109 protein-coding genes and 2 tRNA genes (1 of these 111 running past the window's edge) are annotated in these 111,143 nt (G+C 63.0%); 55 read left to right on the top strand and 56 right to left on the bottom strand.

Going from position 1 to position 111,143, the window contains the following annotated elements; translation table 11 throughout:
* Positions 1–425 precede the first annotated feature (425 nt).
* Positions 426–2,393, top strand: a complete 1,968-nt coding sequence (locus tag AC0C6X_RS15045; protein ID WP_247960764.1) for a M23 family metallopeptidase — start codon at positions 426–428, stop codon at positions 2,391–2,393.
* Between the two features lie 179 nt (positions 2,394–2,572).
* On the opposite strand, the gene clpB is transcribed toward AC0C6X_RS15045, so the two are convergent.
* Positions 2,573–5,179: an ATP-dependent chaperone ClpB gene (gene clpB / locus AC0C6X_RS15050; RefSeq protein WP_173520592.1), complete on the bottom strand. Its 2,607-nt coding sequence runs from the start codon at positions 5,177–5,179 to the stop codon at positions 2,573–2,575.
* Between the two features lie 271 nt (positions 5,180–5,450).
* On the bottom strand, positions 5,451–6,473 hold the full coding sequence (locus AC0C6X_RS15055; RefSeq protein ID WP_472953808.1) for an NAD(P)-dependent oxidoreductase: 1,023 nt from the start codon (positions 6,471–6,473) through the stop codon (positions 5,451–5,453).
* A 129-nt stretch (positions 6,474–6,602) separates the two neighbouring features.
* On the opposite strand from AC0C6X_RS15055, the gene AC0C6X_RS15060 reads away from it, so the two are divergent.
* Positions 6,603–7,187 (top strand): TetR/AcrR family transcriptional regulator, encoded by a 585-nt coding sequence (locus AC0C6X_RS15060; RefSeq protein WP_173520590.1) that lies wholly within the window; start codon positions 6,603–6,605, stop codon positions 7,185–7,187.
* Between the two features lie 192 nt (positions 7,188–7,379).
* Here AC0C6X_RS15060 and AC0C6X_RS15065 read toward each other — a convergent pair whose 3' ends face one another.
* The 5 genes from AC0C6X_RS15065 to AC0C6X_RS15085 form a co-directional block, all read right to left on the bottom strand.
* Positions 7,380–8,039 (bottom strand): DUF4167 domain-containing protein, encoded by a 660-nt coding sequence (locus tag AC0C6X_RS15065; protein ID WP_173520589.1) that lies wholly within the window; start codon positions 8,037–8,039, stop codon positions 7,380–7,382.
* A 333-nt stretch (positions 8,040–8,372) separates the two neighbouring features.
* Complete coding sequence (prmC, locus tag AC0C6X_RS15070) at positions 8,373–9,242, bottom strand: peptide chain release factor N(5)-glutamine methyltransferase (RefSeq protein ID WP_472953812.1); 870 nt, start codon at positions 9,240–9,242, stop codon at positions 8,373–8,375.
* 3 nt (positions 9,243–9,245) lie between these two features.
* Positions 9,246–10,328, bottom strand: coding sequence for a peptide chain release factor 1 (gene prfA, locus AC0C6X_RS15075; RefSeq protein ID WP_173520587.1), 1,083 nt, complete (start codon positions 10,326–10,328; stop codon positions 9,246–9,248).
* 70 nt (positions 10,329–10,398) lie between these two features.
* Positions 10,399–12,666: a phosphoenolpyruvate--protein phosphotransferase gene (gene ptsP, locus AC0C6X_RS15080; protein ID WP_173520586.1), complete on the bottom strand. Its 2,268-nt coding sequence runs from the start codon at positions 12,664–12,666 to the stop codon at positions 10,399–10,401.
* Between the two features lie 86 nt (positions 12,667–12,752).
* Positions 12,753–14,027, bottom strand: coding sequence for an aspartate kinase (locus AC0C6X_RS15085; RefSeq protein WP_472953814.1), 1,275 nt, complete (start codon positions 14,025–14,027; stop codon positions 12,753–12,755).
* A 644-nt stretch (positions 14,028–14,671) separates the two neighbouring features.
* On the opposite strand from AC0C6X_RS15085, the gene AC0C6X_RS15090 reads away from it, so the two are divergent.
* On the top strand, positions 14,672–16,204 hold the full coding sequence (locus tag AC0C6X_RS15090; RefSeq protein WP_472953816.1) for an ABC-F family ATP-binding cassette domain-containing protein: 1,533 nt from the start codon (positions 14,672–14,674) through the stop codon (positions 16,202–16,204).
* Between the two features lie 76 nt (positions 16,205–16,280).
* Here AC0C6X_RS15090 and AC0C6X_RS15095 read toward each other — a convergent pair whose 3' ends face one another.
* On the bottom strand, positions 16,281–16,412 hold the full coding sequence (locus AC0C6X_RS15095) for a hypothetical protein (RefSeq protein ID WP_472953818.1): 132 nt from the start codon (positions 16,410–16,412) through the stop codon (positions 16,281–16,283).
* Positions 16,413–16,562: 150 nt separating this feature from the next.
* Here AC0C6X_RS15095 and AC0C6X_RS15100 point away from each other — a divergent pair, with 150 nt between their 5' ends.
* On the top strand, positions 16,563–17,114 hold the full coding sequence (locus AC0C6X_RS15100) for a dihydrofolate reductase family protein (protein ID WP_472953820.1): 552 nt from the start codon (positions 16,563–16,565) through the stop codon (positions 17,112–17,114).
* 111 nt (positions 17,115–17,225) lie between these two features.
* The gene (ubiG, locus tag AC0C6X_RS15105) at positions 17,226–17,972 is read left to right on the top strand and encodes a bifunctional 2-polyprenyl-6-hydroxyphenol methylase/3-demethylubiquinol 3-O-methyltransferase UbiG (protein WP_472953822.1); all 747 of its coding nucleotides are present in this window, start codon (positions 17,226–17,228) and stop codon (positions 17,970–17,972) included.
* Positions 17,973–17,987: 15 nt separating this feature from the next.
* Here the strand turns inward: ubiG and AC0C6X_RS15110 are convergent, their stop codons facing one another.
* The 5 genes from AC0C6X_RS15110 to AC0C6X_RS15130 all read right to left on the bottom strand — a co-directional run bounded on the left by AC0C6X_RS15110 (position 17,988) and on the right by AC0C6X_RS15130 (position 21,111).
* Positions 17,988–18,554, bottom strand: coding sequence for a GNAT family N-acetyltransferase (locus AC0C6X_RS15110; protein ID WP_472953824.1), 567 nt, complete (start codon positions 18,552–18,554; stop codon positions 17,988–17,990).
* 105 nt (positions 18,555–18,659) lie between these two features.
* Positions 18,660–19,088, bottom strand: coding sequence for a DUF1178 family protein (locus AC0C6X_RS15115; protein WP_173520579.1), 429 nt, complete (start codon positions 19,086–19,088; stop codon positions 18,660–18,662).
* Positions 19,085–19,942, bottom strand: a complete 858-nt coding sequence (locus AC0C6X_RS15120) for a carbon-nitrogen hydrolase family protein (RefSeq protein ID WP_173520578.1) — start codon at positions 19,940–19,942, stop codon at positions 19,085–19,087. The genes AC0C6X_RS15115 and AC0C6X_RS15120 overlap by 4 nt, the downstream gene beginning before the upstream one ends.
* 87 nt (positions 19,943–20,029) lie before the next feature.
* Positions 20,030–20,287: a glutaredoxin 3 gene (gene grxC / locus AC0C6X_RS15125; protein ID WP_173520577.1), complete on the bottom strand. Its 258-nt coding sequence runs from the start codon at positions 20,285–20,287 to the stop codon at positions 20,030–20,032.
* 47 nt (positions 20,288–20,334) lie between these two features.
* A complete protein-coding gene (locus AC0C6X_RS15130) occupies positions 20,335–21,111 on the bottom strand; it encodes a ComF family protein (RefSeq protein ID WP_173520576.1) in 777 nt (258 codons plus the stop codon).
* A 58-nt stretch (positions 21,112–21,169) separates the two neighbouring features.
* Here AC0C6X_RS15130 and AC0C6X_RS15135 point away from each other — a divergent pair, with 58 nt between their 5' ends.
* On the top strand, positions 21,170–22,048 hold the full coding sequence (locus tag AC0C6X_RS15135) for a class I SAM-dependent methyltransferase (protein ID WP_472953828.1): 879 nt from the start codon (positions 21,170–21,172) through the stop codon (positions 22,046–22,048).
* Positions 22,049–22,081: 33 nt separating this feature from the next.
* On the opposite strand, the gene AC0C6X_RS15140 is transcribed toward AC0C6X_RS15135, so the two are convergent.
* The 6 genes from AC0C6X_RS15140 to AC0C6X_RS15165 all read right to left on the bottom strand — a co-directional run bounded on the left by AC0C6X_RS15140 (position 22,082) and on the right by AC0C6X_RS15165 (position 26,506).
* Positions 22,082–22,255: a Flp family type IVb pilin gene (locus AC0C6X_RS15140; protein ID WP_173520574.1), complete on the bottom strand. Its 174-nt coding sequence runs from the start codon at positions 22,253–22,255 to the stop codon at positions 22,082–22,084.
* Between the two features lie 57 nt (positions 22,256–22,312).
* Positions 22,313–22,633, bottom strand: a complete 321-nt coding sequence (locus AC0C6X_RS15145) for a hypothetical protein (RefSeq protein WP_173520573.1) — start codon at positions 22,631–22,633, stop codon at positions 22,313–22,315.
* A 181-nt stretch (positions 22,634–22,814) separates the two neighbouring features.
* Positions 22,815–23,228, bottom strand: a complete 414-nt coding sequence (mutT, locus tag AC0C6X_RS15150) for an 8-oxo-dGTP diphosphatase MutT (RefSeq protein ID WP_173520572.1) — start codon at positions 23,226–23,228, stop codon at positions 22,815–22,817.
* A gap of 4 nt (positions 23,229–23,232) precedes the next feature.
* On the bottom strand, positions 23,233–24,048 hold the full coding sequence (locus AC0C6X_RS15155) for a GNAT family N-acetyltransferase (protein ID WP_472953831.1): 816 nt from the start codon (positions 24,046–24,048) through the stop codon (positions 23,233–23,235).
* Between the two features lie 131 nt (positions 24,049–24,179).
* The gene (gene argJ / locus AC0C6X_RS15160) at positions 24,180–25,421 is read right to left on the bottom strand and encodes a bifunctional glutamate N-acetyltransferase/amino-acid acetyltransferase ArgJ (protein ID WP_472953834.1); all 1,242 of its coding nucleotides are present in this window, start codon (positions 25,419–25,421) and stop codon (positions 24,180–24,182) included.
* Between the two features lie 218 nt (positions 25,422–25,639).
* A complete protein-coding gene (locus AC0C6X_RS15165; protein ID WP_472953836.1) occupies positions 25,640–26,506 on the bottom strand; it encodes a peptidylprolyl isomerase in 867 nt (288 codons plus the stop codon).
* Between the two features lie 243 nt (positions 26,507–26,749).
* On the opposite strand from AC0C6X_RS15165, the gene secA reads away from it, so the two are divergent.
* Positions 26,750–29,464, top strand: a complete 2,715-nt coding sequence (gene secA / locus AC0C6X_RS15170; RefSeq protein WP_173520568.1) for a preprotein translocase subunit SecA — start codon at positions 26,750–26,752, stop codon at positions 29,462–29,464.
* 153 nt (positions 29,465–29,617) lie between these two features.
* On the opposite strand, the gene AC0C6X_RS15175 is transcribed toward secA, so the two are convergent.
* On the bottom strand, positions 29,618–29,851 hold the full coding sequence (locus AC0C6X_RS15175) for a hypothetical protein (protein WP_173520567.1): 234 nt from the start codon (positions 29,849–29,851) through the stop codon (positions 29,618–29,620).
* 127 nt (positions 29,852–29,978) lie between these two features.
* Between AC0C6X_RS15175 and AC0C6X_RS15180 the strand changes: the two genes are divergently transcribed.
* Both AC0C6X_RS15180 and AC0C6X_RS15185 read left to right on the top strand, forming a co-directional pair.
* On the top strand, positions 29,979–31,370 hold the full coding sequence (locus AC0C6X_RS15180; protein WP_472954105.1) for a lipopolysaccharide biosynthesis protein: 1,392 nt from the start codon (positions 29,979–29,981) through the stop codon (positions 31,368–31,370).
* Positions 31,367–32,641 carry a GNAT family N-acetyltransferase gene (locus AC0C6X_RS15185; RefSeq protein WP_173520566.1) on the top strand — a complete coding sequence of 425 codons (1,275 nt, stop codon included), beginning with the start codon at positions 31,367–31,369 and terminating at the stop codon, positions 32,639–32,641. The genes AC0C6X_RS15180 and AC0C6X_RS15185 overlap by 4 nt, the downstream gene beginning before the upstream one ends.
* 42 nt (positions 32,642–32,683) lie before the next feature.
* Here AC0C6X_RS15185 and AC0C6X_RS15190 read toward each other — a convergent pair whose 3' ends face one another.
* Positions 32,684–34,324 (bottom strand): AMP-binding protein, encoded by a 1,641-nt coding sequence (locus AC0C6X_RS15190; protein ID WP_472953841.1) that lies wholly within the window; start codon positions 34,322–34,324, stop codon positions 32,684–32,686.
* A gap of 123 nt (positions 34,325–34,447) precedes the next feature.
* Positions 34,448–34,532, bottom strand: a tRNA-Leu gene (locus tag AC0C6X_RS15195).
* Positions 34,533–34,748: 216 nt separating this feature from the next.
* On the opposite strand from AC0C6X_RS15195, the gene AC0C6X_RS15200 reads away from it, so the two are divergent.
* Positions 34,749–35,261 (top strand): disulfide bond formation protein B, encoded by a 513-nt coding sequence (locus tag AC0C6X_RS15200; protein ID WP_173520564.1) that lies wholly within the window; start codon positions 34,749–34,751, stop codon positions 35,259–35,261.
* 121 nt (positions 35,262–35,382) lie between these two features.
* Here the strand turns inward: AC0C6X_RS15200 and AC0C6X_RS15205 are convergent, their stop codons facing one another.
* Positions 35,383–35,940 (bottom strand): HNH endonuclease, encoded by a 558-nt coding sequence (locus tag AC0C6X_RS15205; protein WP_043623031.1) that lies wholly within the window; start codon positions 35,938–35,940, stop codon positions 35,383–35,385.
* A gap of 107 nt (positions 35,941–36,047) precedes the next feature.
* The gene (locus AC0C6X_RS15210; RefSeq protein ID WP_173520563.1) at positions 36,048–36,695 is read right to left on the bottom strand and encodes a DNA-3-methyladenine glycosylase family protein; all 648 of its coding nucleotides are present in this window, start codon (positions 36,693–36,695) and stop codon (positions 36,048–36,050) included.
* Between the two features lie 54 nt (positions 36,696–36,749).
* On the opposite strand from AC0C6X_RS15210, the gene gluQRS reads away from it, so the two are divergent.
* Positions 36,750–37,631, top strand: coding sequence for a tRNA glutamyl-Q(34) synthetase GluQRS (gene gluQRS / locus AC0C6X_RS15215; protein ID WP_246304744.1), 882 nt, complete (start codon positions 36,750–36,752; stop codon positions 37,629–37,631).
* On the opposite strand, the gene AC0C6X_RS15220 is transcribed toward gluQRS, so the two are convergent.
* Positions 37,620–38,528 carry a YihY/virulence factor BrkB family protein gene (locus AC0C6X_RS15220; RefSeq protein ID WP_173520561.1) on the bottom strand — a complete coding sequence of 303 codons (909 nt, stop codon included), beginning with the start codon at positions 38,526–38,528 and terminating at the stop codon, positions 37,620–37,622. The two genes, gluQRS and AC0C6X_RS15220, sit on opposite strands and share 12 nt — an antisense overlap.
* 180 nt (positions 38,529–38,708) lie before the next feature.
* On the opposite strand from AC0C6X_RS15220, the gene AC0C6X_RS15225 reads away from it, so the two are divergent.
* The 7 genes from AC0C6X_RS15225 (at position 38,709) to AC0C6X_RS15255 (ending at position 44,344) form a co-directional block, all read left to right on the top strand.
* On the top strand, positions 38,709–39,542 hold the full coding sequence (locus tag AC0C6X_RS15225) for an SDR family oxidoreductase (RefSeq protein ID WP_173520560.1): 834 nt from the start codon (positions 38,709–38,711) through the stop codon (positions 39,540–39,542).
* 24 nt (positions 39,543–39,566) lie between these two features.
* A complete protein-coding gene (locus tag AC0C6X_RS15230; protein WP_173520559.1) occupies positions 39,567–39,770 on the top strand; it encodes a twin transmembrane helix small protein in 204 nt (67 codons plus the stop codon).
* A 124-nt stretch (positions 39,771–39,894) separates the two neighbouring features.
* A complete protein-coding gene (locus tag AC0C6X_RS15235; protein WP_472953845.1) occupies positions 39,895–40,473 on the top strand; it encodes a cob(I)yrinic acid a,c-diamide adenosyltransferase in 579 nt (192 codons plus the stop codon).
* 63 nt (positions 40,474–40,536) lie between these two features.
* The gene (locus AC0C6X_RS15240) at positions 40,537–41,328 is read left to right on the top strand and encodes a rhomboid family intramembrane serine protease (protein ID WP_472953848.1); all 792 of its coding nucleotides are present in this window, start codon (positions 40,537–40,539) and stop codon (positions 41,326–41,328) included.
* Between the two features lie 291 nt (positions 41,329–41,619).
* Positions 41,620–42,369 (top strand): electron transfer flavoprotein subunit beta/FixA family protein, encoded by a 750-nt coding sequence (locus tag AC0C6X_RS15245; protein ID WP_173520556.1) that lies wholly within the window; start codon positions 41,620–41,622, stop codon positions 42,367–42,369.
* 23 nt (positions 42,370–42,392) lie between these two features.
* Complete coding sequence (locus AC0C6X_RS15250; RefSeq protein WP_247960711.1) at positions 42,393–43,322, top strand: electron transfer flavoprotein subunit alpha/FixB family protein; 930 nt, start codon at positions 42,393–42,395, stop codon at positions 43,320–43,322.
* A 149-nt stretch (positions 43,323–43,471) separates the two neighbouring features.
* Positions 43,472–44,344, top strand: a complete 873-nt coding sequence (locus tag AC0C6X_RS15255) for a 3-hydroxybutyryl-CoA dehydrogenase (RefSeq protein WP_173520554.1) — start codon at positions 43,472–43,474, stop codon at positions 44,342–44,344.
* Between the two features lie 69 nt (positions 44,345–44,413).
* Here AC0C6X_RS15255 and tlpA read toward each other — a convergent pair whose 3' ends face one another.
* On the bottom strand, positions 44,414–45,085 hold the full coding sequence (gene tlpA / locus AC0C6X_RS15260; RefSeq protein WP_173520553.1) for a thiol:disulfide interchange protein TlpA: 672 nt from the start codon (positions 45,083–45,085) through the stop codon (positions 44,414–44,416).
* Between the two features lie 26 nt (positions 45,086–45,111).
* Here tlpA and argH point away from each other — a divergent pair, with 26 nt between their 5' ends.
* The 4 genes from argH to AC0C6X_RS15280 all read left to right on the top strand — a co-directional run bounded on the left by argH (position 45,112) and on the right by AC0C6X_RS15280 (position 51,018).
* Positions 45,112–46,515: an argininosuccinate lyase gene (argH, locus tag AC0C6X_RS15265; RefSeq protein ID WP_247960710.1), complete on the top strand. Its 1,404-nt coding sequence runs from the start codon at positions 45,112–45,114 to the stop codon at positions 46,513–46,515.
* A gap of 108 nt (positions 46,516–46,623) precedes the next feature.
* Complete coding sequence (lptM, locus tag AC0C6X_RS15270) at positions 46,624–46,818, top strand: LPS translocon maturation chaperone LptM (protein ID WP_173520551.1); 195 nt, start codon at positions 46,624–46,626, stop codon at positions 46,816–46,818.
* Between the two features lie 73 nt (positions 46,819–46,891).
* Positions 46,892–48,160 carry a diaminopimelate decarboxylase gene (gene lysA / locus AC0C6X_RS15275; RefSeq protein WP_247960709.1) on the top strand — a complete coding sequence of 423 codons (1,269 nt, stop codon included), beginning with the start codon at positions 46,892–46,894 and terminating at the stop codon, positions 48,158–48,160.
* A gap of 203 nt (positions 48,161–48,363) precedes the next feature.
* Positions 48,364–51,018, top strand: a complete 2,655-nt coding sequence (locus AC0C6X_RS15280; protein ID WP_472953852.1) for a TIGR02302 family protein — start codon at positions 48,364–48,366, stop codon at positions 51,016–51,018.
* A gap of 170 nt (positions 51,019–51,188) precedes the next feature.
* Here AC0C6X_RS15280 and AC0C6X_RS15285 read toward each other — a convergent pair whose 3' ends face one another.
* From AC0C6X_RS15285 to AC0C6X_RS15295, 3 genes are all read right to left on the bottom strand, one after another.
* Positions 51,189–51,548, bottom strand: coding sequence for a response regulator (locus tag AC0C6X_RS15285; protein ID WP_472953853.1), 360 nt, complete (start codon positions 51,546–51,548; stop codon positions 51,189–51,191).
* A 224-nt stretch (positions 51,549–51,772) separates the two neighbouring features.
* The gene (hpt, locus tag AC0C6X_RS15290) at positions 51,773–52,318 is read right to left on the bottom strand and encodes a hypoxanthine phosphoribosyltransferase (RefSeq protein WP_173520547.1); all 546 of its coding nucleotides are present in this window, start codon (positions 52,316–52,318) and stop codon (positions 51,773–51,775) included.
* A 63-nt stretch (positions 52,319–52,381) separates the two neighbouring features.
* Positions 52,382–53,044 (bottom strand): hypothetical protein, encoded by a 663-nt coding sequence (locus tag AC0C6X_RS15295; RefSeq protein ID WP_173520546.1) that lies wholly within the window; start codon positions 53,042–53,044, stop codon positions 52,382–52,384.
* Between the two features lie 348 nt (positions 53,045–53,392).
* Here AC0C6X_RS15295 and ftsE point away from each other — a divergent pair, with 348 nt between their 5' ends.
* The 4 genes from ftsE to AC0C6X_RS15315 all read left to right on the top strand — a co-directional run bounded on the left by ftsE (position 53,393) and on the right by AC0C6X_RS15315 (position 56,748).
* Complete coding sequence (gene ftsE, locus AC0C6X_RS15300; RefSeq protein ID WP_246304743.1) at positions 53,393–54,016, top strand: cell division ATP-binding protein FtsE; 624 nt, start codon at positions 53,393–53,395, stop codon at positions 54,014–54,016.
* 67 nt (positions 54,017–54,083) lie between these two features.
* Positions 54,084–55,031, top strand: coding sequence for a cell division protein FtsX (locus tag AC0C6X_RS15305; RefSeq protein WP_376741740.1), 948 nt, complete (start codon positions 54,084–54,086; stop codon positions 55,029–55,031).
* A 98-nt stretch (positions 55,032–55,129) separates the two neighbouring features.
* A complete protein-coding gene (locus tag AC0C6X_RS15310) occupies positions 55,130–55,828 on the top strand; it encodes a YdcF family protein (protein WP_173520543.1) in 699 nt (232 codons plus the stop codon).
* Between the two features lie 128 nt (positions 55,829–55,956).
* Positions 55,957–56,748 carry a lysophospholipid acyltransferase family protein gene (locus tag AC0C6X_RS15315; RefSeq protein WP_173520542.1) on the top strand — a complete coding sequence of 264 codons (792 nt, stop codon included), beginning with the start codon at positions 55,957–55,959 and terminating at the stop codon, positions 56,746–56,748.
* Positions 56,749–56,751: 3 nt separating this feature from the next.
* On the opposite strand, the gene AC0C6X_RS15320 is transcribed toward AC0C6X_RS15315, so the two are convergent.
* Positions 56,752–57,303, bottom strand: coding sequence for a gamma-glutamylcyclotransferase (locus tag AC0C6X_RS15320; protein WP_173520541.1), 552 nt, complete (start codon positions 57,301–57,303; stop codon positions 56,752–56,754).
* Between the two features lie 314 nt (positions 57,304–57,617).
* Between AC0C6X_RS15320 and AC0C6X_RS15325 the strand changes: the two genes are divergently transcribed.
* A complete protein-coding gene (locus tag AC0C6X_RS15325; protein ID WP_472953857.1) occupies positions 57,618–58,628 on the top strand; it encodes a DUF2125 domain-containing protein in 1,011 nt (336 codons plus the stop codon).
* Between the two features lie 62 nt (positions 58,629–58,690).
* Here AC0C6X_RS15325 and AC0C6X_RS15330 read toward each other — a convergent pair whose 3' ends face one another.
* The 3 genes from AC0C6X_RS15330 to AC0C6X_RS15340 all read right to left on the bottom strand — a co-directional run bounded on the left by AC0C6X_RS15330 (position 58,691) and on the right by AC0C6X_RS15340 (position 61,630).
* A complete protein-coding gene (locus AC0C6X_RS15330) occupies positions 58,691–59,614 on the bottom strand; it encodes a prephenate/arogenate dehydrogenase family protein (RefSeq protein WP_173520539.1) in 924 nt (307 codons plus the stop codon).
* Positions 59,614–60,720, bottom strand: a complete 1,107-nt coding sequence (gene hisC / locus AC0C6X_RS15335; protein WP_173520538.1) for a histidinol-phosphate transaminase — start codon at positions 60,718–60,720, stop codon at positions 59,614–59,616. Before hisC ends, AC0C6X_RS15330 begins: the two co-directional genes overlap by 1 nt.
* A gap of 145 nt (positions 60,721–60,865) precedes the next feature.
* Complete coding sequence (locus tag AC0C6X_RS15340; RefSeq protein WP_173520537.1) at positions 60,866–61,630, bottom strand: class I SAM-dependent methyltransferase; 765 nt, start codon at positions 61,628–61,630, stop codon at positions 60,866–60,868.
* A gap of 81 nt (positions 61,631–61,711) precedes the next feature.
* On the opposite strand from AC0C6X_RS15340, the gene gloB reads away from it, so the two are divergent.
* Positions 61,712–62,482, top strand: coding sequence for a hydroxyacylglutathione hydrolase (gene gloB / locus AC0C6X_RS15345; protein ID WP_173520536.1), 771 nt, complete (start codon positions 61,712–61,714; stop codon positions 62,480–62,482).
* Positions 62,482–62,919: a cupin domain-containing protein gene (locus tag AC0C6X_RS15350; RefSeq protein WP_173520535.1), complete on the top strand. Its 438-nt coding sequence runs from the start codon at positions 62,482–62,484 to the stop codon at positions 62,917–62,919. The genes gloB and AC0C6X_RS15350 overlap by 1 nt, the downstream gene beginning before the upstream one ends.
* Positions 62,920–62,928: 9 nt before the next feature.
* Here the strand turns inward: AC0C6X_RS15350 and yddG are convergent, their stop codons facing one another.
* Both yddG and AC0C6X_RS15360 read right to left on the bottom strand, forming a co-directional pair.
* Positions 62,929–63,819, bottom strand: coding sequence for an aromatic amino acid exporter YddG (gene yddG, locus AC0C6X_RS15355; RefSeq protein ID WP_173520534.1), 891 nt, complete (start codon positions 63,817–63,819; stop codon positions 62,929–62,931).
* A 96-nt stretch (positions 63,820–63,915) separates the two neighbouring features.
* Positions 63,916–64,692 carry a DUF3108 domain-containing protein gene (locus tag AC0C6X_RS15360; protein WP_247960701.1) on the bottom strand — a complete coding sequence of 259 codons (777 nt, stop codon included), beginning with the start codon at positions 64,690–64,692 and terminating at the stop codon, positions 63,916–63,918.
* 379 nt (positions 64,693–65,071) lie between these two features.
* Here AC0C6X_RS15360 and rpmB point away from each other — a divergent pair, with 379 nt between their 5' ends.
* A complete protein-coding gene (rpmB, locus tag AC0C6X_RS15365; RefSeq protein WP_034806568.1) occupies positions 65,072–65,362 on the top strand; it encodes a 50S ribosomal protein L28 in 291 nt (96 codons plus the stop codon).
* Positions 65,363–65,514: 152 nt separating this feature from the next.
* A complete protein-coding gene (locus AC0C6X_RS15370) occupies positions 65,515–66,156 on the top strand; it encodes a queuosine precursor transporter (protein WP_472953862.1) in 642 nt (213 codons plus the stop codon).
* Positions 66,157–66,443: 287 nt separating this feature from the next.
* Here the strand turns inward: AC0C6X_RS15370 and AC0C6X_RS15375 are convergent, their stop codons facing one another.
* The 4 genes from AC0C6X_RS15375 to AC0C6X_RS15390 form a co-directional block, all read right to left on the bottom strand.
* The gene (locus AC0C6X_RS15375) at positions 66,444–67,448 is read right to left on the bottom strand and encodes an esterase-like activity of phytase family protein (RefSeq protein WP_472953864.1); all 1,005 of its coding nucleotides are present in this window, start codon (positions 67,446–67,448) and stop codon (positions 66,444–66,446) included.
* A gap of 201 nt (positions 67,449–67,649) precedes the next feature.
* Positions 67,650–69,545, bottom strand: a complete 1,896-nt coding sequence (cobT, locus tag AC0C6X_RS15380; RefSeq protein ID WP_472953867.1) for a cobaltochelatase subunit CobT — start codon at positions 69,543–69,545, stop codon at positions 67,650–67,652.
* 206 nt (positions 69,546–69,751) lie between these two features.
* A complete protein-coding gene (cobS, locus tag AC0C6X_RS15385; protein WP_034806552.1) occupies positions 69,752–70,747 on the bottom strand; it encodes a cobaltochelatase subunit CobS in 996 nt (331 codons plus the stop codon).
* A 74-nt stretch (positions 70,748–70,821) separates the two neighbouring features.
* Complete coding sequence (locus AC0C6X_RS15390; protein WP_247960696.1) at positions 70,822–71,457, bottom strand: J domain-containing protein; 636 nt, start codon at positions 71,455–71,457, stop codon at positions 70,822–70,824.
* 149 nt (positions 71,458–71,606) lie between these two features.
* Here AC0C6X_RS15390 and AC0C6X_RS15395 point away from each other — a divergent pair, with 149 nt between their 5' ends.
* Positions 71,607–71,888, top strand: coding sequence for a BolA family protein (locus AC0C6X_RS15395; RefSeq protein WP_247960695.1), 282 nt, complete (start codon positions 71,607–71,609; stop codon positions 71,886–71,888).
* A gap of 14 nt (positions 71,889–71,902) precedes the next feature.
* On the opposite strand, the gene AC0C6X_RS15400 is transcribed toward AC0C6X_RS15395, so the two are convergent.
* Genes AC0C6X_RS15400 through AC0C6X_RS15410 form a run of 3 tightly spaced genes read right to left on the bottom strand, consistent with a single transcriptional unit; the run spans position 71,903 to position 74,926 of the window.
* On the bottom strand, positions 71,903–73,213 hold the full coding sequence (locus AC0C6X_RS15400) for an HlyC/CorC family transporter (RefSeq protein ID WP_247960694.1): 1,311 nt from the start codon (positions 73,211–73,213) through the stop codon (positions 71,903–71,905).
* Positions 73,210–74,343: a 3-dehydroquinate synthase gene (gene aroB / locus AC0C6X_RS15405; protein ID WP_247960693.1), complete on the bottom strand. Its 1,134-nt coding sequence runs from the start codon at positions 74,341–74,343 to the stop codon at positions 73,210–73,212. The genes AC0C6X_RS15400 and aroB overlap by 4 nt, the downstream gene beginning before the upstream one ends.
* The gene (locus tag AC0C6X_RS15410) at positions 74,336–74,926 is read right to left on the bottom strand and encodes a shikimate kinase (protein ID WP_247960692.1); all 591 of its coding nucleotides are present in this window, start codon (positions 74,924–74,926) and stop codon (positions 74,336–74,338) included. The genes aroB and AC0C6X_RS15410 overlap by 8 nt, the downstream gene beginning before the upstream one ends.
* 235 nt (positions 74,927–75,161) lie before the next feature.
* On the opposite strand from AC0C6X_RS15410, the gene AC0C6X_RS15415 reads away from it, so the two are divergent.
* The 5 genes from AC0C6X_RS15415 (at position 75,162) to AC0C6X_RS15435 (ending at position 79,255) form a co-directional block, all read left to right on the top strand.
* Positions 75,162–75,311: a hypothetical protein gene (locus AC0C6X_RS15415; RefSeq protein ID WP_173520524.1), complete on the top strand. Its 150-nt coding sequence runs from the start codon at positions 75,162–75,164 to the stop codon at positions 75,309–75,311.
* On the top strand, positions 75,308–76,264 hold the full coding sequence (gene xerD / locus AC0C6X_RS15420; protein WP_247960691.1) for a site-specific tyrosine recombinase XerD: 957 nt from the start codon (positions 75,308–75,310) through the stop codon (positions 76,262–76,264). Before AC0C6X_RS15415 ends, xerD begins: the two co-directional genes overlap by 4 nt.
* Positions 76,265–76,327: 63 nt before the next feature.
* Positions 76,328–77,281 (top strand): acetyl-CoA carboxylase carboxyltransferase subunit alpha, encoded by a 954-nt coding sequence (locus AC0C6X_RS15425; RefSeq protein WP_173520522.1) that lies wholly within the window; start codon positions 76,328–76,330, stop codon positions 77,279–77,281.
* A 301-nt stretch (positions 77,282–77,582) separates the two neighbouring features.
* Positions 77,583–79,019, top strand: coding sequence for a L,D-transpeptidase family protein (locus tag AC0C6X_RS15430; RefSeq protein WP_247960690.1), 1,437 nt, complete (start codon positions 77,583–77,585; stop codon positions 79,017–79,019).
* Positions 79,019–79,255 (top strand): sulfurtransferase TusA family protein, encoded by a 237-nt coding sequence (locus AC0C6X_RS15435; protein ID WP_247960689.1) that lies wholly within the window; start codon positions 79,019–79,021, stop codon positions 79,253–79,255. The genes AC0C6X_RS15430 and AC0C6X_RS15435 overlap by 1 nt, the downstream gene beginning before the upstream one ends.
* A 27-nt stretch (positions 79,256–79,282) precedes the next feature.
* On the opposite strand, the gene AC0C6X_RS15440 is transcribed toward AC0C6X_RS15435, so the two are convergent.
* Complete coding sequence (locus AC0C6X_RS15440) at positions 79,283–80,455, bottom strand: CobW family GTP-binding protein (protein ID WP_247960688.1); 1,173 nt, start codon at positions 80,453–80,455, stop codon at positions 79,283–79,285.
* Between the two features lie 12 nt (positions 80,456–80,467).
* Positions 80,468–81,538, bottom strand: coding sequence for a D-alanyl-D-alanine carboxypeptidase family protein (locus tag AC0C6X_RS15445; RefSeq protein ID WP_247960765.1), 1,071 nt, complete (start codon positions 81,536–81,538; stop codon positions 80,468–80,470).
* A gap of 202 nt (positions 81,539–81,740) precedes the next feature.
* Here AC0C6X_RS15445 and AC0C6X_RS15450 point away from each other — a divergent pair, with 202 nt between their 5' ends.
* Positions 81,741–82,904, top strand: a complete 1,164-nt coding sequence (locus tag AC0C6X_RS15450) for a M20 aminoacylase family protein (RefSeq protein ID WP_173520518.1) — start codon at positions 81,741–81,743, stop codon at positions 82,902–82,904.
* Between the two features lie 19 nt (positions 82,905–82,923).
* Entirely contained in the window at positions 82,924–83,388 is a 465-nt protein-coding gene (locus tag AC0C6X_RS15455) for an Lrp/AsnC ligand binding domain-containing protein (protein ID WP_173520517.1), read from the top strand.
* Between the two features lie 264 nt (positions 83,389–83,652).
* On the opposite strand, the gene AC0C6X_RS15460 is transcribed toward AC0C6X_RS15455, so the two are convergent.
* The gene (locus tag AC0C6X_RS15460; RefSeq protein WP_247960687.1) at positions 83,653–84,699 is read right to left on the bottom strand and encodes an NAD(P)-dependent alcohol dehydrogenase; all 1,047 of its coding nucleotides are present in this window, start codon (positions 84,697–84,699) and stop codon (positions 83,653–83,655) included.
* A gap of 217 nt (positions 84,700–84,916) precedes the next feature.
* Here AC0C6X_RS15460 and AC0C6X_RS15465 point away from each other — a divergent pair, with 217 nt between their 5' ends.
* On the top strand, positions 84,917–85,855 hold the full coding sequence (locus AC0C6X_RS15465; RefSeq protein WP_247960686.1) for an AraC family transcriptional regulator: 939 nt from the start codon (positions 84,917–84,919) through the stop codon (positions 85,853–85,855).
* A 108-nt stretch (positions 85,856–85,963) separates the two neighbouring features.
* On the opposite strand, the gene AC0C6X_RS15470 is transcribed toward AC0C6X_RS15465, so the two are convergent.
* Entirely contained in the window at positions 85,964–86,446 is a 483-nt protein-coding gene (locus tag AC0C6X_RS15470; protein WP_173520514.1) for an Lrp/AsnC family transcriptional regulator, read from the bottom strand.
* Between the two features lie 78 nt (positions 86,447–86,524).
* Between AC0C6X_RS15470 and AC0C6X_RS15475 the strand changes: the two genes are divergently transcribed.
* The 3 genes from AC0C6X_RS15475 (at position 86,525) to AC0C6X_RS15485 (ending at position 91,162) form a co-directional block, all read left to right on the top strand.
* The gene (locus AC0C6X_RS15475) at positions 86,525–89,581 is read left to right on the top strand and encodes an aminotransferase class III-fold pyridoxal phosphate-dependent enzyme (RefSeq protein ID WP_472953876.1); all 3,057 of its coding nucleotides are present in this window, start codon (positions 86,525–86,527) and stop codon (positions 89,579–89,581) included.
* A 104-nt stretch (positions 89,582–89,685) separates the two neighbouring features.
* Positions 89,686–90,696, top strand: a complete 1,011-nt coding sequence (locus AC0C6X_RS15480) for an amino acid ABC transporter substrate-binding protein (RefSeq protein WP_472953878.1) — start codon at positions 89,686–89,688, stop codon at positions 90,694–90,696.
* A 163-nt stretch (positions 90,697–90,859) separates the two neighbouring features.
* Positions 90,860–91,162, top strand: a complete 303-nt coding sequence (locus tag AC0C6X_RS15485) for a hypothetical protein (protein WP_472953880.1) — start codon at positions 90,860–90,862, stop codon at positions 91,160–91,162.
* A 30-nt stretch (positions 91,163–91,192) separates the two neighbouring features.
* Here the strand turns inward: AC0C6X_RS15485 and AC0C6X_RS15490 are convergent, their stop codons facing one another.
* Positions 91,193–94,117, bottom strand: a complete 2,925-nt coding sequence (locus AC0C6X_RS15490; protein ID WP_472953881.1) for an aminotransferase — start codon at positions 94,115–94,117, stop codon at positions 91,193–91,195.
* Between the two features lie 114 nt (positions 94,118–94,231).
* Positions 94,232–94,975 carry a histidine utilization repressor gene (hutC, locus tag AC0C6X_RS15495; protein WP_472953883.1) on the bottom strand — a complete coding sequence of 248 codons (744 nt, stop codon included), beginning with the start codon at positions 94,973–94,975 and terminating at the stop codon, positions 94,232–94,234.
* 136 nt (positions 94,976–95,111) lie between these two features.
* Between hutC and hutF the strand changes: the two genes are divergently transcribed.
* The 6 genes from hutF to AC0C6X_RS15525 all read left to right on the top strand — a co-directional run bounded on the left by hutF (position 95,112) and on the right by AC0C6X_RS15525 (position 101,442).
* A complete protein-coding gene (gene hutF / locus AC0C6X_RS15500; protein WP_472953885.1) occupies positions 95,112–96,488 on the top strand; it encodes a formimidoylglutamate deiminase in 1,377 nt (458 codons plus the stop codon).
* Positions 96,489–96,523: 35 nt separating this feature from the next.
* On the top strand, positions 96,524–97,558 hold the full coding sequence (locus AC0C6X_RS15505; protein WP_472953887.1) for an ABC transporter substrate-binding protein: 1,035 nt from the start codon (positions 96,524–96,526) through the stop codon (positions 97,556–97,558).
* Between the two features lie 139 nt (positions 97,559–97,697).
* Positions 97,698–98,555, top strand: coding sequence for an ABC transporter permease (locus tag AC0C6X_RS15510; protein WP_173520502.1), 858 nt, complete (start codon positions 97,698–97,700; stop codon positions 98,553–98,555).
* Entirely contained in the window at positions 98,548–99,375 is an 828-nt protein-coding gene (locus AC0C6X_RS15515; RefSeq protein WP_173520501.1) for a quaternary amine ABC transporter ATP-binding protein, read from the top strand. Before AC0C6X_RS15510 ends, AC0C6X_RS15515 begins: the two co-directional genes overlap by 8 nt.
* Positions 99,368–100,864 carry an HAL/PAL/TAL family ammonia-lyase gene (locus AC0C6X_RS15520; RefSeq protein WP_472953890.1) on the top strand — a complete coding sequence of 499 codons (1,497 nt, stop codon included), beginning with the start codon at positions 99,368–99,370 and terminating at the stop codon, positions 100,862–100,864. The genes AC0C6X_RS15515 and AC0C6X_RS15520 overlap by 8 nt, the downstream gene beginning before the upstream one ends.
* A complete protein-coding gene (locus tag AC0C6X_RS15525; RefSeq protein WP_472953891.1) occupies positions 100,861–101,442 on the top strand; it encodes a HutD/Ves family protein in 582 nt (193 codons plus the stop codon). The genes AC0C6X_RS15520 and AC0C6X_RS15525 overlap by 4 nt, the downstream gene beginning before the upstream one ends.
* Here the strand turns inward: AC0C6X_RS15525 and AC0C6X_RS15530 are convergent, their stop codons facing one another.
* Both AC0C6X_RS15530 and AC0C6X_RS15535 read right to left on the bottom strand, forming a co-directional pair.
* Positions 101,443–101,706, bottom strand: a complete 264-nt coding sequence (locus AC0C6X_RS15530) for a GNAT family N-acetyltransferase (RefSeq protein WP_246304739.1) — start codon at positions 101,704–101,706, stop codon at positions 101,443–101,445. It abuts the gene before it with no gap.
* Complete coding sequence (locus AC0C6X_RS15535; RefSeq protein WP_246304738.1) at positions 101,697–101,900, bottom strand: GNAT family protein; 204 nt, start codon at positions 101,898–101,900, stop codon at positions 101,697–101,699. Before AC0C6X_RS15535 ends, AC0C6X_RS15530 begins: the two co-directional genes overlap by 10 nt.
* A gap of 317 nt (positions 101,901–102,217) precedes the next feature.
* On the opposite strand from AC0C6X_RS15535, the gene AC0C6X_RS15540 reads away from it, so the two are divergent.
* Positions 102,218–102,376, top strand: a complete 159-nt coding sequence (locus AC0C6X_RS15540) for a hypothetical protein (protein WP_173520498.1) — start codon at positions 102,218–102,220, stop codon at positions 102,374–102,376.
* A 163-nt stretch (positions 102,377–102,539) separates the two neighbouring features.
* Positions 102,540–102,905: a hypothetical protein gene (locus AC0C6X_RS15545; RefSeq protein ID WP_173520497.1), complete on the top strand. Its 366-nt coding sequence runs from the start codon at positions 102,540–102,542 to the stop codon at positions 102,903–102,905.
* 182 nt (positions 102,906–103,087) lie between these two features.
* Here AC0C6X_RS15545 and AC0C6X_RS15550 read toward each other — a convergent pair.
* From AC0C6X_RS15550 to AC0C6X_RS15560, 3 genes are all read right to left on the bottom strand, one after another.
* Positions 103,088–103,164: transfer RNA gene (locus tag AC0C6X_RS15550), tRNA-Met, on the bottom strand.
* Between the two features lie 135 nt (positions 103,165–103,299).
* A complete protein-coding gene (gene mnmA, locus AC0C6X_RS15555) occupies positions 103,300–104,553 on the bottom strand; it encodes a tRNA 2-thiouridine(34) synthase MnmA (RefSeq protein WP_173520477.1) in 1,254 nt (417 codons plus the stop codon).
* A 293-nt stretch (positions 104,554–104,846) separates the two neighbouring features.
* Complete coding sequence (locus tag AC0C6X_RS15560; RefSeq protein WP_173520476.1) at positions 104,847–105,596, bottom strand: helix-turn-helix transcriptional regulator; 750 nt, start codon at positions 105,594–105,596, stop codon at positions 104,847–104,849.
* Between the two features lie 490 nt (positions 105,597–106,086).
* Here AC0C6X_RS15560 and sciP point away from each other — a divergent pair, with 490 nt between their 5' ends.
* Positions 106,087–106,362, top strand: a complete 276-nt coding sequence (sciP, locus tag AC0C6X_RS15565; protein WP_003527546.1) for a CtrA inhibitor SciP — start codon at positions 106,087–106,089, stop codon at positions 106,360–106,362.
* Between the two features lie 306 nt (positions 106,363–106,668).
* Entirely contained in the window at positions 106,669–106,950 is a 282-nt protein-coding gene (locus tag AC0C6X_RS15570; RefSeq protein WP_472953901.1) for a GNAT family N-acetyltransferase, read from the top strand.
* Between the two features lie 298 nt (positions 106,951–107,248).
* On the opposite strand, the gene AC0C6X_RS15575 is transcribed toward AC0C6X_RS15570, so the two are convergent.
* Positions 107,249–107,599 carry a flagellar export protein FliJ gene (locus tag AC0C6X_RS15575; protein WP_057254717.1) on the bottom strand — a complete coding sequence of 117 codons (351 nt, stop codon included), beginning with the start codon at positions 107,597–107,599 and terminating at the stop codon, positions 107,249–107,251.
* 440 nt (positions 107,600–108,039) lie between these two features.
* On the opposite strand from AC0C6X_RS15575, the gene ctrA reads away from it, so the two are divergent.
* Complete coding sequence (gene ctrA, locus AC0C6X_RS15580) at positions 108,040–108,741, top strand: response regulator transcription factor CtrA (RefSeq protein ID WP_025424706.1); 702 nt, start codon at positions 108,040–108,042, stop codon at positions 108,739–108,741.
* 316 nt (positions 108,742–109,057) lie between these two features.
* Here ctrA and AC0C6X_RS15585 read toward each other — a convergent pair whose 3' ends face one another.
* Both AC0C6X_RS15585 and chpT read right to left on the bottom strand, forming a co-directional pair.
* Positions 109,058–109,420 (bottom strand): response regulator, encoded by a 363-nt coding sequence (locus AC0C6X_RS15585; RefSeq protein ID WP_034806707.1) that lies wholly within the window; start codon positions 109,418–109,420, stop codon positions 109,058–109,060.
* A 261-nt stretch (positions 109,421–109,681) separates the two neighbouring features.
* Entirely contained in the window at positions 109,682–110,326 is a 645-nt protein-coding gene (gene chpT, locus AC0C6X_RS15590; protein ID WP_173520474.1) for a histidine phosphotransferase ChpT, read from the bottom strand.
* A gap of 274 nt (positions 110,327–110,600) precedes the next feature.
* On the opposite strand from chpT, the gene AC0C6X_RS15595 reads away from it, so the two are divergent.
* Positions 110,601–111,143 carry the 5' portion of a DUF1134 domain-containing protein gene (locus AC0C6X_RS15595; RefSeq protein WP_472953904.1) on the top strand. 48 nt of this gene lie beyond the right edge of the window, so 543 of the gene's 591 nt are visible here — the first part of the coding sequence; the start codon lies at positions 110,601–110,603; the stop codon falls past the right edge of the window.

Here is a 111,143-nt window from a genome sequence, read left to right on the forward strand (position 1 = left end):
TCAGCCTCAGCCAACCCAGGAAACTCTAGAGCGAAGGTCGTCGTCGCCAGCAGCGCCGCCGCCCTCGTCAGTGATCGGGCTTATAGACCCACCCCCTCTCACACGTCAACAGACATTTTCAAAAAAAATGACAGATTTCTGACAAAGCCCGGAAACGCAGGACTTTGAGCCCCCCAAAAAGTTTTCCCTCCCCTCTTCGGCCTGTGGAGACACATTTTGGCCCTCACTTTTTCACAATCCGCCGATCTAAGCGAAATCGACGATGCGTCGCGGATGTTCTCGCGCGGGCAGGCTTGGGATAACTGGGATATCGGCCCCCTCCCCTCCCCCGCGATTTGACTCCGTTACGCGAAAGATGCACATCTTCGCGCAACGTATCGCAGGCAAGAATACGGTTTAGAGAAATCGGGGACCCTCAGCTCGGCATGAACACCGACAAGAACATGGTCAGGTCGCTCGGCGACCAGCCGCCGATCCTTGCGCATGGCCGTCGCGCGCCCGACAGGCGCGAGATCTCCCTACGCTGGCTTTCCGGTACCTTTCTCACTGGCATCACCTCAAGTCTTCTCATGGGCGTTGCGCTTTTTGCCGCCCTCGACGGGCGGCAGCAGCTTGCGATCCCCGCCGAAGCCTATGCGGCGCTCGACGCCGCGCCGAATGGCGACGAACAGGCGCATGCCGTGCGCGGTGGCCGCATCCTTTCGCCGAAGCTCGTCGCCAAGCCGGCCGACAAGACGGTCATGGAAGTCTCCACCATGACTCATGACGGCGAGAAGGAAGTGGTGCGCAAGCAGCCCTTCGTTCACGTCAAGATGGCGCTCGCCGCCAACCATCAACCCTCGGAAAGCTACCCGGACTTCGATCCGCTGGCGATCTTCTCCACCGACGAGGCGGACGAGGAATCCCCGGTCGCCCGCACCGGTACGCTCTATGGCTCGAATGTCGATTCCGAAGTGGCGCTGAAGACCGTCGATTTCCCGCTGCATGGCGGCGTTGCCTTCGACAGCTCGATGTCGCTCGAGGAGGTCGAGGAAAATGTCCGCACCAATGGTTCTGTCCTGACCGAGGGCAGTACGCAGGTCGCTTCGCTCTATTATGTCGACCCGCAGCGCTTCGCTTCCGAAAGCGACGGGCTTGACCTGCTTCAGGGCCTGACCGCCCGCATCGTCGAGCAGAACAAGAGCGACGCCGCCTACGAGACCATCGACGAGGAAAGCACCGAATACGCCGACGACATCATTCCGGTCAGACGCCAGACCGATATTGCGACGGTCATGATCAATGCCGGCTATGCCAAGGCACAGGCCGAAGACGCCGCCGGCTATATCGGCGACGCGCTCGGGGCGACGGAACTCAACGAAGGCGACGTTCTGCGCATCGGCATCATTCAGAACGGCGAAGCGCAGAAGGGCGAAGAGGCTCGCATCGTGCGCGCCACCATCTATTCGCGCAATCGCCATGTGCTGACGATGGCGGTCGACGACAAGGGGCGCTTCGTTCCGGGTGCGGAACCGCCGAAACTCGACGCGGTCGCCACCGCCTTCGATGACAACGGCGCACCCGTCATGACCAGCGGCCACGATTTGCCGCGGGTCTATGACGGCATCTACCGCGCCGCCCTTTCCTATGGCATGAGCGCCGACATGGTCGGCCTCGTCGTCAAGCTGCTCGCCAGCAACGTCGATTTCCAGGCGCAGCTGAAGCCGACGGACTCGCTTGAAGCCTTCTTCTCCGTGACCGACGAACGCGGCATGGCGACGGAAGATTCCGAGCTTCTCTATGTCCGCGCCAAGTTCGGCGATGCGGTCACGGCCTTCTACCGATTCCAGGACCCGGAAGACAATTCGATCGACTACTTCGACACCGAAGGCAAAAGTATCCGCCAGTTCCTGCTGCGCAATCCTGTGCCGAACGGCCATTTCCGCTCCGGCTTCGGCATGCGCCGCCATCCGATCCTCGGCTTCTCGCGCATGCATACCGGCGTCGACTGGGCCGCTCCGCGCGGCACGCCGATCATCGCCGCCGGCAATGGTGTCGTGGAGAAGGCCGGCTGGGATTCGGGCGGCTATGGCAACCAGACGCTGATCCGCCACGCCAACGGCTACGTATCCTCCTACAACCACCAGAGCGCGATCGCCAAGAACGTCAAGGTAGGCAGCAAGGTCGTCCAGGGCCAGGTCATCGGCTGGGTCGGCACGACGGGTCTTTCGACCGGTCCGCACCTGCATTACGAGTTGATCGTCAACGGCAACAAGGTCGATCCGCTGCGCATCCGCCTCCCCGGCGGCAAGTCGCTTTCCGGCGACGCGCTGGCGAAGTTCGAGAAGGAACGCGACCGCATCGACGAGTTGCTGAACAAGGACGGCGCCGGCGCTGAAGTCGCAAGCAACTAAAGCGGGGTCGCGATCTTTCAGACTCGCTCTTGCGCCTTAGGTTCTTGATATTTCGCATGTCGTTCGCACAAACCGTTGCGCACTTTGCGCGACATGCTCGGGGCGTCCCTCCCCTCTTCAAAAATCTGGCACAAATGAGAAGGCCGCCCCGAAGGACGGCCCCTGTCTTTGATGTCTTGTCAGGCGGCTTCCTTGTCCGTCGTCGCACCGCGCTTGAAGTTGAGGCGGTCGGAACCGGCGAGCACCTTCACGGTCGAACCATCCGGGAACTCGCCCTGCAGCATCTTCTCGGCGAGCGGATCCTGCACGTATTTCTGGATCGCCCGCTTCAGCGGACGTGCGCCATAGGCCGGGTCGTAGCCCTTGTCGGCCAGGAACGCGCGAGCATCGTCCTCGAGTTCCAGCGTGATCTTGCGCTCGGCGAGCAGCTTGCGCAGCCTTTCGAGCTGGATATCGACGATCGCGCCCATTTCCGAGCGGCGCAACCGGTGGAACAGGATGATCTCGTCCACGCGGTTCAGGAATTCCGGACGGAAGGCGGCCTTCACCACCTCCATCACCTGGTCGCGAACCACATCGCTGTCTTCGTTCTCGCCGAGACCGGTCAGATATTCGGCCCCGAGGTTCGAGGTCATGATGATCATCGTGTTCTTGAAGTCGACCGTGCGACCCTGACCATCGGTCAGGCGGCCGTCGTCAAGCACCTGCAGCAGCACGTTGAAGACATCCGGATGCGCCTTCTCGATCTCGTCGAACAGCACGACCTGGTAGGGCCGGCGGCGAACGGATTCAGTCAGAGCTCCGCCTTCCTCGTAGCCGACATAGCCGGGAGGTGCGCCGATCAGGCGGGCCACGGAGTGCTTCTCCATGTATTCCGACATGTCGATACGCATCAGCGCGGTTTCATCGTCGAAGAGGAACCGGGCAAGCGCCTTGGTGAGCTCCGTCTTACCGACGCCGGTCGGGCCAAGGAAGATGAACGAGCCGATCGGCCGGTTCGGATCCTGAAGCCCGGCGCGCGAACGCCGGACGGCGCGGGAGACCGCCTGCACGGCGTCACCCTGGCCGACGACCCACTTCGCCAGTTCGTCTTCCATCCTGAGCAGCTTGTCGCGTTCGCCTTCCAGCATCTTGTCGACCGGAATACCGGTCCAGCGCGAGACCACATGCGCGATGTTGTCGGGGGTCACGACCTCCTGCACCATAGGATTGGCATTGGCGTTTTCCTGGCTTTCGGCATCCGCAAGCTCCTTCTCGAGCTTCGGGATGACACCGTAGGTCAGTTCGCCGGCACGCTGGAACTCACCCTTGCGCTGGACGATCGCCAGTTCGTTGCGGGCTTCGTCAAGCTGCTTCTTGAGGTCAGCGGCGCGACCGAGCTTCTGCTTCTCCGCCTGCCAGCGAGCCGTCAGCGCCGATGCCTGCTCTTCGAGCGAAGCGAGGTCGAGCTCGAGCTTCTCCAGCCGATCCTTCGATGACGCATCGGTTTCCTTCTTCAGGGCCTCACGCTCGATCTTCAGCTGAATGACGCGCCGGTCGAGCTCGTCGAGTTCTTCCGGCTTGGAGTCCACCTGCATGCGCAGGCGCGACGCCGCCTCGTCCATCAGGTCGATCGCCTTGTCCGGCAGGAACCGGTCGGTGATGTAGCGGTTGGAAAGCGTCGCGGCGGCAACCAGGGCCGAATCCGAGATCCGGACCTTGTGGTGCTGCTCGTACTTCTCCTTCAGGCCGCGCAGGATCGAGATCGTGTCCTCGACCGTCGGCTCCTCGATCATGACCGGCTGGAACCGGCGGGCAAGGGCAGCATCCTTCTCGACGTGCTTGCGGTATTCGTCGAGCGTGGTGGCGCCGACGCAATGCAGCTCGCCGCGCGCAAGCGCCGGCTTCAGGAGGTTGGAGGCATCCATCGCCCCGTCCGCCTTACCGGCACCGACCAGCGTATGCATCTCGTCGATGAACAGGATGATCTCGCCGTTTTCGGACTGCACCTCGTTGAGAACAGCCTTCAGCCGCTCCTCGAACTCGCCGCGGAACTTCGCGCCGGCAATCAGCGCACCCATGTCGAGCGCCATCAGCCGCTTGTCCTTGAGGCTTTCCGGCACATCACCATTGACGATGCGGAGCGCCAGCCCCTCGGCGATCGCAGTCTTGCCGACGCCGGGCTCGCCGATCAGCACAGGGTTGTTCTTGGTGCGGCGCGACAGCACCTGGATGGTACGACGGATCTCGTCGTCACGGCCGATGACGGGGTCAAGCTTGCCTTCGCGCGCGTCTGCCGTCAGGTCGCGCGCATATTTCTTGAGGCTGTCGAACCCCTGCTCGGCATTGGCGCTATCGGCGGTGCGGCCCTTGCGGATGTCGTTGATCACCTGATTGAGCTTGGTCGGGGTCACGCCGGCCTTGGCAAGAATGCCGGAGGTTGCGGCCGAGCTTTCGATCGCAAGCGCCAGCAGCAACCGCTCGACGGTGACGAAACTATCACCGGCCTTCTTCGCGGCCTCTTCGGCGCTCGAGAAAACCCGGGCGAGCGGCTGCGACAGGTAAACGGAACCATTGCCGCCGGAAACTTTGGGAAGCTTGGCAAGTGCCGCATCATTGCCGGCACGCGCCTCGCGGGCGTCGCCCCCGGCGCGCTCGATCAGCGAGGCGGCCATGCCCTGATCGTCGTCGAGCAGCACTTTCAGCACATGCTCGGGCGTGAACTGCTGATGTCCTTGCGCCAGCGCATAGGTCTGCGCCGATTGCAGAAAACCGCGCACGCGCTCTGAATATTTTTCAATGTTCATACTTTACCTCCATAGCCCGGCAGGCCCATCTCGTGGCACCCGTCGGTGTTTCAGGATCAAGCTCCCGCATTCGGCAAGCTTGTGAGTGTAGAGCGATCCCCGCCTTGCGCCGGATCAACGCATCCGAAGCGAATATGGGGCACCGATTTTGGAAATTAAAGAGCCGGCCATGGTCCGTGGACGGAAATCTGCAACCGAAAAATGCGGCCGTCTGACGATTTCCCCGCGGCCGCATTTGCCCATTGAGAAAGCGAGAAACTCCGCGGCTTCGCTAAGCCGCGCTCATCGACCGTTCGGTGAAGGACGCGCCGAACTCCTTCATGCGCCGCACATAGTAGGCCGGGTCGATCAGAACCTCCGGGAGATAGAGACCGGGGGCCGACGCGTCGCCCCCTTCAAGGCCGAGCAAGCGTTCCACGGCGAGCGCAATGCCGAGGGCGGTCAGCGGTGCCTGGCCCTCCGGCTGCACGATCTCATGGCGATGATCGAGTGGCTGACCGTCCCTCCCCCGCCCCGCCATCTCGATCACGATTTCGGTCGAAAACGGCTCGCCGCGACGCCTGCTTGCGGATTCGCTATAGGCGAGGTCCAGCCGGATGTTGGCGGCATTCGTCCGGGCCGCAAGCGCCATGACGTCGAAAGGCGAATAGGCAACCGCATCGAGTTCGACACCGTCGACACTGACATAGCGTGCCTTGGAATCCTCGCCACCGGCCCAGTGGAGCCTGCCATCCTTGACCGTCAAAGCCGCCGGCGCAAAGCCGGTAATGCGATTGTAGTCGGCGAGCGCGGCCGGACCGCCCATGTCCTGTTCGTCGAGCAGGACCCCGATGCGGATCCGGTCGATCGCCGCATAGGCTTTCGCAAATTCGAGGATCGGAAAGACCGCGGCCCCGGCGAGCCAATGGCTGGCGAGCAGGATCGGCGCCTTGTCCGGCGCGTGGATATATTGCGCCATCTCCGGCCCCACCTCGAACGTGCCGCTGGACAGGCTGATATAGGGGATCCCGTGGCGCTGGGCGTAGCGCATGGAGCTCAGTTTCTCGTCCTTGAGGAAGATGACGACGGCGCTAAAGCGCGGCTCGTCGCCAAGGCCGAGATCCGGCCGTTCCAGATCGATGCTTACACCGACGGCGTTTCCCACCTCCCGCGCGACGGCCTCTGCCTTGCCGAGATCGCGGCCGCCGACGGCGACCGGCAACGTGGGCTGTAGCCGACGGATGATCTTCGCAGCCTGCGATCCGACGACTCCTGAACCGCCGATCATCAAAACAGGCAGAAACTTGCTCGACATCTTCCTATCTCCTAAACGAAAAGTGCCCGGTTGGTTATCGAACTTACCTTTAGTAAGTTACTATTGGTAGATAAGTTGCCGAGCACGGCTTTCAAGAGACGTGGCGACGCGAAAAGAGGATTGCGATCGATGGCCCCGACGAAAAGTCGAAAGCTCGCCAAACCCGAACGGCGTGCGCAATTGATCGAGACCGCCAAGGCGATCCTGCGCGAATGCGGAGCCGATGCCCTGACGCTCGGCCACCTCGCCGAGCGTGCCGGCGTCAGCAAGCCGATCGCCTATGAACATTTCGGTACGCGCGAGGGATTGCTGATCGCGCTGTCCCAGGAAATCGAGGATCGCCACGCGACCAAGCTGCGGACCGCGCTCGCCGGGGCACCGAAACAGCTCGGTGCGGTCGCCGACATCATCAGTTCGGTCTACATCGACTGTGCCGTCGACAGTGGTGAGGAATGGCAGGCGATTTCCGCAGCGCTGCGCGGCAATGCGGACATGATCGCGACGCAGCAGCAACAGGCCGACGACTATGTCGCCATGATCGAGGCGGCACTCGGCCCCTTCGCGAAGATCTCCGCCGGTGATTTGCGTCTGCGCTGCACCGGTATCGCGGGGGCTGCGGAGGCGATCGGCCGCGAACTGATCCGAGGCCGGACCAACGAAACAGCCGCCAGTGCCAATCTTGCGGCATTGATCGTCGACAGCGTCGACCATTGATCGCCAACGGCTACTGCATGTCTCCTTTAATCGTAGCCGATTAAAGGACAAAAACATGCAGCACTTCAAAGTGCTACAGCGACCTTTGCGCGTCCGATAAGACGCGCGGCGCTGTAGGCAAAGAAAAACCCGGCCATGCAAAGCCGGGTTTTTGGCATGCCCCTGAATGGGCAAAGTCGTTGTCAGGCTCGCTTACTCGGAAGCGGCAAGCACCGGCGCTTCGGAGGCGGCATCGCCCGAAGGCTGGGCGTCGTCGGCAGCACCTTCCTGCGCGTTGCGGCGCGGACGGCGCGGACGCGGCGTATTGCGGCGGCGCGACGCAGCGCGGCCGGAGGCGGCCGGGGCTTCCTCTTCCATCGCCACTTCCGCCGGCGTACCCTCGATTACCGGCTGCGGACCCGTACCGTCGATAACGACGGGCTGCGGCTCGGCGGCAGGTGCTGCTGCAGGCACGGCAACCGGGGCCGGCATGTCGTCGATATAGACCTGATCCAGATCGTCCTGGTCCTGCTCGGATGCATCGTGGCCGCGGAAATCCTGACGGTCCTCGCGCTGGAACCGGTCCTGCATCTGCGCCTGTGCGGCAGCAATGATGCGGTTGTAGTGTTCGGCGTGCTGCAGGTAGTTTTCTGCCATCACCCGGTCGCCGGAACTCTGGACATCGCGCGCAAGCGCTGCGTACTTCTCGGCGATGTGCTGGGCAGTACCGCGAATCTTCACATCCGGGCCGGAGCTGTCGTAGGTCCGCGTCAGCGGGTTCGAGCCCTTGCGGTTGTGATTGTTGTTGTTTCCGTTGTTGTTATTGTTGTTATTCCGCCCGCGGCCGCGCTTGTTTTGCTGTCCTGGCCTCATAGTACATTCACCCGAATTCTCTTGATAATGATGATCATGTGGTTTCGTCTTCCGGCCGGATCCGTTCACGCCCGACAGAACACGCACCGCTGCGCTCGCACAACGGCGGCTTCGGCGCCGACTGACGTCAAATTAACAGGTACCCGCACAAGGCACTTGTTGAACCCTAGCAACTCTTTCTTGAGAGCAATCCCCGTGGCCAGGTCATACCGGAACGAATCTTAGGTCCATGACCTTCTGCCCAGTGCGCGGGCAAACTAGCCCGCTTCCTCTGGGATTCCAAGCCCTTTCTTTGCCTGAGCAAGAAAGAAGATGCGTCAGTGCAGCATTTTTTCAACGGTTGATGTCGCGTTCGAAGATCAGGACGCGGTCGTTACCGCCGAAATCCTTCGCCTCTTCACGCAGACGGAAATTTTCGGCGTTAAACAGCGCCGTCACCGCCTCTTTCTGGTCGAAACCGATTTCCAAGCCTATCACGCCGTTTGTCTCAAGATGATGACCGGCCTGAAAAGCGATGGCGCGATAGGCATCAAGCCCGTCTGCTCCGCCATCAAGCGCTGCGGCCGGGTCGTGAAGTCTCACCTCCGGCTCAAGCTCACGAACGACACTGGACCGGATATACGGCGGATTTGAGACGATCACGTCGTAGCGTCCGTCCACCTTTTCGTACCAGTTGCTGAGAAGCGGTCGGAACCGATCGGCAAGACCGAGAGCGGCTGCATTCGCCGTCGCCGTTGCCAGTGCGTCCTGCGATATATCGGTAGCCGTGCCCCTTGCTTCAAGAACCTGGGACAGCAGCGCGATACAAATCGCTCCGGTACCGGTGCCGAGATCAAGAAGGGCGCAACTCCCCTTTCGCGCCACCACCTCGCGCAGGTAGGGGATCATGCGATCGACGAGCGTCTCGGTATCCGGGCGCGGCTCCAGCGTTTCCTTCGAAAGCTTCAGCGGCAGGCCGAAAAATTCGCGTTCGCCAAGAATGCGGTAGACCGGTTCGCGTGCCAGTCGCCGCGCCACGGCCGCCCGGATCCTTGCGGCATCCGCCTCTGACACGGGTTCCCCGCCCCGCGACACGACCGCGCTCAGCGACAGGTCGAGCAGGCCGGAGATCAGATGCCGTGCATCGAGCGCCGCATGCTCGATGCCGCCCGCCTGCAGGCGATCGCGGCTTTCGGCGGCGAGGCTTGCAAGCGTTTCGGTCATGGCTCAGCCCCGCTGTTCGCCGAGCTGCGCCAACTGGCTCGCCTGATAATCGGCGAGCAGCGCATCGACGACCTCGTCGATCTCACCCATCATCATCCGGTCGAGCTTGTAGAGCGTCAGGTTGATGCGGTGATCGGTCAGCCGGCCCTGCGGGAAATTGTAGGTGCGGATGCGCTCGGAGCGGTCGCCCGAGCCCACCTGGCTCTTGCGGTCGGCCGAACGTTCGCTGTCGGCGCGCTGGCGCTCCAGGTCGTAGAGGCGCGAGCGCAGGACCTGCATAGCCTTTGCCCGGTTCTGGTGCTGCGACTTTTCCGAACTGGTGACGACGAGCCCGGTCGGAAGGTGGGTGATGCGCACGGCCGAGTCCGTCGTGTTGACGTGCTGACCGCCGGCGCCCGACGAGCGCATCGTGTCGATGCGGATATCCTCGGGGCGGATCTCGATGTCGATGTCTTCGGCCTCAGGCAGCACGGCGACAGTGGCGGCCGAGGTATGAATGCGGCCGCTCGCCTCGGTCTCCGGCACACGCTGCACCCGGTGCACGCCGGATTCGAATTTCAGCCGCGAGAACACGCCGCGCCCGGAAACCGTCGCAATGATTTCCTTGTAGCCGCCGGCTTCGCCGTCGCTCGCCGAAAGCACCTCGACGCGCCAGCCTTTGGCGGCCGCATAACGCTCGTACATGCGAAAGAGATCACCGGCAAAGAGCGCCGCTTCCGATCCGCCGGTGCCGGCGCGGATTTCGAGGATCGCACTCTTCTCGTCGGCCGCATCCTTCGGCAGAAGCAGGATCTGGATTTCCTGCTCCAGCGTCTCGATCGTCGCTTCGACCTCGGGCTTTTCCATTTCGGCGAGATCACGCATCTCCCGGTCGGTCGACTTGTCGGCGAGCATGGCGGTGATGTCGGCAAGCTCGGCCGTCGCCTTCTCATAGGCGCGGATCTTCGTCACGACCGGCTGCAGCTCGGAATACTCCGAGGCAAGCTTGACATAAACGTCCGCAGCCGGGCCGGCAGACATGCGGGCCTCGATCTCACCGAACCGCCGTTCCAGTTCGCGCATCTTTTCAACGGGAAGCTTTGCCAAGTCTCACTCCAAATGCGTCTCCCCTCGCCCGGATCGGGTCCGGACGAGGGTCACGACGCGTCATATCAGTCTAAACCGGAATGCCGTTTTCCGCGGCGAAATCCACCAGCATCTGGCGAATAGGCGTCTGGTCGTGCGTGTCGTCCAGCGCCGCGTTCAGCGCGGCAGCAAGCTTGCCGGCGTCGAGCGCCAGCAGCATCGCCTTGACCGGCCCTACCGCCGTCGGCGACATCGACACCGAACGGAAGCCTAAGCCCAGCAACGCCATGGCTGAGAGCGGCTTGCTCGCCATCTCGCCGCAGAGCGTCACCGGGGTATCGTGCCGGTCGCCGGCGCGCACGATGTCGCGCAGGATCCTGAGGAACGGCCGTCCCAACACGTCGAAACGATCGGATACGCGGGCGTTGCCGCGGTCGACCGCCATCGCGAACTGGAAGAGATCGTTGGAGCCGACCGAGACGAAATCCACTTCAGTCATCAGTTCGTCGAGCTGCCACAGCAGCGCCGGCACCTCCAGCATGGCGCCGAACTGCAGCTTGCGCGGCAATTGTTCACCAAGCTTCGACTGCCGCTCGATTTCCTTCTGCAAGAGGTCGCGCGCAATCCTGAGCTCGGAAACCTCGGTGACCATCGGCAACATCAGCTTGAGCTCGGCACCGGCCGCAGCGCGGAGCATCGCGCGAAGCTGGGTCCGCAGAAGACCCGGCCGGTCCAGCGACAGTCGGATCGCCCGCCAACCGAGCGCCGGGTTTTCCTCTTCCGCCGCGCGGAAATAGGGAACGACCTTGTCGCCGCCGATGTCGAGGGTGCGGAAGGTCACGGGCTTGCCGCCCGTCTGTTTCAGCACATTGCGATAAAATGCTTCCTGTTCTTCCGCCTTCGGCATCGTCGAGGCGATCATGAACTGGAGTTCGGTGCGGAACAGGCCGATGCCCTCGGCACCCGCCTCGTTCAGATGCGGCAGGTCGACGAGCAGACCGGCATTCATCTGCAGCGTGATGCGCTTGCCGTCCTTGGTCAGCGGCTCGACATCCTTCAGCGCCCGGAACTGCGCCTGGCGCCGCGCCCGGAAGCGAACCTTTTCCTCATAGGCGCGCTGCAGGTCGGCGAGCGGCCGCAAGTGCACCTTGGCATCGTCGCCGTCGATGATGATCGCATCGCGGTTTTCCGCAAGTGCGACAGCCCCCGTCGCCTGCCCCACCACCGGAATGCCCATAGCACGGGCGACGATCACCACATGGCTGGTGACGGCGCCCTCTTCGAGCACCAGGCCGCGTACGTTTTCACGCGGATAGTCGAGCAGTTCGGCTGCACCCATGGCACGGGCGACGATCACGGCGTCGGTCGGGAAGTCGCTGGCCGAGAGCTTGGCGCCATAGCCGGAAAGCTGGCGCAGCAAGCGGTTGGCGAGATCGTCGAAATCATGCATGCGCTCGCGCAGATACGGGTCCGTCAACCGGATCATCCGCGCCTTGGTTTCGCTCTGGACGCGCTCGACCGCCGCTTCCGCCGTCAGGCCGTTGCGGATCGCCTCCTCGAGCTTGCGCACCCAGCCCCGGTCATGCGCGAACATGCGGTAGGTTTCGAGCACCGCCCGGTGCTCGCCCTCCATCGACACGTCGCGGCGCGACAACATGTCGTCGATCGAAATGCGCAGCGACCCCAACGCCTCGGCGAGCCGCTGCAGTTCCTGCTCGGTATCCTCATTGAGGAGGTTCGTGACGACGATCCTCGGCTCATGCAGCACGACATAGCCGAGGCCGATGCCTTCGCCGTAGCTGTTGCCCTCGATCGAGACCGGGCGCGAGAGGTCGAGTTCGAGACCCGGCTTGGTGATCTTCTTCAGTTCACCCGTCGCCACCATCTCCGCGAGAACCATCGCGGTCGTCTCGAGCGCCTCAACCTCGTCCTCGCGGTAGTTGCGCATCGCCTTGTTCTGGACGACGAGAACCCCAAGCGCACGGCCCGTGCGCAGGATCGGCACGCCAAGGAAGGAATGGTAGATCTCTTCGCCGGTCTCCGGCAGGTAGGTGAAGGCCGGGTGCGACTGGGCGTCGGAAAGATTGAGAGGCCGCGCAGAGGCGGCAATGGTGCCGACGAGGCCCTGCCCCATCTTCAACTGCGCCAGGTGGACGGCGGCCTTGTTCAGACCTTCCGTCGCGTAGAGTTCGAGCACGCCGTCGGAACGCAGGACGTAGACCGAACACACTTCCGCAACCATGTTCTGCGCGATCTGGCGCACAATACGGTCAAGGCGCTCCTGCGGCTCCAGCGGTTCCGCCATAAGCTCGCGCAACCGCTTGAGGAGAACGCGCGGACCTGCGGAAAGGTCTCTCATCGCGTAGGGTCTCCGAAATAGAGTAGACGGCGGCAGCCGGACGCGCGGCGTAAACCGCCGCGAATCCCAAATCAGTCGCCTGTCGATTAACTCTTATCGAGACCGTAAGCGGAATGCAAAGTGCGAACCGCCAATTCCGCATAAGGACCGTCGATCAGGATCGAAATCTTGATCTCGGAGGTGGTGATCGCCTTGATGTTGATGCCCTTCTCGGCGAGTGCGCGGAAGGCCGAAGCAGCGACACCGGCGTGGCTGCGCATGCCGATGCCGATGACCGACACCTTGACGAGGCCGGCCTCGGACTGAACGACGTCGTAGCCGATCTTTTCCTTGTTGTCGCCGAGCACCTTCAGCGCCTTGTCGACGTCGCCCGACGGAACCGTGAAGGTCATGTCGGTCTTCGAGCCGTCCTCGGAAATGTTCTGGACGATCATGTCGACGTTGATATGGGCTTCGGCGAGCGGTCCGAAGATCGCGGCGGAGACGCCCGGCCGGTCGGCGAGACGGCGCAGCGAAATCTGGGCTTCATCCTTGGCATAGGCAATGCCGGTTACGACTTCCTGTTCCACGATCTCATCCTCATCACAAATCAGCGTACCGGGCGGGTTGAGAAGGTCACCCATGCCCGGCGCATCGGGATCTTCGAAAGACGAACGCACGAAGGTGCGGACCTTGTGCACCATGGCGAGCTCGACCGAGCGCACCTGCAGCACCTTGGCGCCGAGCGATGCCATTTCCAGCATTTCCTCGAACGCGATCTTTTTCAGCCGCCGCGCCTTCGGCTCGATGCGCGGGTCGGTCGTGTAGACGCCATCGACGTCAGTATAGATGTCGCAGCGGTCGGCCTTGACCGCAGCGGCGATCGCCACCGCCGAGGTATCGGAGCCACCGCGGCCGAGCGTGGCGACGCGATTGTCCGGGCCGAGGCCCTGGAAGCCGGCGACGACCGCCACCTGGCCCTCGCCCATGCGGCGGATGATTTCGGCACCCTCGATGTCGAGGATGCGTGCAGCGCCATGGGCGTTGTCGGTGCGGATCGGGATCTGCCAGCCCTGCCAGGAGCGGGCGTTGATGCCCATCGACTGCAGCGCGATTGCAAGAAGACCCGAGGTCACCTGTTCGCCGGAAGCAACGATCGCGTCGTATTCGCGCGCGTCGTAGAAGGGCGAGTTGGCGCCGGTGGCCTTCGGCATGTTCTGCACCCAGCCGACCAGCTCGTTGGTCTTGCCGGACATGGCGGAAACGACGACGGCGACTTCATGGCCGGCATCGACCTCGCGTTTCACATGGCGGGCGACATTGTTGATGCGGTCCAAATCAGCGACGGAGGTTCCGCCGAATTTCATCACGATGCGTGCCATGTGCCTCTACCGGTACCCAATTTTGCGCGCGCGAGGCGCGCGTGACAGGAAAGCCCCCGCCGGCGCCCGACGGTCAAAAAGCTTGGGAGACTTCTCGGACATCGGCAGTCACCGCTTCGGGGAGCGGAAAGTCGCGGCGTCTCTTAGCGGATCAGGGGGCCGCACGCAATGGCAAGCGGACACAGATTCGAGCCTCGCCGCCGGCTCGGACAGGTCCGTTTCGCAACAATATTGCCATAGGGACGGCGTGACGGAAATATCCGTGCCGCGGAAGCCTGCAATGCCGCGTTGAAAATTACCGGCGCCGATGCTAAACGTGCACTCGCAACTCGAATTCGAGAAAGGGGGCTGCGCGTGATTACATTCTTCCGGCACCACCGCCAGCGTGGCCCCGTCCAAGCCCTGCAGATGCGTTTGCAGGGCTGACCGGACATACTTCGCAATCTCGCGAACCTATCCCTGGTCTGCCCAGAGTGATGCAGTGCGGAACCTTATCGGTTCGAACGCCTGCATCGTCTTCCATTACCGAGTGACTGCCCGAGTGCAGCAACCTTGCTGTCGCGGGCTCGACCATCCGCCAGCCACGGCATGAGCTTGCCGCCCACGGATGTCTCACCGTCGCTCGCGCAGTCCAGAGAACGACCATGGCCTTGATCAATATCCGCAACCTCGGCGTCAGCCTGAGTGCACCGCTTTTCTCCAACCTCAATCTCTCCGTCGCCGCAGGTGATCGGATTGGCATCGTCGCCGCGAACGGCCGCGGCAAGTCGACCCTTTTGAAATCGATCGCCGGCACCTTCGACCCGACTGCCGGCGAAATCACGCGTTCGCGGGGCCTGACCATCGGCCACGTCGAGCAGAACGTGCCTGCTTCGCTCATGCCTCTCTCCTTCCACGAAGCCGTTCTCTCTGCCCTTCCGGCCGATCAAGCGGAGAACGAAAGCTGGCGCGTCGACATCGTGCTCGACTCCCTCGACGTGCCGGAGGCTCTGCGCCGACGCTCTGTCTCGGAATTGAGCGGCGGCTGGCAGCGGCTGGCACTTCTCGCCCGCGTCTGGGTCACCGATCCGGATGCGCTGCTGCTGGACGAGCCGACCAATCACCTGGACCTCGCCAAGATCGCCCGGCTCGAAGCCTGGCTGAACGCCCTGCCGCGGGACGTGCCGGTGCTGGTCGCCAGCCACGACCGCGCCTTCCTGGATGCGACCACCAACCGCACGCTGTTCTTGAGGCCCGAGCAGTCGCCGATCTTCGCGCTTCCCTACTCACGCTCGCGCGTAGCGCTCGACGAGGTCGATGCCTCCGAGGAGCGGCGCTACCAGCGCGACATGAAGGTGGCACAGCAACTCCGCTGCCAGGCCGCCAAGCTCAACAATATCGGCATCAATTCCGGCAGCGACCTGCTGACCGTGAAGACGAAGCAGTTGAAGCAGCGGGCCGAGCGGCTGGAGGACGCAGCGAAGCCTGCGCATCAGGAGCGTTCCGCCGGCGCGATCCGGCTCGCCAACCGCGGCACCCACGCCAAGATCCTGGTGACGCTCGACGATGTCGCCGTCGAAACGCCGGACGGAACCCCTCTCTTTCGCACCGGCAAACGCTGGATTTGCCAAGGCGACCGCATCGTCCTGCTCGGCGAAAACGGCACCGGCAAGACGCGGCTCGTCAACCTCATCCGCGCTGCGATCGAGGAGCCCGGGCGTGCACCGGAAAGCCTGAAGGCGACGCCCTCGCTCGTGCTCGGCTATAGCGACCAGGCGCTTGCGGGATTGTCCGACGACGAGACGCCACTTGCCGCACTCTCACGCCGCTTTTCTCTCGGCGATCAAAGGGCACGCACCCTGCTCGTCGGTGCCGGCGTCGGCATCGACATGCAGGAAAAGGCGATCGGCCGGCTCTCCGGAGGCCAGAAGGCACGCCTCGCCATGCTGGTCCTGCGCTTGAAGGAGCCGAATTTCTACCTGCTCGACGAGCCGACCAACCATCTGGACATCGAGGGCCAGGAGGCGCTCGAGGCCGAGTTGCTCAAGCACGAGACGAGCTGCCTGCTGGTGTCCCACGATCGCAGCTTCGTCCGCAATGTCGGCAATCGCTTTTGGCTGATCGAGAAGCGGCGTCTCGTCGAAGTCGAGGACCCGGAGGACTTCTTCGCCTCCGCTGCGGCGAGCGAGCTCGGGTAGCGACCGCGGTCAGCGAAGCCGCACTCATCGCATTAGTGACGCCCGCGAAGGGCGGGCGTCATGTTCCTCATCGTGGCTAGGAAGGCGGACAAGCGATCACGCAGGCAACCTCGCCACCTTCGAAGACATACGTCAGCCGCGCCTCGACGATCCATCGAAGGCTGCGCGCAACGACCTCGACTGCCCAGCCGATTCTGTCCAGCGACATCTGAATTCCCCTGCATCGCAGATTCGACAAAACTAGCACGGCGACGTGCTTCGGCGCGAACCAATCTGATGCAATTATAAAACCACTTGTAATATAATATCAGTTTTGTCAGTCTCCTCCGAACACACGCACTGCAACGGGAGAAAGACAATGCGCAAGGTCATCATGTGGGACATGGTCAGCGTCGACGGCTTCTTCGAGGCGCCGGGGCATGACATCAGTTGGTTCGTCTTCGAGGACGAACTCGCCGCCTATATCGGCGAAACGCAGCTCGAAGCGGACACTTTGCTTTTCGGCCGCGTAACCTATGAAATGATGGCCGCCTATTGGCCATCCGCCGAAGGCGACATCGCCACCTTCATGAATGGCGTCGAGAAGTTCGTCTTCTCGCGCACGTTGACATCCGCCGATTGGCACAGGACAACGCTCGTGACCGGCGACGCCGCCAAGGAAGTCGAGCGACTGAAGCAACTCGATGGCGGCACGATCTTCGTATTCGGCAGTGCGGATTTCGCAGCAGGGTTGATCGAGAAGGGCCTTGTCGACGAGTATCGTCTCGGCATCAATCCGGTGCTTCTGGGTAGCGGCGTGCCCCTGTTCAAGCCGGGCCTGAAGCGGACGAAGCTGAAACTGACCGACACACGCTCGCTGAAATCGGGAGTAGTCATCCTGCACTACCAACCGGAGGCGGACGCGCTGTAGGGGGCAGAGCATCGCTCCCGCTTGGTCTGCGCTCATCTGGCCCATCGCCGGCTCTTGACTTCCCTGCCTGATCGTCCGACTTCACCAGGGAAGATGCAAGGAGACGGCGACATGAGCGAGACCGCACGCACGACGATCGACCAGAGCGAGGTGGACCGGTTTTCCGCCATGGCCGCGGAGTGGTGGGATCCCACCGGCAAGTTCAGGCCACTGCACAAGTTCAACCCCGTTCGCCTCGCCTATATCCGCGACAAGGTGGCCGAGCATTTCGGCCGCGATCCCAGGGGCCCGCAACCGCTGAAAGGTCTGCGGCTGCTCGATATCGGCTGCGGCGGCGGTCTTCTGTCGGAGCCAATGGCGCGCATGGGCGCCGACGTCCTCGGTGCCGATGCCTCTGAGAAGAACATCGGTATCGCCAAGACGCACGCAGCCGGAAGCGGCGTCGCGGTCGACTATCGCGCCGTGACCGCGGAAGCGCTCGCCGAAGCCGGCGAGAGCTTCGACATCGTGCTCAACATGGAAGTGGTCGAGCACGTTGCAGACGTCGATTTCTTCATGACCACCTGCGCCCATATGGTTCGCCCTGGCGGCCTGATGTTCGTCGCCACCATCAATCGCACGATGAAGGCAGCGGCACTTGCCATTTTCGCGGCCGAGAACGTGTTGCGCTGGCTGCCGCGCGGCACGCACCAGTACGAAAAGCTGGTGCGCCCGGAAGAACTGGAAAAGCCGCTTGTGGCCAACGGGCTCGAAGTCACCGAGCGCACCGGCGTCTTCTTCAATCCGCTCGCCAATCAGTGGAACCTGTCCAAGGATATGGACGTCAACTACATGATCGTCGCCAAGCGCCCGCTGTAAACGCTGCCGGCGGGTTCAGCCGGCCTGCCGACGCTCCTGCCATTCACGCCTCAGCAGCGCATAGACGAATTCGTCGCCCCAGCTACCGTTGAACCGGTCGTTCTCGATCAGATGCGCCTCCCGGCGCATGCCGAGACGTTCCACGACACCGACGGAACCTTTGTTGAGCGCATCGAGCCGAGCGAAGATCCGGTGAAAGTGCAGCGTCGAAAAACCGAGATCGAGCACGGCCCGCATCGCCTCGGTCGCGTAGCCCTTGCCGGCAAAGGCGGGGTTGAAGATGTAGCCGGTCTCCGCCTGCTCCGCCGTCCGGCTTGCGAGCTTCAGCAGCACCTCGCCGATCAGGGCGCCATCCTCCTGCCGCTCGACGGCAAAGACTGCGACATCTCCGTCTTCGTCGAGGCGCGGCTTCGACGCCTTGACGAACTTCGTCCGCGCCGCCACTTCGTCCAACGGCTCGGCATAGAGGTAGCGATAGACTTCCGGCAGCCGATGATAGGCGAAGAAGGCGGGAAAATCGTTGGGCGCGAATGGCCTGATGACGAGCCGATCGGTGGAAATGCGTAGCTCGGACAATGTCATTGACTGAAAATCTCCCATTGCGAAACCGCGAAATGGGAAGCAAGACGTTGTTTTTAAAGAGCCGTCGGCCAAGTTTGCAGCATCGGTCAGGCGTTGGATCGCGCGTCAGTTGGCCTCGTCCGGCAAGATCGGCAGCGGCGCGACCGCAATTCCTTCTTCGAGAAGCTCCACGGCCTCTTCCGCCGTCGCCTTGCCGATCAGTCCGCGTTCCTCCGCTTCGCCATAGTGGATCTTGCGCGCCTCCTCGGGAAAGCGCTCGCCGACATCCTCGGCGTTCTCGCGCACGGTCTTTACCAATTCGCGGATCTTGGCGATCGTTTCCTTCTGCGCCTGGTCCATGATCACCGCCCGCGTTGCCTCCTTCTTGCGCGCAGTCGCGACCGACGGCGCCATCAACTGCTTGGCAACGGACGTTGAATTGCAAGAGGGACAGGAAACCAGTTTGCGGCCGACCTGGCGGTCGAAATCGTCACTCGACGAGAACCACCCCTCGAAGGAATGGCCATTGTCACAGGAAAGCGCATAGCGGATCAAGCGGCGACGCCTCCTTTCCCGGTTGGCGCCACTTCGTCGAGGACGAAACTGCGGGCGTTCTTCAAATTCGGTATCTTGGCGCGTGCCGAATGCACGGAGGCGACATCGATTTCGGCAAGCACGATCGCCTCACCGGTCGAGCCGGCCGAAGCAAGCACCCTGCCCCAGGGATCGATGATCATCGAGTGGCCGAAGGTCTCGCGCCCGTCCTCATGCGTGCCCCCTTGCGCGGCAGCGATGACGAAGAGGCCGTTCTCGATTGCACGGGCACGAAGCAGGATTTCCCAATGTGCCTCGCCGGTCTGGCGTGTGAAGGCGGCGGGCACCGACATGATCTCGGCGCCAGCCACCGCCTGCTGCCGAAAAAGCTCCGGGAAGCGCACGTCGTAGCAGATGGTGAAACCAAGCTTGCCGAAGTCGAGATCGGCAATCCGTGCCGTGTTGCCGGGCTGATAGGCGGCGCTTTCCCGCCAGCTTTCGCCGTTGTCGAGGTCGACGTCGAACATATGGATCTTGTCGTAGTCGCAGATCTTCCTGCCGTCCGGCCCGAACAGCAGGCCGCGATTGGCGATCTTGCCGTCGGCAAGCGCGATCGGCGTCGAGCCGACATGGAGATAGATGCCCAGTTTACCGGCAAGCTTCGCGGCTTCGCTGGCAATGATGTCGTTTGCCTCGTCCTTCAGGACCGCGCGCAGAGCCGCCCGGTCTCGCTGGAGCGCGCCGGTCATTTCCGGCGTCTGGACATAGGTCGCGCCCTGGGCAGCCGCCTCGCGCACCAGTCGCACCATCGTCTCCGCATTCTTGCGCGGATCGACGCCGGAACACATCTGAATGGCTGCGGCCTTGAAGGTCATCTTGCTTTAACTCCTGGCGCACGCCGCTGCAGAGCGAACAGACGCTCTCGCTCTAGCGACTTGCAAAACATCGGGTCGTCAGGCGCGTCAGGCGGCAAGCATGGCGTCGAGCTTGCCGGCTCGTTCCAGCGCGTGCAGGTCGTCACAGCCGCCGACATGGATGTCGTTGATGAAGATCTGCGGGAACGTCGTGCCGCCGTGCGCCTTCTCGATCATCACCTGCCGAACCGTCGGATCATAGGTAGCGTCGTGTTCGAGGAAGGACACGCCCTTGGTTTCCAGTAGTTTCTTGGCGGCCGAACAATAACCGCAGAACTGACGCGTATAAATGACCACTGAAGCCATGATCCTGGTTCGCTCCTTCGCCGGCAACCGTGCCGGACAACTGATTGTCATATAGGACCGGATATGGCTCTTGCAAAGGTCAAAACCGTGACCGGCCCGGCTCCCGCCCGTTTCAGAGCGCGGGTCGCTGCCGAGACGGTTGCACCGGTCGTATATACATCGTCTACGAGAACGACGCTTTTCCCACGGAGACCCGCTTTGCCGCTTTCCGAGACCGCGAAGGCGCCGCGCACATTGTCTTCACGGGCCTGCCGGGCAAGACCCACCTGCCGGCTCGTGCGTCGGATACGCATGAGCACATCGGCCTGGTAAGGCCTGCCGGAGAGCCGCGCTATGGCCCGTGCCAGTTCCGCCGATTGGTTGAACCTGCGCCTCCAGAGCCGAAAGGCATGCAATGGCACCGGAACGATCGCGTCGGCCGAGGCCACCGCACCATCGCTCGCCCGGATCATCCACTCCGCCATCATCGGCGCGAGATCGGTGCGGTCGCGATACTTCAGCCCATGCACCAGATCGCGGGCGATGCCCTCATGGATTGCGACCGACCGCAGACGATCGAATGCGGGCGGATTGGCAATGGCTTCCGGCGAAACCGAGCCCGGCCCATGGTCGACCGAAAACGGTGTCCCGAGAACATCACAATAGGGGCGCTCGATCAGCGGCAGGGTCGACCAGCAAGGCGCGCAAACCGCGCGATGATTGCCAACCATTCGGCCGCAGCCGCAGCAGACTGGCGGATAAACGAGATCGACGACCCCGAAGACGAGCCCCCGCAGAACGCGCCCCCACCCCTCCTCCGGAAACCGCGGTCTCTCCCATGCCATGCTGTTGACTTTGAACCTCCGAAGGTCTCTTTGCTGGCGAGCTTGCGGAGACAGTATCGTGGAAAAAATCTTTGACCAGAGCCTCGTTGAGGCACATCGGGCAAGAGCGCTCAGAAACGCCGATCCGAAAGCCGGCTTCCTTCTCGATATCGTCGCACAGGAACTCGCCGAACGGGTCAGCGTGGTCGAACGTCACTTCGACCGCGCGCTGGAACTGCACGGCTATACCGGGCAAACGGCGCGGAACCTCATGGCAACCGGCAAGATCGGTGCCGTTGAGCGCGTGGAAACGGATGCGCGTTTTGGCTCCGACCAGGCACCGGTAACGATCGCCTCGCTCGAAGAGGTTCCGGGCAAAGCGGAGAGCTTCAACCTGGTGGTTTCGCCGCTGTCCCTGCACCTGACCAATGACACGCCGGGCGCCTTCATCCAGGTTCGTCGGGCGCTGCAACCCGACGGGCTCTTTCTCGCCGCCATCCCCGGCAGCGGCACGCTGCAGGAACTGCGCGAGGCGCTTCTGGCCGCCGAGGCGGAGTTGACGGGCGGCGCCAGTCCGCGAGTCATTCCCTTCGCCGACGTCCGTGATATCGGCGCCCTGCTGCAACGCGCCGGTTTCGCGCTGCCGGTCGCCGACACAGAAACCTACACGGTGCGTTACGATTCGCTGTTTGCCCTGATCCGCGACTTGCGCGCCATGGGCATGACCAGTCCACTCACGGCACGAAGCCGCGTGCCCGTCTCGCGGCGCTTCTTCCTGCGGGCCGCGGAAATCTATGCCGAACGTTTCTCCGACCCGGACGGCCGCGTTCGCGCGACATTCTCGATCATCTACCTGTCCGGCTGGGCACCGCATGAAAGCCAGCAGAAGCCGTTGAAACCAGGCTCGGCGAAGCAGCGGCTTTCGACTGCACTCGGCACGAAGGAGCAGCCGCTCTGACGGACGACGGCGGCGTTCGTTCCGGCGAGGTCTTCAGACCTGTGCGTTCTGGAATGTCGTCGCCAGCAGGTTGAGGACGGCGGTGAGCGCGTCGCGGACCTGTTCGAGACCAAGAAGCAGGCTGACGGAGATGATGGCAGCGATGAGGCCATACTCGACCGCGGTGGCAGCGCTTGCGTCGCGAAAGAGGCGTCTCAGCTTTTCCATGCGTCCCCAGTCTGGTTCGTGTTCCGAAACGCACCGGAAAACCCGGATGGCGTTAGGTCAGCACCCGCTCTTGCGGCCGTCCGCATCGATGATGCAGACCGCCCCAGGCATTTCCTGCAGCACGCTGCGCCGTACCGTGTAGCGCTTGGTAGTCCCGCTCGAAGGGATGGAGCCGGTGGAAATGTTGTCGTAGTCGACGGGCGTGTTCGCCATGATGCGCCTGTCGTTCTTTGAAGACAGCATCGGCGTGAGGATCAGCGTCAGCGCGATCACTGCCGTTCCAAACAGCAGGGACAGATTGAGCACACCCGTCCGGCGGGACTGATTGTTCATCAGATCCTTTTCCTGAACCGTGCTCCAGAAATCGTCGTCCACCATCCCAGCCTCACAAACGCACAAAGCACGGCGAACGCAAGCGCCCTTCCCAAGCTTGGTTCCACCGTACTGCCTGAAATCAATACGCTGTTCACCAACAATGCGTACCGAAAAAATGAATTGGGCTATCTTTGCGCGAGGGAGATAAACGATCGATTAATAATCGATCAGATTTCGGGTAGGTTCAGAGCAAATCCATAAGAAACGGTATCAACGGCTCATCCGCCGGCGGCATCGGATAGTCGCGCAAGGCCTTCGGCCGCACCCATTTGATCGCCTGGCCTTCCCTCCCCGTCGCCACCCCTTCGTAACGCCGGCAGATATAGAGCGGCATCAGCAAATGGAAGTCCTCATAGGTGTGACTGGCGAAGGTCAGCGGCGCGAGACAGGCGACCTTGGTGCGGATGCCGAGTTCCTCGTCCAATTCACGGATCAGGGTTTCCTCGGGCGTCTCGCCGGCCTCGACCTTGCCGCCCGGAAACTCCCATAGACCGGCCAGCGATTTGCCTTCCGGCCGCTGCGCCAGCAGGATACGGCCGTCGGCATCGACCAGAGCACAGGCGGCAACGAGCACGATCTTCTTTCCGTTGACGTCCATGACCTCAAGCCCCAGGCGCTCTGTAGATGTAGCTGTAGACTTCGGAGAAACCGGCGCCACGATAGAGTGCCAGCGCCGCGCTGTTCTCCGCCTCGACCTGCAGCCAGGCTTTCCTGGCGCCGCGCAGCCGCGCCCAACGCAAGCAGACGTCGAGCATCGCCTTGCCGACGCCGCGCCCGCGGACCCGTGCGTCCACGGCAAACTGCATGATGCCGGCGAGATCGTTGTCCTGAACGACGAGAGCCACGGCGGTAGGCCCGGTCTCGGCATCTTCGAACAGGAAGAGGCCGCTTTCCGGCTTGATCGCACTGATGATCTCGGCGAGCGCGGCCTTTCTCTTCGGATCGCCCTTGGCGATACCGATACAGGCATCGACGAAGCGGCCGGTGTCCTTGATCGGCAGATGGTCGATGCCGCCGCCGAATTCACGCTCGGCAAGATCGGTCGTCATCACCAGGCTGCGACTGAATGCCGTCCAGCCTTCCGCATCCATATGGGCAACGAGTTGCGGCGGGGTCAGCGGCGTCTGGCGCACGGTCAGGGATCGACCGTAGTCGGCAAAACGCCTGGCCGCCTTTTCAAGGCGCGCCGGGATGTCGCGACAGTCGGATGGATCGAGCGGGTTGACGGAGTTGAGACGCTTGGAATCATGCCCAGCATTGAGCCGGATCAGCCAGCTGCCGTCATATTGCACTGACGCTGCCGGCCAAGCCCGGAAGCCCACGGCTTCGAGACGGCGCACGCTCGGGAGATCAACCATTACCGCTTCCCCACCTTCGGCCGCGACGTTGCCCGCCGGCCGGGTATCACTCGATGTCATCTTGTTACCCCTACTGCATGCCTCCTCAAATCGACCACGATTTAAGGAGGCATGTAGAAAATCAAAGTTCTACAGCGACCTTTGCGCGTCTGGTGAGACGCGCGGCGCTATAGTCAGGCTGGACCGGAACCTCAGCTCCGGTAGTCGCCGTTGATCTCGACATATTCCTTCGTCAGGTCGCAGGTATAGACCGTAGCGCGGCCGGACCCGAGGCCGATGTCGACGCGGATGGCGATGTCCTCGGCCTTCATGACGGCAGTGGCTGCCGCTTCCGAATAGGTGGGATCACGCTCGCCTTCGACGGCCACGCGCACATCGCCGAACCAAATCGCCAGCCGATCGCGTTCGGCCATCTCACCGGACTTGCCGACAGCCATGACCACGCGCCCCCAATTGGCGTCCTCGCCGGCGACGGCGGTCTTGACGAGCGGCGAGTTGGCGATGGAGAGCGCGATGCGCTTGGCCGCCGCGTCGTTCTCAGCGCCTTCGACCGTGACTTCGACCATCTTGCGCGCGCCTTCGCCATCACGCACAACCTGAAGCGCCAGGTCGCGCAGCAGGTCGTTCAGCGCCAGGCGGAAGGCATCGAGGCGCGGATCGGCCGCGTCGGCGATTGCGGGTTGCCCATCGACTGCCGCCGCACCCGTCGCAAAGAGCATCAGCGTGTCGGAGGTCGACGTGTCGCTGTCGACGGTGACCGAGTTGAAGGTCGGGCCGACGCCGGCCGAAAGCAGAGCCTGCAGCGCTGCCGGGGCAATGTCTGCGTCGGTCACCACGAAGGAGAGCATCGTCGCCATGTCGGGCGCGATCATGCCTGCACCCTTGGCAATACCGTTGATCGTGACCTTGACCCCGCCGATCTCGGCCGTGCGGGTCGCGACCTTCGGATAGGTGTCCGTCGTCATGATCGCCTTGGCGGCTTCGAACCAGAAATCTTCCTTGCCGGCAACAGCCAAATCGTCGAGCACGCCGGCGAACTTGGTTGCATCAAGCGGCTCACCGATGACGCCCGTGGAAGCGAGGAACACTTCGCTTTCCTTGCAGCCGACAGCCTTCGCCGCCGACTTCGCGGTCAGTTCCGTCGCCTCGCGTCCCTTCTTGCCGGTGAAGGCATTGGCGTTGCCGGAGTTGACGACGACGGCGCGGGCGACGCCGCCGGCAAGGTTCTGGCGGCAGAAATCGACCGGAGCGGACGGGCATTTGGAGCGGGTGAAAACGCCGGCGGCGGCGGCCGGCTTGTCGAACACCATCATCAGCACGTCGGTGCGGTTCTTGTACTTGATGCCGGCGGCAGCGGTAGCCATGCGGACACCGCGTACGGACGGCATTTCGGCGAAGGTTTTCGGAGCAAGCGGGGAGACTGAGCCGGACATGGGAAACCTGCTGTGACGTGTTGGGGCCAAAGCATTTCCAGGAAAGCTGCGCAGCGGCCTTCCGTCAGGAAATGCGTAAGAACAAAGATCTGGAGCGGCTTACAACCGAACCCGCTCCCGATCCATCTTGCGACAAATGCCCGAACGGTTTTCACCGCCGGGCATCAGCAAAAAGCGGTGATGGCAGGCCCCGCCAATGGCAGGACCGGCCGATCGAATTACTTGGCTTCCTGAGTTCCCTGCGCCTTGTTGGCCTCGTCATAGGCCTTCTTCAGAGCGGGATCGGAAATCTCGACGCTTGCATCCTTCTTGGCGGCAGCAAGCAGCTCAACGTATTTGTCACGCATGACGAGCTGACGAACCTGCGGCTCGACCTGCTCCAGCGTCGGCGGAGCCTGCGGGCGCTTGTCTTCGACCAGGATCACGTGGAAGCCGAACTGCGTCTTGACCGGGGTCTTGGTGTAGGCGCCCTTTTCGAGGGCGAAGGCAGCCGTTTCGAATTCCGGCACCATGCGGCCCTGGGTGAAGTAGCCGAGATCGCCGCCATCGTCCTTGTTCGGATCGGAAGACTTCGCCTTGGCCAGCTCGACGAAGCTCTTGCCGGCGTCGAGTTCCTTGATGATTTCCTTGGCCTCGTCCTCGGTCTTGACCAGGATATGGCGAGCCTTCACCTCTTCCTGTACCGGGATGGCCGCGACCTCCTTGTCGTAGCGCGCCTTCACCTCTTCCTTGGTGATCGCGTCGACCACGTGCTTCTTGAAGTAGGCGTTGTGCAGTTCGCGCGCGGTCAGGTAGGCGACGCGCTGCTTGAAGGTCGCATCATCCTGCAGACCTTCCTTTTCGGCCGTCTTCGACAGGAGCTTGACGTCGATGATCGCCGACAGCGCGGCGGCGCGCTTCTGCTCTTCCGGCATCTGCTGAAGCTGCGGGTCAAGGCCGCCCAGTGCGAGATTGAGCTCCGACTGATGCACTTCCTCGCCGCCAACCTTGGCGATCACCGGATCGGCGTCCTCCGCCCGCGCGCCACCATGAGCGGCCATTGCCGCAACCAGTGCCGCAGCAGCCAGGGTTTTCAACTTGGACATGCTCACTAACCTTTCACTTTGGCCTTCCGCGCGATTGCGTCCGGCTCGTAGCGGCTGCACACCACCAGAATGTGGCGGTTCTGTAGCCGTCCGGCAGCGCAAGTGCGTTGACATAATTCGACCCCCCTCTTATCTGTCACGCAACCTCGCGTCCAGAACAGTTTCCGGGCGTTTCGCGGCATTGCGCGGTTTTTGCGGCGCGGCCATGGGACCCCAGGCAACAAAAAAGAAAGGACCATCCGTATGGTCAGTCTCGGCGGCCTAGCCCGCAAGTTGTTTGGTTCCGCCAATGATCGCCGCGTCCGCGGCTACCAGGGTCGGGTGGATGCCATCAACGCTCTTGAAGCCGAAACGAAGGCTTTGTCGGATGAGGCGCTCGCAGCCAAGACGGTGCAATTCCGCAAGCAGCTGGAAGAGGGCAAGACGCTCGACGATCTCCTGGTACCGGCCTTTGCGGTCGTGCGCGAAGCCGCTCGCCGCGTCCTCGGCCTGCGCCCGTTTGACGTCCAGCTCATCGGCGGCATGATCCTGCACGAACGCGCGATCGCCGAAATGAAGACCGGTGAAGGCAAGACCCTCGTCGCGACCCTCCCCGTCTACCTCAATGCACTTGCCGGCAAGGGCGTACACGTCGTCACTGTCAACGACTACCTCGCCCAGCGCGACGCCGGCACCATGGGCCGCATCTACGGCTTCCTCGGCATGACGACCGGCGTCATCGTCCACGGCCTGACCGACGAGCAGCGCCGCGACGCCTACGCCTGCGACATCACCTATGCGACCAATAACGAACTCGGCTTCGACTATCTGCGCGACAACATGAAGTACGAACGCGGACAGATGGTCCAGCGCGGTCACTTCTTCGCCATCGTCGACGAGGTGGACTCGATCCTGGTCGACGAAGCCCGCACGCCGCTGATCATCTCCGGTCCGCTCGACGACCGCTCCGATCTCTACAACACGATCAACGATTTCATCCCGCTGCTTTCGCCCGAGGACTACGAAATCGACGAGAAGCAGCGCTCCGCCAACTTCTCGGAAGAAGGCACGGAGAAGCTCGAGAACCTGCTGCGTCAGGCGGGTCTCCTGAAGGGTGAAACGCTCTACGACATCGAAAACGTCGCGATCGTCCATCACGTCAACAACGCGTTGAAGGCCCACAAGCTCTTCACCCGCGACAAGGACTACATCGTCCGCAACGGCGAGATCGTCATCATCGACGAGTTCACCGGCCGCATGATGCCGGGACGGCGCTATTCCGAAGGCCAGCACCAGGCGCTCGAAGCCAAGGAAAAGGTGCAGATCCAGCCAGAGAACCAGACGCTCGCCTCGATCACCTTCCAGAACTATTTCCGCATGTATTCCAAGCTTGCAGGCATGACCGGTACGGCGGCGACCGAAGCGGAAGAGTTCGGCAACATCTACGGCCTCGAAGTGGTAGAAGTGCCGACCAACCTGCCGATCAAGCGTATCGACGAGGACGACGAGGTCTATCGTACCCAGGGCGAAAAGCTGAAAGCCATCATCGACGAGATCAAGTCGGCACACGAGCGCGGCCAGCCGATGCTGGTCGGCACGACCTCGATCGAAAAATCCGAACAGCTTGCCGATCTCCTCAAGAAGTCCGGCTTCGGCAAGTTCCAGGTGCTGAACGCACGCTACCACGAGCAGGAAGCCTTTATCGTCGCGCAGGCCGGTGTTCCGGGCGCGGTGACGATCGCCACCAACATGGCTGGTCGCGGTACCGACATCCAGCTCGGCGGCAACGTCGACATGCGCATCCAGCAGGAGCTTGCCGACGTCGAGCCGGGTCCGGAGCGCGACCAGCGCATCGAAGCGATCCGCGCCGAAGTGCAGAAGCTGAAGGAGCAGGCGCTTGCTGCCGGCGGCCTCTACGTTCTCGCGACCGAGCGTCACGAGAGCCGCCGCATCGACAACCAGCTTCGCGGCCGTTCCGGTCGTCAGGGCGACCCGGGCCGTTCGAAGTTCTATCTGTCGCTCCAGGACGACCTGATGCGCATCTTCGGCTCTGACCGCATGGACAGCATGCTGCAGAAGCTCGGCCTCAAGGAAGGCGAAGCGATCGTCCATCCCTGGATCAACAAGGCGCTCGAGCGCGCCCAGAAGAAGGTCGAAGCGCGCAACTTCGACATCCGCAAGAACCTCCTGAAATACGACGACGTTCTCAACGATCAGCGCAAGGTGATCTTCGAGCAGCGCATTGAGCTGATGGATGCCGAAAACGTCACGGAAACCGTGACCGATATGCGCACCGAAGTCATCGAGGACATGGTCAGCAAGCGCATCCCAGAGCGCGCCTACGCCGAGCAGTGGGACGTCGAGGGCCTGAAGGCCGACGTTCAGCAATACCTCAATCTCGACCTGCCGGTCGTTGAATGGGCTGCCGAGGAGGGCATCGACGAGGCCGATATTCTCGAACGCGTCACCGCCGCTGCCGAGAAGGAAGCGGCAGATCGCGCCGAACGCTTCGGCCTCGAGATCATGCAATATGTCGAACGCTCGGTCGTGCTGCAGACGCTCGACCATCTCTGGCGCGAGCATATCGTCAACCTCGACCACCTGCGCTCGGTCATCGGCTTCCGCGGCTACGCACAGCGCGATCCGCTGCAGGAATACAAGTCCGAGGCCTTCGAACTGTTCCAGGCCCTGCTCGGCAACCTGCGCCAGGCGGTAACCGCACAACTCATGCGCGTCGAACTGGTGCGCGAAGCAGCCGAAGCGCCGCAGCCGGCACCGCCGGTCATGCATGGCCACCATATCGATCCGCTGACCGGCGAAGACGATTTCGGTGGCGGCGCTGGAACGCTTCTGGCCCCCGCTCCCGTGCAACGCGATGCGAAGGATCCGTCGACTTGGGGCAAGGTCTCGCGCAACGAACTTTGCCCCTGCGGTTCCGGCAAGAAGTACAAGCACTGCCACGGCGTCTACGAGGCATAAGCGAGACAAGGGATAGCTTGGGTTTCGCGCCCATGCCCTTTGCAGGAAATGCCGCCTTCGGCGGCATTTTCGTTTCCGGTTACCGCGTCCCAAGGCGCAGAGGCGGGCAGCGGCTATCAGAAACTCAAGCGCAAACAGCCGATCTGAAAGCCCTTACCGATCGAACGACTTGGCGTAGGCGATCAGGTTTTCGAGCGCGTGAATGCCCGTGCGATTGATGTGGCGGCGGCCGAGCGTTGTGTTGATGCGGAAGGCGAGCTCTTCGGCATCGGCCGTTTTCAGATCAGAAAGCCGCTCGATGCCGATCTCCTCGAGATAGCCGATCATGCGTGGGCCGATCGATTTCGCCCGCATCATCCGTTCTCGCTCACCATCGCTTATCGGCATGGCCTTGTCTCGCCAATACAACCGCACTGAACCGTTTGTTAACGCTGTTCTGGCAGTAGTGAAACCCTGTATTGCGTAATCTCAGGGTGTTCTCGTGTTCATGGCGGTATGTCAAACGGCCGGACGAATGCTGCCGTCGGCGATGAAACACCGCTTGTCCGCGATGATCGGCGCGGTTGTTGCCATCTTGAGCGGCTCCGACCTGAAGAACACGGCTCGCCGCATGGCGCTCGTCGCCTTCACGGTTCGCATCCTCAGCGCAGCCATCGCTTTCCTGTCGCAGATCATCCTGGCCCGGATGATGGGCGAGTTCGAATACGGCATCTTCGTCTTCGTCTGGGTCCTGGTGATCCTGTTCGGCAGCCTCTCCTGCGTCGGCTTCCATTCCGTCGTGATCCGCTTCCTGCCGGAATATCAGGCGACTGCCGCGCTCGACGAAATCCGCGGCGTGACGACGACAGTGCGTGTTTTCGCCCTCACCTCCGCCACCGCGGTCGCCGTCGTCGGCTTGCTCGGCATCTGGCTCTTTTCAGAGCACATCGAGGCCTATTATCTCGTGCCGCTCCATCTCGGCCTCTTCACCCTACCCATGATCGCCCTTGGCGACGTCATGGACGGAACGTCGCGGGCCCATGGCTGGGCGCTCTCCGCCATGAGCCCCACCTTCATCATTCGCCCGCTGCTGGTCCTCGCCTTCATGGTGCTGGCGGTCTCGGCGGGCGCGCAGCACACGGCGCAAACCGCCATGGTCGCGGCCATGGCCGCCGCCTATGTCACCACCGTCTCGCAGTTCCTCGTGCTGACCTATCGTCTCCGCTCACGCTACGTGGAAGGGCCCCGGCGGATCGAGCTTGGCCGCTGGCTCCGGGTTTCGATCCCCATCTTCCTGGTCGATGGTTTCGGCTTTCTGCTGACCAATTCCGACGTCGTGATCGTCGGCCTCTATCTCGATCCCGATGACGTTGCGATCTATTTCGCCGCCGCCAAGACCATGGCGCTGGTGCACTTCGTCATGTTCGCCGTCAAGGCGGCGGCCGGCCCCCGCGTTTCGAACGCCATGGCCCGTGACCGCAGGCAGCTCGCGGGTATCGCGATCGAAAGCGCGCGTTGGGCCTTCTGGCCGTCGCTGCTGGTCGGCGCGCTGGTCCTGCTCGCAGGCCCGTTCCTGCTCTCGCTCTTCGGGCCTGCCTTCGTCACCGGCATGCCTTTGATGATGATCCTCTTCGGCGGCATTCTCGCCAAGGCCTTCGTCGGGCCGGCGGAAACGCTTCTGACCATGGCGGGCCAGCAGACGCTCTGCGTGATCCTTTACGCCGGCGCGCTGGTCGCCAACATCGCACTCAATCTCAGCCTCATCCCTCTCCTCGGACTGACCGGCGCCGCCCTTGCAACCGCAGGTGCAATGTTCGTCGAGGCGATGTTGCTGCATATCGCCGTCCGGCATACCTTTGGCTTCGCGCTCTTCGCCTTTGCGAGCGTGCGGGCCGGCAATGATAACAACGGGACTGTCCATCCATGATCGGCAATACCAATCTTCCGAGCGATGCAAACAGCCGGGCCGCCCGAGTCCTTGGCGGTCTGGCGCAACCTGGCGATGCAGGCCCGACCGCGGAACATATGATCGAAGTCGGCCGTCCTGGACGCCATCTCGCCATCTACCCGGCGAAGGCCGGCTACGATCTGCAGCGCGAACTCGACTTCCTGTCGAACCGGGCCCTGGAACCGAACGTTTTCTTCACCGGGCGCTTTCTTGCCCCCGCAATGCCCCGTCTCGAAGACCGGGTGATCCGCCTTGCGATCATGCGTGACAACGATGAACGCCGCAGCCGGCTGCGGTTTCTGATGCCGTTTTCGATCGAGAAGCCGGGCTTCTCGATCGGCGCGCCGATCATTCGCGCGTGGTCGAACCCTTTCGGTCCGCTCGGCGTCCCGCTGCTTGACGCAGAGGATGCGGCAGAGACCCTCGACAATCTGTTCGAGGCCTTTGCCGCCCCCTCCGGCGGCTTGCCCTCGGTGCTCGTCCTTCCCGACATGCGCCTCAACGGCAAGGTGGCCCGCCTCACCCGCGCCGTCGCCATCGGCCGCAACCTGCCGCTGACGGTAACGGATACCCACAGCCGCCCCATGCTCGAAAGCCTGCTCGACGGGCCGACCTATCTGCGCAACGCCATCAGCCCGGCGCATTTCCGCGAGTTGCGGCGGCAGTGGAACAACCTGGAAAAACAGGGCGCGCTGAACTATTCCGTCGCCCGCCAACCCGCCGAGATCCGCCTGCGCATGGAGGAATTCCTGGCGCTCGAAGCGTCCGGATGGAAGGGAAAGGGGCGCAGCGCCATGGTGCTCGACCGGTTCCGTGCGGCCTTTGCCCGCGAAGCGATCACCAATCTTGCCGATGGCGACAGCGTGCGCATCCACACGCTCGACCTCGATGGCCGGGCGATCGCATCCATGGTGGTGTTCCTGATGTCGGGCGAGGCCTATACCTGGAAGACGGCCTATGACGAACGCTATGCCAAGTTCTCCCCGGGCAAGCTGCTGCTGGCCGAGCTGACGGAATGGCATCTCGACGATGCCAACATCGCCCGCTCCGATTCCTGCGCCGTGCCGGATCACCCGGTCATGAGCCGCTTCTGGCAGGAGCGCGAGGAGATGGGCACGCTGGTCATCGGCCTTGAGCAGACCCGTGACCGCGAAGTGCGCCAGGTCGCGGCCCAGCTCCACCTCTACCGCAACACCCGCAACATGGCGCGCATGCTGCGCGACAAGATCAAGGCACTGGCCGGGCGCTAAATTGAGAGCCGTTCCGGCTAAGCCGCGCGGCCGGCCGCGGCCTCAGTCGCCGCGCGCCTCCGCTGCTGCCCGTTCACGCAGGAACCGTCTGATAACCTTGCCCGAGGTCGTCAGCGGCAAGCTGTCGACGAAGGTGATTTCGCGCGGATACTCGTGCATCGACAGCCGGGTTTTCACCCACTCGCGAATGGACGCCGCGACCCGCTCGTCACCATCGACGCCGGGCCGCAGGACGACAAAGGCCTTGACGATCTCCGTGCGGACGGGATCGGGTTTGCCGACAGCAGCGGCCAGCTGCACATCCGGGTGACCGGCAAGGCAATCCTCGATTTCGCCGGGACCGATGCGGTAACCCGACGAGGTGATGACGTCGTCATCGCGGCCGAAGAAGGTGAAATACCCCTCCTCGTCCATCACGCCCTGGTCGCCCGTCGTCATCCAGTCGCCGATGAACTTCTTCTCGGTCGCCTCATCGTTCCCCCAATAGCCGAGGAACATCACCGGATCCGGCCGCTTCACCGCCACCTGGCCGACACTGCCGGGCGGCAGTTCGTGACCCTCGCCGTCGATGATCGCCACCCGGTGGCCGGGTGCCGCCTTGCCCATCGATCCAGGCTTGACGACGCCGAGATCGGCGGCCGAAGAGATGACGATGTTGCACTCGGTCTGGCCGTAGAACTCGCTCACGTCGAGGCCGAGCGCTGCCTTTGCCCATTCGTAGGTTTCGCGACCGAGGGATTCCCCCGCCGAACCGATGGTCCGGAGATTGAGCCGGTAGCGCTCGCGCGGCCTCTCCACTGCCTTCATCAGCCGGAGCGCCGTCGGCGGGATGAAGGCGTTGCGCACGTCCATCTCTTCCAAGATACGAAACGCCGTATGGGGGTCGAACTTCTGCGCCGGCGACGACACGACGGGCACGCCATGCAGCAGCGACGGCAACAGTGCGTTGAGCAGCCCTCCTGCCCAGGCCCAGTCCGCCGGCGTCCACATCCGGTCGCCAGGCTGCGGCAGGAAGTGATGATGAAACTCGAATCCCGGCAGATGGCCGAGCAGCACCCGGTGCCCGTGCAGCGCGCCCTTCGGCGGCCCCGTGGTGCCCGAGGTGTAGATCATCAAAGCCGGATCGTCCGGGCCGGTATCCGCCGGCACGAAGCCAACGGGATCACGCGAGGCAAGCGAAGAAAAGGCGATCGTACCCGGCTGCGGCTGATCTTCCGCCAGCACGACCAGACGCAGCTCCGGCAACCGATCCCGGATTGCGGCCACGCGCTCGAAGCCAAAGTTGTTGGTGACGACAGCCGAAACACCGGCGTCACGCAGCCGGTATTCGAGCGCCTCGACACCGAAGAGAAGTGCCAGCGGCAGCGCGATGGCGCCGAGCTTATAGATCCCCGCGTGGGCGATCGCCGCTTCAAAGCCCTGCGGCAAAAGGATCGCGACCCGCTCGCCGGGCGCAATGCCCTCGCCTGAGAGCCCTTTTGCAAAGGCGGAAGATTGCCGGGCGAACGCGCCATAGGTCAGTGCCCGATGGGCGCCATCGGGGTCGAAATGCTGAAGACAGACGCGCTCCGGCTCGCGTGCGGCCCAGGCGTCGCTGACCGCGACGCCGATATTGAACTTTTCCGGGATCTGCCAGCGGAAGGCGCGGTAGAGTTCGTCGTAGGTCTCGATTTTCGGTAACATGACGCTGCCATGATAGATTTGTGCTGCAGCGCACCTAACACCTTCGTCAGCGTCTGTTCAATGACCGCGGTGGCGGTCAGGCATGTGGGACCGACGATGGGATGTGAAGAAAGTGTATTGTGGTGGTGCCCCATGCCGGGGTCGAACCAGCACTCCTTTCGGAACTCGATTTTGAGTCGAGCGCGTCTACCAATTCCGCCAATGGGGCTCAGGGAAATGCGATATCAGCGGCTCGGATTTACACGAAGGATTTCGCGATGGTCAACCATCATTTTCAAGATGCCACGCGGACAATCACGAAAGCGTGCGGACCTGTCGCGGCCACCCACGATTTACAGCGCGCGCGATCCTGCCTAAGAAGACGCCATCCAGTTTGCACTGCGGCAGGTGCCGGTTCCATAGGCCTGCCGCCCCCGAGGTATAGATGATCGACGCCGCCACCCAATCCCGCCAACATCTGCTGATCGCCATTGTCGTGACCCTCGGCATGGCGGCAACCGTCGGCGGGGCGCTCGGCTTCGAGCATATTGGCGGCTATATCCCCTGCGCGCTCTGCCTGCTGCAGCGCGACCCCTATTACTGGGGCATTCCGATCGGCATCCTCGCCATCATCACCAGCGCGCTGAAACTGCCCGTGTGGCTGACGCGCACGCTGCTCGGCGTCGTCGGCATCCTGATGCTCCTCGGTGCCGGCATGGGCGCCTATCACGCCGGCGCCGAATGGCATTTCTGGGAAGGGCCATCCACCTGCGCCACGACGGCGCAGGGCGTGTCGTCCAATGTCGGCGACCTGCTCGGCGATCTCGATTCGAAGCATGCCCCGTCCTGCACGGAAGCCGCATTGCGGGTGTTCGGCCTTTCCTTCGCCGGATGGAACGTGATCGCCAGCCTGATCCTCGCAGCGATCGCGCTTCGCGGCGCTGCAAGGGCGCGCTGATCCCGGATCGCTCCAGGAAAACGGACACCATCGCGTGACAACCCGACGAGGGGTTGGCGAACGCACGCACCTGCCCTGCTCCCGCTTCCGGGCTTGATCCGGCAAGAAGGCACGAACAGCGTCAGGGCTGCAGTTCGACGTCCCAGTAGAGATAGTCCATCCAGCTTTCATGCAGATGGTTCGGCGGAAAGAGCCGGCCGTTGTTGTGCAGGTCCTGTACCGTCGGCTGGTAGGGCCTCTGGTGCGGGAACATGCCGGCCTGCTTCGGCAGCTTGCTGCCCTTGCGCAGATTGCAGGGAGAGCAGGCTGCGACGACGTTGTCCCATGTCGTCTGGCCGCCGTGAGCGCGGGGCACCACGTGATCGAAGGTGAGATCGTCGGGCGAACCGCAATACTGGCATTCGAATTTATCGCGCAGGAACACGTTGAACCGGGTGAAGGCCGGGTGGCGCGAGGGCTGCACGTAGCTCTTGAGGCAAACAACGCTCGGCAGTCGCATCGAGAAACTCGGAGACGACACCGAATGTTCGTACTCGGCAAGGATGTTTACACGGTCAAGGAAGACTGCCTTGATCGCGTCCTGCCAGGACCAAAGCGACAAGGGGTAGTAACTCAGCGGCCGATAGTCAGCGTTCAAGACGAGCGCTGGTAAGGCCTGTGGTGAGACTGCAATCGTCAAGCGTATTCTCCTGATCGATTCGGCATCTGCACCTTCTATATTAGGCCCGTTGCAACAGGATTGTGAAGCCGGAAAGAAAAATGCGCTCGCTGGATTCGCTTTTTCCTTCAAGGTGTCACAGGAACAGCATCGCGGCGCATTTCCTGTGCGTAATAGGCCCAGAAGAGCCGCGCGGCGACGCTGCGCCAGGGCGACCAGGAGGCGGCGAGCGAATCAATTTCGCGTGCGGTCGGGCGCAATTCGAGACCGAGGCCGTGGCCGATCGCGTTCTGCAGCGCGACGTCGCCGGAGGGGAAGACGTCCGGGTGGCCGGCGCAAAACAAGAGATAGACCTCCGCAGTCCAGCGTCCCACGCCCTTGATCGCCGTCAGATCCCGGATCGCCTCGGTCGCTTCGGCGTCGCAGATCGCATCGAGATCGATCTCGCCTCCGACCACCACATCGGCGACACGACGCAGCGCATCCGCCTTGGCGCGTGAAAGACCGATTGCGCGGCAGTCCTCGTCGCTGAGCGAAATCACCCCTGATGCCGTGACCTCGCCGAGCCTCTCCTCCATCCGCCGCCAGATCGCCGCGGCACTCGCCTTCGAGACCATCTGCGACACGATGATGCTGGCAAGGCCGCGATAGCCGGGATCGGTTCGCCGGAGCGGCACCGGCCCGGCCTTGGCGACCACGTGCTCCAGGCGCGCATCCAGCATCACCAGACCGGAAAGCCCGGCTTCGATATCCTCATGTGTCCGGATGATCCGCATGACGCCTCCACAAAGCGGATGATTTTTATACCCCTTCCATGGCAAAGGAAAAGGATGCCAGACACGCCACCCGTTTTCCGCTTTGCCCCCAGCCCGAACGGCCTGCTTCACCTCGGCCATGCGCTTTCCGCGGTGCTGAACCACGACATGGCGAAGGCCACGAACGGCCGCTTCCTGCTGCGCATCGAGGATATCGACCAGACCCGTTGCCGCCCGGAATTCGAGGTCGCCATCTCCAGGGATCTCGCCTGGCTCGGCCTTAACTGGGAGCGCCCCGTGCGCCGCCAGTCGGACCACCTCGATGCCTATGCGTCAGCGCTCGAACGGCTGAACGAGCTCGGCGTGGTCTACCCTTCGGTCATGACCCGCGGCGAGATCAAGGCGGCCGTCGCCGAGGCCGAGGCCGACGGCCGGACCTGGCCGCGCGATCCGGACGGCACACCGCTCTATCCCGGTCGCGAACGCATCTATTCAGCAAGCGAGCGAGCAGCCTTGCTCGCAAGCGGCAGAGCCTATGCCTGGCGGCTCGACATGCAGAAGGCGATCAGCCTCCTCGGGGGAATCCCTCTCACCTGGGACGAGAGTGGCGCCGGGCCAATGGGCGAAGCCGGCGTCATCCTGGCCGACCCCGCCGCCTGGGGCGACGTCATCCTGTCGCGCTCCGATGCACCGTCGAGCTACCATCTGTCCGTCGTCGTCGATGATGCGCTGCAGGGCATCACCCATGTCGTGCGCGGCCGCGATCTCTATCATGCGACTTCCGTGCACCGGCTGCTGCAGCGGCTTCTGGACCTGCCGCAGCCGCTTTATCACCACCACCGGCTGATCCTCGGACCGGATGGCCGCAAACTGTCCAAGAGTAACCAGGATACCGGCATTGCGGCTTTCCGCGCCGCCGGCCGCACTCCGGAAGAGGTCCGGGCGTTAATCGTCTAAATCCTGTTCTTCGCGAACGGCCTCGTTTCCATTGCGGAACTGAAAGCTCCGCCGCACCATGCGCTTGACCCGGTATTTCAGGATCGCGGCATTGATCTCGGCGCCGATGATGAAGATGGCCGCGATCATGTAGAGGAACACGAGCACGATCATGATCGACGCTAGGCCCGCATAGGTCGAGACATAGGTGGCGAAGGTCGCGAGATAGGAAGCGAAGGCGTAGGCGCCGATCGTCCAGCAGATGAGCGTAAGCACAATGCCGGGGAGCACGTCGACCACCTTGCGGTGGCCGTCGGGCAGCCAGAGATGCGACACCAGAAGTCCACCGGTCAAGACGACCAGAGCGAGCGGCAGGCTCCAGTTGTCGACGGTTGCCAGGACGCCGCCGAACCAGGGCCACCATTCTCCGGCGTAACGCACCGCCAGCGGCACTGCGACCAGGAGGATGCTGAGCGCCGCCAGGATCAGCACGCCGGCGAGCACGAAGCCAAGGCTCGCGAGCCGGGTCACGTACCAGTAGCGGCTTTCACTCACGCGGTAGGCGCGGTTCAGCGAGACGCGCAGCGCCTCCACGCCGTTGGAGGCGAAATAGGCCGCGGCTAGAACGGAAACGGTCAAAAGTCCACCGCGCGGGATCGTCAACACCCGTACGATCTCGTCGGCGACAGGCTTGGCGATGGATTCGGGCCAGGCGTCGAATATCAGGTGCACGGCCGTTTCGGCGAACTGATCGGCGCCGAGAAAGCTGCCAAGTGCGGTGCCGAAGATCAGAAAGGGAAAGACGGCAAGCAGCGACGACAGAGCCACGTGGCTCGCCATCGCCCAACCGTCATCAAGGCTGAAATGCCAGAGCGCATCGAACACGACTTTCCAGGTGATGCGTATGAACGCTGGCATTCCATTCCAATCCTAAAGGGCCCGAGACCGCACACTCCGGCGCCGCCGTCCGGTACCGTTTCCTTGGCTTGACACGATCGCAATGGCGACAACGCTGGCGGGTTCCGGCTTGCGCAATTCAATTGTATCCCGCCGATGAATATGGGAAACGGAGGCAGGATTTCTACAGGAATCGATCGGATGACTGATCGCCCCACAATCATTGTCACCGGATGTTCGTCCGGGATCGGCGCCTATTGCGCGCGCGCGCTCCATGCCGATGGCTGGCGGGTCTTTGCCACCGTGCGTCGGGAAGAAGACCGCCAGTCTCTTGAGGCCGAAGGCATCGAAACCTTCCTGATGGACTATACCAAGCCGGAAACCATCGCCGCCCTGGCCGACACGGTGCTCGCGCTTTCCGGCGGACGGATCGACGCGCTGTTCAACAATGGCGCCTATGGCCAGGCGGGTGCGGTCGAGGATCTGCCGACCGAAGCGCTTCGGCTCCAGTTCGAAACCAACGTCATCGGCTGGCATGACCTGACGCGGCGGGTGATCCCGGCCATGCGGGCGCGTGGCAGCGGCCGCATCGTGCAATGCTCCTCCATCCTCGGCATCGTGCCCTATCGCTGGCGCGGCGCCTACAACGCCTCCAAGTTTGCAATCGAGGGGCTGTCGCTCACCCTCAAGATGGAACTTGCCGGCAGCGGCATCGAGGTGAGCCTCATCGAGCCCGGGCCGATCGCCTCCAAATTCACGACCAACGCGATCGCCTATATCGAACGCTTCATCGACCTCAAGAATTCGGTGCACCGCGTTGAATACGAACGACAGATGCGGCGCCTCCGGGGCGAGAGCAAACCCGCCCCCGGCAAGCTCGGCCCGGATGCGGTTTATGCGGTTTTGAAGCACGCGCTGGCAGCAAAGAAACCCAAACCGCACTATATTGTAACAAGGCCCGCCAGGCAGGGCGCGCTTCTGAAAAAACTCCTGCCGGCTGCATTGTTTTATCGCATCATCGGCCGACTTGGCTGAAGTAGAATTGCAAGGAAGAGTTCGATGTCCAGCTTCTTTACCGGCCTGACCCTGTTCATCATGGGCTTGGTCGTGATCGTTCTGATCCGTGGTCTCCTGAACATGGCGAAGGGCGGCAGCGGCAACACCTCCAACAAGCTGATGCAGGCACGTGTACTGTTGCAGGCGATCGCGATCGTCCTGATCATGGTGACGCTGTGGCTCACCGGCGGCGGTCGCCCGACCTAGATGACGCAATTCCGGACGGAAAGCCGTTTCACACCTTTCCTGGAATTGCTCGACCTAGAGACGCAATTCCGGACGGAAAGCCGTTTCACACCTTTCCTGGAATTGCTGAGGATCGTGACGATAGATGGTGAAGCTCAACAAGATCTACACCCGGACGGGTGACAATGGCACCACCGGGCTTGTTGCAGGTCCGCGCCGCCTCAAGAGCGACCTGCGGGTCGATGCCTATGGCGCGGTGGACGAGACCAACGCCTTCGTCGGCCTGGCGCGACAGCACACGGCCGATATGCCGGCGCTCGACGACGCGCTGATGCGGATCCAGAACGACCTCTTCGATCTCGGCGCAGATCTGGCGACGCCGGATACGGGAGAGCCGCCGCAATATGAGCCGCTTCGCATCGTGGCAGCACAGGTGACCTGGCTCGAGACCGAAATCGACCAGCTGAATGCCGAACTCGAACCCTTGCGTTCATTCGTGCTTCCGGCCGGCAGCCCCGCTTCCGCTGCGCTGCATGTCGCCCGCACCGTGGCGCGGCGGGCCGAGCGGCAGATGGTGGCGCTCGCCAATGTCGAAAGCGAGATCGTCAGCGCCGAAGCGATCGCCTACATCAACCGGCTCTCCGATTTCCTGTTTGTCGCGGCGCGCTCGGCAAATGACAGAGGCCAAGCCGACGTCCTTTGGGTTCCCGGAAAAAACAGATAACGTCCGCTTCCATAAAGTTCCCCGCGGGGAACCTTGGCATGATCCGCGCTTCGGGGAGACCGCATGTTCATACCGCTTCACGATACGAACGCCCTGAAGCACATCAAGGTCCAGTATGTCACGATCAGCCTGATCGCCATCAACATCGCCGTCTGGCTGATCACCGGGCCGATCGCCTCGGAAGAGTTCGCCAACGCGGCCATCCTCGGTTTCGGCTATATCCCGGCGCTCACCTTCGACTATGCCCAACTCGACCCCTCGCTGGTCATCGTTCCCGACGGCTTCACCTTCGTCACCTATTCCTTCCTGCATGGCGACGTCATGCATCTGGCGATGAACATGCTGTTTCTCTGGGTGTTCGGCGACAATGTCGAGGATGCGCTCGGGCATTTCCGCTTTCTGCTCTTCTATCTCCTCTGCGCCGCCGCAGGGGCGCTCGCCCATGGGCTCTTCGACCCGGCCTCCGAAGTACCGCTGATTGGCGCCTCCGGCGCGATCTCCGGCGTCGTTGCCGCCTATTTCCTTCTGCATCCGAAGGTGCGGGTCTGGGTTCTGGTGTTCTTCCGCATCCCGCTTCCCCTGCCAGCCGCCATTCCGCTGGCCTTCTGGATCGGCCAGCAGTTCTTCATGCTGGTCGTCGATCCCGGCAGCGGCGTTTCGTGGAGCGCCCATGTCGGCGGCATTGTCGCCGGCCTCGTCCTGGTGGTCATTTTGCGACGCCGCGACGTGCCGCTTTTCGACCGCACCATCGTCACGCCGCGCGCCGTCCGGCACAAGGCGGAGCCGGTTGCGGCCGGACAGGAACTGCCTGCGGATGCGACAAAACCGCCGATGCCCTGGGGACGCCAGACCTGAGCACGCCCTCGCCTCTCCCACGCATTCGACGCGGATTGGGCGCCATTTCAAGGACTTGCCTGCCACTGGCCCTGCCTTGACGGCCTGCAGACAACCGGCCCTGGAGGCCGCTTGCCATTTGTCAGTCTTACGTGTACGTAAACGTCATTCCAATTCTCGGGGTTATATCGATTTAGCGCCATGCACAGCGATTGTAATTGGAGAAAAAACGCGTATCGATGTCGCCAACCGACAATCAGGCGGCTCCGTTAAGGCGCATTTTCCTGCGAAAGCTCTTGGAGGGAAGAATCCATGAAAATACTTGTGACGGTGAAGCGGGTGGTTGACTACAACGTCAAGATCCGCGTGAAGGCAGACGGTTCGGGCGTCGAGCTTGCGAACGTGAAGATGTCGATGAACCCCTTCGACGAAATCTCGGTCGAAGAGGCGCTCAGGCTGAAGGAAGCCGGCAAGGCGAGTGAAGTTATCGTCGTTTCCGTCGGTCCGGCCAAGGCCGAAGAGACGCTCCGCACCGCGCTCGCCATGGGCGCCGACCGCGCCATCCTCGTCGAGACCGAAGACCAGGTCGAGCCGCTCGCCGTCGCCAAGATCGTCAAGGGTGTGGCCGAGGCCGAACAGCCGGGCCTGATCATCGTCGGCAAGCAGGCAATCGACGACGACTCGAACCAGACCGGCCAGATGTTGTCGGCCTTGCTCGGCTGGGCCCAGGGCACCTTTGCCTCCAAGGTCGAGATCGGCGACGGCAAGGCAACCGTGACGCGCGAAGTCGACGGCGGCCTGCAGACGATCGACATCAAGCTGCCGGCGGTGGTCACCACCGACCTGCGCCTCAACGAGCCGCGCTACGCCTCGCTGCCGAACATCATGAAGGCGAAGAAGAAGCCGCTCGACAAGAAGACCCCGGCCGACTTCGGCGTCGACACCGCCGCCCGCCTCAAGGTGCTGAAGACCGAGGAGCCGTCGGGCCGCAAGGCCGGCATCAAGGTCAAGTCGGTCGCCGAGCTCGTCGAGAAGCTCAAGACCGAAGCCGGCGTGCTCTAAGTTCAGCAAAGGGAGATTAAATCATGGCCATTCTTCTTCTGGCTGACCACGACAGCAACCACCTTTCCGACCAGACCGCCAAGGCGCTGACCGCTGCCACCAAGATCGGTGGCGACGTGCATGTGCTGGTTGCTGGTGCCGGCGCCAAGACGGCGGCCGAACAGGCCGCCAAGCTTGCCGGCGTCTCGAAGGTGCTCGTCGCCGACGACGCCTCGCTTGCCAACAACCTCGCCGAGCCCTTAGCAGCGCTGATCGTCTCGCTCGCCGGCAGTTACGACACGATCGTTGCCGCCGCGACCTCGGTCGGCAAGAACGTCATGCCGCGCGTTGCCGCCCTGCTCGACGTCAGCCAGGTCTCGGAAATCATCGAGGTCGTCTCCGCCGACACCTTCAAGCGCCCGATCTATGCCGGCAACGCCATCCAGACGGTGCAGACGACGGAAGCCAAGCGCGTCATCACCGTGCGTACCGCCGCCTTCGCCTCCGCTGCCGAAGACGGTTCGGCTGCGATCGAAACTGTTTCGGCGGCTGCCAACCCGGGCGTCTCCTCGTTCGTCGCCGACGCGCTGTCGTCGTCCGACCGCCCGGAACTGACCTCGGCAAAGATCATCATCTCCGGCGGTCGCGCGCTCGGCTCCTCGGAGAAGTTCCAGGAAGTGATCCTGCCGGTGGCCGACAAGCTCGGTGCCGCCGTCGGTGCTTCGCGCGCCGCCGTCGATGCCGGTTATGCTCCGAACGACTGGCAGGTCGGCCAGACCGGCAAGGTGGTCGCACCCGATCTCTACATCGCCTGCGGCATCTCCGGGGCGATCCAGCATCTCGCCGGCATGAAGGACTCCAAGGTGATCGTCGCGATCAACAAGGACGAGGAGGCGCCGATCTTCCAGGTCGCCGACTACGGCCTCGTCGCCGATCTCTTCGACGCCCTGCCGGAGTTGCAGAAGGCCCTGTAACCCACGGCAAGATCCGCCCGCCGCCGCCCATGAAAAGGGCTGGCAAAAGCGTGGACTTGGCATTAACAATCTACCGGGCCGGCCAAACCGGCCCGGTTTGCGTGTCTGAGGCGGCCTGGCCGCCCACTTGAAGATGGATGTTCGCCGCAATGATCAAGACGGTCGGAGTTATTGGTGCCGGGCAAATGGGCTGCGGCATTGCGCATGTTTCGGCAATCGCCGGATACAAGGTGCAGATCTACGATCTTGCCGCTGAACGGATCGAAGCGGGCCTTGCCACCATCAACGGCAATCTCGCCCGCCAGGTATCCTCCGGCAAGATGACCGACGAGGCGCGCAAGGCGGCGCTTGCGTTGATCAAGGGTTCCTCCGACATCAACGACCTGTCGCAGGCCGACCTCGTGATCGAAGCCGTCACCGAAGACGAAACGATCAAGCGCAAGATCTACGGCCAGGTTTGTCCGATCCTGAAGCCGGAAGCGATTTTGGCGACCAACACCTCTTCCCTGTCGATCACCCGCCTGGCCTCGGCCACCGATCGCCCCGAGCATTTCATGGGCATCCACTTCATGAACCCGGTTCCGGTGATGAAGCTCGTCGAGCTCGTGCGCGGCATCGCCACTGACGAGCAGACCTTCAAGACCGCCAAGGAATTCGTCGCGACGCTCGACAAGACCGTAACGGTCGCCGAAGATTTCCCGGCCTTCATCGTCAACCGCATCCTGCTGCCGATGATCAACGAGGCGATCTATACGCTTTACGAAGGCGTCGGCAGCGTCGAGGCCATCGACACGGCCATGAAGCTTGGCGCCAACCATCCGATGGGCCCGCTGCAGCTTGCCGACTTCATCGGCCTCGATACCTGCCTGTCGATCATGCAGGTGCTCTATGACGGCCTGGCGGATTCGAAGTATCGCCCCTGCCCGCTTCTGGTGAAATATGTCGAAGCCGGTTGGCTCGGCCGCAAGTCTGGCCGCGGCTTCTACGACTATCGTGGCGATGTCCCGGTTCCGACCCGGTAATGCCATCAGCAACTGACAAAAGAACCCGGCGCACCGCCGGGTTTTTCTTTGGGTGAGTTCTGATCCCGCTCAGCTGCCGGCAGCCGGGGCAATCGCCGCGCTGATCAGCGCCTTGGCGTCGTCGCTGTCCCAGGCGGCCGGGCCATTCATCGAGCCGATGAGGCAGCCCTTGTCGTCGAGCAGCAGCGTTGCCGGCAAGCCGAAGGCGAGACCTTCCTTCTTCATGTTGTTGAACACGCCCATAGACGCATCGCGGTAATAGGCAAGCTCATGCACGGCGGTCTCGTCGAGAAACGCCTTCGGCTTCTCGTCGTCGCCGACGTCGATATTGATCGCCACCACTTCGAACTTGTCGCTGCCGAGCGACTTCTGCAGCGCATTCAGCGCCGGCATTTCCTCGCGGCAGGGCACGCACCAGGTGGCCCACAGATTGACGAGCAGGGTCTTGCCGGCGAAAGCCGAGACGCTCGTCGGCTTGCCGTCGGGGCCGTTGAAGTCGAGCGCGATCGGCCGCGGTGACGACGCCGGCGCCATGGCGGCCACCTGCCCCTTCATCAGCGGCGTCAGTGATGCGACCTTGGCTGATGTCAGCGGGCAGCTGGCACTGGCCGTTTCGGTCTGCGCGCCATTGCCAGACCCCGTCTCCTTCACGTATACCGCTGCCGCACCGATGATCACGCCGAACAGGGCGGCGAGCGCGAACAGTTTCACGGCCGGGGGGGATTTCTTCTGGTCGGGCATCTCATTCTCCAAGGCGGGCATTCTTCATGACTGACGGCAATTCCGAGACGAAATCCTCCAACCAGATGTGGGGCGGTCGCTTTGCCTCGGGTCCGGACGCGATCATGGAGGAGATAAATGCCTCGATCGGCTTCGACAAGAAGCTCTATGCCCAGGATATCCGCGGCTCAATAGCGCATGCGACCATGCTGGCGCATCAAGGCATCATTTCGGCTGAAGACAAAGACAAGATCGTTCACGGCCTCAACACGATCCTGTCAGAAATCGAAAGCGGTCAGTTCGAGTTCTCGCGCCGCCTCGAAGACATCCATATGAACATCGAAGCGCGGCTGGCAACGCTGATCGGCCCCTCGGCCGGCCGCCTGCACACCGCCCGTTCGCGCAACGACCAGGTGGCGCTCGACTTCCGCCTCTGGGTCAAGGAAGAGTTGCAGAAGACCGAGAAGGCGCTGACGGCGCTGATCGCCGCCTTCCTCGACCGCGCCGAGGAACATGCCGACACCGTCATGCCCGGCTTCACCCACCTGCAGACGGCCCAGCCCGTCACCTTCGGCCACCATTGCATGGCCTATGTCGAAATGTTCGGCCGCGACCGCTCGCGCGTGCGCCACGCTATCGAGCATATGGACGAAAGCCCGATTGGCGCGGCGGCACTGGCCGGCACCGGTTTCCCGATCGACCGGCACATGACGGCCAAGGCGCTCGGCTTCGCCGGCCCCACCCGCAACTCGATCGACACCGTCTCCGACCGCGACTTCGCGCTCGAATTCCTGTCGATGGCATCGATTGCCGCCACGCACCTGTCGCGTCTCGCCGAAGAGATCGTCATCTGGTCGACGCCGCAATTCGGCTTCATCCGCCTGTCGGATGCGTTTTCGACCGGCTCCTCGATCATGCCGCAGAAGAAGAACCCCGACGCCGCGGAACTGGTGCGCGCCAAGACTGGCCGCATCAACGGTTCGCTGATCGCGCTGCTGACGGTCATGAAGGGCCTGCCGCTCGCCTATTCCAAGGACATGCAGGAAGACAAGGAACAGGTCTTCGACGCCGCCGAAAGCCTCGAACTGGCGATTGCCGCCATGACCGGCATGGTGCGTGACATGACTGTTCGCACCGACCGCATGAAGGCGGCCGCCGGCTCCGGCTATTCGACCGCGACCGATCTTGCCGACTGGCTGGTGCGCGAGGCGGGACTGCCCTTCCGTGACGCCCACCACGTCACCGGCCGTGCCGTCGCGCTGGCCGAACAGAAGGCCTGCGATCTGGCGGATCTTTCGCTTGCCGACCTGCAGTCGATCCATGCCGACATCACCGAGAAGGTCTTCGACGTGCTGACCGTCGAGGCCTCGGTTGCCAGCCGTACCTCTTTCGGCGGCACGGCCCCCAACGAGGTTCGCAAGCAGATCGCCTGGTGGCGCGCCCGCAACTAGGGACGGACGAAGGTGCGGGCGGTTTCCGCCCGCAAATTCAGGGTGCACAAGCGCCGGAAAAATCGATAAGACATCGCACCAGCATCAGTCCCGCGAAGGAAAATCACGATGACATTCACGAAGGCGGCCCGGCTTGCGCTCCTGCTGGCGATCCCCGGGCTGGTTCTTGTCGGTTGCGGACGCAAGGGTGATCTCGACCGCCCCGGTTCGACGGCGCCGATCAACACCAAGACGCCCGCCGGAACCGTGGAGCAGAAGGAAAAACCCGACGAACGTCCTTTCCTGCTCGATCCCCTCCTCTAGTTGAAATTACGCAATTCCGGACGGAAGATCGCATCATACTTCCCTGGAATTGCTCAAAGCCGAGCTGCAGCCCGTGAACCACTTCCAGTACCGCGACGGAATCCTCTACGCCGAAGACGTGCCGGTCACCGACATCGCGCGCGCCGTCGGCACACCCTTCTATTGCTATTCGACAGCCACACTCGAGCGCCACTATACGGTCTTTTCCAAGGCCTTCGCCGACGTGGACGCGATGGTCTGCTACGCCATGAAGGCCAATTCGAACCAGGCAGTGCTGAAGACGCTCGGTCACCTCGGCGCCGGCGTCGACGTCGTCTCGGGTGGCGAACTCCGCCGCGCGCTTGCCGCCGGCATTCCCGCAAGCCGGATCATGTTCTCCGGCGTCGGCAAGACGCCGCAGGAGATGGATCTGGCACTGGACGCTGGCATCTATTGCTTCAACGTCGAGTCCGAGCCGGAACTCGAGGTGCTGAACCAGCGTGCCGTGCGGGCCGGCAAGCGCGCCCACGTCTCCTTCCGCATCAATCCGGACGTCGACGCCAAGACCCACGCCAAGATTTCCACGGGCAAGAAGGAAAACAAGTTCGGCATTTCCTGGGAGCGCGCCCGCGCCGTCTATGCCCACGCCGCCACCCTGCCCGGCATTGAGGTGACCGGCATCGACATGCATATCGGCAGCCAGATCACCGAGCTGCAGCCCTTCGACGACGCCTTCAAGCTGCTGCGTGAACTGGTCGATACGCTGCGCTCCGACGGCCATTCGATCGACCACGTCGACATCGGCGGGGGCTTGGGCATTCCCTACAAGGACGACAACAACCCTCCGCCGCTGCCGGATGCCTACGCCGAAATCGTCAAGAGCCAGTTGCAGTCGCTCGGCTGCAAGATCGTCACCGAACCGGGTCGGCTGATCGTCGGCAATGCCGGCATCCTCGTGACGGAGGTCATCTACGTGAAGGATGGCGGCGACAAGACCTTCGTCATCGTCGACGGTGCGATGAACGACCTCATCCGCCCGACGCTTTACGAGGCCTATCACGAGATCCGCCCTGTTCGCATCTCCGCCGCCAATGCCCCGCGCATCCGCGCCGACGTCGTCGGGCCGGTCTGCGAAACCGGCGATTATCTGGCGCTCGATCGCGAAATGGCGATGCCGAAGCCCGGCGATCTCTTCGCGATCAGTTCGGCCGGTGCCTACGGCGCCGTCCAGGCCAGCACCTACAATTCCCGTCTGCTGATCCCCGAAGTTCTGGTCAAGGGCGACCGCTTCCACGTGGTTCGCCCGCGCCAGGATTACGATGCCCTGATCGGCCTCGATTCGGTTCCGGACTGGCTCGCCTGAGGCACCCCGCACCAACGACGACAAATTGTGGTCGCCACCCGGGCGATCACGATTCTGTTTGCGCCCTCGTCTTCGCCACAAACGATGGTATCCTGAAGGCCAGCGGGCTAAGCGACGCTGCGTGCCGTTTCCAGCCGCATCTCGCTTTACTATATTGGGTCAGCCACGAGCGTTGATGGGCGACCGAAAGGAAACTTGGGCGGATGACGCAATTCCGGCAGGATGAAACGCCACAACCGAAGCCGTTTTCGAGAACCCTGGCACTGAAGAGATGGCTGGCGCGCTCGGTGCTGGTCGCCGAACAGCTTCTGCCGCGCATCCTCCTGCCCGGTTCCATCGTTCTTCTGTTTCTCGCCTTCGCCTGGCTCGGCTTCTTCCGCGTGGCGCCGTTCTGGCTGCATGCCCTGACGCTCTTTGTCTTCGCCATCGGCTTCCTCGCATCCCTGGTGCCGCTGGCGCGGATCCGCTTGCCTGGAAATGCCGATGCCGACCGCATGCTGGAAGAGCGCAACGCCCTGCCCCATCAGGCAATCCGCGTCCAGGACGACCGGCCGGCAACCGACAATCCCCTGGGCGAAGCGCTTTGGCGCGAGCACCAGGCCCGCATGGCACGAATGATCGGTGCGCTGGATACGGGGCTTCCGCGTCCTGACATCGCCCGGCACGACCCTTTTGCCCTGCGCGCCGTGCCGGTGCTTCTCGCCTGTATCGCCTTTGCCTATTCCTATTCCAACCGCGCCGGCCTGCTGAGCGACGCGCTGCGCCTGCCGCAGGCTTCGGTCGAAACGGCTGACATCCGCATCGATGCCTGGGTGACGCCGCCGGCCTATACCGGCCGCGCCCCGATCTTCCTCACCGGCAAGCCGCAGGCCGCACCTGCGGCAGAGGACGGCGGAGCCATCACCATCCCGCAATTCAGCGACCTGACCGTCCGGGTCACCGGGGCAGGACCGGACCAGGTCGTCCGCTTTGCCGAAAGTGGCGCGGCCAAGGCAATCGCCATTCCGGCGGCCGGCGAGAAAGCCGAGGAAACGAAGCCCAAGCCGAAGGTAGGCGGAGCCGGACCGAAGGTCGCAGAAATGGCTGCGCCGGAGCCTGCCCGCAACCCGAATGCCGTGCGCAACCATGTCTACAAGGTCGTCAAGGACGGCGAGCTCGTCGTCGGGGAGCGGCGCTGGGCTTTCAAGATCATCCCGGACGGTGTGCCGCAGATCTCCTTCGACGGCATACCGCGTCCCACCGTCAATGCGGCGCTGGAAATCACCTTCGCGGCGACAGATGACTACGGCATCGCCCAGGCCTGGGCCGAGATCAAGCCGCTCGACGAAGCCGCGGAGGGGGCCCATCCGCTCTATCCGCTGCCCGAATACCGGCTCGACCTGCCACGCCGCAACGCGCGCGAGGCCAAGGGCACGACCAGCCGAAACCTCAGCGAACACCCGCTTGCGGGCAAGCGCGTGCGGATCAGCCTCGTCGCCCGCGACGCCGCTGGCCAGGAGGGCCGCAGCCCGCCGCAGGACATGATCCTGCCTGCCCGCCAGTTCATCCAGCCGCTCGCCGGCGCCGTGGCGGAACAGCGCCAGGTCTTCGCGCTCGATGCCAACGACCTGCCACGCGCCATCGACCTCAACGACGCCGTAGCCTCCCTTGCCGAGGACTGGATCCCCAACCTCACGCATTTCCTACTGCTGAAGTCGGCGCGGACACGCATGGCGCTTGCCTACAACGACGACATGCTGCGCGACGCCGCCGGATACCTCTGGGAGATTGCGCTCGGTATCGAAGACGGCGACCTGTCGCTCGCCGAACGGCGCCTGCGTGACGCGCAGCAGGCGCTCTCGGACGCCCTGGAGCGCAACGCGTCCGATCAGGAAATTGCCAAGCTGATGCAGGAGCTGCGCCAGGCCATGCAGGAATACATGCAGGCTCTCGCCCAGCAGGCGGCGAAAGACCCGCGCATGGCCGGAAAAATGAACCCGAACAACATCCTGCGCCAGCAGGATCTCGAAAAGATGATGAACCAGATCGAGAACCTGGCGCGCTCCGGCGCTCGCGATCAGGCACGCCAGATGCTGTCGGAGCTGCAGCGCATGATGAACAACCTGCAGGCCGGCCGCGGTCAGCAGCAGATGGGCGAGCAGAACGACGCCATGCGCCAGCAGATGGACAAGCTCGGCAAACTGATGCAGCAGCAGCAGCAGCTTATGGATGAGACGTTCAAGCTCGATCAGGCGCAGCGCGACCGCATGCAACGCGGCGACCCCTTGCAGGGTGAGGACAACGAGCTCTTCGGCCAGGAGATGCCGCAGGACCCGGGACAGCGCAGCGATCCAAACGGACAGCCCAATCCGCTCGACGACATGACCGCCGAACAGTTGAAGGATGCACTGAAGCAGTTGAAGCAGCAGCAGGATGAGCTCGGCAAGCAGCTCGGCGAACTTAACAGGAGCCTTGAAAGCATGGGCATCAAGCCGGGCAAGGGCTTCGGCGAAGCCCGGCGGGAAATGGACGGCGCTTCCGGCGCGCTCGGCAAGGGCCAGGGCGAACAGGCGGTCGGCAACCAGGGTCGCGCGCTGCAGGCCCTACGCCAGGGCGCCCAGGACATGATGAACCAGATGCAGAGCCAGGGTCAGGGCCCCGGCATGGGCGTTCCGCAATTCGGCCAGAACGGACGCGATCCGCTCGGCCGCCCCCAGAACAACCGGGGTCCGGAATTTGGCGACCACGTGAAGGTGCCCGAGGAATTCGACACGCAACGCGCCCGTCAGATCCTCGAAGAAATCCGCCGCCGGCTCGGGGATAACCTGTCGCCGGAAGTGGAACGCCAATATCTCGAGCGACTGCTAGACATGCAGTGAGGCCCGTAAGCCGGTTTGCCGCCAATTGAGCTAAGGATTCGCTGCTGCCCCTTCAGCCATTCTCGCGCAAAACGGCTGCGCACTTTAGCGCGACATGCACTGCGCTGCGAGCGGAACGCGGCGCTGGGCCCCGCAAGCGGGATAGCACTCAGTCGCCGGATTGGGCTTCGTCAGGCGGCCAGCGCAAGCGCAACGGCCTTGCGGATATCGGGAAGGGAAAAGGGCTTGGAGATGACGTCGACGATCTTGTCGGCGAGATCGTCGGCCCGCTCGCGCTGCTCGGCATAGCCGGTCATCAGCAGGATCTTCATTGCCGGAAAGGCGGCCGACGCTTGATGCGTCAGCTCGATGCCATCCATGACCGGCATGCGGATATCGGAAAGCAGGAGATCGAAAGCCTCGGTCTGGAGGCGCGCAAGGCCGTCGGCACCGTCGCCCGCCTCGACCGTCTCATGGCCGTCGAGCTTCAATGCCCGCGCGACGAAGGAACGCAACGCATCCTCGTCCTCGGTAATCAGGATCTTCGCCATCATGGCCTCCGCGTTTCCAAGGCGCGGCTCTCACGCCGGCGCCCGCACCTGATCCAAAAGGTTACAGCGGGCGTCAGTCATCGACGGGACACGACGGCGCTGCAGCACCGCGAATCCGATAGGGAATCACCACGCGGCGCATCCCCAACCAATCAGTTTTTCGTTTGTGTTCGGTAAACGCTGAGCGACCGGATTTCAGGATCGGCGTGCCGTTTTGACACACCTTACTCGGCGTCGCCGGTGACGACGCCGACAAAAGGCAGCTCGCGGAAGGCATAGGCGACATCCATGCCATAGCCGACAACGAAGTGATCGGGGCACTCGAAACCGACATAATCGGCCTCGAGCTCGACCTTGCGCTTGACCCGCTTGTCGAGCAGCACGGCGATCGTCACGTTGCGGGCGCCGCGCTCGTACATCAGCTCCTTGGCGAAACGCAGCGTCCGGCCGGATTCGAGAATGTCGTCGATCAAGAGCACGTCGCGTCCATGCACGTCGCTGTCGATATCCTTGGTGATCTTGACGCCCTGCGAGACCGTGCCGGTGCCGTAGCTCGACAGTGTGATGAACTCGACTTCCGGCGCAAGACCGGCCGAATGCATGGCGCGGATCAGATCGGCGGCGAAGATGAACGATCCCTTGAGCACCGCGATCACCAGCAGATCCTTGTGCGGACCGTTGACGATCATCCCGGCCAGCTCGCTGTTGCGCGCTGCAATCGTTTCGGCCGTGTAGAGAGGTTCGATTTTCTTACCGCGAACAACGGGCATCAAGGCTTCTCCAGCGTTTCATCCGGAAGACCTAAGCCTTCCCATCCGCGCCGCTTAGCACAATCAGCGGGCCGAAACACCGTTTTCAGCGAAGGAAACCGTCACATCGGGCATTTTTCCACCTGCATAGGGCAGCCGCGTCATGAAATGACGGCTCTCGCCCGCCGCGATCGCCGTGCCTTCGGGCATCACCCGCGTCGTCGTAACCTGGCGGCCGTTGGCTGCCACCCCCACCACGACGAGCGGCAAGCGTTGTTCGGCATCCGAGCGGTTGTCGATGGAGCCGTAGACGGAGAGCACGCGCATGCCGCCGGAATAATCCAGTGAACTCGTCACCCCTGATATCGTGAGCGGCTGGACATCGGCCTGCCCGTCACCCGCGAAACCGACGATCACCAGAAAGGATGCAAGCGCGAAACCGGCGACCAAGCCGGCGAAGCGGCGCATTGGCATGTCGCGAAGCCGCGCTTCGGCGAGGCTCAGCAGCCGGCCGGCAGGCGACGTTTCGTGGGCCACGACCGTCAAGCTCGGCCGTTTCCGATTTCCGATCCTGACCTTGTCATTGAACACCGGATAGGGCGCTCGGCGCGAAGAGGCCGCAATCACCTCGAACTCGGCATCGACATAGTCGACGCGTCGCGGCATTGCGGCTCCCTCACGTCCGCCCCGTTCGGGCGGCAGGAAGTCCGCCGAGGCGCCGGCGGTTTTGGTCCGGAATGCATGCATGACCAGTTCCTCCTGTCCCACAGGGAGACGGTGCGGCCCACGCGACCTACCGCCTCGACTGCGAAACCATCGGGCAACGCTGACCCTTGGCCTGCAAGAATCTAGGCATTGCATCAAATCTTTCCGACACGTAAACCGGAATGGTTAATGTTTCGGAAAGACGTCGCGAAAGGGGCGCCTTTTCATGAAAAATTAACCGCTGCTTAACCATGATTCCGCTGGCGGTTTTGCCTTTCGAGGCTGGTCGTCCTATGCGCGGAGGACCGGAACCGGCCATCGGTTGCAGGGCCGTGAGAGAGACTGGGCTGCCGCTTGATTCACTTTGAGAACGTCGGACTGCGTTATGGTATGGGACCGGAAATCCTCCGGGACCTGACCTTCGACATTCCGCGCCGGTCGTTCCAGTTCCTGACCGGCCCGTCGGGCGCCGGCAAGACCACCCTCTTGAAACTGCTCTTCCTCTCGCTGCAGCCGACGCGCGGCCTGATCCGGATGTTCGACCGCAACATTTCGTCGATCCCGCGCGAGGAATTCCCGATGCTGCGCCGTCGCGTCGGCATCGTCTTCCAGGATTTTCGCCTGCTCGACCACCTCACCACTTATGAGAATGTCGCTCTGCCGCTGCGCGTCCGCGGCAAGGAGGAATCGAGCTATCGCGCCGACGTGCTGGAACTCTTGAAATGGGTCGGCCTCGGCGAACGCATCAATGTCCTGCCGCCGGTCCTTTCAGGCGGCGAGAAACAGCGCGCGGCGATCGCCCGGGCGCTGATCGACCGGCCGGAGATCCTGCTTGCCGACGAGCCGACCGGCAACGTCGATCCGCCAATGGCCAGGCGCCTCCTCAATCTCTTCCTCGAACTGAACCGGCTCGGCACCGCCGTGGTGATCGCCACCCATGATCTGTCACTGATGGATCAGGTGGAAGCGCGGCGCATGATCCTTTCGCAGGGGCGGCTCGACATCTATGAGTGACAGCCGCACGAAACGCCAGAACAGCGCAGCCGAGCAGCCGCCGGAACAGCCGCCGCGCCGGACGGAAATGCGCGTGCGGCCGACCGGGCCGATCGTGCCTTCGACCAATGTCTCCGGCCATGCGCTGATGTGCGTCATCGCCATCATGTCGTTTCTTGCCTGCCTGACGCTCGGCGGCGTCAGCATGGTCCGGGCAACGGCCCAGAGCTGGCAGTCGCAGATTTCCCGCGAGATCACCATCCAGATAAAGCCGGACGACAGCCTGGACATGGACAAGGCGCTTGCCGACGCCCGTGACCTGGCCTTGACCTTCAGCGGTACGACGGACGGCCAGATCGTCGATCGCGCCGCCACGGCGCGCCTCCTGGAGCCCTGGCTCGGCGAAGGCCTCGATCTCGACGAGCTGCCGGTGCCGAGGCTGATCATCATCACCATCGACGAAAACAATCCGCCCGATTTCGCCGCCATGCGCAAGGCGCTGACGGAGACGATTCCGCAGGCCTTCCTCGACGACCACCGCACCTGGGTCGACCGGCTCGTGGCCATGGCCAACACCACGGCAATGATCGGCACCGGCGTGCTGGCGCTCGTCTTCTCGGCCATGGTGCTGACCGTGATCTTCGCCACCCGCGGCGCACTTTCCGGCAACCGCCACATCGTCGAGGTGCTGCATTTCGTCGGTGCCGAGGCCGGTTTCGTCGCCTCCGAGTTCCAGAAGCATTTCTTGAGGATCAGTCTCAAGGGTGCCGGCACCGGCGGCCTCTTGGCCGCGCTGTCCTTCGCGCTTGCCGGCTTCTGGCAATCGCAGACATTGGCAACACCGCAGACCGACCAGGCAACCGCGCTCTTCGGCACTTTCACCATTGGCTATGGCGGCTACCTCGGCATCGCCGCAATCATCGTCGTCATCGCCATCCTGACGACAGTGACCGCGCGCTTGACCGTCATGCGCACGATCTACGAGATCGATCTCATCCGTTCGGACCCCGGCCGCACGGACCTCTACCAAAGCTGACCGGCCCGATGTTTCGCTGCGCCTCGATCTATTCCTTGCCGCAATCTGCGGCTATGTGAAAGAGAATCATGATGGCGCGAGAGTTACGCGGGAACGGGATGACCGGAGGAGGCAAATGGCAGGGGAGAGCCGACGATCGCCGGCGGCCCCGCAGCCTCTTGCGCAAAATTCTCCGGCGAACCTTCTTTGTCCTGCTGCTGCCGCTCGCGCTCCTGATTGCCGCCTTCCTGAATTTTGCCGACACCGTCGCATCGCTGCAGCCGCCCGTGCATCCCAAGGCGGATGCGATCGTCGTCCTGACCGGCGGCTTCCAGCGCATCGATCAGGCGGTCGATCTCTTGAAGGGTGGCGCCGGCAGGCGCCTGCTGATCTCCGGTGTTCACCCGACGACCACCGGCAGCCAGATCCGGCGCAACACCCAGAGTTCCGCCGATCTTTTCAAATGCTGCGTCGACATCGGCCATGAGGCGATCGATACGATCGGCAACGCCACGGAAACGGCGCAATGGATCCGCGATCGCGGCTATACGAGCGTGCTCGTCGTCACCAACAATTACCATATGCCGCGCAGCCTGCTGGAGCTTCGGCGCACCCGCCCGGAGACGGAGTTCATCCCCTACCCGGTCGTCAACTCGGATCTCAAGACGACGAACTGGCTGCGCAACCCGATGGTATTGAAATCGATCCTCCTGGAGTTCGGGAAATATACGATCGCTTCGATTCGCGATTTCGCCGGCGCCCGGCCGACGAGCGGTCTGCGCACCGATCCCTCCCGCGCCACGCCGGCCGAAGAATAGAGACCATCGGGGACGTCGCCGGCCTAAAGTGAGGAAGGGCAGTTTTCCTTCGGCACGTATTCGTGTAGGCAGCCATCCATCGGCCTGACGCCGAGCCCCGTGAGAACCCGCCTACGAGAGCGTGCCTGATGATCGTCTTGCGTTCGATCCTTTTCAACATGGTGTTCTACGCCAATCTGATCGTGCAGATGATCGTGCTGACGCCGATCTATTTCCTGCTGCCGCGCAAGAAGGCCTGGTTCGTTCCCAAGAACTGGGTGCGCAGCAATCACTGGCTGCTCGAGAAGATGGTCGGGACGACCTTCGAGATCGAAGGCTTGGAGAATCTCCCTGATGTCCCCTACATCTTCGCCCCCAAGCACCAGTCCTTCTGGGATGCCTATGCGCTGCTTCCCTGGCTCGACGATCCTTTCTACATCCTGAAGCGCGAGCTCACCTGGATCCCGCTGTTCGGCTGGTACATTCTCAAGCAGCGCATGGTTCCGGTGAACCGGGCCGCACGCGGCAGGGCCATGACCAGCGTCATGGATCGCACCAAGCAGGAGATGGCAACCGGCCGCGAACTCATCATCTACCCGGAAGGCACGCGCCGCCCACCGGGGGCGCCGCCGGAATACAAATATGGCATCGCCCGTCTCTATCGCGATCTGAACGTGCCGGTCGTGCCGGTCGCCATGCATCCCGGCCTCTTTTGGCCGCGCCGCAAGTTCCTGCGCTTTCCCGGCCATTTCAAGGTCCGCATCCTGCCACCGGTCGAGGCAGGCATGGATCCGGATGCATTCCTTGCCAAGCTGGTGGAAGTCACGGAGAAGGCCAGCGACGAACTGCTCGTCGAAACGGTGAAGAACAATCCGCATTTGCCGCTGCCGCCGACAGCCGAACAACGGCTGAAGGAACTGAAGGCGGCAGGCCGCGCCTGAGCATCAGGCGCGCGCGCGCCGTGGCGTCTGCTGGAGCAATTCGACCACCTCTTCCAACCAGTGATCGCGGATACCCATTTCTCGCAGATGGGCGAGCGTATTGAACACATACTCGCTGTTCGGACCGGATTTTCCGATCGAAACCGCGACGATATCGGCGGCCTGCGAGGCTGTGAGCGTGCCCGCATATTGTACGTGGTCGCGGTCGATGACGTAGGCAAGCGCCGGCACGCGCCGCCCGTCGGCAAGCAGCACCGGCATCATGCGCTCCTTGTAGACATGCGTCACCAGTTCCCGCTCGCGCAGATAGTCGACGACGTCAGCCTGCTGCCCGCGCTCGACGCGGAATGCCGTGCCGATGCAGGAGCCGCCACGGTCGAGTCCGAGCACCAGTCCCGGCCGCTGCTCGGTGCCCCGATGAACCCAGGAATGCACGCAGAGTGAGCGGCGATAGCCGAAGGCGCGCGCCGTCAGCTTCTCCTCGAAGGCAAAGCCCGGGTTCCACATCAGCGACCCGTAGCCAAAGACCCAAAATTCGTCCATATCCACTGTCATTCAACCCGCGCTGTCTGCTCTCGCCACCGAATCATGATCGGCCCGTTGGAATGGTCAGCCATGTCGGTTTCTACGGCACAGCATCTCGGCACGAAAGAGACAAGCTCGTCCTCGTGCACCCGAACGAAAGAATAGTTTTGCGGATCGGCGGCGCCACCCGAAAGGCAGCCGCAATCCGGTTTAGAGTGGGATGAGGAAAGGTGTTTGCGGTTTTCCGCCCACATCCCGCTCTAGCTTGTTAGAAGCGATCACGCTTATGGCTTGGGTCGAGCCGACCCAAGATCATCGTGACCTAAAGTGAGGTATCCGCGCCCATGTCGGCAACCGCAGTTTCCAATCCCTCGCCGGTCAGCCGGAAGTTCCGCTGGCTGACCGCAGGCATCGTGCTTGTCGCCGGCATCTATTCGGCCGGATGGTTTCTCGCCGCCGATCAGATCGAGAAGCGTCTCACGACCCGTCTCGCCGACGGGCAGGCAGCCGGCCTCGGCGGCGAATGCACGAACATGGACGTGCGCGGCTTTCCCTTTCGCATCGGCCTCTTCTGCGACAAGGTCCATCTCGACGATACCCGTCACGGCACGTCGGCCTCCTTCGGAGCGCTGCGGACGGCCGCCCAGGTCTACCAGCCCGGCCATGCCGTGATCGAGCTTGATGGCCCGGCCGAAATCCGGGCCTCGCCCGGCCTCAACGTCTCCGCCGACTGGACCCTGCTGCATGCAAGCGTGCGCGCGACCTTGTCCGGCGTCGACCGCACCTCGCTCACCTATGACAATCTCACCGGCCGGGTGCGGCTGCCGCTCTCGGGCGACGGACTTGGCTTCGGCGCCAGCCACGGCGAACTGCATCTGCGCCAGAACGGCGCGGACCTCGATGCGGCCCTGAGCGTCGACAAGCTCGATCTTCGTCCGGAGGAAGGCCCGAGCTACGCGCCGCCGGCCACCGTCGCCGCGGACCTCACTTTCACCGACAAGGCGGCCTGGATGACGGCCACGCCGACGCCGCAAATGTTTCGCGGCAGCAAGGGCGAACTCAGGCAGCTCAACCTCGATCTCGGCTCCGGGATGAACGCCAAGCTTTCCGGTCCCTTCTCGGTCAACGACCAGGGACTGATCTCCGGCGAGTTCTCGCTGACGATGACGAACATCGAGGCCTGGCGGGCCAATCTGGTCGAGCTGATCCCCGACGATGCCAACCTCGTCGACAACACCGCCAACATGCTGAAAGCGCTCGCCAACGGCAAGGACGAAGCGACGGTGAAACTCAACGTGCGCGACGGCACCGCGTTTCTCGCCTTCATCCCGATCGGCGTCCTGCCGACACTCTAAGACGCCGAGAAACGCAACTCCGCGAGGAAGGCCGCTTCACGGTCTTCCTCGACCTGCTCAAGTTATTTCTGGTCCATGGCATGCCGGCCGAAGTCCGGCATCGCCGTATCCTGGCCCGCCTGGATGATCGAGCGGCGGATGGCGCGGGTGCGGGTGAAGAGGTCGAAGAGCTTCTCGCCGTCGCCCCAGCGGATCGCCCGCTGCAGATAGGCGAGATCCTCCGAAAACCGCGCCAGCATCTCCAGGATCGCATCCTTGTTGTGCAGACAGACGTCACGCCACATGGTGGGATCGGATGCCGCGAGACGGGTGAAATCGCGGAAACCCGAGGCGGAATACTTGATGACTTCGGATTCGGTTACCGTCTCCAGGTCATCGGCGGTACCGACGATGTTGTAGGCGATGATGTGCGGCAGGTGCGAAACGATCGCCAGCACCTTGTCGTGATGCTCGGCATCCATCTCCTCGACCATCGAGCCGAGCGTTTCCCAGAAACGCCGGAGCCGCGCGACAGCTTCCCCATCAGCGCCTTCCGGCGGCGTCAGGATGCACCAGCGGCCGCGGAAGAGGCCGACGAAGCCGGCATCCGGCCCGGAATGCTCGGTGCCGGCGATCGGATGCCCCGGCACGAAATGAACGGTTTCCGGCAGATGCGGCGTCATCTGCGCGATCACCGAGCCCTTGGTCGAGCCGACATCGGTGACGATCGCGCCGGGTTTCAGATGCGCCGCGATCTCGGCGGCAACGGCGCCGGATGCGCCGACAGGCACCGAGACGATGACGAGGTCAGCATCGCGAACGGCGTCGGCCGCCGACAGCGTATAGCGATCGCCGAGCCCGAGCTCCTGCGTGCGCTTCAGCGTCGCCTCGCTGCGCGTGGAAACGACGAGCGTACCGGCGAGCTGTTTTTCGCGGATTTCACGCGCGATTGACGAGCCGATGAGACCAATCCCGATGAGGGCGATCGTTTCAAACTGCTGAGCCATTATTTCCGTCCCATGAATTCGGTCAGCGCCGCGATGACGCCTTCGTTGGCTTCTTGCGAGCCGATGGTCATGCGCAGTGCATTGGGGAAACCGTAGCTGCCGACCGCCCGCAGGATATAGCCGCGGCCGGTCAGGAAAACATCGGCTTCCTCGGCCCGCTTGCCGGCTTCCTCCGGAAAGTGGATCAGCACGAAGTTGGTGACCGAAGGCGTGACGCGCAGGCCGATCGCCTCGAGCGCTTCGCTGACACGCGCAAGCCAGGTGAGATTGTGATCGATCGCCGTTGCCACGAAAGCCTGATCACGGATCGCCGCAGCGCCCGCTGCAATGGCCGGAGCACTGAGGTTGAAGGGCCCGCGAACGCGGTCGACCGCATCGATCACCTCCGGCGGCGCATACATCCAGCCGATGCGCAAGCCCGCGAGACCGTAGATCTTCGAGAAGGTGCGGGTCATCACCACATTGCGGCTGGCCGAGACGAGCTCCAGGCCGGCGGCATAGTCGTTGCGGCGCACATATTCGGCGTAGGCCGCATCAAGCACCAGCAGCACGCCCTCGGGCAGGCCCGCGTGCAGCCGGCGAACTTCGTCGACCGGAATGTAGGTGCCGGTCGGGTTGGCGGGATTGGCGAGAAAGACGACCTTCGTCCGCTCGGTCACCGCCGAAAGGATCGCGTCGACGTCGACGCGCGCATCCTTCTCCTTGACGGTAACGGGCGTCGCGCCCGAAGCCAGGATCTGGATCTTGTAGACGAGGAAGCCATGCTCGGTGATGATGCCTTCGTCGCCGGACCCGAGATAGGTGTGGCAGAGAAGTCCGAGCAGTTCGTCCGAGCCGTTGCCGCACATGATGTTTGCCGGGTTGAGGCCGTGCACGGCGCCGATCGCCTCGCGAAGCGCCCGCGCCTGGCCGTCCGGATAACGTTCCAGGTTGAAGGCGGCCGCCTGGAAGGCTTCGATTGCCTTCGGGCTGGCGCCGAGCGGCGTCTCGTTCGACGAAAGTTTATGCACCTTGGCGACACCCGGCGCATGCTCCTTGCCCGGCACATAGGCGGCAATATCCAGGATGCCGGAACGCGGCTCGGGGCTCTTCGAAGCAAGGCTCATTGGGTCAGCTTTCTATGGCCGTCAAAGTGCCACAGCGACCGCTGCGCACCTTGGGAGGCGCAGGGCGCTGCAGGCAGGAAAAGAGGTCAAGGCATTAGCGGCGCAAGCGGCTTTTGTCGAGGGTCTGCCGCGGTTCCCACGCAGGTTAGCGGGTGGGGTACGGCCGAGCGCGCGTGCTCGGTACGCCCTGCGGCGCCAGAACAGGCACGAAGACCCGGCGCGATGCACGTGCGGCGACCGGCAATCCCTGGTAAAGCCGCTTCTGCGCCTCGACCACGATGACACCGGAGAAGACCGGCCAGAGCGAGCGGCCGAGCCGCTCGAAGCCCCGGCGCAGCCGCAGGATCGCCCTGAGCTTCGACGGTGGGAAGAACAACGCATCCGCCGTGGCACCGGGCGTGAAGTTGGTCTCGCGCAGCAGCGCCGTCAATTGCCCGCGCGAATAGGGGCGGCCGGAGCCGAAGGGCGTGTGTTCCATGCGCGCCCAGACGCCGCGCCGGTTCGGCACGACGATGACCAGGCGGCCGCCTGGCGCGAGCACCCGCCAGATCTCCTTCATCGTCTCTCGCGGGCTTTCGGCGAATTCCAGCGAATGCACCATCAGCACCCGGTCGATCGAGGCGTCGGGCAGCGGCAATTCCTCATCGAACACCAGCGCCGTCGAGGAATGCTCGGCAACCGGCCAGTTCACCGCCCCCTGCCCCGCCGGCATGAAGGCGAAGGTGCGCTCGGTATCCTTGCGGAACCGCTCGAGATAGGGAACGGCATAGCCGAGGCCGACCAGCCGCTCGTCCGGCAGGCGCGCCCAGACGGACGAAAGCGCCATGGTGACGGACTGCTCCGCCATCCGGCCGAGCTCGGAGTGATAGAATTCGCGCAGGTCGACGATATCGGTGTGCATTCGCAACATGTTAGCTGCGAAGCGGTAGACTTCAAGGCAAGCCTCGCTACATTCGGCAGCATTCCCTCTCTCCTGACCGGAGGACGTGCCATGGCCGCGCTCGAACTCGACCTCTTCCTCTGCCGCACCGACAATTTCGGTGTGCTCGTCCATGATCCCGAAAGCGGCATGACCGCCTCGATCGACGCGCCGGAAGAGCAACCCATCCTGGATGCGCTGGAGCGGCGCGGCTGGAAGCTCACGCATATCCTGACGACACATCACCACGGCGACCACGTCGCGGCCAATGATGCGCTGAAGAAGCGCTTCGGCGTCACGATCATCGGTCCGCTCAATGAAGCCTCGAAAATCCCGGGTCTCGACAAGGCGGTGCGCCATGGCGAGCATTTCGATTTTGCTGGCCGTTCCGTCGAGGTGATCGAGACGCCCGGCCACACGGCCGGTCATATCTGCTTCCATTTCACCGAGGATAAACTGCTCTTTGCCGCCGACACGCTGTTTGCGCTCGGCTGCGGACGCCTTTTCGAGGGAACGCCGGAGACCATGTGGCAGTCTCTCAGCCGGCTCGCCGCATTGCCAGACGACACGATGGTCTACTTCGGCCACGAATACACGCTTTCCAATGCCCACTTCGCGGTCACGATCGACCCAGAAAATTCCGAGCTCAAGGCACGCGCCGCCGAGATCGAGGAAACGCGCTGTGATGGCGGCTTTACGGCGCCGACGACGATTGGCCTTGAGAAACGCACGAACCCGTTCCTGCGTGCCGCTGATCCCGGCATCCGCGCCCATCTCGGCATGCAGAACGCCAGCGATGCCGCAGTCTTCGCCGAAATCCGCAGGCGGAAGGATAATTTCTAGTGGCTGGGGCGCAATCGGCGGCGGAGATCATCAAGGCGCTCGGTCTGGTGCGTCACCCGGAGGGCGGCTGGTACATCGAGACTTTCCGCGACACCGCAGGTGGCCCACGCGGTCACTCGACGGCGATCTATTATCTGCTGGAACGTGGCGAACGCTCGCACTGGCATCGCGTCCGCGACGCGGTCGAGATCTGGCACTATCACGCCGGTGCGCCACTCGAACTGAGCATCGCCGAGGATGGAAAGCCTGTCGAGACGCTGCGGCTCGGGTCCGACATCCTGAACGGTGAGCGCCCGCAGGGCGTGGTCCCCGCCGATTGGTGGCAGTCCGCTGCTTCGCTGGGGGACTGGACGCTGGTCGGCTGCACGGTCGCGCCGGCATTCGATTTCGCCGCCTTCGAAATGGCGGCTCCCGATTGGCAGCCGCCGAAACGATAACGGTCCCGATTACTCCGCCGGCTGCGCCACCATGGCACGCTTGCGGAAGATCATATCCTTCGCCGCAAGCACCGCGCCGCCGGTGACGAACAGGCAGGCGAGCCCAATGCGCCAGGACGGCTCGGCAAAGCCGAACAGGATCAGGATCAGCGTCGAGAGTACCGGCGCTGCATAACTCGAGACACCGAGAAGCTGGATGTTGCCGTTCTTCACACCGAAGTCCCAGGCGTAAAAGGCAGCACCGACCGGCAGCAACCCGAGTCCGGCAACCGCCAGCCACTCGAAAGTGGTCGCCGGCCAGACGGTCGTTTCAAGCGCCAGGTGGCAGACGAAGGACAGGATCGAGGTCGCAAGACAAAAAACAGTGACAACGTCCGTCGAGACTGCCTCGAAGCGGCGGGTGATGAGCGAATAGCCGGACCAGGTGAAGGCGCAGAGGAAGGCGGCGCCGTAGCCCATGAGATAGGCGTCGTCGAAGGCAACGCCATTGCGCGCGACGATCAGGATCGTTCCCACGAGGCCGGCGAGTGCGCCGGCGAGATGATACCAGCGCAAACGTTCCCCCGGCAGCAGCGCCGAGCCGACGACGATCAGCAGCGGCCAGAGATAGGCGATCAGCCCCGCCTCCACCGCCGGCGCGTTGCGCAGTGCCGTAAAATAGAGAAAGTGATAGCCGAACAGGCCGGCAATGCCGGTGATCCAGACCTTGGCCGGCTGCTTGAGCAGCGCCATGCGCTCCGGCCTCATCGCCAGCACCACCAGGCCCGGCAGACTGCCGATCAGGAAGCAGATCGCCGAAAGCTGGAATGGCGGCATCTTGCCGGATGCTGCCGTGAACAGCGCGAGCAGCGACCACATCAGAATGGCGGAAAAGCCGATCAGCGTTGCCTTGAATTTCATAGTCGTCCCCTCGCACGGCTTCTCTCACGGAAACCTGCGCCGATAAAATCACGGTGTTTCGTGGTGTTTAACCTTTTAGTTGCATAGGGCCGCGCGTCAACCACCAAATCGCGTCGCCGCGACCGTGACAGGCCCAAGCTTGGTGGGGATGCGAACATAGACGGGAGCATAGACATTTACGGCTTGCGCCTTGGCGAACCAGATCTCCATCGTCTGCAGACGACGCAGGTACTCGACATCCTCGCGGCCCTTCTTGTAGCCGGCCTTCGGGACAAAGCGGATGCCGCAGACGATCACCTCGCCTTCAAAACCCTTCGTCTTGAAAGGCTTGGTCCCCTTCGGCGAAAGCTTGATGTCGAGCCGCGACTCGCCGTCGAAGATCGGCAGCGTGTTCGGGCAGACACGCGCGTCGGCGGGAATGATGAGACCGGAAAGCGGATCGAGCACGTTGCGCATGTCGCGCGAGGTGACGGGCACCCAGTTCTTCGGCAAGGGCGTGCGCTTCGGCGTCATGCTCGCATGCACGACATTACCGTTGCGATAGGTGACGCTGATCGCCCGGCCCTTCGAGCCGCTGCGATAGGACATCGAATATTGCGACGCCCGCAGGTGATCCTTGTCGACAACGCCCGAAACCTGGGTCTGGCCCGAAGTCCGGCTGAGGATATCGAGCAGCCCCGCGGACTTCAGCGTTCCCGATATCGTGTAGCGATTCTTCTGAAGTTCGGTATGGAAGGAGGCGCGCGCAACCGGCAAACCAGCGAGCGAGATGCTGTAATCCGTCAGATGTTCGACATCGGCGGCCGACGATGCTGTGGAAAACGAGACCGCGGACAGCAGCGCCGCCACGCAAAAGCCATTTCGCAACTTCATGCCCTGAAAAATCCATTACTTGAATTTCGCCGCAATACCCTGAAATGCAGGCTCTTTACGGCTTTTCTACGCCCAGCTCGCTGCAGCCGGTCGTGGGGCCGGCCTCGCGGCAGCCACACGTCCTCATGACAGAAGTAGCGCATAGCAAAACCGCTTGGAATGGGTCCTGCAAGGCATTATTCCAACACGAGCCAGGCCTCAAATCCGAGGAACGGTTGGGAAAAACCGCCGGTTTTCCGAGAATGCAAGAGGTTTGGCTTGACGGGCGGGCCGTCTCTGACTATAGAACCGCGACTTTCCAATAATGGCCTAGGAACGCGGCCTGGGCTCTGGGCCCGCTACCGCATTGTCCGGCGGCGATAAAGAGAATAGGTGTACCATGTCCCGTAGTTGCGAATTGACCGGCAAGGGCGTCCAGTCGGGCAACAATGTAAGCCACGCCAACAACAAGACCAAGCGCCGGTTCCTGCCGAACCTGTGCAACGTCACGCTGATTTCCGATGCTCTCGGCCAGCGCTACCGTCTGCGCGTTTCCGCTGCAGCTCTCCGCTCGGTCGAACACCGTGGCGGCCTCGACGCCTTCCTGCTGAAGTCGGACGAGAACGAGCTGAGCATGCGTGCTCGCCTGCTGCGCCGCCAGATCGTCAAGAAGGTTGCTGAAGCCGCCTGATCGGCGCCAGCGCACTGTCTTTGACACGCGTTTAAAAAGGCTTGCGGGTTCATCCGGCAAGCCTTTTTCTCGTGCGCGTCTTTTGCCTCATCGGCCGGATACCTTGCCCGGCTTCCGCTCCTCTAGCTGGTGGCATCTCCCAGGATAAAAAAATGCTGATCAACCGTACGTTCTTCATTTATGTCGCGCTGATGACCCTCGTGGTCGTCGCCTCGAATATTCTCGTTCAGTTTCCGCTGCCGGGCTCGATTGCCGGCATGCAGCTCGGCGATCTCCTCACCTGGGGCGCTTTCAGCTATCCCTTCGCTTTCCTGGTGACGGACCTCACGAACCGGCAGTTCGGGCCGCGCCTCGCGCGCCGCGTGGTGGTCGCCGGCTTCATCGTCGCCATCCTGCTCTCCTTCGTCGCCGCCACGCCGCGGATCGCCATTGCCTCGGGCTCTGCCTTCCTGTTCGGTCAGCTTCTCGACATCTCGGTGTTCAACCGCCTGCGCCGCCAGAGCTGGTGGCATGCGCCGCTGGCCGGCTCGCTGATCGGCTCGGCGCTCGACACCGCGATGTTCTTCTCCTTCGCCTTTGCGCCATTCTTCGTGTTCTTCGGCCCGAACGACAGCTTCGCGCTGGAGACCGCGCCCCTGCTCGGCATGCTCGCAGCCGAGGCACCGCGCTGGATTTCCTGGGCGATCGGCGATCTGAGCGTCAAGATCCTTTGCGGTCTTGTCATGCTGCTGCCCTACGGCGCACTGATGAGCGTCATCAAGCCGATGCCGGTGGCCGAAAGGGCCGCCGCCTAGAGCGCCGTGCGTTCAGATGAACGCACTAAGGTCGCTCTAGCACTTTGTTTCTAGAGCATCTTTCCGCTTTCAAGTGATTCCACTTGAAAGTGGGATGCTCTAGAGCAATTCCAGGAAAAGCGTGAAACGGTATTCCGTCCGGAATTGCGTAATTTCAAAAGGTTAGATCCGACAATAAGACTCGAGCCGCCGACGCCGGTTGCATGGCCCGATGTCAGCGGCCTTTTCCATTTCCGCGGCCAGCTATTGCGCAACGGCAACCCGCTCCGCACTCTTCTGGAATTGCTTTATTGCGTCAGAGGCGACGTGAGGCGGAACTCGAGCATCAGGTTGCGCTCGAGTATCGAATGGTTGTCGTCCGAAACGACGATTACCCGGACCTCGCCGTCCGGTCGGGCGACGACGTCGAGCCCTTCCATATTGTCGATCTGGTAGCGCATGTCGGCTTCGAAGATGACCTCGCCATCGACCACGGCGCCGGGCTTGATCGTATCCCCGGCGATACGACGGATCTGCATTCCGAGACCCGAACCGAAAGAGAAGCGCCGCTCCAGGAGCAACAGGTCGCCGTTCGGCAGGAACGCCCCATCCGTCACCGCATAGGGATCCTTGCGCACGACGCTAAACGCGCCACGCTTTGGCCCGTCGAGGATGCCCGCCAGCAGATTGTCCGCCTTGTCGACGCTGCGCTCGGCAACAGCGATCGTCGCACCGGCCAGAGGGCTGTTCTTTGGCGCGACCGCGATCGTTTCGATGCCGCCATTGTTGCGCAGCTCCTTGATCGGAAACGGCAACGCCAGGCTGCCGATCGGCGTCGAAGCCGCGAAACCCGGGTCCGGGTAGATGTCGATGCGGTGCCCCTGCTCGTAGCTGACGACCACCTGGCCCGACCGGAGCGCCAATCCTTCGGAATCCACCTTCCACTTCGCCAGGCCGACGTCACCGTTTCGATCGGCCATCGGCGTGGCGATGAGATCCATGAGACCGGAAAGCCGGCCGTCCACATCGCGGGTCACGGCGCCTTCGAGCCAATGGCCGGTGTCCATGATCGCGATGAACGAGGTACCATCAGGTCGAAAACGGATCGCCGAGACGGCGCCGAACAGGGAATTCGGCGATGTCATTTCCAACCCGCCGACGAACTCCAGAGCACCGAACCGGGTGTCGCTCGATCCAACCGCAAAACTCTTGATCTGGTGGCTGCGGATCGGCAAAGTTTCGCTGTTCGAGGCGGCCCATGCCGAGCCGGTCGACGCCAGAAGCAGGAGGGCTAGAAGTCCGCGGCAAAGCATGGGGAGAGTACCTTCAGGGGGAAAGCATCGGGAATGAAACGGAGCACGACCACGAGGGGCGCCCACCACGGCGCACTGAGATCATCGCAGCAGCTTGGTAGACCGTAAAACTTTGTCCGTAAATTGACTTCGGCTGAGAGCCGTAACGTGCAGCGGCCGAGTGGCGTTCGGAAGCGGCAAAGCCACCTCCGAACGACAGGATTATCCCGTGCGGCGATGACGCGACGAGCCGCGGCGCTGGCTTTCGTCCTCGAAGAGTGCGGCCAGTTGCTCGGTCATGGCGCCGGCGAGTTCGTCGGCGTCGACGATCGTCACGGCGCGGCGATAGTAGCGCGTCACGTCGTGGCCGATGCCGATCGCCAGCAGTCCTACCGGCGAGCGGGTTTCGATCTGCTCGATCACCGCGCGCAGGTGCCGCTCCAGATAGTTTCCGGGGTTGACCGAAAGCGTCGAGTCGTCGACCGGCGCACCGTCGGAGATCATCATCAGGATGCGGCGCTGTTCGCGGCGCGCCATCAACCGCTCATGCGCCCACATCAGCGCCTCGCCGTCGATGTTCTCCTTGAGCAGGCCCTCGCGCATCATCAGGCCGAGGTTGCGGCGCGCGCGGCGCCAGGGCGCATCGGCGGACTTGTAGATGATGTGGCGCAGGTCATTCAGCCGGCCCGGCGACTGCGGCTTGCCACCGGCGAGCCACTTCTCGCGCGATTGCCCGCCCTTCCACGCCTTGGTGGTAAAGCCGAGGATCTCGACCTTCACGCCGCAACGCTCAAGCGTGCGCGCCAGAATGTCGGCGCAGGTCGCAGCAACGGTGATCGGGCGGCCGCGCATCGAGCCGGAATTGTCGATCAGCAGCGTCACCACCGTGTCGCGGAAGTTGGTATCCTTCTCGCGCTTGAACGAGAGCGGCTGCATCGGGTCGATGACGATGCGCTGCAAGCGCGCCGTGTCGAGGTAGCCCTCTTCGAGGTCGAACTCCCAGGAGCGGTTCTGCTGCGCCATCAGCCGGCGTTGCAGCCGGTTGGCGAGGCGCCCGACTGCGCCCTGGAGATGAGAGAGCTGCTTGTCGAGGAAGGCGCGCAAGCGATCTAGCTCGGCTTCGTCGCAAAGCTCTTCCGAGGCAATGGTCTCATCGAATTCGCGGGTGAAGACGGCGTAGTCGACCTTCTCGTTGAAGTCGGCAAAGGGCTGGTTCGGGCGCTTGACCTCGCCCGGCGTCTCGCTGTCCTCGTCGCCTTCGTCCTGGAGATCGTCGTCGGAGATCTCCGCGCCGTCCATCTCGCCTTCTTCCATCTGCTCTTCGGCAGCCTGGTTTTCATCGGCGGGGGCAGCGTCGTCGCCGGCTTCCTCGTCGCTGGCGTTCTCGTCCTGCTCCTGGCTGCGCGGCTGGTCTTCGTCGGTCTCGCTTTCCTGTTCGTCCGGTTCGACGTCGTCGTCACCGTATTTCTCGGCGACCTCCATCGAGGTCAGCATGTCGCGGACGACCCGGGCGAAAGCCTGCTGGTCGTTGATCGTCGACGACAGGTTCTTGATGTCGCCGGCAGCCTTGCCCTCGATGAACTCGCGCCAGAGGTCGAGCACCTTGCCGGCAGACGCAGGCGGCTTCTCGCCGGTCAGCTTTTCGCGCACCAGAAGCGCCACGGCTTCACCGAGCGGCGCGTCGGCCTGCCGCTCGATCGCCGCGAAATTCGCCTTGGCGTATTTCTCCTCGAGCATGACGTTGAGGTTCTTGGCGACACCCGCCATGCGCAACGCACCGATCGCCTCGACGCGAGCCTGTTCCACCGCGTCGAAGATCGCGCGGGCATCCGCCCCCTGCGGCGACATCGTCGCGTGGATGCGCGCATCGTGACAGGCCTTGCGCAGCGCCATGCTGTCACCGAGACCGCGGGTCACGGAAAGCTCCTGAAGCGTCGGGCGCTTGGAAAGTTCCGGCAGGCGAATGCGCTCGCCGGTCATGCCCGGCCGCTCGTTGGCGAAAGCGACCTCCACCTCGGCATCGCCCGCGATCGATCGGATGCAGCCGGAAAGCGCCCGCTTGAACGGTTCCGCAGCGTTCTCGCGCGTGGTTGGCTTTGCCTTCGAGTTCGAGCTCACGACAGTTCCTTCTTCAGCCAGCGGCGATGATGCCCCGCTGATGCATGGTTCCTTTGATCGTTGCCAATCAAAGGACACAACATGCAGCAATTCAAACTGCTACCGCGATCTTTGCGCGTCTGACAAGACGCGCGGCGCTGTAGGGCATCATCGCGTTTGCCACAGCGTCACAGTCCGCCCTCCCCGAGGGGAAGGCAGACCAAGGATCAGGCAGTGGCTTCGAGCACGATGTTGGCAGCGCTTTCCTTCAGCTCGATGCCGAAGGCGCGCTGATAGTGCTCGGCGACCAGCGCCCGTTCCAACTCGTCGCACTTGTTGAGGAAGGTTACGCGGAAGGCAAAGGCGATGTCGCCGAAGATATGGGCGTTCTCGGCCCAGGTGATGACCGTACGCGGGCTCATGACGGTCGAAAGATCGCCGTTGATGAAGGCAGCGCGCGTGAGGTCGGCAACGCGGACCATCTTCGACACGGTTTCACGGCCCTTGTCGGCGGTGAAGCCCTTCACCTTGGCAGCGACGATGTCGACTTCCTTGTCATGCGGCAGGTAGTTCAGCGTCGTCACGATCGACCAGCGGTCCATCTGCGCCTGGTTGATCTGCTGCGTGCCGTGGTAGAGACCGGTCGTGTCGCCGAGACCGACCGTGTTGGCGGTCGCGAACAGGCGGAAGGCCGGGTGCGGGCGGATGACGCGGCTCTGGTCGAGCAGCGTCAGGCGGCCGGAAGATTCCAGAACGCGCTGAATGACGAACATCACGTCCGGGCGGCCGGCATCGTATTCGTCGAAGACCAGCGCGACATTGTGCTGGTAGGCCCAGGGCAGGATGCCGTCCTTGAATTCGGTGACCTGCAGACCGTCCTTGACGACGATCGCGTCCTTGCCGACGAGGTCGATACGGCTGACATGGCTGTCGAGGTTGACGCGCACGCACGGCCAGTTGAGGCGGGCGGCGACCTGCTCGATATGGGTGGACTTGCCGGTACCGTGATAGCCCGACACCATCACGCGTCGGTTGTGGGCGAAGCCTGCGAGAATGGCGAGCGTCGTTTCGCGGTCGAAGAGGTAGTCCGGATCGAGGTCCGGCACATAAGCGTCGCCCTTCGAATAGGCAGGAACGCGCAAATCCGTATCAATGCCGAAAACCTCCCGGACCGAGATCGTCGTGTCGGGGAGGTTGGAAATATCGAGGTCAATCTTGCTCATCATGTCTCCAGAGCGGCCACCGGAAGGCACCCGCGCATTCGCCTGCAAAAGTGCTTCTGTAATAATCCGCGTTGTTAGCAGAAACCAGCCTGTTTTAACAATTGGTAGGCTTGAATAACGGCGCGAAAACGCTCTTCCGATCCTCTATCTCCGCCATTGGCATCGGGGTGATGCTTCTTGACGAGATCCTTGTAGGCGGCCTTGATATCCGCGGCGGTCGCCGACGCACCGAGACCGAGCGTTTCGAAGGCTTTCGCCTCGAGCGTCTTTAACTTGCGCTGGCGCGGCTCCGGGCGACCGGAACGCGCCCGCGCCTCGCTGACGAAGCCGAAGGGATCGCGCATGCGCGCCTGGGCGCCGGCGGTGCCGGATCGCATCTGCGATTGAGCCGGACCGTTCCTGGCGTTCTTGTTGACACCGACGGTCCAGGTCGGCCGGTGACCGGTCACCGCTTCCTTCTGGTAGCGCGCAACCTCGCTGTCGGACAGGCCGGAGAAGTAATTGTACCCCTTGTTGTACTCCTTCACATGTTCGAAGCAGAACATGAAGTATTGCCCCTCGGCATTGCGGCCGACGGGCGCCCGATGCACGCCTTTCTGATCACAGCCGTCCCACTGGCAGACGGGCGCAGCCGGCTCGGCCCGCGGCTCGACCTTGCGCCGGGTGCGGATACGATCGAAGTATTTTGAATCGAGTCTCATGGCGCTCATTATGGGGTTTGGCAGGGGCCACAACAAGAATTGACAAAGCAGAATGTTGCTGGCTTTGTGCGGGCATTTTGCGCCGCCAGGCCTGCGACTGCCAGGTTCGACAGACCCGCGAGGGGGGCGCCAAACAATCAAGGAAATGGGACGGAAGAATGTCACTCACCGACACGATCGAAAAGAAGCTGATCGAGGCCTTCCACCCCGAGAGACTGGCGGTCATCAACGAGAGCCACATGCATGCCGGCCATCAGCCCGGTTTCGATGGCGGCGGCGAAACCCACCTGCGCGTGCGTATCGTTTCGAGCGCCTTTACCGGCATGAGCCGCGTCGCCCGCCACCGCGCGATCAACGACCTTCTGAAGCCGGAACTCGATGCCGGCCTGCACGCCCTTGCGGTCGAGCCGGCGGCACCCGGCGAAACGACCCGCTGGTAGCGATCCGCTATCATTCAGCCCGTCGGAGCGGCACCGTCTTCCGCCGGTCGGATGCGCAGCTTGGTGATCCGGTTTCTCACGCGCTTCATCACGATGAAGCGCTTGCCGTGGAAGGTGAAGGCCTGGCGCTCTTCCGGAATGCTCTTGGACTCGTGGATCACCAGGCCGGCAACCGTGGTCGCCTCCTCATCCGGCAAGGACCAGTCGAGCGCACGGTTGAGATCGCGGATCGGCACTGATCCGTCGACGACGATCGAGCCATCGGCCTCCTGCCTGACGCCCTGGATATCGAGGTCGTGCTCATCGGCAATGTCGCCTACGATCTCCTCCAGAATGTCTTCCAGCGTCACCAGGCCCTGAACCTGGCCATACTCATCGACGACGATCGCCAGGTGCAGCTTGCGACGCAGGAAGGCGTTGAGCTGGTCCTTGAGATTGGTCGTGTCGGGCACGAACCAGGGCTTCTGCGCGATCCTGACGATATCGAGGTTTTCCGGCTCGACATTGGGCTCGGCAAGCGCCCGCAGAAGGTCCTTCGAATGCACGACGCCGATGATGTTGTCGGTAGAGCCGCGCCAGAGCGGCAGCCGCGTGAACGGACTTTCGAGGATGTCGCGAACGCAGGTCTCAGGCGATTCGTCGGCGTTGATCGCCCGCATGTTGGTGCGGTGGATCATGATGTCGGAGACTTCGAGTTCGCCGAGGTCGAGCACCCCGCCCAGCCGGTCGCGGTCGGCCTTGATCACCGAGCCCTCCCGGTGCAGGAAGTCCACCGCACCGCGCAGTTCTTCATGCGCCGAAAGCATCGACATATCAGCGGCGAGGTTGACGCCGAAGAGGTGGAGGATGCGCCGGACGATCCCGTTGACGAGGCTGGAAACGGGCCCGACGATCACGACGAAGGGGCGAACCAAGGGCGCGACGGCCAGCGCGAAGCGATCAGGAGAGGCAATCGCCCAGCTCTTCGGCAGCACTTCCGAGAAGATGACGAGCAGCACGGTCATGGCAAGCGTCGCGAGTGCCACGCCGGAATCGCCGAAAAGACCGATCAACAGGCTCGTCGTCAGCGACGAAGCCAGAATGTTGACGAGATTGTTGCCGATCAGCAGGGTGCCAATCAATCGGTCCCGGCGTTCGATCAGGCGGTTGACGATGCCGGCGCGCTCCTCGCCATTGTTCTCCAGCGTATGCATGCGCGAGCGCGAAGCGGCCGTCAGCGCCGTCTCCGAGCCGGAGAAGAACGCCGAGAGCACGAGCAGGCAGAAGACCGAGAGGATCGACAGCCAGTATTCCGCCAGAAAAGCTATAAAGGCTTCGCCGCTCATTGCGGATGCTTTTCCCTCAGGAAGCTCAGGACCTCCGATGCCGGAACGTCATCGGCGACAAAGGATTGTCCGATGCCGCGCGTCAGGATGAAGGTGAGCTTGCCGCCCTTGACCTTCTTGTCCTGGGCGATCGCGTCCATCAGCCGCTCGGCCGGCGGTAGCGTACCGGGGATTTCCGACATGCGGGTCGGCAGACCCACGGTTTTCAGATGTGCCTCCACGCGCGTCGCGTCGTCGGGGCTCGCAAGGTTCATGCGCGCCGAGAACTGATGCGCCAGCACCATGCCGATCGAAACGCCCTCGCCGTGCACGAGCCGCGCGCTGTCATATTCGGTCGCCGCCTCAAGCGCATGGCCGAAGGTGTGGCCGAGATTGAGCAGCGCTCGCAAGCCGTTCTCGCGCTCGTCCGCGGCAACAACGTCTGCCTTGGCCTGGCAGCTCACCGCGATCGCCTCGATACGCGCCGCGCCGCCGGCAAAGACCGCCTGCCAGTTCTTCTCCAGCCAGGCGAAGAAGTCCGGCTTGTCGATCAGCCCGTACTTCGCGACCTCGGCATAGCCGGCGCGAAACTCGCGCGGGCTCAGCGTGTCGAGCACGTCCGTATCGGCAAGCACCAGGTCCGGCTGATGGAAGACACCGATCAGATTCTTGCCGTGCGGAGAATTGATGCCGGTCTTGCCGCCGACGGAGGAATCGACCTGTGCCAGGAGCGAAGTCGGGATCTGAACGAAGCGCGAACCGCGGCGCACGATGCCGGCGGCAAAGCCGGTAAGATCGCCGATGACGCCGCCGCCGAGCGCGATCACCGCATCATTGCGCTCGATCCGGGCGCCGAGCACGGTTTCGCAAACCGGGATCAAGTGCTCGAAACTCTTGGTCTTCTCGCCGGCGGGCAGCACGAGCGACACCGCATCGATGTCACGCCCCTTCAAGCTCGCCATCAGCGGCTCGAGATAGCGAGGCGCGACGTTCTCGTCGGTGATCACGGCCATCTTCCGCCCCTTGAGGCGGGCTGCGATCTGCTCGCCAGCGGCCGCAATCAGCCCGGGGCCGATCAGGATATCATAGGAACGATCGCCGAGGTCGACACGGACCTGGCGTTCGGCAGCGGGCATCGCATGGCTATTCATGACTTTTCTTGTCCTGGTGTTCGATGACGGCAGCGAGAACGTCTTCCACCATCGTCTCTTTCTTCACATCGCGCGACAACACGATCAGGTCGGCTTCGGCGTAGATCGGGTAGCGCGCGTTCATCAGGTTTTCGAGCGTCTGCTTCGGATTTTCCGTCTTCAGGAGCGGCCGGGTATCGCGCTTGTTGACCCGTTCCCAGAGCACCTCGAGTTCGGCGTTGAGCCAGACCGTCAGGCCGCCCTTCTTGATCTGTCGGCGCGAGCGCTCGTTGATATAGGCGCCGCCGCCGGTCGAGACGACGCGCGGTCCAGTCCTGAGCAGGCGCTTCAACACCCGCGTTTCCAGCGCACGGAACTCCTCTTCGCCATAGCGGGCGAAGAGATCGCTGATCGTCATGCGCGAGACGCGTTCGATCTCGTGGTCGGAATCGACGAAGGGAATGCCGAGTGCCTGGGCGGTCAACCGTCCGATTGCCGACTTGCCGGCACCCATCAGGCCGATGAACACGAGATTGCGTTTACCGAGTGCAAGCTTCGCCCGCTCGGCAAGCGTTGCGGAAACCGGTTCGATCAGGTCGTTCATTGGACTTCTTATTCCCCATTCCCTTTCGGTATCGACAAATCGGGGTGTAGCGTCAAGTCGTCGCGCGCGTCCGCTCACGGTTCTTGAACTCGGCCGAAGCGGCGTTCATATAGGTCTGGCACCCGCCACGGCGCCGCGTGTTCCTTCGGACGCGTGAACCGCACTGGCCGTTTGAACGCCTGCATGGGTATCCTTGCGTTCGCTGCATCGAAGGGCACATGCAGAGGAGATTGAAATGCCGACCCTATTCCGGTTCCTGTTCTTCTGTGCCGTTATCGCCGGAATAGTCTACGGCACGATGGTCTCCCTCGTCACCTTCGTCGAGCCGGTGGAGCGGGACGTGACCGTGAAAATACCGTCCGAGCGGGTGAACAAGCCCCAATGAGCGACCTTTCCGCAGCCCATGTCGAGGCCTTCCTCGAAATGATGAGCGCCGAGCGAGGCGCTGCGGTCAACACGCTGCAATCCTATGAGCGCGACCTGGAGGACGCCTCCTCGCACCTGCGCACGCTCGGAACCGGGCTGACAGGGGCGACACCGGACGATCTTCGTACCTATCTCGCCCATCTCTCGAGCCAGGGCTTCAAGCCCTCGTCGCAGGCACGACGTCTCTCGGCGCTCCGGCAATTCTACAAGTTCCTATACGCCGAAGGTATGCGCGGCGACGATCCGACCGGAATTCTCGACGCCCCGAAGAAGGGGCGCAGTCTGCCGAAGACGCTGAGCGTCGACGACGTCTCGCGGCTGATTGGCCAAGCGGAGACGGAAGCCGCGACAGGCGGGACCGAGCGTCTTGCCCGGTTGCGCATGCATGCGCTGATCGAACTGCTCTACGCCACCGGCATGCGTGTCAGCGAACTGGTCTCGCTGCCGGCAAGCGTGCTGGCGCAGAACGGCCGCTTCCTGGTCATCCGCGGCAAGGGCAACAAGGAGCGGCTCGTACCGCTTTCGCAGGCCGCGATCCGGGCAATGCGGGCCTATGGAGAGGCGCTCGCCGAGGAGATGGCCAAGGAAGACCCGGGCAGTCGCGAAAGTCCGTGGCTCTTCCCGTCTTCCGGCAAGCAGGGCTTCCTGCCGCGCCAAGTCTTTGCGCGCGATCTGAAATCGCTTGCCGCACGTGCCGGCATAAGGGTCGCCACGATTTCCCCGCACGTGCTCCGGCATGCCTTCGCCAGCCACCTGCTTGCCAATGGCGCGGACCTTCGCGCCGTGCAGGAACTGCTCGGACATTCGGACATTTCAACGACACAAATCTATACGCATGTGCTGGAAGAACGGCTGCACAACCTCGTGCAAAACCATCACCCTCTTGCCAAACAGGCGAAAAAACAGGATTAGGACCGCCGGGAAGCTGGTTTCGGCCCGCATATCCTTGTCGCAAAATGATCGGAAACGCATCTCATGCACAACTATCTCGATTTCGAAAAACCCATCTCGGACCTCGAAGGCAAGATTCTCGAATTGAAGAAGCTCGCCGGCGAAGACGAGAGCGTGAACACTTCGGATGAGATCGAACGGCTGGAGACGCGCGTCCGCGACGCGATGGTCGAGATCTATTCCAAGCTGACGCCGTGGCAGAAGACCCAGGTCGCCCGTCACCCTCAGCGCCCGCACTTCCTGGATTATGCCGCCGAGCTCTTCACCGAGTTCACGCCGCTTGCCGGCGACCGCAACTTCGCCAACGACGACGCCATCCAGGCCGGCCTTGCACGCTTTCGCGGCATGCCGGTGGCCGTTCTCGGCCAGGAGAAGGGCAACGACACGAAGTCACGCATCAAGCACAACTTCGGCAGCCCCCGTCCTGAAGGCTATCGCAAGGCGATCCGCGTCATGGAAATGGCCGATCGCTTCTCCCTGCCGCTGATCACGCTGGTCGACACCGCAGGCGCCTATCCGGGCGTCGGCGCCGAGGAACGCGGCCAGGCGGAAGCCATCGCCCGCTCCACCGAGATGTGCCTCAACGTTCGCGTGCCGATCGTCACCGTCGTCATCGGCGAAGGCGGCTCCGGCGGCGCCATCGCGATCGCCACCGGCAACCGCGTCTACATGCTGGAGCATGCGATCTACAGCGTCATCTCGCCGGAAGGCGCTGCCTCGATCCTCTGGCGCGATTCGACCCGCGCCAAGGAAGCTGCCAGCAACATGAAGATCACCTCCGAAGACCTGAAGGCACTCGGCGTCATCGACGGCATCATTCCGGAGCCGGTCGGCGGCGCCCACCGCGACCCGAACGCGGTCATCAGCCGCACCGGAACCGTGATCGCCGACGCGCTGAAGGAGCTTTCCGGACGCAACGGCGACCAATTGCGCACGGATCGCCGACAGAAATACCTCAATATCGGCCGCAATCTCTAAGCTGGAGCCGGATGCGGGCGGAAATCCCACGCGCCCCCATCCCATCTCGCCCCGATGGTTCGCGATTGCGGGAGCGGATTTCGCAACCGCAAAGCGGAGTGTGGCCAAATCTTGGCCATATTCATGAGGTCATGAACAGCGCATCGGCAGGGGCACCCTGCAGGGTTAAGAATTCGTGAAGTATAATCGCTTAGTGATTCTCTGAAGGGCCCCTCCCTCGCGGACTTGGGCTCTCCTGCGTAATTCCTTAAATCGGCATCGATTTAAGTAGTCGAGTTTGGGTTTGAACGGGCCTCTGCTGATGCGTTTCAGAAACCTTGTAGCCTCCGCCGCCATTGTCGCCGCGCTTGCCGGCTGCACCAATGAAACGCTGGACACGACGACATCGGTCGACCTCAAGTCCGTGAAGAACAAGACCGAGTACCAGGTTTCCGGACCCCTGGTCCAAAAGATGACCGAACTCGGGATGCAGAAGCAGGCCCCGATCGCGCTGCGCATCTTCAAGGAGGAAGGCACGCTCGAGGTCTGGAAGGCCAATACCGCCAACCGCTTCCAGCTTCTGAAGAGCTACAAGATCTGCGCCTGGTCCGGCAAACTGGGGCCAAAGGTGAAGGAAGGCGATCGTCAGGCGCCGGAAGGCTTCTACCCGCTCTTCCCGCATCAGCTGAACCCCAATTCGAAGTACTATCTGGCGATCAACACCGGCTATCCCAACGCCTACGACAAGGCGAACGGCCGTCAGGGCACGCATCTGATGATCCACGGCGCCTGCTCGTCGGCGGGGTGCTACTCGATGACCGACGAACAGATTATCGAGATCTTCGCGCTCGCCCGGGATTCCTTCAAGGGCGGCCAGGAAAGCGTTCAGCTCCAGGCCTTCCCCTTCCGCATGACGGCGGAAAACATGGCGCGCCATCGCAATAATCCGAATATCGACTTCTGGAAAATGCTGAAGGTCGGTTACGACCAGTTCGAAATCACCAAGCGCCCGCCGGAAATCAACGTCTGCGAAAGGAAGTACGTCTTCAACCAGCAAGCCACCGGCCCGTTCAACCCGAGCGGCCAGTGCCCGGCCATGTCGACCCCGCCGGCGCTGCAAGTGGCGATGGCGAGCTTCGAGAAGAGCTATCAGAGCGACTACGACAAGGCCCTCAAGAAGTATGACGGCATGGTCTGGTACGAGCCGAGCGAAGCCGAGCGCAAGGCGATCGTCGCCAAGCAGCGCGTCGGCCGCGAACTCGCCTATGCGCCGACCGGTAATTCCCTCGATGCCGGCAAGCTGATGAAGGCGAGCGATCTCGAGAAGAAACTCGCCGAACAGAAGGAAGCGGAAGAGACGAAGCAGGCCGTCGAGATCCAGAAGAAGGAACTCGAAAAAGCGACCGACGGCGGAAAGCACGTGCCGGTTCCGGCCGCCAACCCCATTCCGCAGCCGGTGATGCAGGCGGCCGTCGAGCAGCCCAAGAAATCCTTCTGGAGCCTGTTCTCCAAGAGTGAGCCTGAGCTTCAGATGCCCGCTCCGGTCGTCATCACGCCGGAACAGCAGGCCGCCGTCTCGCCACAGGCTCAGGAGCCGGCAAAGGCCGAGAAGCAGGCGCGGGCCGCGGCGACCATCGCTGCGCCACAGCAGACCGCGGCCGTTGCCACGGCACCGGCCCCCGATACGGTGGCGCAAACGCCTGTCCTCACCGAAGAGCCGCCGAAGAAGCGCCCTTTCTGGAAGATCTGGGGCAATTGATGCCGAACGAAACCAAGATCGTCTACGACCTCAGGGGGCTTAAATGCCCCCTTCCCGTTTTGAAGACGCGCAAGCGCATGGCCGCGCTCGCCCCGGGCGCGCTTCTGGAGATCGAGACCACAGATCCTCTGGCGGTGATCGATATCCCGCACTTCTGCAAGGAGGACGGCCACAAGCTCGAAGAGGCGGCGTCCGCCGAAGGCGGCCACCGGTTCCTCATCCGCAAGGGCGGCTGAGAGGCCGCGTCCGTCCAGCTCCGTTGGCTAGAACCGCATACCGGGAACGGCGAGCGGATTGTCGGAGAGCGCCTGGGCGTCCGGCCGGTCGATGCGCGGCTTTCCGGTAAAGGCGTCAAACAAGTCGCGCACGAAGTCTTCCGTCAGGCCCTTGGTGATCAGCACCATGCGCGTGCGCCGGTCGTTTGGGTCCGGCCACGCGGCCAGCCGTTCCGGCGCGTGGAAGACGTTCTGCACGCCGTGCAGCACCAGCGGCCGGTTCGGCCTGTCGGCAACAGCAACGATCGCCTTCATCCTCAGCAACTTCTCACCATGTGCCGAACGCAGCAGGTCGATGAACATGTCGAGCGCCATCGGCTCGATCGGCCGGTCATGCACGATGCTGAACGAACGGATGTCGCCGCCATGCCGGTTCACATCATGATGATGGTGGTGATGTTCGTGGTCATGATTGTGATCGTGGTCATGGTCATGATGGTGGTCGCCATGATCGTGGTGATCATGATGGTGGCCGTCATCGTGGTGAGCTTCATCCTGCAGCCAGCGGCCGACATCGGCAATCTTCGAGGACGGGTCATAGAGGCCACAGGCGAATAGAGCCGAGCGTCCCGCCTCGTCACTATCGCCGTCGATCAGCGGCGCGCGCGGATTGAACGCCCGGATCCGGACTGTCAGCGCGTCGCGCTCAGACGCGTCGGCGAGACCGGTCTTGCTGATGACGATGCGGTCAGCGACCGCGACCTGCTTCAGGGCTTCCTCGTGATTGGCGATCGTCTGCAAACCGTTGACGGCATCAACGACGGTGACGACACCGTCCAGGCGGAAATTCTGCGCGATGATTGGATTGCCGATCACCGATTGCAGCACCGGCGCCGGATCGGCAAGCCCGGTCGTTTCGATGACGACGCGCTTCAGCGGCTTGATCTTCCCGGTCTGCATCCGGTCCATGAGATCGGCGAGCGTGTCGACCAGTTCGCCGCGCACGGTGCAGCAGAGGCAGCCGTCGGAAAGCTCGATGACGCCGTCGCTCGACGCTTCCACCAGCAGGTGGTCGATCGAAACGTCGCCGAACTCGTTGATGATGACCGCCGTGTCGGAGAGATCGGGATCCTTCAGCAGCCGGTTGAGCAACGTCGTCTTGCCCGCACCGAGAAAGCCGGTGAGGATCGAGACCGGCACCGCCGGCATAGGACTAACCATCATGAACTCCGATCAGAAAGTCGGCCGCGGCACGGGGATCGGCACATTGGTGACATCGCCCTGGCCGACCGGATCGCCGGCAACCTTCGGTGCCTTTTCGCCGCCGCCGGCGATAAGGCCGGCGAAGGCGAGCTTCAGCGGCCGGTTGATTTCATGGATATAGGGCGAGAGCAGCTTCTGGCGGCCGGCCTCGTCGCGGCCTTCGCTGCGAACCTTGGCCGCTGCCTTCGAGCAGATCTGCTTGCTGACATCGGCCACCGTGTCGCGCGTCTCGCCATAGGGCGGGATTTGCACCAGCGATGGCTTGCCGTTGCCGCTCGTCGTCAGCGCCATCTGCATGAGCCGCGCGGATTCGTCGGCGCGCGCGCCGAGGCTGCTCTCCCCGAGCACGACCGAAACGACGCTGCGCCCGTCACGGGTGGCAGACGAGACCTGGTTGAAGCCGGACGCGCAGATGAAGCCGGTCTTCATGCCATCGGCCCCTTCGAAGCGGCCGATCAGCATGTTGTAGTTCGCATAGTCCTTCTTGCCGGTCGTGAAACCTTCCAGCGAGAAATAGGAGGCGTATTGCGGGAACTCGCGCTTGAGCGTGATCGCCAGCACGGCAAGGTCACGCGCCGTGGTGTACTGGCCGGGGCCGGGCAAACCGTTGGCGTTGATGAAGTTCGAAGAGGTCATGCCGATGCGGCGCGCTTCGGCATTCATCCGCTCGATGAAGGCGGGCTCCGAACCGCCGACCGTCTCGGCGATTGCCACGGCGACGTCGTTTGCGGATTTGACCAGCATCATCTTCAGCGCGCTGTCGAGCGTCATCGCCTGGCCGGGCTTGTAGAACATCTTGCTCGGCGGCTCGGACGCCGCGTTCTTGGTCATGACGACCGGACTTTCGAGCGTAAGCTGTCCCGTCTTGATCGCGCGGAAGGTCGTATAGGCCGTCATCAGCTTGGTCAGCGACGCCGGATACCATTTCTGGAAGATGTCCTGGTGCTCGTAGACCTTCAGCGAATTGACGTCGACGACGAGCCTCGGATTGGCCGCAGCCGGCAGCGCCGCAAGAAGCGTCGCGCAAGCCGCCGCCGTCACTCCCAGCGCCTTCATCTTGCCACGCGTGAAAAATCCTGCTGTCACCACGATAGAACCTCGAAATTCCGCTGTTGCCTCGTCTCGTCCGGCTATTTAGCCTATATGGCGAGGAGATGGCAAAGCCCATTCATGGGCAGCCCTGCCAATCCACCACAGAGACGCAGATACACTAAGTAATCGAACAGACCGACAGGACGAACCGATGCCGATACTCAACCGTGCCGCCGAGCTCCAGAACGAAGTCACCGAATGGCGGCGCCACCTGCACAGGAACCCGGAGCTCCTGTTTGCGGTCGAAAATACGGCATCCTTCGTCGAAAAGAAACTGAAGGAATTCGGCGTTGACGAAGTCGTGACGGGACTCGGCCGTACCGGCGTCGTCGGCCTGATCCGCGGCGGGCTCGGCGCGGGCCGCACCATCGGCCTTCGCGCCGACATGGATGCGCTGCCGATCACCGAGACGAGCGGCAAGGCCTGGGCATCGCAGGCTTCAGGCAAGATGCATGCCTGCGGCCATGACGGCCATACGGCCATGCTTCTCGGAGCGGCCAAATATCTCGCCGAGACCCGCAACTTCGCCGGCAATGTCGCCGTCATCTTCCAGCCCGCCGAAGAAGGCGGTGGCGGCGGCAACGAGATGGTCAAGGACGGCATGATGGAGCGCTTCGCGATCGAGGAAGTCTACGGCATGCACAACATGCCGGGCATGCCGATCGGTCATTTCGGCAGCCGTGTCGGGCCGATCATGGCTTCGACCGACGAGTTCACCATCACCATCAAGGGCCGCGGCGGCCATGCGGCCCAGCCGCACAAGACGATCGACCCGATCGTCGTCGGCACGCAGATCGTCACCGCACTGCAGACGATCGCGTCGCGCACCGTCGATCCGCTCGCCTCGGTCGTCGTCTCGGTCACCAAGTTCAATGCCGGCTTTGCCCACAACGTCATCCCGGAAGAGGCCGTGCTCGGCGGCACGGTACGCACGCTCGTGCCTGAGGTGCGCGATGTCGGCGAGAGCCGAATCCGCACGATCGCCGAGGGTGTCGCCGGCCTCTATGGCGCGACCGTCACCGTACAGTACGACCGCAACTATCCGGTGACCGTGAATCATGCGGAAGAGACCGGATATGCCTTGAAGGCCGCGGCCGAGATCGCCGGCGAGGGCAACGTCAAGCCTTCGCTCGACCCGATGATGGGCGGCGAGGATTTCTCCTACATGCTGCTCGCCCGCCCCGGCGCCTTCGTGTTCATGGGCAACGGCGAGACTGCCGGACTGCATCACCCCGCCTACGACTTCAATGACGAGGCGATCCCGCACGGCATCTCCTATTGGGTGAAGCTCGCAGAAACGCGACTTGGCGCCTGAGGCATCGGCGGGAGGCACCATGCATCAGATCGACAAGATTGACCGTAGAATTCTCAACATCCTCCAGGCCGATGGCCGCATCACCAATCTGGAGCTTGCCGATCGCATCGGCCTGTCGCCGACGGCGACCAGCGAGCGCCTGCGCCGGCTCTTGAAGGAGGGATACGTCTCGGGCTTCGGCGCAAGGCTCGACCCGCAAAAGCTTGGCTTCGGGCTGCTCGTCTTCATCGAGGTCATGCTCGACAAGACGACGCCCGATGTCTTCGACCAGTTCGCCGCCGCCATCAAACAGGCGCCGGCCGTGCTCGAATGCCACATGGTGGCGGGCGGCTTCGATTATCTCGTGAAGACGAGGTTTGAGGACATGGCTGCCTACCGCAACTTCCTCGGCCAGGTGCTCTGGACGCTGCCGGGCGTCAAGGAGACCCGCACCTATGCGGTGATGGAAGAGATCAAGAATGACGGGCCGCTGCCGTTGGTGTGAGCGGATTCACCGAGAGGCACCCCCCCTCTGCCCTGCCGGGCATCTCCCCCACAAGGGGGGAGATCAGATGGAGCACCGCTCTGCCCCGACCGCATTCAGCGGACCCATGAACCGCCACTCGGCTCAAGTGTGGAACCGGGCATCGCCCCGGGTCGATCTCCCCCCTTTTGGGGGAGATGCCCGGCAGGGCAGAGGGGGTATGATGCCCCACCCCCGTCCCGAATGGCACGGCACGCCTAGGAGATCCACCGCGCCATCGCCTTATTACTCTGCCAGCGATGCCATGTCGATCACGAAACGATAGCGCACGTCGCTCTTGATGACCCGCTCATAGGCTTCGTTGATCTGCTGGATGCGGATCGTTTCGATTTCCGAGACGATGCCGTGCTCGCCGCAGAAGTCGAGCATCTCCTGGGTTTCCTTGATCGAACCGATCATCGAGCCGGAAATGCTGCGGCGCGCCGGCACCAGCGAGAAGGCGTGCACCGGCACCGCGTTTTCCGGAATGCCGACCAGCACGAAGTCGCCGTCCACCTTCAGGAGGTTGACGTAGGCGTTCCAGTCGATCTCGGCAGCGACGGTGCAGATGATCAGATCGAAGGTGCCAGCCAGCGCCTTGAAGGTCTCGGGGTCGTTGGTGGCGTAGTAGTGGTCGGCGCCGAGCTTCAGCCCGTCTTCCTTCTTGGAAAGGGTTTGGCTAAGAACGGTCACATCCGCCCCCATCGCGTGCGCCAGCTTGACGCCCATATGGCCGAGGCCGCCCATGCCGACGATTGCGACCTTCTTGCCCGGGCCGGCCTTCCAGTGACGCAGCGGCGAGTAAAGCGTGATGCCGGCGCAGAGCAAGGGTGCTGCGGCATCGAGCGGCAGGTTCTCCGGGATCGACAACACATAGCCTTCCTTGACGACGATGCTGTCGGAATAGCCGCCCTGGGTCGGCGTCTTGCCGTCGGCTTCGACACCGTTATAGGTGACGATCAAACCCGGCATGTAATGTTCCAGATCCACGTCGCGCGTGGCGCAGGTGGTGCAGGAATCGACGAAGCAGCCGACGCCGGCGCGGTCACCGACTTTGAACTTGGTGACCTTGGAACCGACCGCCGTCACGATGCCGACGATCTCGTGGCCCGGAACCATCGGGAATACCGAATTGCCCCATTCGTTGCGGGCCTGGTGGATGTCGGAATGGCAGACGCCGCAATATTTGATCTCGATCACCACATCGTCGTCGCGCGGCTCGCGGCGCTCGAAGGTGAAGGGCGTAAGCGGCTTCGACGCATCCGTCGCCGCATATCCTCTTGCAATGGCCATCAGTCTATCCTTCATTTTGGGAGAGGGTGCAGGCCGGAGGGAGCCGGCCTGACGCACCGCTGAATATGGGCGCGCTGACGGCAAGGGCGTTAGAGCGATCCTGCAAAGTTTTTGCACGATCCTCCGAGTTTGCGATAAGGCCACTGGAGAAGTCGCACGACAGCCTTATCTGAGCAGCACCTCAGACAACGCTAAGCATCTGGAAAGGCCATAGATTATGACAGTCACGCGACAGACCACCCGCCACCAGATGATCGATGTCATTGCCCGGTTCGCCGAGCGAGACGGCGACCACATGACCGAGATTTCCGGGCTGACCCTTCATCGCCATGGCGGCGACGCTCCGGTCAATTGCTCTGCCTATCGGCCAAGCCTGGCCATCATCGTGCAAGGCGCGAAGCGCGTGGTGCTCGGCGAGGAGACATTGATCTACGGTGCCTCGGACTATCTGCTGACCTCGATCGACCTGCCGGTTCTCTCCCAGGTCTGCGAGGCCTCGGCGGAGGAGCCTTATCTCAGCATGGCCTTGACGCTCGATCCCGGCAAGATCCAGGCGCTGCTCGCATCCTTGCCGCAACTGCCGCAGCCCGCCGCCTCGGCCCGCGGCATGACGGTGAGCAAGATCACCGCCGATCTCGAAGACGCAGCGCTGCGACTGCTGCGCCTGCTTGAGCGACCGGAAGACAGACCGGCCCTGCTGCCGCTGATCGAGCAGGAAATCCTCTATCGCCTCCTGACCGGTCCGCACGGCCACCGCCTGCGGCAGATGGCGACGGCCGACAGCCAGCCGCATCAGGTGGGCCGCGCCGTGGCCTGGCTCAAGGAGCATTATTCGCGCCCGCTCAGGATCGACGACCTCGCCAACCGCGTTTCGATGAGCGTCTCGTCGCTGCACCACCACTTCAAGGCGATCACCGCCATGAGCCCACTGCAATACCAGAAGCAGCTCCGGCTGCAGGAAGCGCGGCGGTTGATGCTGGAGGAGCAGTTGGACGCGGGCGATGCCGGCCATCAGGTTGGCTATGAAAGCCAGTCCCAGTTCAGCCGCGAATATGCCCGCCATTTCGGCGAACCGCCGATGCGCGACATCGGCCGCGTGCGCCGGTCACTGCTCGAACGCCTGGGCGGCGAAGCGGAAATGCTGAGCGAAGGCTAAGGTCTCTCGATATCCTCTGGAGTATCGGGCGTCTCCGGTACCCCTTTGGCATATCAGCTCTGTTCGATATCCCCCGGGTATCAGGTCCGCCCGATATCCCCCGGGGTATCAGCTCCGCTCGATATCCCGCCGGAGCACGATCGATGTCGTCAGGTCCTCGACATTGTCCATCGTCGCCACTTCGTTGCGCAGTTCGTTGAGGGCGTTGATCGACCCGACCTCCACCTCGACGACGAGATCGAGCTGGCCGCTGACCGAGGAGACCTTGCGGACGGCGGAAAAGCCGGCCAGCCGGTCGAGCACGCCGATCGACGGTGTGCGTTTCAAGGTCACCAGCAGGAAGGCCTGGATCGTGCCCTCCTCCAGTTGCCCGATATCGGCGCGATAGCCGCGAATGACGCCGGCTTTTTCCAGCCGACTGACCCGCTCCGTCGTCGCACTTCGGGAGAGGCCGATCCGGCCCGCCAGCGACTTCATCGGGATGCGCGCCTCCTGCGACAGAATGCTGAGGATCGTGCGGTCGATCGCATCTATGTCCTGCATCTCTGCTCCTCCGGGACCCGCCGACAAGATGACGGTTATTATAAACATAGTGCCGGTGCAACCGGCATATTGCCGGATGCATCGCTGGGCCGCTCATGTAACTCTCGCTCACAGATGAGGGTCCCCATGAACGATATGCTGAAGACGACACCTGACTTTTCGACCGAAGCCGCCGCGGCGCTGCTGAAGGAGCACTATGGCCTGACCGGCGCGCTGTCGTTGCTTGCCAGCGAACGCGACCAGAACTTCAAGGTCGAGGCTGAAGGTGGCGGCATCTATATCCTGAAAATCATCAACGGTGCCGAACCCGAAGTCGAAAGCGACTTCCAGACGGCACTGCTGAAGCACGTCGGCGCACACGCCGCCGACCTGCCGGTGCCGCATATCCGCCCGACGCTGTCGGGCTCGAGCCTCGCTTCGACCACGAGCGCGCGCGGCGTCACGCACCGCTTGCGGCTGGTGAGCTGGGTCGAAGGCCTGCCGCTCGCCGAAACCGGCCGCAGCGAGGCGGCGCTGCAATCGCTCGGGCAGATACTCGGCCGCTTCGATGCTTCGCTCAAAGGCTTCATGCATCCGGGCGCGCTGCGGGATCTCGACTGGGATATCCGCCACGCCGGCCGCTCGGCGGATCGGCTGCATCACGTCACCGCCGCCGAGGACCGCGCCTTGCTCGAGCGCTTCCTTGCCCGCTTCGAAAAATCCGTCGCGCCGCGGCTCGCCACCCTTCGCGCCGCCGTCATCCACAATGACGCCAACGACTGGAACGTGCTCGTCGACAAGGCCGACCACGACACCATCTCCGGCCTGATCGATTTCGGCGATGCGCTGCACGCGCCCATCATCGCCGAAGTGGCGATCGCCGCCGCCTATGCCGGGCTCGACCATCCCGATCCGATCGGCGCGGCAGCCGCGATCGCCCGCGGCTTCCATGCGGAATATCCGCTGAGGCAAGACGAGGTCGACCTGCTCTTCGATCTCATCGCCATGCGCCTTGTCACCTCCGTGACCATCTCGGCCTCGCGCCGGGCCCACACCGACGACAATCCCTATCTCGCGATCAGCGAGCGGCCGGCCTGGACGCTGTTGCGCAAGCTCGACCGGATGAACCCTCGTTTCGCCACCGCCATCCTGCGCAAGGCCTGCGGCTTCGAGGCCGTCCCCGGCGCGCGGGCAATCGCGTCCTGGATCCGCGAGAACCGCAAGACGCTGAAGCCGCTGCTCGAACGGCCGGCCGCAACCTATCCCGCAGCCCTGGTTCCCTACGGCGACCCGACGCATCCGATGACGGTGAAATCATCAGGCGAACAGCCGGATGAGGCCCAGGCGATCTGGGAGGATTATTGCCGTGAGCACGGCGTCGAGCTCGGCATCGGCCCCTTCGGCGAAGAGCGCACCGTCTATGCCGGCGAGATGTTCGTCTCGCGCTTCATCGACCACAGCCGCCGCACCCGCCATCTCGGCCTCGACCTGTTCATGGCCGCCGGCACCAAGCTCTATACCCCGCTTGCCGCAACGGTCGTCAGCGTCGAGATCGAGAAAGACCCGCTCGGCTACGGTTGCCTGATCGCGCTTCGCCACGAGCCGGAGGGCTGCCCGCCCTTCGTCACGCTTTGGGGCCACATGGCGCATGAGGCCACGGGACGCATCAAGGCCGGCGACAGGCTGGAGGAGGGCGCACTCGTCGGCGAGATGGGAGCGCCGAAGGAAAACGGCGGCTGGGCGCCGCATCTGCATCTGCAGCTTTCGACCGACACCAGCCTGACCGCGACCGAAATCCTCGGCGTCGGCGAGCCGCAGTTTCTCGACGTCTGGGCCGAGCTGTTCCCGGATGCGCGTACCTTCGCCGGCATTGCCGACGAATTCTACGAGAAGAAAGGCCGCTCGCACGAGGAGATCATCAAGCGGCGCAATGAACTGCTGCTGCCGAACCTCTCGATCTCCTACGACAAGCCGATCAAGTTCGTGCGCGGCGAAGGCGTCTGGCTGATCGACGATAGCGGCCGCGCCTATCTCGACTGCTTCAACAATGTCTGCCATATCGGCCACGCCCATCCGGCGGTGGTCGAGGCGATGGCCAAGCAGGCGGCCATCCTCAACACCAACACCCGCTATCTGCACGACAACATCGTCGCCTATGCCGAACGGCTGACGGCAACGCTGCCGAAGGAATTGACGGTTGCCGGCTTCGTCAACAGCGGCTCCGAGGCAAACGGCCTGGCTCTCAGACTGATGCGCGCCCATACCGGCCGCGAGAATGCGATCACGCTCGACTGGTCCTATCACGGCACGACCCAGGAGCTGATCGACATCAGCCCCTACAAATTCCGCCGCAAGGGCGGCAAGGGACAGAAGCCGCACATCCATGTGGCAACCATTCCGGACAGCTATCATGCACCGGCGGACTGGCCGGCCGAGGAACACGGCAAGCGCTTTGCCGAAAGCGTCGCCGAATTGATCGAAGCGATGAAGGCCAAGGGTGAGGGCCCCGGCTTCTTCATTGCGGAATCGATCCCGAGCGTGGCAGGCCAGGTGTTCCTGCCGGAAGGTTACCTGAAGGAAGTCTATCGGCTGGTGCGCGAGGCCGGCGGCGTCTGCATCGCCGACGAGGTGCAAGTCGGCTTCGGCCGCGTCGGCAGCCACTGGTGGGCCTTCGAGACGCAAGGGGTCGTGCCCGATATCGTCACCATGGGCAAGCCGATCGGCGACGGCCATCCGCTCGCAGCCGTCGTCACGACCCGTGAGGTGACCGACAGCTTCAACAACGGCATGGAATATTTCAACACCTTCGGCGGCAACCCGGTCTCCTGCGCCGTCGGTCTCGCCGTGCTCGACGTGATCGAGGGCCAGGACCTGCGCGGCAACGCGCTTACGATTGGCAACTACCTGATCGATGCCTTCCGCGCCATGCAGGCCCGCTACGAGGTGATCGGCGACGTGCGCGGCATGGGCCTGTTCCTCGGCATCGAGCTCGTCACCGACCGCAAGACGAAGGCGCCGGCGACCGAATTCGCCCGGGCCGTCTCCAACGGCGCACGCCGCCGCGGCGTGCTGATGGGCACCGAAGGCCCGCATGACAACGTTCTGAAAATGCGCCCACCGATGATCTTCTCGAAGCGTGATGCCGATCATCTGATCGCCGTGCTCGAAGAGACCTTCGCGGACGTATCGAAAACGCTCGGCTAAGGTCGGGCCAACAGCGGCAAAACAAAACAGATTGGCCGGGATGTGGACGCATCCCGGCAGCGAAGACGCATGCCTTAAAACATGAAAAAGAGGAGAACAGGACAATGAAACTTGGAGTTCTAGCGCTGGCGAGTGCGGCATTCCTCGCCGGTACCGCCGCCAATGCCGGCATGCTCGACGTCATCAAGGAACGCGGCGAGCTTCGCTGCGGCGTCAGCCAGGGCGTGCTCGGCTTTTCCGCGCCCAACGACAAGGGCGAGTGGGGCGGCTTCGACATCGACTTCTGCCGCGCGGTGGCCGCCGCGGCACTCGGCAATGCCGACAAGGTGAAATACGTGCCGCTCTCGACCAAGGAGCGCTTCACCGCGCTGCAATCGGGCGAGGCCGACCTTCTGTCGCGCCAGACCACCTGGACGCTGTCGCGCGACACCGACCTCGGCATGAGCTTCGTCGGCGTTAACTACTATGACGGCCAGGCCTTCATGGTGCGCAACGACCTTGGCGTGAAGAGCGTCAAGGAACTCTCGGGCGCCTCCGTCTGCACAGAAACCGGCACGACGACCGAGCAGAACATGGCGGATTATTTCAGCGCCAACAACATCCAGTACCAGGTGATCGCCTTCGAGAAGGCCGATCAGACGATCCAGGCCTTCAACACCGGGCGCTGCGACGTCTATTCGACCGATGCCTCGGCGCTTTACGCCCAGCGGCTGACGCTCAACGATCCCAATCGTTTTGGCGTACTGCCGGAAGTGATCTCCAAGGAGCCGCTCGGACCGGCCGTCCGCCAGGGCGACGACCAATGGTTCAAGGTCGTGCGCTGGACCCTGTTCGCGCTGGTCGAGGCCGAAGAACTCGGCATTACCAAGGAAAACGCCGCCAAGCTCCTCGAAGGCGGGACGACCGCCCAGAAGCGTTTCCTCGGCATCGAGAACGAAGCCGGCAAGTCGCTCGGCCTCGACCCGAAATGGGCCTACCAAGTGGTTTCCGCCGTCGGCAACTATGGCGAAGTCTTCGAACGCCACCTCGGCAAGGACAGCCCGCTCAAGATCGAGCGCGGCCTCAACAAACTCTGGAGCCAGGGCGGCCTGATGTACGCTCCGCAGGCACGCTGATCTCCGGGCAATTCCAGGAAAACTGTGAAGCGGTTGCCATCCGGAATTGCTCGATCGAGAAAAGCGCCAACGAGACGCCGCGGCCCTCCCCGCGGCGTTTTCGTTTGTGTCAATTTGGGCCTGCTTCGCACCGCTGCCCGGTGAATAGGAACAACAGACCCCGTTGGCCACCTCAACAAAGACAAACGCCGCGACGGACTTCCATCGCGGCGTCGAGCTCGTCACCGACCATCAGAGCGGAACGCCGGCCTCGCGCGAGACGGCCAAGCTCGTCTACCGCACCTATGAACTCGGCCTCGTCGTCTACTATGTCGGCATGAATTCGAACGTGCTGGAGATGACGCCGCCGCTGACGATCACCGTTCAGGACATCGACGCGGCACTCGATATCCTCGACCAGGCCTTCGACGATGTGGGCGCCGGTCGTGTTTCTGACACAGTGCTGGCGGATTTCGCCGGCTGGTAGCCTGGCTCGGCGGCAGTGCCACCGATGGCTTTACCAGCCGTCCTCCAGCACCCGCGCCAACATGTCGGCGAAAAAGTCGGCGCTCTCCCGGCTGAGGCAGAGCGGTGGCTTGATCTTCAGCACATTCAGATGGTCACCGGTCGGCTGCATGATGACACCGAGTTCGAGCAGGCGATCGCAGATCGCTGCTGTCTCCTCTGTCGCCGGCACCAGGGTCTCCCGGTCGCGCACGAATTCGACGCCGAGATAGAGCCCCATGCCGTGCACGGCGCCGATCAGCGGGAAGCGTTGTCCGAGCGCTTCGAGCCGCGCCTTCAGATGGCCGCCGACGACACGGGCATTCTCCGGAAGCCGCTCTTCCGTGAGGATGTCGAGCACGGTCTGGCCGACGACGGAGCTGACGGGGCTGCCGCCGGCGGACGAGAAGAAATACCCCTCCTTCTCCAGCGCATCGGCAATCTCGCGCCGGGTGATGACGGCGCCGAGCGGATGGCCGTTGCCCATGCCCTTGGCGACGGTAATGATATCGGGAACGACGCCCTGCTCTTCAAAGCCCCAGAAGTAGTCGCCGAGACGACCATAGCCGACCTGCACCTCGTCGGCGATGCAGACGCCGCCGCGTGACCGCACCATGGCATAGACCGCGTCGAGATAACCCTTCGGCAAAGGAATGCCGCCGGCATTGCCGTACACGGGTTCGCAGATGAAGCCGGCAAGCTTTTCGCCGGCGGCGTCGAGCTCGGTAAGCTTCGTGACGACGGCGCGGACATAACTGTCGGTCGTATCGGCACCACGGAATTCGCCGCGATAGGTGTTGGGCGCCTGCACCGGATGCACCCAGGCCGGTCGTGTTTCGAGCGCCTGCGGATTGTCGGCGATCGAGGTGGAGACTGCGTCGCTGGCAACCGTCCAGCCGTGATAGGCCTCGAGCAGGCTGACGACGTTGCGGGCGCCGGAATGGGCCCAGGCAAGCCTGAGCGCCAGATCGTTCGCCTCCGAGCCGCTATTGACCAGGAACACCGTGTCGAGCCCGTCTGGCGCAAGCGCCGCCAGCCGCGTCGAGAATTCGGCGACGGAGGCATAGTGGAAGCGCGAATTGGTGTTGAGCAGCGACCATTGCCGCCCGACCGCGGACGCCAGTCGCGGATGCCCATGACCGAGGATCGTCACGTTGTTGACCATGTCGAGATAGCTGCGGCCCTCGACGTCAAAGAGGTATTCCTTCCAGCCGCGCTCGATCTGGGGCGGGTGCCGGTAGTAGTTCTTCTGCGGCTTGGCGAAATGCTGCCGGCGACGGGCAAGCAGCGCGTCGCTGTGCGGTTCCGGCGCATCGCATTCGAAGCCGAGGACGGCGGCCGGCGACGGGCACAAGGCCTTCCACGCCTCCGCCTGATGCGGCATCACGAAGAGCGGCGGAACGAGGCCGTGCTCGCGGCAAAGCTGCACGCGGATCAGGCCATAGGTCTGCTGCTCACCCGAGACGACACCGACCACGTCACCGGCGGCGACGGTCTCCTCGATTTCGCCACCGACTTCGACGCCTTCAAGGAAAAGGCTCGCCTCGGCTCCGTCCAGAACCAGCAGCCCGTCCTGCCGGATGATGCGCCCCGCAAACGGGGCAACGATCTCGCGGCCCGCTTCCAGGCAGATGTCGACATGCAGCGCCAGCGTCGGGTCGGGCTTCGGCGATCTGCGTTGCGTTTCGGTCATCCGGTACTCGCCGTAGCGGGTGGTCGCGACCCCGATCGCGTGGGCGGCGTGCTGCAGCAGCGAAATCGGCAGCCCCTGGTGCTGCCAGCGTTCCTCCGGCAACAGCGGGCTCAGGATCGACAGGTCGATCGGACGCACGTCGGTCGGCCCGAGCCCCCGGATCAGGCCTTCTCCCGTGACAGGCGTCAACGCGGGGGAAAGCCCCGCCGCCGTCAGGATGGCGTGTTCCATCACCGCCGGCGGAACCGAGGTCGCAACATCGAAGATCTCCCGCTCATGCGCGGCATTGCCCTCGACATAGGCGTTGTCGGGCTCGCGGGAAAGCTGGTGCTCGGAGCTTGCGATGAGCACGGCGGCGCGGGCGACGATCAGCGGCCAGAGCGCCTTCAGTTCCGCTTCGGTCAGCGGGCACGCCGCATGAAACGCCTTGACCGCCGGCAGGATGAACCAGGGGTCGCCATCGGCGTGATGGAGCAGCGAGGCGCAGGTGACCGCAAGTTCGGCAACCAGCCACCCCTTCAGGATATCGCCGAAATCGATGACGCCATCCGGGATCGGACGGCCGGCCGCATCCGGCTGGCTCACCACATTGTCATCGGTGACATCATGATGGATCGCCTGGACGCGCAGTTCCGCCGTGAGCGGCTGCAGACGCCGCATCGCGCCGACCATAATTTCGGCGATCCGCTTCTTGCGCTGCTGATCCGGCATGTCGGCGAGAAGATGGAGCACGACGGGACCGGCGCGGCGCAGGTCCCATTGCAGCTCGCGTTCAAGCCCGGGATGCTCGAAGTCCTGCAGCGCGGCGGCCAGCCGCCCGGCCAGGTCTCCGAGCGCGGAAACGGCTTCACGCGAGAGATGCTTGCGCCGGGTGAGCGGCTCGCCATCGAGAAAATTCAGCAGGCGGATGCGGTAGGCCTGGTCGCGAACGGTAACGCTCTCGATCGCCTCGCCCTTGAGCGAAGGCACCACTTCCGCAACACGCGCCGAAGTCAGGCGCTGGGACAAGTGCTCTAAGGCCGCATTCTGGGCCTCGAGTTCGAGCGCTCCATATTCCGCACGGCAGATTTTCAAGACATAGCGCCGCTCGCCGGTATCGATGCGATAGTTGCGGTCCTGCTGGCTGCCGAGTTCGCTGATCGTGCCTGACAGACCGTAGTGCTCGGCCAGCAGCGCCCGCGCCTCCTCGGCGCTGACATCGGGCCTCGGCAGCTCGGTGCGAAGCTTCAGCGCGTCCTCAACCATATCTCGTCATCCTCCCATACGGCGGTCGATCCTCCGAATCGACCGGAATAGTGTCGAGATTAGAGCGGGATGAGGAAAAGATGTGCGGTTTTCTGCCGAAGCATCCATCCCGATCTATTGCGACATGCCTTCGAGGCGATAGCGGGTGCCGGGATAGAGCAGCCGTGCCGTCGTCACATTGGCCGTCTCCGACCAGGTGCGGCGGCGGATCATCAGGCAGGGTTCGTTGCGGTCGATGCCGAGCAGCTTGCATTCCCAAGGCTGCGGCGACACAGCCTCGACGATCTGTTCGGTGCGGGTGATCGGCGCGACTGCAGTGAGATAGGCATTCGGCGTCATCGCCTGGAAATCCTGCTCCAGATAACGCGAGCAGACCGCCGGATTGACGAAACGGTCCTCGATCTGGATCGGCAGGCCGTTTTCCGAATGCACCATGATCGAATGAAAGACACGGGCGCCGGTTGCAAGTCCGAGCGCGTAACCGATTTCGGGCGTCGCCACCTCTTCCTGCAGAAGCGTCATCAGCGACGTGTGGATGTGGCCGCGTTCATGGATTTCATCGGCGATGTTGCGGACTTCCAAGAGGGCGGTGCTGCCCTTGTGCGCGGCGACGAAGGAGCCGACGCCCTGCACCCGCGTGATCGCGCCTTCGGTCGCGAGTTCCCTGAGCGCCCGGTTGGCGGTCATGCGGCTGACGCCGAGGTCGGCGACGATCTCGTTTTCCGAGGGGATGCGGTGATGCGCCGGCCACTCGCCGCTCTCGATACGGCTGCGGATGAACTGCTTGACCGCCTCGTAGCGCGGCACCGGCCCGTCTTCGAAGGCGGCCATTTCGTTCCGTTTTTTGAGTGCCGTCATCAACTCACGCCCCGCCTTTCCAGAATGCCGAACAAATCATGCGCATTCGCTCACGAATCTTTTCGTTCATTTCACGCTTGCGCGCCAGCGTAAAATATCTATAGTTCCATATACAACTACGTACAGGAAAATGCACATGGCCACTTTTCCCGTCAACCGGATCTTTGCAGAACGGGCGCTCCTGCCCGGCGGCTGGGCCCAGAACGTCGCGATCTCGCTCGACGCGTCGGGTCACATTGCAGCGATCGAAACCGGCAGCGCCGCCGCCAATGGCGACGCGCGTGCGGCTGGCCCGCTGATCCCGGCAATCGCCAACCTTCATTCCCACGCCTTCCAGCGTGCCATGGCCGGCCTTGCCGAGGTCGCCGGCAGCGGCGACGACAGCTTCTGGACCTGGCGCGAGGAAATGTATCGCACCGTCGGGCTGGTAAACCCCGACGATGTCGAGGCGATCGCCGCAAAGCTCTACATGGAGATGCTGAAGGGCGGTTTCGGCCATGTTGCCGAATTCCATTACCTGCACCATCAGGCCGATGGCACTCCCTATGCCGATCCGGCGGAAATGTCGCTGCGCATTCTCGCCGCCGCCCGCACCACCGGTATCGGCCTCACGCATCTGCCGGTGTTCTATGCGCACGCCAATTTCGGGGGAGTCGCGCCGAACCCCGGTCAGCGACCCTTCCTGCATGATCCCGATCGTTTCTTGGCCCTACTCCAGCGCCTTGAGCCGCTCTGCCGCGAAGCCGGCAACATGCTCGGCTACGCCATCCATTCGCTGCGCGCGGCAACGCCCGAGGAAATGCGCATCATCCTCGATGCGGCGGCCGTTTCCGGCCCGATCCATATCCATGTCGCCGAGCAGACCAAGGAAGTCGACGATAGCCTCGCCTGGAGCGGCCGCCGCCCGGTCGAATGGCTGCTCGATGAGATGCCGGTTGATCAGCGCTGGTGCGCCATCCACGCGACCCATCTCACGGAAACCGAACGCCAGCGCCTGGCGCGTTCGGGCGCAGTCGCCGGCCTCTGCCCTGCCACCGAAGCCAATCTCGGCGACGGCATCTTCCCGGCGGTCGACTTCATGGCCGAGGGCGGCATCTTCGGCGTCGGCACCGACAGCCATGTGGCGACCAGCGTCGCCGAGGAACTGCGCCTGCTCGAATACGGTCAGCGCCTGCGCGATCGTCGCCGCAATCGGCTCGCGACGGGCCCGGGCGCCTCGATCGGCCGGACCATCTTCGACGCCGCACTTAGAGGCGGCGCCCAGGCTGCCGGCCAGAAGACGGCCGGCATCGCCGTCGGTGCCCGCGCCGATTTCGTCGTGCTCGACGGCAGCAACCCCTATATCGCCGCCGCCAGCGACAACCAGATCCTCGACCGCTGGCTCTTTGCGCTTGGCGGCGAGAGCGTCCGCGACGTCATGGTCGCGGGCGAGTGGAAGATCCGCAACGGACGCCACGACCGCGAGGACGATATCGACCGCGCCTTCGCGCGGGTGCTGATGAAACTGAAATAGTCATCGAAGCCAAAATCAAAAAAGGGAACAGCTTAATGTCGATCAACAAACTGAAACTCACGCTTGCCGCCACCGGCCTCGTGCTTGCGGCCTCCACCGGCAGCGCCAGCGCCTCCTATTGCGGCGACGGCAAGACCGTCACCTTCGCCGGCATCGACTGGGAAAGCGGCGCCTTCATCACCGAAGTGATGAAGACCATCCTTTCCAAGGGCTACGACTGCCAGGTGGATTCGATCCCCGGCAACTCCGTGACGCTGGAGCAGGCGACGGCCAACAACGACGTGCAGATCTTCGCCGAGGAATGGCTTGGCCGCTCCGACGTCTGGAACAAGGCCGTCGAGGAAAAGAAGGTCGTCGCCATCGGCAAGACCTTCGTCGGCGCCAGCGAAGGCTGGTTCGTGCCGGAATACGTGATCAAGGGTGACGCCTCCCGCAATCTCGAAGCCAAGGCACCGGACCTGAAGAGCGTGTCGCAGCTTTCCGATCCGAAGATCGTCGAGCTTTTCGCCGATCCGGAAGAACCGTCCAAGGGCCGCTTCCTCAATTGCCCGTCGGGTTGGACCTGCGAGGGCGTGAGCTCCGCCAAGCTCGAAGCCTACAAGCTGGGCGAGACCTATGTGAACTTCCGCCCGGGCACCGGCACCGCGCTCGATTCCGCCATCACCTCGGCCTATCTCCAGGGCGAGCCGATCCTCTTCTACTACTGGTCGCCGACCGCGATCATGGGCAAGTTCAAGCTCGTCCAGCTCGAAGAACCGGCCTACAACGAAGCCTGCTGGAAGGAGCTTTCGAGCGCCAACGGCAAGCGTGACCAGGGCTGCGCCTTCCCGTCGGTGGACGTCTCCTACGGCGTCAACAGCACTTTTGCCCAGGAAGCGCCCGAGATCGTCGCGATCCTCGAAAAGGCGACTTTCCCGCTCGACGCCGTCAACGGCAGCCTCGCCAACATGGCCGACAACAAGGTCGACGCGACGGCGGCCGCCGCCGAGTTCCTGAAGACCAAGGCCGACGTCTGGGGAAAGTGGGTTTCCGATGAAGCCCGCGGCAAGATCGAAGCCAGCCTGAAGTAATCGCCCCTCATCGCCGGCTCGGGCCCCTCGCCGCTTTCAACGCGACGCGTGAGCCCGGGCCGGCGACTGGCCACAATACCCGAGGCAAGCGCCGTCGGCCGCCTTTCTGCGCCCGTCGGTCCGAGCAAGGAACCGTCCGATGTTTCCGGATACTCTCAATCTCTCCATTCGCGGGCCGGTGAACGATTTCATCCAGGCGCTGGTCAGCGGCTATGGCTGGGTCTTCAAGGCGATCAGCGGCGTCATCCTGAAAGCCGTTCTGTTCATCGAATGGATCCTGCGCGGCCTGCCCTGGTGGGTCGTCATCCTCATCTTCATGGCGCTTGCCTGGCAGAGCTCCAAGCGCTGGGGTCTGACGGTCGTCGTCGGCGTTCTCCTGTTCTTCGTCGGCGTGCTCGGCCTCTGGGACCTGACGATGCAGACGCTGGCGCTGATGCTGATGGCAACGATCGTCTCGGTCGTCATCGGCGTGCCGATGGGCATTCTTGTCGCCAAGAGCCGGATGGTGCGCAACATCACCCTGCCGGTGCTCGACGTCATGCAGACGATGCCGAGCTTCGTCTACCTGATCCCGGCGTTGATGCTCTTCGGCCTCGGCAAGGTGCCGGCGATCCTGGCGACCATCATCTACGCGGTGCCGCCCTTGATCCGCCTCACCGATCTCGGCATCCGCCAGGTCGACCATGAGGTGGTGGAAGCGGCGACCGCCTTCGGCGGCAGCCCCAACCAGATCCTCTTCGGCGTCGAGCTGCCGCTCGCCACGCCGACGATCATGGCCGGCCTCAACCAGACGATCATGATGGCGCTGTCGATGGTGGTCGTCGCCTCGATGATCGGCGCCCGCGGCCTCGGCGAGCAGGTGCTGAACGGCATCCAGACGCTCGACGTCGGCAAGGGGCTCGAAGCCGGCATCGGCATCGTCATTCTCGCGATCGTTCTCGACCGCATCACACAAGGCTTCGGCAAGAGCCAGACGGAGGATCCGCGCAATGGCTGATATCGAGATCCGCAACGTCTACAAGATCTTTGGACAGGACGCGAAGGCCGCGCTCGCCATGGCCAAGGAAGGGCTCAACAAGTCCGAAATCCTCGCCCGCTCCGGCTGCAGCGTCGGCCTCAACAATGTCAGCCTGACGATCGGTGCCGGCAAGATCTTCGTGATCATGGGGCTTTCCGGCTCCGGCAAATCGACGCTGGTGCGCCACATCAACCGGCTCATCGAGCCGACCAGCGGCGAAGTAGCGTTCGACGGCAACAACATCTTGGACCTCGATGCCAAGGCGCTGCGCACCTTCCGCATGCACCGCGTCAGCATGGTGTTCCAGAGCTTCGCCTTGATGCCGCACCGAACCGTGCTGCAGAACGTCGTCTACGGCCAGCGCGTGCGCGGCTTGCCCAAGGCCGAAGCCCGCGAGATCGGCATGAAGTGGATCGAGACCGTCGGCCTTGCCGGCTACGACGCCAAGTTCCCGCACCAGCTCTCCGGCGGCATGAAGCAGCGCGTTGGGCTTGCCCGTGCGCTCGCCGCCGATACCGACGTGATCCTGATGGACGAGGCCTTTTCGGCGCTCGACCCACTGATCCGCGCCGACATGCAGGACCAGTTGCTGCAACTGCAGCAGAATCTCGCGAAAACCATCGTCTTCATCACCCACGATCTCGACGAGGCGCTGCGCATCGGTTCGGAAATCGCCATCCTCAAGGACGGTCAGGTGGTGCAGGTCGGCACGCCGGACGATATTCTGGAGCGGCCGGCCAACGATTACGTCGCCCGGTTCGTGCAACGCCGACAGGGACGACCGGAAGCCCATGAGTGAAAGTAGAAGCGCTGAGAGCATAATCCTCGATGCGCCGCTGACGTGGCGGCAAATCGCGGCGGTCGCCAATGGCGCCCCGCTCGCTCTTTCCGATGCCGCACGGCAGCGCATCGTCCATGCCCGCCGGATCGTCGACGCGCTGGTCGAGCGCAGCGTCCGCGGCTACGGCATCAACACCGGCGTCGGCGCGCTCTGCGACGTCGTCATCGATCGCGAGAACCAGCAGGCACTGTCGCGCAACATCATCCTCAGCCATGCCTGCGGCGTCGGCGAGCCGCTCGCCCGCGCCGAGGCTCGCGCGGTGATGGCGGCGCAGATCGCCAACTTCGCCCACGGCTATTCCGGTGTGCGCATCGAGACGGTCGAGGCGCTGCTTGCGCTCCTCAACGCCGATCTCGTCCCGGACATCCCGTCGCGCGGCTCGGTCGGCTATCTGACCCACGCGGCCGCGATCGGCCTCGTGCTGATCGGCCACGGAACCGTCGATGACGGCGAGGCCAAGATCGGCGGCGTCGAGGCGCTTGCTCGGATCGGGCTGAAGCCGCTGCGGCTCGAGGCCAAGGAGGGCCTGAGCCTCGTCAATGGTACGCCCTGCGCCACGGGACTTGCGGCCCTGGCGCTCTGGCGCGCTGCCCGCCTCTTCGACTGGGCGGACGCGGCCGCCGCCATGACCTATGAAAACCTCGGCAGCCAGGCCAATGCCTTCGCCGCCGTCCCGCTGGCGCTTCGCCGCTCGAAGGGGCTCGAAGCGGTCGGGGCATCGCTCCGCGCCTACCTCGCCGGTAGCCCGATGCTGGCCGAGACCGCCGGCACGCGAACACAGGATCCCCTGAGCCTTCGCGCCGTGCCGCACGTCCACGGTGCTGCGCGCGATGCCCTGGCCCAGGTCGCCGAAGTCATCGACCGCGAACTCGCAAGCCTCACCGACAACCCGGCCGTCTCCGGCACGCCCGAGGCGCCGGAAGTGCACTCGCAGGCCCATGCGGTGGGTGCTGCCCTTGGCCTTGCCATGGACAGCCTGGCGGTCGCCATCGCCGAGGTCGCCGCCATCTCGGAGCGCCGCATCGACCGGCTCGTCAACCCGCTGGTGAGCGGCCTGCCGGCCTTTCTCGCCGGCGACAGCGGCGTCTCCTCCGGCTTCATGATCGCGCAGTACACGGCTGCGTCGCTTGCCGCCGAAAACCGGCGCCTCGCCGCCCCCGCAAGCCTCGACGGCGGCATCACCTCGGCGTTGCAGGAGGACATCCTCACCCACGCGACGCCGGCCGCCTGGAAGGCGCTCTCGATCGCCGACAATCTCGAAACCATCCTGGCGATCGAACTGCTCGCCGCAGCCCAAGCCTATGACCTGCAGCCACGCGGCCGCGCCGCACGTACCGACGGCCTCTACCAGCGCATCCGCGCGAAGATCCCGACCTATGCCGACGACCGGCCGCTGAACGGCGACTTCGCGCGCATGCGCGCACTCATCGAAGAGAGCATGCCATGAAGATCCTGCGCGCCAGCACCTACAAACGCATGCCGTGGAAGAACGGCGGCGGCGAGACGGTGGAGATCGCTGTTTTCCCGGAAAAGGCCTCGCTTTCGGATTTCGACTGGCGCGTGAGCATGGCGACCGTCGCCAGCGACGGCCCTTTCTCGAGCTTCCCCGGGATCGACCGCACGCTCTCGATCCTCCAGGGCAACGGCATGCGACTCACGATTGACGGGCGCGAGCCTATCGTGTTGACCGGAGAAACGGCCCCACTCCCCTTCCCTGCGGATGTCGCGACCTCAGCGACGCTGGTGGACGGTCCGGTCGTCGATCTCAACGTCATGACAAGGCGCGGCAGGCTCGCCCATACGGTTCGACGCCTGGCGACCGACCATCCGCAGACAGTGGACGGCACGGCGGAAGCGACCCTCATCCTTTGCCACGGCGGCGCGGTGCGCCTGGCAGCGGCAGAGGAACAAGCCGATCTCGCAGCAGGAGACACGGCGATCCTTGAAGGATCCGCCGCCGTCACGATTGAGCCTGCGGCCTCTGCCGTCGTGTTCGTGGTCACCATCGACAAACCGGCGGCATGATCAGGCCCCTGTTCGCCCGGCCCAGCCTCGGCTGAGATGCAGCAACGGATAGGGCCGCCCTGCATCATCGACGGGTGAGCGTCCGACCGTCTCGAAACCCAGGCGCTGATAGAACCCGGCACCCGATGCATTCTGCTCGTTGACATCGACCGTCAGCACCGGATGCAGCGTCATCGCGTGTTCGACGAGCCGCCGGCCGACGCCGCTGCCGCGCGCATCGGCGTGGACGAAGAGCGAGTCGATCTGTGCCCCGCTCACGCCCATGAAGCCGAGCGCCTCATCGTTTTCATCGGCCGCAATCCAGAACCCGGCAGCAGATACTGGTCTCGGACCATCGTTTCGATAGCGGCAAAGTCTTCCTGCGTCAGGAAATCATGCGTGGCGACCACGGCGCTGCGCCAGATCTCGAAGGTGCGTGGAAAATCGTCAGGACGGGACGGGCGAATGGAAATGGTCATGAAACAATCACTTTAAAAAAGCGAGGCGCCGACGAGGATTGCAAAGCTTCCGGCTCGAGCCGAAGCAGTGCTTGAGGCGCCAGGTGCGAAGATGTCCGGGCACGATTCCTGTGCGGCACGAGGCGCACACCCTACTCGAGGGCGCGCAGATCGCAAGCCATTTGGGCAAGTGCGCCTTTCATGCAACGCCGGTTAAGTTTTCGGTAACCATATCTCATGTTCCCCGGGGAACAGCCAAGTTGCCGCCACACGATAGTCTCCATGTCACGGTTTTACCGACACACGTCAACAAACGCAGGGCTCGGAGGACAACGGACATGATCAGAACCGCTTTCGGCGTCAACGTCACCGTACTGGTCTTCTCGATCACCGTGATCGCCATCATGCACTTCGCCCTGTCCCAATATCGGGCAGCCGAGATCGCCGATATCACCCTGCCCGACTACTCGGCGATCACCTCGTCGATCCACCGCTGAGGCGTATTCCGCTTCGCTTGGGCCCACCGCTCGAAGCGGCGGCGGGAGCGGGAGCTGACAAGCAATCCTTCCATTTCGGTGGCCGCTTGCATTGTGATAGGGAACGCCTGCCGAGCGCGTCCCCGCTCGAACCCAGACAATGCTTTTTAGAAAGGCCCCGGAAATGACGGATCCGCAAAGCGAACTGAAGCTCAGTGCGTTCAAGCTCCACGAACAGGCGGTCCGCGCATCGGTCGGCGGGAAACAGCTGGCACTAGATGCCCTCGAACTCGGCGGCGAAATCCTGATCGTCCTGACGTGGCTGGGCAATTCCGAGAGAGGCCTGCGCAAGCCGGAATATGTGCTGCCCTTGAGCGCGGTGACACACCAAGACCTGAGCAATGATCCGGAAGCCAAATACAAATGGTCCATCGGCGCGCCGCTGCCGCAATCGCTTTTCGACGGCAGCGCGTCACGGCAGTTCAGAAGGCAGTTCGGGGTCAAGAGCGGGCCGGCGCTGACTTTGCCGCTGAAGCCGACACGCCATTGAGTGAGGGCCCCTGTTGACGGGGGGCTCTCACAGCTTGATCTCTGCCCGTGCGGAACCACTCGCTTCCGCTTCACCTGGCGAATATCGCAGAACTGCGTCGGTGCTGAGAATGAGAAGACGGCTAGCCGATGCGTTCTCGGGCAGGAACGTGCCCAGGTATCCGAATCAAACAATTGGAGAAATGGTAGCGGAGGAGGGATTCGAACCCCCGACACAAGGATTATGATTCCTCTGCTCTAACCTACTGAGCTACTCCGCCGGGTACCGCGTCGGGGCTTCGAAGGGGAAGCCGTCTTGACTGGACGGGCGGCTTATAAGGCGCGCTTCCGGCCAGTGTCAAGCCAAGTCTCCGGGAAAATGTGAAGTTTTCACAACAGCCCGGAAATCAAGGGCTTCAGGCGGCCGCCGGCGCCGAAAGCAGCGCCTTCAAGGCCGCTTCCGCACCCGCTTCGCGTTCGGATTTGCGAATAAATCCGCCGCCATAGACGCGCGCATCCTCGCCGACACCCGAATAGAGCGCGCAGGCCTGGCCGGGCGCGATGCCGGCTTCGCCCTCGGCGAGCTCCACATAGATGCCCTCCTCGTCCATCGCCAGGATAGCCGGGGCCGGCTGGCGGGTGGAGCGCACCTTGGCGAAACAGTCGAAGCCGCGGGCAGCAGCCGCTTCGAGCTCCTCGTCGCCAAGCCAGTTGACGTCGCGCAGATAGACGCGGCGCGTTTCCAGCGCTTCCTTGGGGCCGACGATCACGCGGCGCGAGCGGGCATCGAGATAAACGACATAGAGCGGCTCGCCGGTCGCAATGCCGATGCCGCGGCGCTGGCCGATCGTATAGTGCAGGATGCCCTCATGGGTGCCGAGCACGCGGCCGTCGAGATGCACGATCTCGCCGGAAAGCGCTGCATTCGGCTTCAGCTTCGAGACGATGTCGCTGTACTTGCCCTGCGGCACGAAACAGATGTCCTGGCTGTCGGCCTTCTGGGCGACGACGAGGCCCATCTCCTCGGCGAGCTTGCGCGTCTCGGCCTTGGAGAGATGCCCCAGGGGAAAGCGCAGATAGTCGATCTGCTCCTGCGTCGTCGCGAAGAGGAAATAGCTCTGGTCGCGGTCCGCATCGGTCGGCCGGTAGAGCGCCCGCTGCCCGGCATAGCGCGGGTTCGGGCTCGGGCGCGAGCGGATGTAATGGCCGGTCGCCAGCGCATCGGCACCGAGCTCCTTGGCGGTCGCAAGCAGATCGGCAAACTTGACCGTCTGGTTGCAGGCAACGCAAGGGATCGGCGTTTCACCGGCGATATAGCTTTCGGCAAAGGGATTGATCACCGTTTCGCGGAAGCGCGCCTCGTAATCGAGCACATAATGCGGAATGCCGAGCGTTTCGCAGACGCGGCGCGCGTCGTCGATGTCCTGGCCGGCGCAGCAGGAACCGGCGCGATGGACGGCAGCGCCGTGATCATAGAGCTGCAGCGTGATGCCTAAGACGTCGTAGCCCTCGCGTTTGAGCAGGCCGGCGACCACGGAACTGTCGACGCCGCCGGACATGGCGACGACGACACGCGTATCTTCGGGCTTGCGGTCAAAATCAAGACTGTTCACGGGATCCAATCCGGCCTTCGGGCGGTAATCCTTCACCTGCCCTGTTTCACGCTTCATCCGATGCTTAGCCGAGGAACTCTCGGCTTGCGGCACGCTCGGCTTCTACAGCGCCGCGCGTCTGATCAGACGCGCTAAGGTCGCTGTAGCACTTTCGAGTTGCTGCATGTTTTTGTCCTTTACTCGGCTACGATTAAAGGAAACATGCAGTCGGCGCCGCGCGTCCGATGAGACGCGCAAAGGTCGCCGCAGCACTTTCAGTTCCGCGACATATAGAAACTTGTCCGTCCGGCGGCAAGGCCGGCCGTCAGCCCCGGCGACCCCGCGCGTCTTTAAGACGCGCCATGCCAGCGTCAGATCAGCTTCAGCCGCATGGCGCGGGCGATCGCCTGCATGCGGTTGACGGCGTCGAGCTTACGGGTCGCGCTCTTGAAGTAGCTGCTCACCGTATAGGTCGAGATGCCAAGGATAATGGCAATCTCGTCGCTGCTCTTGCCGGCGGCCGCCCAGCGCAGGCATTCCACCTCGCGGCTCGACAGCTTCTCGCGCGCCGAATTGCCGGTGTCGAAGGTGCGCTCCAGGCATTCGAAGAGCTGGACCAGCGCCAGATAGAGCGTGGCGCATTCGACGCCGAAGGGTGCCTCGCGGCGGCCGGACAGCATGGCAATGAAGGGATCGCCGGTGCTCGTATGCAGGAGCACGGCGAAGTGGCGGGCCATCTCCGGATGGGCGAGCAGCCGGCGCACCATGGCCTCGTCCACCGGCTTCGCAGCGATATCGAGGAGCTCCGGCCCGCCGGTCACCGGCAATTTCGTAAAGCGCAGCCGCTCGACGAGCGCGCTCGACTGGAAGGTTTCGCAGGCGTCGTACTGGCGAACGAGCTCCGACGGCCAATTGCTGAGCACCAGCCGCTCGGAAAAACGCTGCTGCTCGGCCAGCGGCATGCGCGCGATCATGAAATGGCCGAAGCCATAGCGGGCGATCAGCCGTCGCATGAGGTGCAGAAGTTCGTACTCGGTCCGGACGGCCGCCGTATCGACGTCCGAAAAAATGTCCGCCGTGTCCGCCTCGCGCAGCAAGGCCGGCTCATTCGATTCCTTCATCTGCGATCACCACATCCCCAGGCGCCACCGCGCCCGGTCGAGAGAATACAAAAACGCCTCAGATCACCTGAAGCATGAACTTCACCCGACGAACAAAATACAGCCGTCGCCACCGGCCTGACCGCGCAAGCAACGCGTCCGGTTGTGAAAATTATGACGATGCACCAAGAATGATTGCGGGAGAGCACATACGTCGCTCATCCTTATTTCGGCGCCTCGTTACCAAAAATTTTAGTTAAAGTGAAATGTGGTAATTGCATGGCTCCCATGACAATTCCGGGATAATCCAGGCTCTTCTCAAAGCAATTCGCGAGGACAGCGCTCAAGCCCCCCATGAATGGATGGGGGAATATCGGCGATAATCGGCGATGAGATGCCCCGCCGAAGTGTCTCAAATTATGAGCAAATTGTTACTTGCTGCTTAGGTAAATGTTAAATGTGGCAGGCTAAGGTCTCGGTCATATGGTCTTGAGTTTGTGTAGAGAGTCCCATGACCGAAATGATGCGACCACGCGTAAAATATGTCATCGGCCCCGATGGCAGCCCTCTGACGATTGCGGATCTGCCGCCGGCCAATACTCGGCGCTGGGTGATCCGCCGCAAGGCAGAGGTCGTTGCCGCCGTGCGCGGTGGCCTGTTGAGCCTTGAGGAGGCGTGCGAACGCTATACCCTCACGGTCGAAGAATTCCTGTCCTGGCAGTCCTCGATCAACGATCATGGTCTTGCCGGCCTGCGTACCACTCGCATCCAGCAGTATCGCCACTAGTTCGCCCATTGCAGGGCCATAGGTCGAGCGGCGGCTTCGGGTTCCCCGGAGCCGCCGCCGTCGTTTCGGCCTCCACAGCGCCGCGCGTTTTATCAAACGCGCAAAGGCCGCTGTAGAACTTTGATTTCTGCATGTCTTCGTCCTTAAATCGAGGTCGATTTAAGGAGACATGCAGAGGCGGAAAGCCGGATTGGTGCCGTTTCGCGAACAGTGTGTGTATCGGCGCTAGTGGATCGACGGATTCCGGTTTCCGGATTTCTGCGTTAGCTTCCGCACAAAGAAACCGGTTCACCAAGGAAGTCTGTCATGGAAATTGCGCACGAGGAAACTGGATCGCACGGCCGCTACTCGACCGTTGTCGAGGGACATACCGGGGAAATGACCTATTCGCGCACCTCGCCGCAATTGATCATCGTCAATCACACCCTCGTTCCGGACGCGCTGCGCGGCAAGGGTGTCGGCCAGGCGCTGGCCAAACACGCGATCGACGAGGCGCGCAAGGGTGGCTGGAAGATCATCCCGCTCTGTCCCTTCATGAAGGCGCAGGCCATGCGGCATCCCGAATGGCAGGATGTCATCCAGGGATGAGACAAGACTGAGAGCCTGCCGCCTGTCCTGACCTCAACAAGCTCCCTGATCTCAAAATGAGAAGACCCGCCCGAATGCCAAAGCGTCGGGCGGGTCTCTTCGTCTTGTCACGATCGTGCCGGATCGGGTCATGCCAACGGCATGATCCGACAAGGCTGGAAATATCTGCCCCGAAACGGGTTACCTGCCTGACCAGCGCACGGAATCCCCCGGACCGGAACCGACCTGGGGTCAAATCGTCCGTCAGATCAAGGCCTTGCGGCTTGGCTGCGCCCGATCGAGGCGCAAGAGCCGCAGCTTATGCCCGCAGGCGGGTCGATGTGTCCCGCTCTTCGAGGGCCGCCGCCTTCGCGTATTCAGCCTGCACTTCTTCGAGCGCGAGCTCGGCAGCATCCTGCTGCGCCTTCAGTTCGCGAATGGAAACCTGAAGATTGTCGGCTCTCTGACGTGCGGCCTTGGCGAAGGTGGGATAGGCGAAGTGCTGGGGATCGGAGATACCCGACTTCTTTTCCTCGAAAATAATCTGATTTTCCAGATCCTTGGTCATCCGCTCGAACTCAGCCATCATCATCTGAAGCTGGTTCAGCTGACGCTGCTTCTCGCGAACCTGAAACTCCTTCAGGCGGACAAGGCTCTCACGTGCTTTCATACGCAATACTCCCGTGGATAACGAGACCCCGGTTACTGATTTGCCCGCAAGCCGGCCCGAACGGGCCGGAAACGAAAAATCTTCAGCGATATTAACAAAAGCCTACCGCTGGTAACCTTTCGTTTACGGGCATCGTTAATCATAGGCGCGATGATTTAAGGCTCCGTAAATGCTGAGGCACGAAATGTGACCGCCCCGGCATTAACGAGTCGGAAGAGTCAGATAGCGGCATTTCTTCATGTTTCACATGAGATTGGCCGTTCTGGATTCACGTTTGAAATCAGGAGACTGCTAAAAATATTTAACAATCTCGATACACCTTGCCAGAGGGAATCAGAATTTGTTAACCATTTGGTGGCAGCCTCCAAATCAGGCAACGACTGGATCCGTATCGCGTAAGGGTGCCACGACGACCTTGGGCGGCGGAAAAGGGGAAGAATATGCGGGTTCTACTAATCGAAGACGATAGCGCAACGGCTCAGAGCATTGAGCTGATGCTCAAGTCCGAGAGTTTCAACGTCTACACCACCGACCTCGGTGAAGAAGGCGTCGATCTCGGCAAACTTTATGACTACGACATCATCCTTCTCGACCTCAACCTGCCGGACATGTCCGGCTATGAAGTCTTGAGAACGCTGCGTCTTTCCAAGGTGAAGACCCCGATCCTGATTCTCTCGGGCATGGCCGGCATCGAGGACAAGGTCCGCGGCCTGGGCTTCGGCGCTGATGACTACATGACCAAGCCCTTCCACAAGGATGAGCTGGTCGCCCGTATTCACGCCATCGTCCGCCGCTCCAAGGGTCACGCCCAGTCGGTCATTTCCACGGGCGAGCTGATCGTCAACCTGGATGCCAAGACGGTCGAAGTGGGCGGACAGCGCGTCCACCTGACCGGCAAGGAATACCAGATGCTCGAGCTGCTTTCGCTGCGCAAGGGCACGACGCTGACCAAGGAAATGTTCCTGAACCACCTGTATGGCGGCATGGACGAGCCGGAACTGAAGATCATCGACGTCTTCATCTGCAAGCTGCGCAAGAAGCTCGCAAACGCCGCCGGCGGCGCCAACTACATCGAAACCGTCTGGGGCCGCGGCTACGTGCTGCGCGAGCCGGATGGTGCTGAATACGCCGAAACTGCCTGATACCCGAGAAAGGGCCTGCACGACCCGCATGATGCGGGCCCGGAAGTTCACAAAACCCGCCGCGCGCGGGTTTTGTTGTTTCTAGAGTAGGCCGCGCAAAAGCGCCCAGCGGTCTTGCGGTAACGCCAGACGAAAAAGCAAAAGCTTGAAGCGCAAGCAGCGAATCTCGGAGAGCGCGAGGCGCTGTATGCCGTCGCCGTCAGCAGCATCGAAGCCGGGATCGGGACGAATGGGAATGACGGCCGGCTGCAAACACGAAAAAGCCGCGGCACGAACCACGGCTTCATCTCATAGGCTACTTGCGAGCGGGACGATTTCAGGCTGCCATCGACTGGCTGGCGAAAACGCTGGTCAGGATCTTGCGGTCGAAAGGCTTCAGCAGGAAGTCGTCGGCGCCGGCCCGCTTGCCGGCCATCATCTTCTTCAGATCCGCCTCGACGACGCAATAATAGATCCGGACCGACGGGCCGTTCGGAAGCCGCCGGATGTTGCCGATGAGCTCGAGCGCGCCTTCCAAGCCGGCATCGATGATCAGGATGTTCGGGAGCTCTGCCTCGCAGCGGACGAGCGCCTCGAGGCTGTTCGACGCTTCGTAGACCATGAAGCCCATGCCGGACAGGATACGTTTCCCAACCTTCCGAACGACATCCGAGCCGTCGGCAATCATCAAGCGCCGCATATCCAACTCCCTTCGCAACTTACCTATACGCGTACTCGCAGGCTTGAAACAACTCTATACAAATTTGGGAAAGAATTCGTTACGGAGTTTGCTTAACGTTGCCTTTCTTCGCTACATCAACCATCTGAAAAGATTAAATTTTCCAGAAACGGACGCAATGTGCGAGAAACGGAACGTACGGGCGGCGATCCCGCGCCAGCGCACGAGATCGCCTGTATTTGCACGTCGGGAATGGAACGATTGCCGTCGGAAAATGAAACCTCAGGCTGCAACACGCGTGGTGAAGATGATCTCCTCACCGGTCGATGCAACCTCGATCGTCATGCCCGCTTCCTCGCCCAGGAGCACGGTGTAGTAGGGCTGGATCGAATGCGCGTCGACGGCTTCTTCCGGTGTGCCGGACAGCAGTTCCGTCAGCTTCGGCGGCACGCGCATCATGCGGCCTTTTGCGACCAGGGTGAAGACGGCGTCGAATTCCGGGTTCTCCAGCGTCACGTCGATCGAACCGCCGCGCGGGATCGCGCCGTAGGCGATGAGGAAGAGGTTCAGGAGCAGCTTGACCCGGTTCTTGGCGATGATCGCGCGCGGGCCGTGCCAGTTGACCTCGGTCTTCTTTTCGGCCGCCGCAAAATCCTTGGCGGCCTTCTCCGCTTCGCCGGTGTCGATCGAGGCTCCGACCGAACCGGATGCGCCGAAGGCGAGGCGGGCGAACTTCAGGCGGACCGATGCGTTGAGCGCGCTGGTCCGGATCAGGTCCATCGCATCGGCGTCGGCGCCGCCCTCGTCCAGGAGTTCCAGGCCGTTGTTGATGGCGCCGACCGGCGAGATGATGTCATGGCAAACCCGGCTGCACAGAAGCGCGGCCAGATCGGGTCCCGTCAATGTCAGGTTCGGATTCGTTGCCATCGTGTATCCTTGTTGGTTCCGCCGCCCGCCCTTGGGGGCACGCGCCATCGTGACGCCGGTAAAGCCTCATGCGAAAAGACGCAAGCCACGGGCTGCCCGGCGCAGCCGTTCATCAGTGGATCATAATGACACCACATTTGGTAAACCGATTGTTAAGACCATCGGTTCAAATTGCATGGAAATGGTCCAGACCCTTCACTGGCCGCGCAGTGATCTGACTGGCGGCCACTGCAAACCCGCAAGCGAGCAACTTTCGCGCCTGACGGAGGAAACGATGCATCAGATCATGAAGGCAGCCAAGCAGGCCTGCCGTGTATTCCTGGCCACGGTGTTCCTGGCCGCTGCCGCCCAAACGACGGCGCATGCACAATCTGCGAACAACAGCCAATATACGATGCAGGAAATCGTCGATGCCGGTCACGGTTTCTTCGGCGAAACGTCAGGAGGCTTGGCGAAAGTCGTCGAGCGCGCCTTCGAGCGCTACGGCCTGCCGAACGGTTACATTCTCGGGCAGGAAGGCTCGGGCGCATTCATCGCCGGCCTTACCTATGGCGAAGGCGAACTCAATACCAAGAACGCCGGCCAGCACAGCGTCTTCTGGCAAGGCCCCTCGCTCGGCATCGACTGGGGCGGTCAGGGCAGCCGCGCCATGATGCTCGTCTACAATCTGCCGAGCGTACCAGCGCTCTACAAGCGCTTCGGCGGCGTCTCCGGTTCGGCCTATGTCGTCGCTGGCGTCGGCATGACGGTTCTGACCGACGAGCAGATTGTCGTCGTTCCGATCCGCACCGGCATCGGCGCACGGCTCGGCATCAAT

It is taken from the genome of Ensifer sp. VA4, assembly GCF_055710065.1.

Coding starts and splice junctions, on each gene's coding strand:
- AC0C6X_RS15460 (WP_247960687.1), bottom strand. CDS start 84,699: ATGGCCATTGCAAGAGGATATGCGGCGACGGATGCGTCGAAGCCGCTT.
- tlpA (WP_173520553.1), bottom strand. CDS start 45,085: ATGCCCGACCAGAAGAAATCCCCCCCGGCCGTGAAACTGTTCGCGCTC.
- AC0C6X_RS15100 (WP_472953820.1), top strand. CDS start 16,563: ATGCGCAAGGTCATCATGTGGGACATGGTCAGCGTCGACGGCTTCTTC.
- AC0C6X_RS15255 (WP_173520554.1), top strand. CDS start 43,472: ATGATCAAGACGGTCGGAGTTATTGGTGCCGGGCAAATGGGCTGCGGC.
- prmC (WP_472953812.1), bottom strand. CDS start 9,242: ATGACCGAAACGCTTGCAAGCCTCGCCGCCGAAAGCCGCGATCGCCTG.
- AC0C6X_RS15440 (WP_247960688.1), bottom strand. CDS start 80,455: ATGGTTAGTCCTATGCCGGCGGTGCCGGTCTCGATCCTCACCGGCTTT.
- ptsP (WP_173520586.1), bottom strand. CDS start 12,666: ATGAGAGACCTTTCCGCAGGTCCGCGCGTTCTCCTCAAGCGGTTGCGC.
- AC0C6X_RS15065 (WP_173520589.1), bottom strand. CDS start 8,039: ATGAGGCCAGGACAGCAAAACAAGCGCGGCCGCGGGCGGAATAACAAC.
- AC0C6X_RS15285 (WP_472953853.1), bottom strand. CDS start 51,548: ATGGCGAAGATCCTGATTACCGAGGACGAGGATGCGTTGCGTTCCTTC.
- AC0C6X_RS15430 (WP_247960690.1), top strand. CDS start 77,583: ATGCGTTTCAGAAACCTTGTAGCCTCCGCCGCCATTGTCGCCGCGCTT.
- hpt (WP_173520547.1), bottom strand. CDS start 52,318: ATGCCCGTTGTTCGCGGTAAGAAAATCGAACCTCTCTACACGGCCGAA.
- AC0C6X_RS15245 (WP_173520556.1), top strand. CDS start 41,620: ATGAAAATACTTGTGACGGTGAAGCGGGTGGTTGACTACAACGTCAAG.
- aroB (WP_247960693.1), bottom strand. CDS start 74,343: ATGAATAGCCATGCGATGCCCGCTGCCGAACGCCAGGTCCGTGTCGAC.
- AC0C6X_RS15330 (WP_173520539.1), bottom strand. CDS start 59,614: ATGGCTCAGCAGTTTGAAACGATCGCCCTCATCGGGATTGGTCTCATC.
- AC0C6X_RS15315 (WP_173520542.1), top strand. CDS start 55,957: ATGATCGTCTTGCGTTCGATCCTTTTCAACATGGTGTTCTACGCCAAT.
- secA (WP_173520568.1), top strand. CDS start 26,750: ATGGTCAGTCTCGGCGGCCTAGCCCGCAAGTTGTTTGGTTCCGCCAAT.
- AC0C6X_RS15425 (WP_173520522.1), top strand. CDS start 76,328: ATGCACAACTATCTCGATTTCGAAAAACCCATCTCGGACCTCGAAGGC.
- AC0C6X_RS15480 (WP_472953878.1), top strand. CDS start 89,686: ATGAAACTTGGAGTTCTAGCGCTGGCGAGTGCGGCATTCCTCGCCGGT.
- AC0C6X_RS15395 (WP_247960695.1), top strand. CDS start 71,607: ATGTCACTCACCGACACGATCGAAAAGAAGCTGATCGAGGCCTTCCAC.
- AC0C6X_RS15435 (WP_247960689.1), top strand. CDS start 79,019: ATGCCGAACGAAACCAAGATCGTCTACGACCTCAGGGGGCTTAAATGC.
- AC0C6X_RS15155 (WP_472953831.1), bottom strand. CDS start 24,048: ATGACATCGAGTGATACCCGGCCGGCGGGCAACGTCGCGGCCGAAGGT.
- AC0C6X_RS15110 (WP_472953824.1), bottom strand. CDS start 18,554: ATGACATTGTCCGAGCTACGCATTTCCACCGATCGGCTCGTCATCAGG.
- AC0C6X_RS15490 (WP_472953881.1), bottom strand. CDS start 94,117: ATGGTTGAGGACGCGCTGAAGCTTCGCACCGAGCTGCCGAGGCCCGAT.
- AC0C6X_RS15190 (WP_472953841.1), bottom strand. CDS start 34,324: ATGTTACCGAAAATCGAGACCTACGACGAACTCTACCGCGCCTTCCGC.
- AC0C6X_RS15320 (WP_173520541.1), bottom strand. CDS start 57,303: ATGACAGTGGATATGGACGAATTTTGGGTCTTTGGCTACGGGTCGCTG.
- AC0C6X_RS15415 (WP_173520524.1), top strand. CDS start 75,162: ATGCCGACCCTATTCCGGTTCCTGTTCTTCTGTGCCGTTATCGCCGGA.
- ctrA (WP_025424706.1), top strand. CDS start 108,040: ATGCGGGTTCTACTAATCGAAGACGATAGCGCAACGGCTCAGAGCATT.
- ftsE (WP_246304743.1), top strand. CDS start 53,393: ATGGGACCGGAAATCCTCCGGGACCTGACCTTCGACATTCCGCGCCGG.
- hutF (WP_472953885.1), top strand. CDS start 95,112: ATGGCCACTTTTCCCGTCAACCGGATCTTTGCAGAACGGGCGCTCCTG.
- argH (WP_247960710.1), top strand. CDS start 45,112: ATGACTGACGGCAATTCCGAGACGAAATCCTCCAACCAGATGTGGGGC.
- clpB (WP_173520592.1), bottom strand. CDS start 5,179: ATGAACATTGAAAAATATTCAGAGCGCGTGCGCGGTTTTCTGCAATCG.
- mnmA (WP_173520477.1), bottom strand. CDS start 104,553: ATGAAGCGTGAAACAGGGCAGGTGAAGGATTACCGCCCGAAGGCCGGA.
- AC0C6X_RS15340 (WP_173520537.1), bottom strand. CDS start 61,630: ATGTTGCGAATGCACACCGATATCGTCGACCTGCGCGAATTCTATCAC.
- AC0C6X_RS15455 (WP_173520517.1), top strand. CDS start 82,924: ATGCATCAGATCGACAAGATTGACCGTAGAATTCTCAACATCCTCCAG.
- mutT (WP_173520572.1), bottom strand. CDS start 23,228: ATGGACGTCAACGGAAAGAAGATCGTGCTCGTTGCCGCCTGTGCTCTG.
- AC0C6X_RS15175 (WP_173520567.1), bottom strand. CDS start 29,851: ATGCCGATAAGCGATGGTGAGCGAGAACGGATGATGCGGGCGAAATCG.
- yddG (WP_173520534.1), bottom strand. CDS start 63,819: ATGAAATTCAAGGCAACGCTGATCGGCTTTTCCGCCATTCTGATGTGG.
- hisC (WP_173520538.1), bottom strand. CDS start 60,720: ATGAGCCTTGCTTCGAAGAGCCCCGAGCCGCGTTCCGGCATCCTGGAT.
- AC0C6X_RS15525 (WP_472953891.1), top strand. CDS start 100,861: ATGAAGATCCTGCGCGCCAGCACCTACAAACGCATGCCGTGGAAGAAC.
- AC0C6X_RS15585 (WP_034806707.1), bottom strand. CDS start 109,420: ATGCGGCGCTTGATGATTGCCGACGGCTCGGATGTCGTTCGGAAGGTT.
- AC0C6X_RS15575 (WP_057254717.1), bottom strand. CDS start 107,599: ATGAAAGCACGTGAGAGCCTTGTCCGCCTGAAGGAGTTTCAGGTTCGC.
- AC0C6X_RS15450 (WP_173520518.1), top strand. CDS start 81,741: ATGCCGATACTCAACCGTGCCGCCGAGCTCCAGAACGAAGTCACCGAA.
- grxC (WP_173520577.1), bottom strand. CDS start 20,287: ATGGCTTCAGTGGTCATTTATACGCGTCAGTTCTGCGGTTATTGTTCG.
- hutC (WP_472953883.1), bottom strand. CDS start 94,975: ATGACGGCACTCAAAAAACGGAACGAAATGGCCGCCTTCGAAGACGGG.
- AC0C6X_RS15210 (WP_173520563.1), bottom strand. CDS start 36,695: ATGCGGATCATCCGGACACATGAGGATATCGAAGCCGGGCTTTCCGGT.
- AC0C6X_RS15130 (WP_173520576.1), bottom strand. CDS start 21,111: ATGGCATGGGAGAGACCGCGGTTTCCGGAGGAGGGGTGGGGGCGCGTT.
- AC0C6X_RS15235 (WP_472953845.1), top strand. CDS start 39,895: ATGGTGAAGCTCAACAAGATCTACACCCGGACGGGTGACAATGGCACC.
- AC0C6X_RS15360 (WP_247960701.1), bottom strand. CDS start 64,692: ATGAAGTTGCGAAATGGCTTTTGCGTGGCGGCGCTGCTGTCCGCGGTC.
- AC0C6X_RS15250 (WP_247960711.1), top strand. CDS start 42,393: ATGGCCATTCTTCTTCTGGCTGACCACGACAGCAACCACCTTTCCGAC.
- AC0C6X_RS15520 (WP_472953890.1), top strand. CDS start 99,368: ATGAGTGAAAGTAGAAGCGCTGAGAGCATAATCCTCGATGCGCCGCTG.
- AC0C6X_RS15090 (WP_472953816.1), top strand. CDS start 14,672: ATGGCCTTGATCAATATCCGCAACCTCGGCGTCAGCCTGAGTGCACCG.
- AC0C6X_RS15185 (WP_173520566.1), top strand. CDS start 31,367: ATGATCGGCAATACCAATCTTCCGAGCGATGCAAACAGCCGGGCCGCC.
- AC0C6X_RS15295 (WP_173520546.1), bottom strand. CDS start 53,044: ATGCATGCATTCCGGACCAAAACCGCCGGCGCCTCGGCGGACTTCCTG.
- AC0C6X_RS15530 (WP_246304739.1), bottom strand. CDS start 101,706: ATGGGCGTGAGCGGGGCACAGATCGACTCGCTCTTCGTCCACGCCGAT.
- AC0C6X_RS15240 (WP_472953848.1), top strand. CDS start 40,537: ATGTTCATACCGCTTCACGATACGAACGCCCTGAAGCACATCAAGGTC.
- AC0C6X_RS15085 (WP_472953814.1), bottom strand. CDS start 14,027: ATGGCACGCATCGTGATGAAATTCGGCGGAACCTCCGTCGCTGATTTG.
- AC0C6X_RS15370 (WP_472953862.1), top strand. CDS start 65,515: ATGCTGATCAACCGTACGTTCTTCATTTATGTCGCGCTGATGACCCTC.
- AC0C6X_RS15400 (WP_247960694.1), bottom strand. CDS start 73,213: ATGAGCGGCGAAGCCTTTATAGCTTTTCTGGCGGAATACTGGCTGTCG.
- AC0C6X_RS15055 (WP_472953808.1), bottom strand. CDS start 6,473: ATGTCGAGCAAGTTTCTGCCTGTTTTGATGATCGGCGGTTCAGGAGTC.
- AC0C6X_RS15465 (WP_247960686.1), top strand. CDS start 84,917: ATGACAGTCACGCGACAGACCACCCGCCACCAGATGATCGATGTCATT.
- argJ (WP_472953834.1), bottom strand. CDS start 25,421: ATGTCCGGCTCAGTCTCCCCGCTTGCTCCGAAAACCTTCGCCGAAATG.
- cobS (WP_034806552.1), bottom strand. CDS start 70,747: ATGAGCAAGATTGACCTCGATATTTCCAACCTCCCCGACACGACGATC.
- AC0C6X_RS15540 (WP_173520498.1), top strand. CDS start 102,218: ATGATCAGAACCGCTTTCGGCGTCAACGTCACCGTACTGGTCTTCTCG.
- chpT (WP_173520474.1), bottom strand. CDS start 110,326: ATGGCAACGAATCCGAACCTGACATTGACGGGACCCGATCTGGCCGCG.
- AC0C6X_RS15475 (WP_472953876.1), top strand. CDS start 86,525: ATGAACGATATGCTGAAGACGACACCTGACTTTTCGACCGAAGCCGCC.
- AC0C6X_RS15230 (WP_173520559.1), top strand. CDS start 39,567: ATGTCCAGCTTCTTTACCGGCCTGACCCTGTTCATCATGGGCTTGGTC.
- AC0C6X_RS15535 (WP_246304738.1), bottom strand. CDS start 101,900: ATGACCATTTCCATTCGCCCGTCCCGTCCTGACGATTTTCCACGCACC.
- AC0C6X_RS15545 (WP_173520497.1), top strand. CDS start 102,540: ATGACGGATCCGCAAAGCGAACTGAAGCTCAGTGCGTTCAAGCTCCAC.
- AC0C6X_RS15310 (WP_173520543.1), top strand. CDS start 55,130: ATGACCGGAGGAGGCAAATGGCAGGGGAGAGCCGACGATCGCCGGCGG.
- AC0C6X_RS15045 (WP_247960764.1), top strand. CDS start 426: ATGAACACCGACAAGAACATGGTCAGGTCGCTCGGCGACCAGCCGCCG.
- AC0C6X_RS15060 (WP_173520590.1), top strand. CDS start 6,603: ATGGCCCCGACGAAAAGTCGAAAGCTCGCCAAACCCGAACGGCGTGCG.
- gloB (WP_173520536.1), top strand. CDS start 61,712: ATGGCCGCGCTCGAACTCGACCTCTTCCTCTGCCGCACCGACAATTTC.
- AC0C6X_RS15280 (WP_472953852.1), top strand. CDS start 48,364: ATGACGCAATTCCGGCAGGATGAAACGCCACAACCGAAGCCGTTTTCG.
- AC0C6X_RS15120 (WP_173520578.1), bottom strand. CDS start 19,942: ATGACCTTCAAGGCCGCAGCCATTCAGATGTGTTCCGGCGTCGATCCG.
- AC0C6X_RS15560 (WP_173520476.1), bottom strand. CDS start 105,596: ATGAAGGAATCGAATGAGCCGGCCTTGCTGCGCGAGGCGGACACGGCG.
- gluQRS (WP_246304744.1), top strand. CDS start 36,750: ATGCCAGACACGCCACCCGTTTTCCGCTTTGCCCCCAGCCCGAACGGC.
- AC0C6X_RS15225 (WP_173520560.1), top strand. CDS start 38,709: ATGACTGATCGCCCCACAATCATTGTCACCGGATGTTCGTCCGGGATC.
- AC0C6X_RS15095 (WP_472953818.1), bottom strand. CDS start 16,412: ATGTCGCTGGACAGAATCGGCTGGGCAGTCGAGGTCGTTGCGCGCAGC.
- AC0C6X_RS15410 (WP_247960692.1), bottom strand. CDS start 74,926: ATGAACGACCTGATCGAACCGGTTTCCGCAACGCTTGCCGAGCGGGCG.
- AC0C6X_RS15145 (WP_173520573.1), bottom strand. CDS start 22,633: ATGGTGGACGACGATTTCTGGAGCACGGTTCAGGAAAAGGATCTGATG.
- AC0C6X_RS15375 (WP_472953864.1), bottom strand. CDS start 67,448: ATGCTTTGCCGCGGACTTCTAGCCCTCCTGCTTCTGGCGTCGACCGGC.
- AC0C6X_RS15570 (WP_472953901.1), top strand. CDS start 106,669: ATGGAAATTGCGCACGAGGAAACTGGATCGCACGGCCGCTACTCGACC.
- ubiG (WP_472953822.1), top strand. CDS start 17,226: ATGAGCGAGACCGCACGCACGACGATCGACCAGAGCGAGGTGGACCGG.
- AC0C6X_RS15505 (WP_472953887.1), top strand. CDS start 96,524: ATGTCGATCAACAAACTGAAACTCACGCTTGCCGCCACCGGCCTCGTG.
- sciP (WP_003527546.1), top strand. CDS start 106,087: ATGACCGAAATGATGCGACCACGCGTAAAATATGTCATCGGCCCCGAT.
- AC0C6X_RS15305 (WP_376741740.1), top strand. CDS start 54,084: ATGCGCGTGCGGCCGACCGGGCCGATCGTGCCTTCGACCAATGTCTCC.
- AC0C6X_RS15510 (WP_173520502.1), top strand. CDS start 97,698: ATGTTTCCGGATACTCTCAATCTCTCCATTCGCGGGCCGGTGAACGAT.
- AC0C6X_RS15390 (WP_247960696.1), bottom strand. CDS start 71,457: ATGAGCGCCATGAGACTCGATTCAAAATACTTCGATCGTATCCGCACC.
- AC0C6X_RS15200 (WP_173520564.1), top strand. CDS start 34,749: ATGATCGACGCCGCCACCCAATCCCGCCAACATCTGCTGATCGCCATT.
- rpmB (WP_034806568.1), top strand. CDS start 65,072: ATGTCCCGTAGTTGCGAATTGACCGGCAAGGGCGTCCAGTCGGGCAAC.
- AC0C6X_RS15515 (WP_173520501.1), top strand. CDS start 98,548: ATGGCTGATATCGAGATCCGCAACGTCTACAAGATCTTTGGACAGGAC.
- AC0C6X_RS15220 (WP_173520561.1), bottom strand. CDS start 38,528: ATGCCAGCGTTCATACGCATCACCTGGAAAGTCGTGTTCGATGCGCTC.
- lptM (WP_173520551.1), top strand. CDS start 46,624: ATGACATTCACGAAGGCGGCCCGGCTTGCGCTCCTGCTGGCGATCCCC.
- AC0C6X_RS15325 (WP_472953857.1), top strand. CDS start 57,618: ATGTCGGCAACCGCAGTTTCCAATCCCTCGCCGGTCAGCCGGAAGTTC.
- AC0C6X_RS15470 (WP_173520514.1), bottom strand. CDS start 86,446: ATGTTTATAATAACCGTCATCTTGTCGGCGGGTCCCGGAGGAGCAGAG.
- AC0C6X_RS15180 (WP_472954105.1), top strand. CDS start 29,979: ATGCTGCCGTCGGCGATGAAACACCGCTTGTCCGCGATGATCGGCGCG.
- AC0C6X_RS15165 (WP_472953836.1), bottom strand. CDS start 26,506: ATGTCCAAGTTGAAAACCCTGGCTGCTGCGGCACTGGTTGCGGCAATG.
- xerD (WP_247960691.1), top strand. CDS start 75,308: ATGAGCGACCTTTCCGCAGCCCATGTCGAGGCCTTCCTCGAAATGATG.
- AC0C6X_RS15140 (WP_173520574.1), bottom strand. CDS start 22,255: ATGGAAAAGCTGAGACGCCTCTTTCGCGACGCAAGCGCTGCCACCGCG.